Source organism: Salmonella sp. FC25216 (assembly GCF_057751355.1).
Genome location: NZ_JBDGON010000001.1, coordinates 576,717 through 692,059, shown reverse-complemented (window position 1 = coordinate 692,059; position 115,343 = coordinate 576,717). Strand labels below are relative to the sequence as shown.

At 49.5% G+C, this 115,343-nt stretch carries 76 protein-coding genes and 8 pseudogenes (2 of these 84 cut by a window edge); 38 read left to right on the top strand and 46 right to left on the bottom strand.

Annotated elements, in window-relative coordinates; all coding sequences use genetic code 11:
- Nucleotides 1-23, top strand: the 3' end of a protein-coding gene (pspG, locus tag AC3G3F_RS03165) for an envelope stress response protein PspG (RefSeq protein WP_023246287.1). It extends 220 nt beyond the left edge of the window; the window shows 23 of its 243 coding nt (coding positions 221-243); its start codon lies beyond the left edge, outside the window; it ends in the stop codon at nucleotides 21-23.
- A 174-nt stretch (nucleotides 24-197) separates the two neighbouring features.
- On the opposite strand, the gene AC3G3F_RS03160 is transcribed toward pspG, so the two are convergent.
- Nucleotides 198-1,181 (bottom strand): quinone oxidoreductase, encoded by a 984-nt coding sequence (locus AC3G3F_RS03160; RefSeq protein ID WP_053508373.1) that lies wholly within the window; start codon nucleotides 1,179-1,181, stop codon nucleotides 198-200.
- Nucleotides 1,182-1,245: 64 nt separating this feature from the next.
- On the opposite strand from AC3G3F_RS03160, the gene dnaB reads away from it, so the two are divergent.
- The 6 genes from dnaB to AC3G3F_RS03130 all read left to right on the top strand — a co-directional run bounded on the left by dnaB (nucleotide 1,246) and on the right by AC3G3F_RS03130 (nucleotide 6,937).
- Nucleotides 1,246-2,661: a replicative DNA helicase gene (gene dnaB / locus AC3G3F_RS03155; RefSeq protein WP_000918353.1), complete on the top strand. Its 1,416-nt coding sequence runs from the start codon at nucleotides 1,246-1,248 to the stop codon at nucleotides 2,659-2,661.
- A gap of 31 nt (nucleotides 2,662-2,692) precedes the next feature.
- The gene (gene alr / locus AC3G3F_RS03150; protein WP_085348031.1) at nucleotides 2,693-3,772 is read left to right on the top strand and encodes an alanine racemase; all 1,080 of its coding nucleotides are present in this window, start codon (nucleotides 2,693-2,695) and stop codon (nucleotides 3,770-3,772) included.
- Nucleotides 3,773-3,957: 185 nt separating this feature from the next.
- Complete coding sequence (gene tyrB / locus AC3G3F_RS03145; RefSeq protein WP_023246291.1) at nucleotides 3,958-5,151, top strand: aromatic amino acid transaminase; 1,194 nt, start codon at nucleotides 3,958-3,960, stop codon at nucleotides 5,149-5,151.
- Between the two features lie 186 nt (nucleotides 5,152-5,337).
- Complete coding sequence (gene aphA / locus AC3G3F_RS03140; protein WP_053508376.1) at nucleotides 5,338-6,051, top strand: acid phosphatase AphA; 714 nt, start codon at nucleotides 5,338-5,340, stop codon at nucleotides 6,049-6,051.
- Nucleotides 6,052-6,179: 128 nt separating this feature from the next.
- The gene (locus AC3G3F_RS03135) at nucleotides 6,180-6,578 is read left to right on the top strand and encodes a secondary thiamine-phosphate synthase enzyme YjbQ (RefSeq protein ID WP_079796706.1); all 399 of its coding nucleotides are present in this window, start codon (nucleotides 6,180-6,182) and stop codon (nucleotides 6,576-6,578) included.
- Nucleotides 6,579-6,580: 2 nt separating this feature from the next.
- Nucleotides 6,581-6,937 (top strand): MmcQ/YjbR family DNA-binding protein, encoded by a 357-nt coding sequence (locus tag AC3G3F_RS03130; protein WP_000155666.1) that lies wholly within the window; start codon nucleotides 6,581-6,583, stop codon nucleotides 6,935-6,937.
- Here AC3G3F_RS03130 and AC3G3F_RS03125 read toward each other — a convergent pair whose 3' ends face one another.
- The 3 genes from AC3G3F_RS03125 to uvrA form a co-directional block, all read right to left on the bottom strand.
- Nucleotides 6,938-7,276: a hypothetical protein gene (locus AC3G3F_RS03125; RefSeq protein ID WP_488394419.1), complete on the bottom strand. Its 339-nt coding sequence runs from the start codon at nucleotides 7,274-7,276 to the stop codon at nucleotides 6,938-6,940. It abuts the gene before it with no gap.
- Nucleotides 7,263-7,706, bottom strand: a complete 444-nt coding sequence (locus AC3G3F_RS03120; protein WP_023246295.1) for a hypothetical protein — start codon at nucleotides 7,704-7,706, stop codon at nucleotides 7,263-7,265. Before AC3G3F_RS03120 ends, AC3G3F_RS03125 begins: the two co-directional genes overlap by 14 nt.
- A 140-nt stretch (nucleotides 7,707-7,846) precedes the next feature.
- Entirely contained in the window at nucleotides 7,847-10,672 is a 2,826-nt protein-coding gene (gene uvrA / locus AC3G3F_RS03115) for an excinuclease ABC subunit UvrA (protein ID WP_000357725.1), read from the bottom strand.
- Nucleotides 10,673-10,919: 247 nt separating this feature from the next.
- Here uvrA and ssb1 point away from each other — a divergent pair, with 247 nt between their 5' ends.
- From ssb1 to AC3G3F_RS03080, 7 genes and pseudogenes are all read left to right on the top strand, one after another.
- Nucleotides 10,920-11,450, top strand: a complete 531-nt coding sequence (gene ssb1, locus AC3G3F_RS03110) for a single-stranded DNA-binding protein SSB1 (RefSeq protein WP_023246297.1) — start codon at nucleotides 10,920-10,922, stop codon at nucleotides 11,448-11,450.
- A 1,501-nt stretch (nucleotides 11,451-12,951) separates the two neighbouring features.
- On the top strand, nucleotides 12,952-13,599 hold the full coding sequence (locus tag AC3G3F_RS03105; RefSeq protein WP_023246298.1) for a hypothetical protein: 648 nt from the start codon (nucleotides 12,952-12,954) through the stop codon (nucleotides 13,597-13,599).
- Nucleotides 13,596-14,987, top strand: coding sequence for a MotA/TolQ/ExbB proton channel family protein (locus tag AC3G3F_RS03100; RefSeq protein ID WP_023246299.1), 1,392 nt, complete (start codon nucleotides 13,596-13,598; stop codon nucleotides 14,985-14,987). The genes AC3G3F_RS03105 and AC3G3F_RS03100 overlap by 4 nt, the downstream gene beginning before the upstream one ends.
- A complete protein-coding gene (locus tag AC3G3F_RS03095; RefSeq protein ID WP_488394416.1) occupies nucleotides 14,977-16,296 on the top strand; it encodes a TolC family protein in 1,320 nt (439 codons plus the stop codon). Before AC3G3F_RS03100 ends, AC3G3F_RS03095 begins: the two co-directional genes overlap by 11 nt.
- Complete coding sequence (locus tag AC3G3F_RS03090) at nucleotides 16,293-17,570, top strand: HlyD family type I secretion periplasmic adaptor subunit (protein ID WP_024149523.1); 1,278 nt, start codon at nucleotides 16,293-16,295, stop codon at nucleotides 17,568-17,570. The genes AC3G3F_RS03095 and AC3G3F_RS03090 overlap by 4 nt, the downstream gene beginning before the upstream one ends.
- Before the next feature lie 16 nt (nucleotides 17,571-17,586).
- Nucleotides 17,587-33,948, top strand: a pseudogene (locus tag AC3G3F_RS03085) (Ig-like domain-containing protein); the annotation flags it as partial.
- 671 nt (nucleotides 33,949-34,619) lie between these two features.
- The gene (locus AC3G3F_RS03080) at nucleotides 34,620-36,686 is read left to right on the top strand and encodes an ATP-binding cassette domain-containing protein (RefSeq protein WP_023249480.1); all 2,067 of its coding nucleotides are present in this window, start codon (nucleotides 34,620-34,622) and stop codon (nucleotides 36,684-36,686) included.
- A gap of 247 nt (nucleotides 36,687-36,933) precedes the next feature.
- Here the strand turns inward: AC3G3F_RS03080 and AC3G3F_RS03075 are convergent, their stop codons facing one another.
- From AC3G3F_RS03075 to AC3G3F_RS03065, 3 genes are all read right to left on the bottom strand, one after another.
- Nucleotides 36,934-37,824 (bottom strand): helix-turn-helix transcriptional regulator, encoded by an 891-nt coding sequence (locus AC3G3F_RS03075; protein WP_023249481.1) that lies wholly within the window; start codon nucleotides 37,822-37,824, stop codon nucleotides 36,934-36,936.
- 1,181 nt (nucleotides 37,825-39,005) lie between these two features.
- Nucleotides 39,006-39,674, bottom strand: a complete 669-nt coding sequence (locus tag AC3G3F_RS03070; protein ID WP_023249482.1) for a hypothetical protein — start codon at nucleotides 39,672-39,674, stop codon at nucleotides 39,006-39,008.
- A 615-nt stretch (nucleotides 39,675-40,289) separates the two neighbouring features.
- Nucleotides 40,290-40,571: a YjcB family protein gene (locus AC3G3F_RS03065; protein WP_023249483.1), complete on the bottom strand. Its 282-nt coding sequence runs from the start codon at nucleotides 40,569-40,571 to the stop codon at nucleotides 40,290-40,292.
- Between the two features lie 562 nt (nucleotides 40,572-41,133).
- Between AC3G3F_RS03065 and AC3G3F_RS03060 the strand changes: the two genes are divergently transcribed.
- A complete protein-coding gene (locus AC3G3F_RS03060) occupies nucleotides 41,134-42,735 on the top strand; it encodes an EAL domain-containing protein (RefSeq protein WP_023249484.1) in 1,602 nt (533 codons plus the stop codon).
- Here AC3G3F_RS03060 and soxS read toward each other — a convergent pair.
- A complete protein-coding gene (gene soxS / locus AC3G3F_RS03055; RefSeq protein ID WP_023249485.1) occupies nucleotides 42,723-43,046 on the bottom strand; it encodes a superoxide response transcriptional regulator SoxS in 324 nt (107 codons plus the stop codon). The two genes, AC3G3F_RS03060 and soxS, sit on opposite strands and share 13 nt — an antisense overlap.
- 86 nt (nucleotides 43,047-43,132) lie before the next feature.
- Between soxS and soxR the strand changes: the two genes are divergently transcribed.
- The 4 genes from soxR to AC3G3F_RS03035 all read left to right on the top strand — a co-directional run bounded on the left by soxR (nucleotide 43,133) and on the right by AC3G3F_RS03035 (nucleotide 48,043).
- Nucleotides 43,133-43,591, top strand: coding sequence for a redox-sensitive transcriptional activator SoxR (gene soxR / locus AC3G3F_RS03050; protein ID WP_000412686.1), 459 nt, complete (start codon nucleotides 43,133-43,135; stop codon nucleotides 43,589-43,591).
- A 292-nt stretch (nucleotides 43,592-43,883) separates the two neighbouring features.
- Nucleotides 43,884-44,552, top strand: coding sequence for a glutathione S-transferase family protein (locus AC3G3F_RS03045; RefSeq protein WP_023249486.1), 669 nt, complete (start codon nucleotides 43,884-43,886; stop codon nucleotides 44,550-44,552).
- A gap of 345 nt (nucleotides 44,553-44,897) precedes the next feature.
- A complete protein-coding gene (gene ghxP, locus AC3G3F_RS03040) occupies nucleotides 44,898-46,247 on the top strand; it encodes a guanine/hypoxanthine transporter GhxP (RefSeq protein WP_023249487.1) in 1,350 nt (449 codons plus the stop codon).
- Nucleotides 46,248-46,396: 149 nt separating this feature from the next.
- Complete coding sequence (locus AC3G3F_RS03035) at nucleotides 46,397-48,043, top strand: Na+/H+ antiporter (protein WP_023249488.1); 1,647 nt, start codon at nucleotides 46,397-46,399, stop codon at nucleotides 48,041-48,043.
- A gap of 46 nt (nucleotides 48,044-48,089) precedes the next feature.
- Here AC3G3F_RS03035 and AC3G3F_RS03030 read toward each other — a convergent pair whose 3' ends face one another.
- On the bottom strand, nucleotides 48,090-48,974 hold the full coding sequence (locus AC3G3F_RS03030) for a LysR family transcriptional regulator (RefSeq protein ID WP_488394412.1): 885 nt from the start codon (nucleotides 48,972-48,974) through the stop codon (nucleotides 48,090-48,092).
- Nucleotides 48,975-49,077: 103 nt separating this feature from the next.
- Between AC3G3F_RS03030 and AC3G3F_RS03025 the strand changes: the two genes are divergently transcribed.
- Nucleotides 49,078-49,488, top strand: a complete 411-nt coding sequence (locus AC3G3F_RS03025; RefSeq protein WP_000257348.1) for a CidA/LrgA family protein — start codon at nucleotides 49,078-49,080, stop codon at nucleotides 49,486-49,488.
- Nucleotides 49,481-50,170, top strand: a complete 690-nt coding sequence (locus AC3G3F_RS03020; RefSeq protein ID WP_488394411.1) for an LrgB family protein — start codon at nucleotides 49,481-49,483, stop codon at nucleotides 50,168-50,170. Before AC3G3F_RS03025 ends, AC3G3F_RS03020 begins: the two co-directional genes overlap by 8 nt.
- 38 nt (nucleotides 50,171-50,208) lie before the next feature.
- On the opposite strand, the gene actP is transcribed toward AC3G3F_RS03020, so the two are convergent.
- The 3 genes from actP to acs form a co-directional block, all read right to left on the bottom strand.
- Nucleotides 50,209-51,858, bottom strand: a complete 1,650-nt coding sequence (gene actP, locus AC3G3F_RS03015) for a cation/acetate symporter ActP (RefSeq protein ID WP_023249490.1) — start codon at nucleotides 51,856-51,858, stop codon at nucleotides 50,209-50,211.
- Nucleotides 51,855-52,169 (bottom strand): DUF485 domain-containing protein, encoded by a 315-nt coding sequence (locus AC3G3F_RS03010; RefSeq protein ID WP_023249491.1) that lies wholly within the window; start codon nucleotides 52,167-52,169, stop codon nucleotides 51,855-51,857. The genes actP and AC3G3F_RS03010 overlap by 4 nt, the downstream gene beginning before the upstream one ends.
- A gap of 237 nt (nucleotides 52,170-52,406) precedes the next feature.
- Nucleotides 52,407-54,365 carry an acetate--CoA ligase gene (gene acs / locus AC3G3F_RS03005; RefSeq protein WP_023249492.1) on the bottom strand — a complete coding sequence of 653 codons (1,959 nt, stop codon included), beginning with the start codon at nucleotides 54,363-54,365 and terminating at the stop codon, nucleotides 52,407-52,409.
- A 432-nt stretch (nucleotides 54,366-54,797) separates the two neighbouring features.
- On the opposite strand from acs, the gene nrfA reads away from it, so the two are divergent.
- From nrfA to gltP, 7 genes and pseudogenes are all read left to right on the top strand, one after another.
- Nucleotides 54,798-56,234, top strand: coding sequence for an ammonia-forming nitrite reductase cytochrome c552 subunit (nrfA, locus tag AC3G3F_RS03000; protein WP_023249493.1), 1,437 nt, complete (start codon nucleotides 54,798-54,800; stop codon nucleotides 56,232-56,234).
- 44 nt (nucleotides 56,235-56,278) lie between these two features.
- Nucleotides 56,279-56,848: a cytochrome c nitrite reductase pentaheme subunit gene (gene nrfB / locus AC3G3F_RS02995; protein ID WP_023249494.1), complete on the top strand. Its 570-nt coding sequence runs from the start codon at nucleotides 56,279-56,281 to the stop codon at nucleotides 56,846-56,848.
- Nucleotides 56,845-57,516 (top strand): cytochrome c nitrite reductase Fe-S protein, encoded by a 672-nt coding sequence (gene nrfC / locus AC3G3F_RS02990; RefSeq protein WP_023249495.1) that lies wholly within the window; start codon nucleotides 56,845-56,847, stop codon nucleotides 57,514-57,516. Before nrfB ends, nrfC begins: the two co-directional genes overlap by 4 nt.
- Entirely contained in the window at nucleotides 57,513-58,469 is a 957-nt protein-coding gene (nrfD, locus tag AC3G3F_RS02985) for a cytochrome c nitrite reductase subunit NrfD (RefSeq protein WP_023249496.1), read from the top strand. The genes nrfC and nrfD overlap by 4 nt, the downstream gene beginning before the upstream one ends.
- Nucleotides 58,462-60,652: pseudogene (gene nrfF, locus AC3G3F_RS02980) on the top strand (heme lyase NrfEFG subunit NrfF). Before nrfD ends, nrfF begins: the two are co-directional and overlap by 8 nt.
- The gene (gene nrfG, locus AC3G3F_RS02975; protein WP_488394410.1) at nucleotides 60,649-61,269 is read left to right on the top strand and encodes a heme lyase NrfEFG subunit NrfG; all 621 of its coding nucleotides are present in this window, start codon (nucleotides 60,649-60,651) and stop codon (nucleotides 61,267-61,269) included. The pseudogene nrfF and the gene nrfG overlap by 4 nt, the downstream one beginning before the upstream one ends.
- A 344-nt stretch (nucleotides 61,270-61,613) precedes the next feature.
- Entirely contained in the window at nucleotides 61,614-62,924 is a 1,311-nt protein-coding gene (gene gltP, locus AC3G3F_RS02970; protein WP_000793278.1) for a glutamate/aspartate:proton symporter GltP, read from the top strand.
- 46 nt (nucleotides 62,925-62,970) lie between these two features.
- Here gltP and yjcO read toward each other — a convergent pair whose 3' ends face one another.
- The 19 genes and pseudogenes from yjcO to AC3G3F_RS02875 form a co-directional block, all read right to left on the bottom strand.
- Nucleotides 62,971-63,660, bottom strand: a complete 690-nt coding sequence (gene yjcO / locus AC3G3F_RS02965; RefSeq protein WP_079796621.1) for a Sel1 family TPR-like repeat protein YjcO — start codon at nucleotides 63,658-63,660, stop codon at nucleotides 62,971-62,973.
- A 207-nt stretch (nucleotides 63,661-63,867) separates the two neighbouring features.
- Entirely contained in the window at nucleotides 63,868-66,015 is a 2,148-nt protein-coding gene (gene fdhF / locus AC3G3F_RS02960) for a formate dehydrogenase subunit alpha (RefSeq protein ID WP_077910253.1), read from the bottom strand.
- 181 nt (nucleotides 66,016-66,196) lie between these two features.
- Nucleotides 66,197-66,700: pseudogene (locus AC3G3F_RS02955) on the bottom strand (TolC family protein); the annotation flags it as partial.
- A pseudogene (locus AC3G3F_RS02950) lies at nucleotides 66,634-66,987 on the bottom strand (MBL fold metallo-hydrolase); the annotation flags it as partial. The pseudogenes AC3G3F_RS02950 and AC3G3F_RS02955, both read right to left, overlap by 67 nt.
- A gap of 228 nt (nucleotides 66,988-67,215) precedes the next feature.
- On the bottom strand, nucleotides 67,216-67,974 hold the full coding sequence (gene phnP / locus AC3G3F_RS02945) for a phosphonate metabolism protein PhnP (RefSeq protein WP_088734559.1): 759 nt from the start codon (nucleotides 67,972-67,974) through the stop codon (nucleotides 67,216-67,218).
- A 7-nt stretch (nucleotides 67,975-67,981) separates the two neighbouring features.
- Nucleotides 67,982-68,416, bottom strand: a complete 435-nt coding sequence (gene phnO, locus AC3G3F_RS02940) for an aminoalkylphosphonate N-acetyltransferase (protein ID WP_070804289.1) — start codon at nucleotides 68,414-68,416, stop codon at nucleotides 67,982-67,984.
- On the bottom strand, nucleotides 68,403-68,957 hold the full coding sequence (gene phnN, locus AC3G3F_RS02935; protein WP_053509212.1) for a ribose 1,5-bisphosphokinase: 555 nt from the start codon (nucleotides 68,955-68,957) through the stop codon (nucleotides 68,403-68,405). The genes phnO and phnN overlap by 14 nt, the downstream gene beginning before the upstream one ends.
- 2 nt (nucleotides 68,958-68,959) lie before the next feature.
- Entirely contained in the window at nucleotides 68,960-70,096 is a 1,137-nt protein-coding gene (gene phnM / locus AC3G3F_RS02930; protein ID WP_023249506.1) for an alpha-D-ribose 1-methylphosphonate 5-triphosphate diphosphatase, read from the bottom strand.
- A complete protein-coding gene (gene phnL / locus AC3G3F_RS02925) occupies nucleotides 70,093-70,773 on the bottom strand; it encodes a phosphonate C-P lyase system protein PhnL (RefSeq protein ID WP_023249507.1) in 681 nt (226 codons plus the stop codon). The genes phnM and phnL overlap by 4 nt, the downstream gene beginning before the upstream one ends.
- A gap of 9 nt (nucleotides 70,774-70,782) precedes the next feature.
- Nucleotides 70,783-71,541: a phosphonate C-P lyase system protein PhnK gene (gene phnK / locus AC3G3F_RS02920; protein ID WP_023249508.1), complete on the bottom strand. Its 759-nt coding sequence runs from the start codon at nucleotides 71,539-71,541 to the stop codon at nucleotides 70,783-70,785.
- Nucleotides 71,538-72,329 (bottom strand): alpha-D-ribose 1-methylphosphonate 5-phosphate C-P-lyase PhnJ, encoded by a 792-nt coding sequence (gene phnJ / locus AC3G3F_RS02915; RefSeq protein WP_053509252.1) that lies wholly within the window; start codon nucleotides 72,327-72,329, stop codon nucleotides 71,538-71,540. The genes phnK and phnJ overlap by 4 nt, the downstream gene beginning before the upstream one ends.
- Before the next feature lie 46 nt (nucleotides 72,330-72,375).
- Entirely contained in the window at nucleotides 72,376-73,443 is a 1,068-nt protein-coding gene (locus tag AC3G3F_RS02910) for a carbon-phosphorus lyase complex subunit (protein WP_488394406.1), read from the bottom strand.
- Nucleotides 73,443-74,039 carry a phosphonate C-P lyase system protein PhnH gene (gene phnH / locus AC3G3F_RS02905; protein WP_023249511.1) on the bottom strand — a complete coding sequence of 199 codons (597 nt, stop codon included), beginning with the start codon at nucleotides 74,037-74,039 and terminating at the stop codon, nucleotides 73,443-73,445. The genes AC3G3F_RS02910 and phnH overlap by 1 nt, the downstream gene beginning before the upstream one ends.
- Entirely contained in the window at nucleotides 74,036-74,488 is a 453-nt protein-coding gene (gene phnG / locus AC3G3F_RS02900; protein ID WP_053529147.1) for a phosphonate C-P lyase system protein PhnG, read from the bottom strand. Before phnG ends, phnH begins: the two co-directional genes overlap by 4 nt.
- Nucleotides 74,489-74,508: 20 nt before the next feature.
- Nucleotides 74,509-75,288, bottom strand: a complete 780-nt coding sequence (gene phnE, locus AC3G3F_RS02895) for a phosphonate ABC transporter, permease protein PhnE (RefSeq protein ID WP_023249513.1) — start codon at nucleotides 75,286-75,288, stop codon at nucleotides 74,509-74,511.
- Nucleotides 75,289-75,357: 69 nt separating this feature from the next.
- Nucleotides 75,358-76,359 carry a phosphonate ABC transporter substrate-binding protein gene (phnD, locus tag AC3G3F_RS02890; protein ID WP_080168591.1) on the bottom strand — a complete coding sequence of 334 codons (1,002 nt, stop codon included), beginning with the start codon at nucleotides 76,357-76,359 and terminating at the stop codon, nucleotides 75,358-75,360.
- A 23-nt stretch (nucleotides 76,360-76,382) separates the two neighbouring features.
- Nucleotides 76,383-77,171 (bottom strand): phosphonate ABC transporter ATP-binding protein, encoded by a 789-nt coding sequence (gene phnC / locus AC3G3F_RS02885; protein WP_023249515.1) that lies wholly within the window; start codon nucleotides 77,169-77,171, stop codon nucleotides 76,383-76,385.
- A 132-nt stretch (nucleotides 77,172-77,303) separates the two neighbouring features.
- Nucleotides 77,304-77,747: a VOC family metalloprotein YjdN gene (yjdN, locus tag AC3G3F_RS02880; RefSeq protein WP_121767990.1), complete on the bottom strand. Its 444-nt coding sequence runs from the start codon at nucleotides 77,745-77,747 to the stop codon at nucleotides 77,304-77,306.
- Nucleotides 77,748-77,866: 119 nt separating this feature from the next.
- Nucleotides 77,867-78,202 carry a zinc ribbon domain-containing protein YjdM gene (locus tag AC3G3F_RS02875; RefSeq protein WP_000056482.1) on the bottom strand — a complete coding sequence of 112 codons (336 nt, stop codon included), beginning with the start codon at nucleotides 78,200-78,202 and terminating at the stop codon, nucleotides 77,867-77,869.
- A gap of 466 nt (nucleotides 78,203-78,668) precedes the next feature.
- Between AC3G3F_RS02875 and proP the strand changes: the two genes are divergently transcribed.
- A complete protein-coding gene (proP, locus tag AC3G3F_RS02870; protein WP_053509223.1) occupies nucleotides 78,669-80,171 on the top strand; it encodes a glycine betaine/L-proline transporter ProP in 1,503 nt (500 codons plus the stop codon).
- A 69-nt stretch (nucleotides 80,172-80,240) separates the two neighbouring features.
- On the top strand, nucleotides 80,241-80,330 hold the full coding sequence (pmrR, locus tag AC3G3F_RS02865; protein WP_000844399.1) for an LpxT activity modulator PmrR: 90 nt from the start codon (nucleotides 80,241-80,243) through the stop codon (nucleotides 80,328-80,330).
- 8 nt (nucleotides 80,331-80,338) lie between these two features.
- On the opposite strand, the gene pmrB is transcribed toward pmrR, so the two are convergent.
- The 7 genes from pmrB to melR all read right to left on the bottom strand — a co-directional run bounded on the left by pmrB (nucleotide 80,339) and on the right by melR (nucleotide 89,827).
- Nucleotides 80,339-81,409 (bottom strand): two-component system sensor histidine kinase PmrB, encoded by a 1,071-nt coding sequence (pmrB, locus tag AC3G3F_RS02860; RefSeq protein WP_079817718.1) that lies wholly within the window; start codon nucleotides 81,407-81,409, stop codon nucleotides 80,339-80,341.
- 9 nt (nucleotides 81,410-81,418) lie between these two features.
- Nucleotides 81,419-82,087, bottom strand: a complete 669-nt coding sequence (gene pmrA / locus AC3G3F_RS02855) for a two-component system response regulator PmrA (protein WP_023249519.1) — start codon at nucleotides 82,085-82,087, stop codon at nucleotides 81,419-81,421.
- Nucleotides 82,084-83,727 (bottom strand): phosphoethanolamine transferase EptA, encoded by a 1,644-nt coding sequence (eptA, locus tag AC3G3F_RS02850; RefSeq protein WP_023249520.1) that lies wholly within the window; start codon nucleotides 83,725-83,727, stop codon nucleotides 82,084-82,086. The genes pmrA and eptA overlap by 4 nt, the downstream gene beginning before the upstream one ends.
- Nucleotides 83,728-83,858: 131 nt before the next feature.
- A complete protein-coding gene (gene adiC, locus AC3G3F_RS02845) occupies nucleotides 83,859-85,196 on the bottom strand; it encodes an arginine/agmatine antiporter (RefSeq protein ID WP_023249521.1) in 1,338 nt (445 codons plus the stop codon).
- Nucleotides 85,197-85,335: 139 nt separating this feature from the next.
- A complete protein-coding gene (locus AC3G3F_RS02840; RefSeq protein ID WP_488394403.1) occupies nucleotides 85,336-86,097 on the bottom strand; it encodes an AraC family transcriptional regulator in 762 nt (253 codons plus the stop codon).
- A gap of 297 nt (nucleotides 86,098-86,394) precedes the next feature.
- A complete protein-coding gene (adiA, locus tag AC3G3F_RS02835) occupies nucleotides 86,395-88,662 on the bottom strand; it encodes an arginine decarboxylase (RefSeq protein ID WP_088734702.1) in 2,268 nt (755 codons plus the stop codon).
- Nucleotides 88,663-88,894: 232 nt separating this feature from the next.
- The gene (gene melR, locus AC3G3F_RS02830; protein ID WP_488394401.1) at nucleotides 88,895-89,827 is read right to left on the bottom strand and encodes a transcriptional regulator MelR; all 933 of its coding nucleotides are present in this window, start codon (nucleotides 89,825-89,827) and stop codon (nucleotides 88,895-88,897) included.
- A gap of 268 nt (nucleotides 89,828-90,095) precedes the next feature.
- On the opposite strand from melR, the gene melA reads away from it, so the two are divergent.
- Nucleotides 90,096-91,451, top strand: a complete 1,356-nt coding sequence (melA, locus tag AC3G3F_RS02825) for an alpha-galactosidase (protein ID WP_077944567.1) — start codon at nucleotides 90,096-90,098, stop codon at nucleotides 91,449-91,451.
- A gap of 83 nt (nucleotides 91,452-91,534) precedes the next feature.
- Nucleotides 91,535-92,965: a melibiose:sodium transporter MelB gene (melB, locus tag AC3G3F_RS02820; protein WP_053509233.1), complete on the top strand. Its 1,431-nt coding sequence runs from the start codon at nucleotides 91,535-91,537 to the stop codon at nucleotides 92,963-92,965.
- A gap of 88 nt (nucleotides 92,966-93,053) precedes the next feature.
- Here the strand turns inward: melB and fumA are convergent, their stop codons facing one another.
- The 4 genes from fumA to AC3G3F_RS02800 all read right to left on the bottom strand — a co-directional run bounded on the left by fumA (nucleotide 93,054) and on the right by AC3G3F_RS02800 (nucleotide 99,201).
- Nucleotides 93,054-94,700 (bottom strand): class I fumarate hydratase FumA, encoded by a 1,647-nt coding sequence (gene fumA, locus AC3G3F_RS02815; protein WP_088734555.1) that lies wholly within the window; start codon nucleotides 94,698-94,700, stop codon nucleotides 93,054-93,056.
- A gap of 95 nt (nucleotides 94,701-94,795) precedes the next feature.
- Entirely contained in the window at nucleotides 94,796-96,136 is a 1,341-nt protein-coding gene (dcuB, locus tag AC3G3F_RS02810; protein ID WP_000899152.1) for an anaerobic C4-dicarboxylate transporter DcuB, read from the bottom strand.
- Nucleotides 96,137-96,853: 717 nt separating this feature from the next.
- Complete coding sequence (gene dcuR, locus AC3G3F_RS02805; RefSeq protein WP_000611307.1) at nucleotides 96,854-97,573, bottom strand: two-component system response regulator DcuR; 720 nt, start codon at nucleotides 97,571-97,573, stop codon at nucleotides 96,854-96,856.
- The gene (locus AC3G3F_RS02800) at nucleotides 97,570-99,201 is read right to left on the bottom strand and encodes a sensor histidine kinase (protein ID WP_023249527.1); all 1,632 of its coding nucleotides are present in this window, start codon (nucleotides 99,199-99,201) and stop codon (nucleotides 97,570-97,572) included. The genes dcuR and AC3G3F_RS02800 overlap by 4 nt, the downstream gene beginning before the upstream one ends.
- 224 nt (nucleotides 99,202-99,425) lie before the next feature.
- On the opposite strand from AC3G3F_RS02800, the pseudogene AC3G3F_RS02795 reads away from it, so the two are divergent.
- Nucleotides 99,426-99,695: pseudogene (locus tag AC3G3F_RS02795) on the top strand (TorD/DmsD family molecular chaperone); the annotation flags it as partial.
- An 83-nt stretch (nucleotides 99,696-99,778) separates the two neighbouring features.
- Here the strand turns inward: AC3G3F_RS02795 and AC3G3F_RS02790 are convergent.
- On the bottom strand, nucleotides 99,779-101,179 hold the full coding sequence (locus AC3G3F_RS02790) for a CBM96 family carbohydrate-binding protein (protein ID WP_488394399.1): 1,401 nt from the start codon (nucleotides 101,177-101,179) through the stop codon (nucleotides 99,779-99,781).
- A gap of 301 nt (nucleotides 101,180-101,480) precedes the next feature.
- Between AC3G3F_RS02790 and AC3G3F_RS02785 the strand changes: the two genes are divergently transcribed.
- Nucleotides 101,481-102,434: an SdiA-regulated domain-containing protein gene (locus AC3G3F_RS02785; protein ID WP_023249530.1), complete on the top strand. Its 954-nt coding sequence runs from the start codon at nucleotides 101,481-101,483 to the stop codon at nucleotides 102,432-102,434.
- Between the two features lie 257 nt (nucleotides 102,435-102,691).
- Here AC3G3F_RS02785 and AC3G3F_RS02780 read toward each other — a convergent pair.
- From AC3G3F_RS02780 to AC3G3F_RS02770, 3 pseudogenes are all read right to left on the bottom strand, one after another.
- A pseudogene (locus tag AC3G3F_RS02780) lies at nucleotides 102,692-102,829 on the bottom strand (hypothetical protein); the annotation flags it as partial.
- 12 nt (nucleotides 102,830-102,841) lie between these two features.
- A pseudogene (locus tag AC3G3F_RS02775) lies at nucleotides 102,842-103,081 on the bottom strand (hypothetical protein); the annotation flags it as partial.
- Nucleotides 103,082-103,132: 51 nt separating this feature from the next.
- Nucleotides 103,133-112,270 (bottom strand): annotated as a pseudogene (locus tag AC3G3F_RS02770) (Ig-like domain-containing protein); the annotation flags it as partial.
- Nucleotides 112,271-112,504: 234 nt separating this feature from the next.
- On the opposite strand from AC3G3F_RS02770, the gene AC3G3F_RS02765 reads away from it, so the two are divergent.
- The 4 genes in view from AC3G3F_RS02765 to AC3G3F_RS02750 are tightly spaced (at most 43 nt apart) and all read left to right on the top strand, a layout consistent with a single transcriptional unit that may run on beyond the window.
- On the top strand, nucleotides 112,505-112,951 hold the full coding sequence (locus AC3G3F_RS02765; protein WP_001271664.1) for a hypothetical protein: 447 nt from the start codon (nucleotides 112,505-112,507) through the stop codon (nucleotides 112,949-112,951).
- 4 nt (nucleotides 112,952-112,955) lie between these two features.
- Nucleotides 112,956-113,963, top strand: coding sequence for a hypothetical protein (locus AC3G3F_RS02760; protein WP_488394396.1), 1,008 nt, complete (start codon nucleotides 112,956-112,958; stop codon nucleotides 113,961-113,963).
- A complete protein-coding gene (locus AC3G3F_RS02755) occupies nucleotides 113,953-115,170 on the top strand; it encodes a TolC family protein (protein ID WP_023249533.1) in 1,218 nt (405 codons plus the stop codon). The genes AC3G3F_RS02760 and AC3G3F_RS02755 overlap by 11 nt, the downstream gene beginning before the upstream one ends.
- A gap of 43 nt (nucleotides 115,171-115,213) precedes the next feature.
- Nucleotides 115,214-115,343: the start of a beta-barrel domain-containing protein gene (locus AC3G3F_RS02750; protein ID WP_223232409.1), read on the top strand. Its footprint extends 1,064 nt past the window's final position; 130 of the gene's 1,194 nt are visible here — the first part of the coding sequence; its start codon is at nucleotides 115,214-115,216; its stop codon lies off the right edge, out of view.

Sequence of the window (115,343 nt, the reverse complement as noted above, 5' to 3'; positions counted from 1 at the left end):
GCAATAACCGTCGGTTTTACTAAGGTATTGAGCGGTTCGTCACAACCTGAAACTTTGCCCTCACAAGCAAATAGGAATCGATTATTAAATCTGTCATGATTACGCAGGTAACGAATTCATCGCGCTGTACCCTACATACGGCCGAGCAAAAAAAGAAAGGGCTTCCCAGGTGGAAGCCCAATTTCTTTGCAGAGCTATTACGGAATCAGCAGGCTTGAGCCCTGTGTGGCCCGACTTTCCAGCACTTCATGCGCGCGACGGGCATCTTTTAACGCATAACGTTGATTTTCAGCCACATCGACTTTAATCACGCCGCTGGCAATCAATGAGAACAATTCATTGCTGGCTTCGGTCAGTTCTTCACGCGTCGTAATATACCCCTGTAGTGAAGGACGTGTGGCATACAGGGAACCTTTCTGATTCAGAATACCTAAGTTCACGCCGGTGACGGGGCCGGACGCATTGCCGAAACTGACCATCAGTCCCCGACGTTGCAGGCAGTCCAGCGAGGCTTCCCAGGTATCTTTCCCCACGGAGTCATAGACCACGCGAACTTTTTTGCCGCCGGTGATCTCTTTTACCCGTTCTACAATGCTCTCCTCACGGTAATTAATCACCTGCCAGGCGCCAGCGTCCAGCGCCCGCTGCGCTTTTTGCGCGCTACCGACGGTACCGATAAGCTTCGCGCCCAGCGCTTTTGCCCATTGGCAGGCGATCAGACCGACGCCGCCCGCAGCGGCATGAAACAGGAAAGGTTCGTCGGGTTTCACTTCATAAGTTTTGCGCAACAGGTAAAAAACGGTCAATCCCTTGAGAAAAGAGGCTGCCGCCTGTTCGAAGGAAATTGCGTCAGGTAAAATCGCGGCTTTATCAGCGGGGACGTTATGGACGGAACTGTAAGCGCCGAGCGTTGACTGCGCGTAGACGACGCGATCGCCGACGCGAATGTGCTCCACGCCGTTGCCGACTTTACTGACCACGCCTGCGGCTTCGGTTCCCAGTCCCGCAGGCAACGACGGGGGCGGATAGAGTCCGCTACGGATATAGGTGTCGATGAAGTTGATACCAATAGCTTTGTTCTCAACCTGGATTTCGTGTTCCGCCGGTTCCGTTGGCGTAAACTCCACGGCTTGAAGCACTTCCGGACCACCATGCTTGTGAAATTCAATACGCGTTGCCATGCTTCCTCCAAAAGAAATGTGGTAATCTTTCGACCCAATCACTATCTCGGTAACTCCATTCACTATGGCAGGAAATAAACCCTTCAACAAACCACAGACTGATGCCCGCGACCGCGATCCGCAGGTTGCCGGGATAAAAGTGCCGCCGCACTCGATTGAAGCGGAACAGTCGGTGTTGGGCGGTTTAATGCTGGATAACGAGCGCTGGGACGATGTGGCCGAGCGCGTGGTGGCGGAAGATTTTTACACCCGCCCGCATCGTCATATCTTTACGGAGATGGGGCGCTTGCAGGAAAGCGGCAGTCCTATCGACCTGATTACGCTTGCGGAATCGCTGGAGCGGCAGGGCCAACTGGACAGCGTCGGCGGCTTCGCCTATCTGGCGGAGTTGTCTAAAAACACGCCAAGCGCGGCGAATATCAGCGCTTATGCGGATATTGTGCGCGAACGTGCCGTGGTCCGCGATATGATCGCGGTGGCGCATGAAATTGCGGATGCCGGTTACGATCCACAGGGGCGCAATAGCGACGAACTGCTGGATCTGGCGGAGTCGCGCGTCTTCCAGATCGCGGAAAACCGCGCCAACAAAGACGAAGGTCCGAAAAGCATCGACCAAATTCTCGACGCTACCGTGGCGCGTATTGAGCAGTTGTTCCAGCAACCGCACGATGGCGTTACAGGCGTGGATACCGGCTATCAGGATCTCAATAAAAAGACGGCAGGGTTACAGCGTTCGGATTTGATCATCGTCGCGGCGCGTCCCTCAATGGGTAAAACCACATTTGCGATGAACCTTTGCGAAAATGCGGCGATGTTGCAGGATAAACCGGTACTGATCTTTAGTCTGGAGATGCCCGGCGAACAGATCATGATGCGTATGCTGGCCTCGCTGTCCCGCGTCGATCAGACACGTATTCGTACCGGTCAACTCGATGATGAAGATTGGGCGCGAATCTCCGGCACGATGGGCATTCTGCTGGAGAAACGCAATATGTATATTGACGACTCCTCGGGTCTTACGCCGACAGAAGTCCGTTCGCGCGCGCGGCGTATTTTCCGCGAACATGGCGGGTTAAGTCTGATTATGATCGACTACCTGCAATTGATGCGCGTGCCGTCGCTTTCTGATAACCGTACTCTGGAAATCGCCGAAATTTCTCGCTCGTTGAAAGCGCTGGCGAAGGAACTTCAGGTGCCGGTCGTGGCGCTATCGCAGCTTAACCGCTCTCTGGAACAACGCGCGGATAAACGTCCGGTGAACTCCGACCTGCGTGAATCCGGCTCTATTGAACAGGATGCCGACTTAATTATGTTTATCTACCGTGATGAGGTTTATCACGAGAACAGCGATTTAAAAGGCATTGCTGAAATTATTATTGGTAAGCAACGTAACGGTCCTATCGGAACGGTTCGTCTGACGTTCAACGGTCAGTGGTCGCGCTTCGATAACTATGCGGGACCGCAATACGATGATGAGTAACTCTCCGTCATTCTTTTAACAAGGAATTCAAATGCAAGCGGCAACAGTCGTCATTAACCGCCGCGCTCTGCGACACAACCTGCAACGTCTGCGTGAACTGGCGCCTGCCAGTAAGCTGGTTGCGGTGGTGAAAGCGAACGCTTATGGACACGGTCTTCTGGAGACCGCGCGAACGCTCCCTGATGCTGACGCTTTTGGCGTGGCGCGTCTTGAAGAGGCTCTACGTCTGCGAGCGGGCGGGATCACGCAGCCTATCCTGCTGCTGGAGGGTTTTTTCGACGCCGCCGATCTGCCGACCATTTCCGCGCAACATCTGCATACCGCCGTCCATAATCAGGAGCAGCTTGCCGCTCTGGAGGCGGTGGAGCTGGCGGAGCCAGTGACGGTCTGGATGAAACTGGATACCGGTATGCATCGTCTCGGTGTGCGTCCTGAAGAGGCGGAGGCGTTCTACCAGCGTCTGACGCATTGTAAAAATGTACGCCAGCCGGTGAATATCGTCAGCCATTTTGCCCGTGCAGATGAGCCGGAATGCGGCGCTACCGAACATCAGCTCGACATTTTTAACGCCTTCTGTCAGGACAAACCCGGTCAGCGCTCTATTGCCGCGTCTGGCGGTATTCTGCTGTGGCCGCAGTCTCACTTTGACTGGGCGCGTCCGGGAATCATTTTGTATGGCGTATCGCCGCTGGAGCACAAACCCTGGGGGCCGGATTTTGGTTTTCAGCCGGTGATGTCCTTAACCTCCAGTTTGATCGCGGCGCGTGACCACAAAGCGGGCGAACCGGTGGGCTACGGCGGGACATGGGTGAGTGAGCGCGATACGCGCCTGGGCGTGGTGGCGATGGGCTATGGCGATGGCTACCCACGTGCGGCGCCTTCCGGTACGCCTGTGTTGGTCAACGGCCGTGAAGTCCCGATTGTCGGACGGGTGGCGATGGATATGATTTGCGTGGATTTGGGGCCAAACGCGCAGGATAAAGCAGGCGATCCGGTGGTTTTATGGGGGGAAGGCCTGCCGGTTGAACGTATCGCTGAAATGACAAAAGTAAGTGCTTACGAACTTATCACGCGCCTGACCTCAAGGGTGGCCATGAAGTATATTGATTAAATGCGCGGCGTGCCGGATGGCGCTCGCGTTTATCCGGCCTGTATCGCGCATTGGCTGTCGGTCGGCTAAGACGTTCACGCCACCATCCGGCAATATTCGCATCCACCGCAACATCCTCTCGATCTTCTCGCCCTTCCGGTTTATTGTGTTATTTCCTGCCCTCTGTAAACCTGGAGAACCATCGCGTGTTTCAAAAAGTTGACGCCTATGCCGGCGATCCGATTCTTTCACTGATGGAGCGTTTTAAAGACGACTCCCGTCACGACAAAGTGAATCTGAGCATTGGCCTATATTATAACGAAGGCGGGATTATCCCGCAGCTAAAGGCGGTGGCCGAAGCTGAAGCCCGGCTTAACGCGCAGCCGCATGGCGCCTCGCTGTACCTGCCGATGGAAGGACTCAATACTTATCGCCATACTATCGCGCCTTTGCTCTTTGGCGCCGATCACCCGGTTCTTCAGCAACAGCGTGTGGCCACTATCCAGACATTAGGCGGTTCCGGCGCGCTGAAAGTAGGCGCGGATTTCCTGAAACGTTATTTCCCTGACGCTGGCGTATGGGTGAGCGACCCCACCTGGGAAAACCACATTGCGATATTTGCCGGGGCCGGGTTCGAAGTAAGTACTTACCCTTGGTATGACGACGCGACTAACGGCATCCGTTTTAACGATTTGCTGGCCACGCTGAATACGTTACCAGCGCGCAGTATCGTGCTGCTGCACCCCTGTTGTCACAATCCGACCGGGGCGGATTTAACGCCTTCGCAATGGGATGCGGTGATTGAGATATTGAAAGCGCGCGATCTGATTCCGTTCCTTGATATTGCCTATCAGGGGTTTGGCCTGGGCATGGACGAGGATGCTTACGCTATCCGCGCTATTGCCAGCGCCGGGTTGCCTGCGTTAGTCAGTAACTCTTTTTCGAAGATTTTCTCGCTGTACGGCGAGCGCGTTGGTGGCCTGTCCGTGGTGTGTGAAGATGCCGAAATCGCAGCGCGGGTTCTGGGGCAGCTAAAAGCAACGGTGCGCCGAATTTACTCTAGTCCGCCGAATTTCGGCGCACAGGTGGTCGCTACGGTCCTGGGTGATGAGGCGTTAAAAGCGTGTTGGCTGGCGGAAGTCGAAGCGATGCGTACCCGCATTGTGTCAATGCGCCAGATGCTGGTGAATGTACTGAAGGCGGAGATGCCTGACCGCAATTTCGATTACTTGTTACAGCAGCGCGGTATGTTCAGCTATACCGGGTTAAGCGCGGAGCAGGTCGATCGGTTGCGCGATGAGTTTGGCGTTTACCTGATAGCCAGCGGTCGCATGTGCGTCGCCGGGCTTAATTCTTCAAATGTACAACGCGTGGCGAAGGCGTTTGCCGCTGTCATGTAATTTTCAGGCCGGACGGCGTTAACAGCGTTCTCCGGCCTGGCAATGGCTGTTGTGATCATTCTCTTTTTTCCTAACAAAACCGCAGATAATTCTTCCTTTCGACCGTTACTGGCGTTATGGTCAGATAGTTTTTTGAGCAAAGACTCAGCTTAATAATTATAATTTTTTGAATTTTAAGGGAAAAATATGAAAAAGATGACCCTGGCACTGAGTGCCGTCTGTTTATTATTTACGCTAAACAGTTCCGCGAATGCATTGGTTTCCTCTCCTTCGACGCTCAATCCGGGCACTAACGTTATAAAACTCGCGGAACAAGTCCCCGTTCATTGGGTCTCTGTTGCCCAGATTGAAAACAGTCTCACCGGGCGCCCGCCGATGGCGGTCGGCTTTGATATTGACGATACCGTGTTATTTTCCAGCCCCGGGTTCTGGCGTGGAAAGAAAACTTACTCCCCGGACAGCGAAGATTATCTGAAAAATCCGGCCTTCTGGGAAAAAATGAACAACGGCTGGGATGAGTTCAGTATTCCAAAAGAAGTGGCCCGGCAGCTCATTGATATGCATGTTCGACGTGGTGACAGTATTTACTTTGTCACTGGTCGTAGTCAGACGAAAACGGAAACCGTGTCGAAAACGCTGGCGGATAACTTCCATATTCCGGCGGCGAATATGAATCCGGTGATTTTCGCCGGCGATAAACCGGGACAAAATACGAAAGTCCAGTGGCTACAGGAGAAAAATATGCGTATCTTCTACGGCGATTCGGATAACGATATTACCGCGGCTCGTGATTGTGGTATCCGCGGTATTCGCATCCTGCGCGCTGCTAACTCCACCTACAAACCGCTGCCGCAGGCAGGAGCGTTTGGCGAGGAAGTCATTGTCAACTCGGAGTACTAAAAATCAGGAGAGCGACAGGCTCTCCTTTTTTGCATGATTTTTGCACAAACTTGCCCCGCTAGCTTTTACCTTTTCCGGACTTGCTGCACACTATTCAGGAGACGTTTGTTTTTAGTAAGGAGCAGCCTATGTGGTATCAGCGCACCATTACACTGAGCGAGAAGCCGCGAGGGTTTCATCTGATAACAGATGAAATTGTCGATAAATTGTCTGGCTTACCGCCTGTCGAAACGGGTTTGCTGCATCTGTTGTTGCTACACACCTCGGCCTCGCTGACGTTAAACGAAAACTGCGATCCCACCGTGCGCGCTGATATGGAGCGCCATTTCCTGAAAACCGTTCCCGATAATGCTGCGTATGAACATGATTACGAAGGGGCGGATGATATGCCTTCGCATATTAAGTCCTCAGTGTTGGGTGTGCGTCAGGGCCGTTTACAGTTAGGAACGTGGCAAGGTATCTGGTTGGGAGAGCACCGTATTCACGGCGGTTCACGTAAAATCATCGCGACACTACAAGGGGAATGATAATGACCATTTCGGAATTACTGCAATACTGCATGGCAAAACCTGGCGCAGAGCAGAGCGTCCACAGCGACTGGAAAGCCACGCAAATTAAAGTGGAAGATGTACTTTTCGCGATGGTGAAAGAAGTTGAAGGGCGCCCGGCAGCCTCTCTTAAAACCAGCCCGGAACTGGCAGAGTTGTTACGCCAGCAGCACAGCGATGTACGACCGAGTCGGCACCTTAATAAAGCGCACTGGAGCACGGTCTATCTGGACGGGTCGTTGCCGGATTCACAACTCTATTATCTGGTCGATGCCTCTTATCAGCAGGCGGTAAATGCGTTGTCGGAAGATAAACGCAAACAACTGCCGCAGTCCTGATTATAGTGCGCCGACTAACGACGTCAGGGCGATATCAATGAGGCGGATGACCGTTGAGCGGATACGGCTGCCGAGGGCGATTTGCGCATTATTAGCGCGTAGCCGGGCGAGATCTCGCTGTCCTTCCAGCAGAATGATAATATCGTCGTCGTCCAGCCAGCCGCGAGCGTGTTCCTGAAGCGCGCGGGCGATAAACGCGGCGGACTCGCGGATACCGTCGTCACTGTCTTCTCTTGCCTGCTTGTACGTCTGGATAAATTCGGCAATCGCCGAGGATGCTATAGGATGTTCGGCCCGGTCGGCGGTAAGCCGGTTACGCATTTTGTTAATAGACGTCATTTTCATCTCCCTCAGTGCAGCGAGCGCCCCAACGCAGACACTCACCCTGTATGGCTAATTTCCAGACCTGATTATTTTGCTGTTGGTATCTTTCTGCCTGAATGTCAGTAAGTGGTTGCTTACGTTGCATAACCCGCGCATAGAGACGCAAATAGTGATTTTTCAGCAGAGTCAGATTATCGAGTCGGCGTTTATCCCCACGTTGACGGGCGACCCGCTCAGCCTGAAAAAATGTCTGGCGGATATCGCGGTCATCCTTGAGTAGTATCTCTTTTTGCCACGGTATTCGCGCCGCGTCCTGCAGGAAGCGGGTTGAGTGCGCCTGTAATAGCGTCAATTGGTGAAAAGCCACGGCGCTAAAGCGGTCAGGCAGCGTACAGGCGGATAAAAAAAGGCACAGCAATAGTGTGATTGCGTAGCGTAACTTCATGGTGTTTCCATAACAGACCGTTTGCGCTATTACATGCCTGAGCGACGCGGCGTGCAAATCACAAATGCTCAATGAGGGAAAATGAGATGAAATGGGGCAAATGATGCCGCTTTCCGGTTATTCGGAAAGCGGCGTGGAGGTTATTTGAGCATAGGTTTAAGGAAGCGGGCGGTATGCGACGCCTCACACTCCGCCACGGTTTCCGGCGTACCGGAGACGAGAATTTCGCCGCCGCCGCTGCCGCCTTCCGGGCCGAGGTCGACAATCCAGTCAGCCGTTTTAATGACGTCCAGGTTGTGTTCGATCACCACGATGGTGTTGCCCTGATCGCGCAACTGATGCAGAACGTCAAGCAACTGCTGAATGTCGGCAAAGTGCAGGCCGGTGGTCGGCTCGTCGAGAATATACAGCGTCTGCCCGGTGCCGCGCTTCGACAGCTCGCGCGCCAGCTTCACGCGCTGGGCCTCGCCGCCGGAAAGCGTCGTCGCCGACTGGCCGAGACGGATATAGGTCAGGCCAACGTCCATTAGTGTTTGCAGCTTACGCGCCAGCGCCGGAACCGCATCAAAGAACTCACGCGCTTCTTCAATGGTCATATCCAGCACTTCATGGATGGTCTTGCCTTTGTACTTAATCTCCAGCGTTTCCCGGTTATAGCGCTTGCCTTTGCACTGGTCGCACGGCACGTAAATATCCGGCAGAAAGTGCATTTCGACTTTAATGACGCCATCGCCCTGGCACGCCTCGCAACGACCGCCGCGCACGTTGAAGCTGAATCGTCCTGGGGTATAGCCGCGTGAGCGAGACTCCGGCACACCAGCAAACAGCTCGCGAACCGGGGTAAATACGCCCGTGTAGGTCGCCGGGTTGGAACGCGGGGTGCGCCCGATCGGGCTCTGGTCGATATCGATCACTTTATCGAAATGCTCCAGCCCCTGAATATCCCGATACGGTGCCGGTTCCGCGATCGTCGCCCCGTTTAGCTGACGCTGGGCGATGGGGAACAGTGTGTCGTTAATCAGCGTCGATTTACCGGAACCCGAGACGCCAGTGATACAGGTAAACAGCCCTACCGGTAGCGTAAGGGTCACATCTTTCAGGTTGTTGCCGCGCGCGCCGGTGAGTTTGAGCACTTTTTCTGGATTTGCCGGCACGCGTTGTTTCGGCACTTCAATTTTGCGTTTACCGCTCATGTACTGGCCGGTCAGCGATTCCGGTACCGCCATAATGGCTTCCAGCGGGCCTTCCGCCACCACCTCGCCGCCGTGAACGCCTGCGCCGGGGCCAATATCAATCACATGGTCGGCGGCGCGGATAGCGTCTTCATCGTGTTCCACCACAATCACGGTATTGCCGAGATTGCGCAGATGAATCAGCGTACCCAGCAGCCGCTCATTATCGCGCTGGTGCAGACCGATGGACGGTTCATCCAGCACATACATCACGCCGACTAACCCGGCGCCTATCTGGCTCGCCAGACGAATACGCTGGGCTTCGCCGCCGGAAAGCGTCTCTGCCGAGCGGGAGAGCGTGAGATAGTTCAGACCAACGTTTACCAGAAACTTGAGGCGATCGCCGATCTCTTTTAGCACTTTTTCGGCGATTTTTGCCCGTTGCCCGGAAAGCTTGAGATTAGTGAAAAAATCCATCGCATGGCCGATGCTCATATCGGAAATAGCGGGCAGCGGCGTATTTTCCACAAATACATGGCGCGCTTCGCGATTCAGTCGCGTTCCTTCACAGCTGGCGCAGGGGCGATTACTGATGAATTTCGCCAGCTCTTCGCGCACCGCGCTGGATTCCGTCTCTTTATAACGGCGCTCCATATTATGCAGCACGCCTTCGAACGGATGGCGGCGCACGGAGGTATCGCCGCGATCGTTCATATATTTAAATTCGATATTCTCTTTGCCGGAACCGTACAGCACGACTTTGTGTACGTTGGCGCTGAGGCTTGCCCACGGCGCGTCCACGTCGAACTTATAGTGTTCCGCCAGCGACTTGAGCATCTGAAAGTAGTAAAAATTGCGACGATCCCAACCACGAATCGCGCCGCCTGCCAGCGACAGGTCGGGATTCTGGATCACGCGGTCTGGATCGAAATATTGCTGAACGCCGAGGCCGTCACAGGTCGGGCAGGCGCCTGCCGGGTTGTTGAACGAGAACAGACGCGGCTCCAGCTCGCGCATACTGTAGCCGCAAATCGGACAGGCAAAATTGGCGGAGAACAGAAGCTCCTCCGCTTTTTCATCGTCCATATCGGCAACAACCGCCGTGCCGCCGGATAATTCCAGCGCCGTTTCGAACGACTCCGCCAGGCGTTGGGAAAGATCGTTACGAACTTTGAAGCGATCGATCACCACCTCAATGGTGTGTTTCTTTTGCAGCTCCAGCTTCGGCGGATCGGAGAGATCGCACACTTCGCCGTCAATACGGGCGCGAATGTAACCCTGGCTTGCCAGATTTTCCAGCGTTTTGGTGTGTTCGCCTTTACGCTCTTTAATAATCGGCGCCAGCAGCATCAGACGTTTGCCTTCCGGCTGTGACAGCACGTTATCGACCATCTGGCTAACGGTTTGCGCCGCCAGCGGCACGTCATGATCCGGACAACGCGGCTCGCCCACGCGGGCAAACAGCAGGCGCAGGTAGTCGTGGATCTCGGTAATGGTACCCACCGTAGAGCGCGGGTTGTGAGATGTCGATTTCTGTTCAATTGAGATCGCGGGCGACAGCCCCTCAATATGGTCGACATCCGGTTTTTCCATAAGCGACAAAAACTGCCGCGCGTAAGCGGAGAGCGATTCAACGTAACGACGCTGCCCTTCGGCATACAGAGTGTCGAAAGCCAGTGAGGATTTGCCTGAACCCGAAAGCCCGGTCACGACAATCAGTTTGTCGCGCGGGATGACGAGGTTAATATTTTTGAGATTATGGGTGCGGGCGCCCCGAACTTCGATCTTATCCATTCACCTTTCCCGGTAGAGACTCGGATGCCTGGTTTGTTTGAAGGACAAACGGCAGAAACGGCTAATTATGACACAATTTAACCTGTTTGAATATACAGTATTGGAATGCATCTTCAGCTAAAGTATGTAACAATATGAGGTTCGCGCGAGTGAACTGGAACCTGCATCGCAGCTATTAAAATGCTACGTGGAAATGGTACACTCACGCGTTTACACTATTTATGAAACGTATTCAGGAGACTCAATCATGGCCAGCAGAGGCGTAAACAAGGTGATTCTCGTTGGTAATCTGGGCCAGGACCCGGAAGTACGCTATATGCCGAGTGGCGGCGCTGTCGCCAACTTAACGCTGGCTACTTCTGAATCCTGGCGCGATAAGCAGACCGGCGAAATGAAAGAGCAAACGGAATGGCACCGGGTGGTGATGTTCGGCAAACTGGCGGAAGTGGCCGGCGAATATCTGCGTAAAGGTTCTCAGGTGTATATCGAAGGTCAACTGCGTACCCGTAAATGGACCGATCAGAGTGGTCAGGAACGCTATACGACTGAAATTAACGTTCCGCAGATCGGCGGCGTGATGCAGATGCTGGGTGGTCGCCAGGGCGGCGGCGCACCGGCAGGCGGTCAGCAGCAGAGCGGTTGGGGCCAGCCGCAACAACCTCAGCAGCCGCAGGGCGGCAACCAGTTCAGCGGCGGCGCGCAGTCGCGTCCACAGCAATCCGCGCCAGCGCCGTCTAACGAACCGCCAATGGATTTTGACGACGACATTCCATTCTGATTATCTTTTTAAATCAAAGCATTATTTTCATGTTTTGAAAGAATCTCAGGTTGCCTCTCGCTCAGAATTAGGTTTGAATCTCTGGGCGGGAAGGCAACTGGTCAGAAAAAGGATAGTTGTAGATGGATTTTTCTGTGCGTCGACCACTATCCGAAGAGTGCTAGCCCTCCTCTCATGTATCGAACAGGTACCATCGTCAATTCCTGTTTGACGTTTCCAAACGATAAATTCAAAAGACGCATTTTGCTTCTCTTTCCCGGTGTAAAAAATTATCACTGAGTATTATTCATACTTATCTATCTATCTGAAATTATTAAGATAAAATCAGATTTATTATTCAATTAAAATATTACCGGCTGGCTTTACTCCATTTTTCGTGCTCCGTAAGAGATGGATACTACGGCTACCTTTGTACGCGATAATATATTAAGTACAAGGCGTACTGATGCTTTACTGAGTTCTTTCCTGGATAAGGTAGTTTTGTCAGTAAATGAGATGACAGGGAGGAGGTGAAAATATAGGGATGATATTCGGATGGAGAGATGGCAGAGCATACCGTTACACTTCTGTACCGGAAGTGAGTTACTCGCCCCTTCATAACACTCTCGATGACCCGCCATCATTGCATAATGATCTAATTTTTCCTGGAAGATTTGGCTCCCCCTCAGACTTAGTACTTATGCCCCTTCTATAGATTTGCGCTCTTATCATCTTAATACAATCAGAATAGTTTCGTGTAGCGACGTTATTATTATGTAATTTATGAATACTTTTTCGCAAAAAATAGACGTTTTTAATATGTGAGATTTTTTTTACCGTACAAGTTATAGATACATAAATATCCTTTTTGGGTAAATGACTTTCTATTATCGCATACCTATTTATGGTTATGCTCCACGTTAAGGAGCATAAATCGTGGTTTGTGGCTATTTTTATATAAATAAAAGACCGTTTTTGGCCTTTTCTTTTATTGTTAATAATTATTACTCTCACTGGTCTGATTTGCACTGGCAATTTTACGTATATTGAAGTCCCTATTTTCTTATGCTTTAATAATGAAACATTAATTTTACATAAGGAGATCCTATTTCTATACGATATGATTTATATTGATGGGGGTGCGATTTGCAAACCGTTCCCATATTAAATATTTAGCTAATAATATTATTTACAGAATTTAAATCTATATTCTGGAATAGCTATTTTTTGTCGAGTGGGTAGGGTAATTTTCGATGAAAACTATTTAACTAAAACAGCATAAGCAAAGAAAAAGTGAAGTTATTTAGTTAAAAAATAACGCACCTTAATTTTGATACATACACGGTATTATCATGTCCATATTTATAAAGACAAATAATGCCAGAAAATCATAACGTCTAAAAGTACATTGGTAGCTGAAAGCCAAGGGCGGTAGCGTTCCATCCCCCCAAAGTCTCAATCTCTTTTATTTCTCTATATCCTAAAATATCTTTTTACCCGCTGTGTAATATCAGGAGTTGACATGGAAGACGAAGGTAATCCGTGGCCTAGTTTTGTTGATACATTTTCAACAGTGCTATGTATATTCATATTTCTCATGTTGGTATTTGCACTTAACAACATGCTTATTATGTACGATAACTCAATTAAGGTATATAAAACAAGTAATGCAGAAAATATCAATCCTAATGCTAAAGAAATTAAGGATGAAAAAGAAGTTATAAACGAATCTACTAAAGTAGATGAAATAGATAAAACGAAAGCCATTGATGAAAGGAACTTTAGTGGCACTACTGAAAAAACGGGGAAAGAAAAGGGTATCTATGATATCGCTAATGGGCAACGGGTTGATATGACCGCGACAGAAAAGGAATTTATTATTACCTATTACGGTAGGTTAAGAAGCTTTTCAGAGGAGGATATAAAAAAATTAACCGCTTGGTTAAAAGAGCATGGAAATAATAAATTATTAATAGAAATGATTGTTCCTCAGTCGGATATTTCTTATTCGGACTCTTTGCGTTTGGGCTACGAACGAGGGATTATTTTAATGAAAGAAATTAAGATAATCTGCCCTGAGGTAGATATTGATATGAGTGTTAATTCAGGAACTTCAGGAGTAGGTGGCAAAGCCATTATTACAACTGTCGATAAAAAGGTGTCAGAGTGAAATCTATAAATAAGTATCGCTATTTCTTTACCTGTTTCCTTATCGCAATAATTCCTTTTATTGCTTTGTCTTTTGATGGGATTAGGGGTTACGTTTTTGATAATTTCATGGTATCTGCGATCTATAACAGTGTTATTATCGCTATCTATATTATGGGATCTGTATGCACATTATTTACCGTATTTAAAAATTGCGATGCAAGAGAAATTTTAACTACCAATAATGCCAATAAAAAAAGCTCTACACTTTCCAGTCTTAATCAGGTCATTTTTGCTGATGATTTCATGAAGTGTGATTCCAATTTATTAATAGAGTTAGATGATAGTGTGTCGACAGCTCGTAATCAACGATTATCATTTATTATGAGTTGTAGTAATGTCTCTACTCTAATTGGTTTATTAGGAACATTTGCAGGCTTGTCTATTACTATTGGATCAATAGGCAATCTATTGAGCACCCCATCAGGAGTTGGTGGAGAAAGTTCCAGTAATACTTTACATATGATTGTTACGATGGTGGCATCGCTTTCTGAACCATTGAAAGGAATGAATACTGCTTTTGTTTCATCTATCTATGGGGTTGTGTGTGCTATTCTTCTAACATCCCAAAGTGTTTTTGTTCGTAGTTCTTATGCTCTTATTTCTGCTGAAATTAAGAGATTAAAAGTAAAAAGAAGTCGGGCAAGTAGTAATCGACAACGAAGCTTACGGATAGAATCAGAGACACTTTTCGAATTTAAGGAACTATTTAGAGAGTTTTTCGACAACTATAAATCCATTGAACTTTCACGCACCCAAGCAGAAGAAAAAAAACTGACGGTTTTTTCTGATGGCCTATCCAGCTTACAGAATAAATTATCTGATAATACTGTGATATTAGAACAGCTTTCTAAACAGGTTGATAATTATATAAATATTAGTAATAAGCATTACATCCAAATTTCTGACAACATGGATAATGTGGCAGAACATTTATCGAAAGGTAATGCCTTAATTTCTGAAAATAACGTGATGTTAGCTCAATTAAACCATACACAAGACTCTATAGATAAAAAGAACGATACAGTAATTGCATCACTTGATAGATGTCATCAGGAATCTGTTTCCCAAAGAAAAACCATAGATAGTATTGCTATCGAAAACGTAAAGGTTACTCACCTTGTCACAGAGATGAAAGCTGCCATAGATGAGGATAGTAATAATATTCATTCAGCGTTATCCAACTTATCTGCTGCAGATGAAAAAATTATTGATAGAACAAAAATGATAGGTGCTGAAATAGTTAGTTATCGTGAAACATATATCCCATTAATGGAAAAAATAACGTTGATGCATCAGAAATTATTAAAGCAGAGCTTATTACATGATGAGGTAAAAAATGAAGATTAAACATTTTTTATTAACGGCAGCTTTTATTATGCAAGGTGCTCATGCTAGTGAATTTGCAATACTGCCATTAAGTAAGTTGGTGGATGCTGCATTAAAACATCAGCCATCTGTTGCTATTTCCTATTACGAAACTGAAAAGAAAAAAAGTGATTTAGAAGCTACGAGGGCTTCGCTTTATCCTACATTGGATCTATCGTCTGGTATTAATAATAACAGAAAAGAGTCTTCCGGTGATGAACGAAATATTGAAAATAAAATTTCACTATCGTATCGGATTACTGATTTTGGTGTAAGAGGAGCAAATATCAGAAAATCTGAATATGAAAAAAACAGTAGTGATATTGATTATGAAAAAACAAAAAACACAGTAGCTCAAGAGGTTATAACAACTTATTATAATATCAGTAAATATCGTGAAATGATTGATGGTATAAATAAAGAGAAAGAATTTTATAAAAACATGTTGGGTACCTTTTCGCTATTGGTATCATCTGGTGTTGCTATGCAATCTGACTTGAGAAAAGTACAGGTTTCGATCGATGCATTGAATACCAGAAGTATTATGTATCAATCAATGCTGGATGATGAAATGTATAAGATGAAAAATATGACTGGCATGCAGTTATCGCCAGATCAAATCCAAAGTGATGAACATTTCGATTTATTTAAAAAATATATTTTTGTGGATAGCCCTGAAAAGCTTATGAATATGGTTATGAAGTACAACGATGACTATAAAATGCTTGTCAGCGCGCGAAAGGCGGCCTCAGAAGATATTAATGCTGCTAACTCTTCCTATTTCCCAACTGTCGATTTAGTGTCTAGCTATGTACAGAATAATCCAAGTGGCAGCGCCAAAAAAAGCGATTACGAAAATGAATTTAAGACAGGGGTTAATGTTAGTTTAAATATTTTTAATGGCTTCAGAAACTCAGCACAAGAAAGTAAAATGGTAGCCAGTTATTCTCAGGCAAAATTACAAATTGACGATTTTTTGCTGAAAACGCGTTATAACATCGATTCCCAACTTTCAAAGTACAGTGCAGCAAAAGAAACATATTTAGTAGCTGAACGTTCTCATAAAAATGCTTTGCAACTTACTGGGTTATATGAGCAAGAATTTCAGCTAGGACAAAAAAGTTTGCTTGATTTAATTTCTAGCCGTAATGAAGCATTTCAGGCATATGTAAGCATGGTAGATAGTAAATATAGTTTATATATGCTGAACCTACAGCAACTATCTTTAGTTTTTCATTTAATTGATTACCTGAAAGGAAATTCAGCTAGTGAGTTGAATATAACAAAATGAACAGGAAGCAGAGTGATCGTCTTATGATGATAATCATAACGCTAACAATTATGATTGTCATTCTTACCTATTTTGTAAAGATAAATTCTGTAGTGCATGGTCAGGGTGTTATTACAACCAAAGATAATGCTCAACTAATATCTTTGTCTAAAGGTGGAACGATACAAGATATTTATGTAACAGAGGGAGACACTGTAAAAAAAGGAGAGCTACTTGCAAAGATAGTTAACCTTGATTTACAAAAGGAATATCAACGTTATAAAACTCAAAAGGGGTATCTGGATAAAGATGTAAACGAAATATCATTCATTCTTGATAAACGAAATGAAGATGGATTAATTTCACTTGATGGTGTGAGTTCTTTAAGTAACAAAGAGGTAAAAGCTAATATTGAACTGGTTCATAGCCAGATAAGAACTAAAGAATTAAAAAAAAATTCTCTTGATTCGGAGATTGATGGATTACAGGAGAAATTAAATTCCAAAGAAAAAGAATTAGCTTTGCTCGCAGAAGAAATAAATATTCTCTCTCCTTTGGTGAAAAAAGGTATTAGTCCGTATACTAATTTTCTAAATAAGAAACAGGTGTATATTAAAGTTAAATCTGAAATTAATGATATTGAGAGCAGTATAACTTTAAAAAAAGATGATATTGAGTTGGTTGGTAATGACATTAAGGCACTGAATAATGAATTAAGGCTTTCATTATCTAAGCTCATATCTAAAAATCAGCAAGAGCTTGAAGTCGTTAACTCAACCCTAAACGTAATAGAAAAACAATTAGATGAAGAGGATATTTACTCACCTGTTGATGGGGTTATTTATAAAATAAATAAAAGTGCCACTACACATGGTGGTGTTATCCAGGCAGCTGACTTACTCTTTGAAATTAAACCGAAGGTGAAGACTATGTTGGCTGACGTAAAAATACCACCTAAGTACAGAGATCAAATATATTTAGACGAAGCTGTCAAACTGGATGTTCAATCAATTATCCAGCCAAAAATGAAGTCATATAGTGCGACAATCGATAATATTAGCCCTGACTCCTATGAAGAAAACACCGGAGGAACTATTCAACGATATTATAAGGTAATTATTTCATTCGACGTAAATGAAGATGATTTGCGGTGGTTAAAACCAGGCATGACAGTTGATGCCAGTATAATTACCGGAAAACATAGCATTATGGAGTACCTGCTGTCTCCACTGATGAAAGGCGTGGATAAAGCTTTTTCAGAACCTGTTAATACTAAAAGATTAAATCTTTCTTAGAGATAAAGATACGTTTATGAAAAACATGAATATAAAAAAAGTTTTTGCTGATCAGAATTCTGTGATTGACCTTTCCTCTTTGGGAGATGCCAAAGGAGCTAAGGTTTCTTTGGCTGGGCCGGACATGAATATTACCACGTCGCATGGTTCAGTCATCATTGTCAACGGAGCTCTTTACTCAAGCATTAAAGGCAACAATCTTATCATTAAGTTTAAAGATAAGAGTATCCCTGGTTCCAAAGTTATCGGGAGTGTGGATTTAAAAGATATTCAGCTTGAGCGAATTGATAGTTCTTTAGTTGATGCAGGTCTGGTGGAGAAGAAAGGTAACGGTAAAAATAGAAATGCCAGGAAAGATGAAGAACTACAAAAGCAATTAGATGATGCTGAGGGCGCAAAAAAAGAGGCCGATAAAGCAAAGGAAGAAGCAGAAAAGGCTAAAGAAGCAGCAGAAAAAGCGATCAGTGAAGCTTTCGAAATCCAAAATTCTTCAAAACAAATAGAAGAAATGCTGCAGAATTTTTTGTCAGATAATGTAGCAAAAGACAATTTGGCTCAACAAGATAATGCCATACAGCAAAACACTTTAAGCAAAGCAGCTCAAAATATTAAGCAGGATGAATCCGAAAAAATAACACCTCAACCTCTTAATAAAAATACAGGCAGTGGAAGAAGTAATAGTAGTAAGAATTATGATAATCAATTTGAAGCTGAACCTGTTAAAGAGAAACTAAAAATATCCTTTAAGCTTGCAGCAGAAAGCAATAGTGGAAGCAAAGATGATAGTATAACTAATTTTACTAAACCACAGTTTATTGGTAGCACATCACCAAATGCAACAGTGGTTATTAAAATAAACGGAATTTCTGTCGGTCAGGTTGTTGCCGATAAGTTAGGTAATTTTACCTTTACTGCTCCTGAGAAATTGGCCGATGGAACATACAATCTGGAAGCGGAAGCCACAACTAGTAACGCAATGGGTAGCACTAAGCTTGCCATTACTATAGACTCCGTTATTGATAAACCAAGTTTTGAACTTTCGCCAGAAAGCAGTATTCCTGGTCATCAAGGCTTAACCGCTACGTTGACACCATCAATTATTGGTACCGCAGAAGAAAATGCAAAGGTTAATATTTACGTTAACGATAAACTTATTACTAGCGTAGATGTTGATAAAAATGGTAAGTGGAGTTATGGATTTAAAGGTAAAGAATTAATTGAAGGAGATAATAATATTAAGGTTGTTGCAGTAGATAAGGCTGGCAACCAAAGTGAAATTTCAAATGTAATTACAATAGATACCATTCCTCCGGAAAAGCCGACAATTGAGCTGGATATTAATAGTGATTCTGGTGTTAAAGATGACAATATAACTAACAGTACATTACCTACATTTATCGGTGTGGCTGAGCCTGGGGCAACGGTTTCCATCTATATTGGAATTAAGCACCTGGGGGATGTTGTTGCTGCTAAAGATGGTTCGTGGAGTTATACGCTTACTGAGCCCCTGAAAGATGGCGAATACCATTTAACAGCGACAGCTACAGATATCGCCGGACATACCTCTGAAACATCAGATCTTACATTTACCATTGATACTCGTATCAGTTATTTTAGTGCAGAGCTTGATCCTGCCGATGATAGTGGTATCGTTGGCGATAATGTCACTAATAATAGCCGCCCTACTTTTATCGGGAAAAGTGAACCAAATACCACGATAAATGTTAAAAACTCTGAAACTGGTGAATTAGTTGTTCTTAAAGCCAATGCTGAAGGTGAGTGGCAATTTGCTTTTACTTCGGATTCCGCTGAAGGGGTTAACAACCTGGTTTTCACTGTTGAGGATGTGGCGGGTAACCAGAAAGATTTTTATTTTAGTTATGTTATTGATACAGTAGCGCCGACAGCCCCGACAGTTTCCCTGGATGATTTTGTAACATTACCAAACGGCATTATTTTATCAGGGGATGATACACCTGCATTGGTCGGTACGGCAGAGCCTAAATCTACAATATCAATTCTGCGAGAAGGTAAATTTTATGCCAGCATTGACGTCGACTCAAATGGCTCATGGAGTTATCAATTTAATGAAAAACTCCCGCAAGGGGTATATGACATTGAGATTGTTTCTCAGGACATAGCTGGTAATAAATCCTCGGCAATTAAATACTCTTTTACTATCCAGACTGAAGTTGTAATCCCAAAAGCCGAACTTGACGCGGTTGATGACTCTGGCGAGAAAGGGGACTGGATTACCAATAAGCATAACGCTCTGACTTTACTCGGGACTGCTGGTAAATTTGCTACTGTAAATATTATTATTGATGGCAAAGCTATTGGAGTGACAACAGCAGATGAACACGGGAACTGGACTTTTGATATTTCCCGTAATTTGTCTGACGATGTTTATACAGTGACGGTTGAGGCAGTAGACCCATTAGGTAATACTGCATCGGCTGATTATCAACTTACCATTGATAGTTTTACACCAATCCCTACTGTTATGTTGCATGATAGTGCTGACTCTGGGGTTAAAGGAGACCTGATTACAAGAGTTAATACGCCTTTATTTACCGGAAGTGCAGAGCCTAATGCTAAAGTCTCAATCTATGTTGATGGTATCTTAAGCGGTGAGGCCATTGCTGGCGATGATGGTGTATGGAACTTCCAATTTTCAAATATATTGCCTGATGGCATGCATGAAGTGATGGTAAAAGCGGAAGATATTGCTGGCAATAAAGCATCATCATCAATTTATAACTTCCAAATCCTTACGCATACACAAAAGCCAACCATTGAGTTAGTCGATGACACAGGGTTGGATAATACAGATCATATCATTAATGAAAAACGACCTGCCCTGACAGGGACTGCTGCACCTTATTCAATCGTAAAATTATATATAGATAATGCTTTGGTGGCTGAAGTCAGGACGAATAAAGACGGTGTATGGGATTATACTCTGAAACCAGATCAAAGTCTGGCTGATGGTGATCATAAAATAACCGCCACAGTAGAGGATATTGCTGGAAATATTGCACATTCTGACGCCTTTTTATTTAGTGTGGATACTACCATATCTATACCGGTAGTTTCACTAAGCCCTGATTCTGAGTCCGGAATTTTAGATGATAATTTAACGAATATAACTAAACCAACTCTTATTCTTAGAAATATTGATTCAGATGTTAGAAATGTTCAGGTATGGGATGCTATCTCTAATACACAGATAGGTATTGCTACCCAACAATCTAATGGAACATGGACATATACTTTTACTTCAGATCTGATTGATGGCCTGCATCAGGTATATGTTAAAGCTGAAGATATCGCTGGCAATAAAGTTACTGGTCCTACATTTGATTTTACTATAGATACGACACTTTCCATTCCGGTTATTTCTTTGATTGCAAAAGATGATACTGGCGTGGCGGATGATAATATTACCAATATTAATAAGCCTGACTTTATTATTAGTGGTATTGATTCTGATGCACACCGGGTAGTTGTACAGGTGACACATAATGGCGTGAATGAACAGATTGTACTGACTCAAGATGGCGGTAACTGGGTATTTACACCTGCCAGCACGTGGGATGATGGCAGCTATACACTGCAAGTGACGGTGGAAGATGAGGCGGGAAATATTCGCCAGTCCACACCATTAACAGTGAAAGTGGATACGCAAATCGCGATTAATAGCATCGAACTGATCAATGACACTGGTATTGCTGACGACAATATAACTAACGATATGCGTCCACACTTCCGTGTTGAAGTGCCAAATGACGTAAATATGGTACGTCTGAGTATTGACGGGGGCAAGACATGGGGGAGTGCGACGAAAAATACGGCAGGCATTTGGGATTACAGTTGGCCGACGAATGTAACTGAAGGGTCACATATCCTGACGGTAGAAGCGACCGATATTGCTGGTAATAAGTTAACGCAGACACTCGACTTTACTATCGACACTTTGTTGACTGTGCCGACCATCGCTCTGGATAGCGCCGATGATAGTGGTGTTACCGGGGATAATATTACTAACAGCAAAACGCCGGGCTTTACCCTCAGCAATATTGACGGCGATGTGATTCGGGTGGCGCTACAAATCACGCATAATGGCAAGAACGAGGTAGTGGCGCTGACGCAGAGTGGTGGTAATTGGGTATTTACGCCAGACCACGACTGGGCAGATGGCAGCTATACGCTACAAGTGACGGTGGAAGATGAGGCGGGAAATATCCGTCAGTCCACACCGTTAACAGTGAAAGTGGATACGCAAATCGCGATCGACAATATCGAATTGATTAATGACACCGGTATGGTCGGCGACAATCTGACTAACGACATTCATCCGCAGTTCCGTGTGACGGTACCAGATGATGTGGATAGGGTACGCCTGAGTATCGACGGCGGTAAAACGTGGGTTAACGCCACACCAGGCTTAATAAAAGGGAGTTGGGATTATACATGGCTGGGGAAAGTTCCCGAAGGTAAACACACGCTGATCGTAGAAGCCACCGATATTGCAGGAAACACGGCGACACGGACGCTGGATTTTACTGTTGACACCACACTGTCAGTACCAACCATCACGCTGGATACCGCGAATGACAGCGGTGTGGCTGGCGATAATATCACCAACGAAAAAACGCCTGGTTTTACCCTCGGCAATATTGATGCCGATGCGAGCCGGGTGGTGGTACAGGTCACGCACAATGGCAAGAGTGAAGAGGTGGAGCTGACCCAGACCAGCGGCAACTGGGTATTCACACCAACCAGCGCGTGGGCTGATGGCAATTACACCCTGACGGTAAAAGTGACCGACGAGGCGGGGAATACTCGCCAGTCAGCACCGTTGTCGGTGAAAGTGGATACACAGGTCACGATTGACGGCATTGTGCTGGTCAATGACAGCGGTATCACCAGCGATAATATAACCAATGAGGTACATCCTCATTTCCGTGTGACGGTGCCGGAAGATGTCAACGTTGTACGCCTGAGCATCGATGGCGGCACGACATGGATTAACGCCACACCGTCTTCTACCGGTATCTGGGATTACACCTGGCCGGACGCGGTACCTGAGGGGAAACATACCCTTGTCGTGGAAGCTATCGACATAGCTGGGAACAAGGCGACACAGGCGCTCGGTTTTACCATTGACACCACCCTGTCGGTACCGACCATCACGCTGGATACCGCGAATGACAGTGGTGTGGCTGGCGACAATATCACCAACGAAAAAACACCTGGTTTTACTATCAACGGCATTGATGCGGATGCGATCCGGGTGGCAGTACAGGTTACGCATAATGGCACGAACCAGGAGGTGGAACTGACCCAGATCGGGGGGCAGTGGCACTTTACGCCGGCCAGTAACTGGGTGGATGGCAATTACACGCTGACGGTGAAAGTTGAGGACAGAGCCGGGAACGTCAGCCAGTCCGCGCCACTGGCAGTGACCATCGACACGCAGACGGAGATTAACAACATTGTACTGCTCAATGATACCGGTATGCCGGATGACAATCTGACCAACGCTCTGCGTCCGGAGTTCCGGGTGACGGTGCCGGAAGATGTGAATGCGGTACGCCTGAGTATTGACGGCGGCAAGACGTGGGTGGATGCGAAGAAAACGTCGGCAGGTGTCTGGGATTATAGCTGGACAACAGACATCACTGAGGGCGTACACACGCTGACGGTGGAAGCGACCGATATCGCAGGGAACACGGCGACGCGGACGCTGGACTTTACCGTTGACACCACCCTGTCGGTACCGACCATCACGCTGGATACCGCGAATGACAGTGGTGTGGCTGGCGACAATATCACCAACGAAAAAACGCCTGGTTTTACTATCAACGGCATTGATACGGATGCGAGCCGGGTGGTGGTGACGGTTACGCATGATGGCAAAAGTGAAGAGGTGGCGCTGACCAAAAACGGAGGAGGATGGACGTTCACGCCGGACAGTGCGTGGACGGATGGCCGCTACACGCTGACGGTGACGGTGGAAGACGACGCGGGGAATATCCGCCACTCAGCGCCACTGGCGGTAACCGTGGACACACGGACCGGCATTAATAGTATTGAACTGGTGAATGACTCCGGTGTTGCTGGCGACAATCTGACTAATGAAATGCGCCCGCACTTCCGGGTGGAGGTGCCGGAAGATGTGAACGCGGTACGCCTGAGCATTGACGGCGGCAAGACGTGGATGCATGCGTCGAAGAGCGCGGCAGGTGTCTGGGACTACAGTTGGTTGACTGATGTGCCGGAAGGGACATACACGCTGACGGTGGAAGCGACCGATATCGCAGGGAACACGGCGACGCGGACGCTGGACTTTACCGTTGACACCACCCTGTTGGTCCCGACCATCACGCTGGACAACGCGGATGATACCGGTGAACGGGGTGATAACCTGACCAACCGTCCCCAGCCGAATTTTATCCTGCAACATATTGATGCCGACGTCGCTAGCGTTGTGGTAAGCGTGACGCATGATGGTACGACAAGTGTATTTGATGCGAGTCAGGAAGCTGGGGGGTGGCGTTTTACGCCGGATCGCGACTGGACGGACGGCAGTTACACTCTGAGTGTGACGGTGACGGATAAAGCCGGGAACGTAAGTCAGTCCACCCCTCTGACGGTAACAGTGGATACACATATCTCAATTGGTAAGGTTGAGCTGATTAATGACAGCGGCGTCGTTGGCGATAATATGACCAATGACATCCACCCGCAGTTCCGTGTAACGGTGCCGGAAGATGTGAATTCGGTACGCCTGAGCATCGACGGTGGCGCGACATGGGTTAAGGCAACGCAGGGCGCGGCAGGGATCTGGGATTATACCTGGCCAGATGACGTGAAGGATGGGAAATACACCCTGCAGGTGGAGGCGACCGACAAGGCAGGCAACACCATCACGCGGATGCTGGAATTTACCATTGATACCACGCTGACAACGCCGACCATTGCACTGGACCATAAGGATGACAGTGGTATTACTGGCGATAATCTCACCAACGCGAAAAAGCCAGGCTTTATCCTCGGTAATATTGATGTCGATGCGAGCCGGGTGGTGGTGCAAGTAACGCATGATGGCAAGAGTGAAGAGGTAGCGCTGACCAAAAGCGGGGGGCAGTGGAGCTTTACGCCGACAGCACCGTGGGGTGACGGCGGCTACACGCTGACGGTGACGGTGGAAGATAAAGCCGGGAACGTCAGCCATTCCGCCCCGCTGACGGTGACGGTGGACACGCAGACAGCCATTAACAGTATTGCGCTGGTTAACGACACCGGCATTCCGGACGACAACCTGACCAATGCGGTGCGCCCGCACTTCCGGGTGACGGTGCCGGATGATGTGAACGCGGTACGCCTGAGTATCGACGGCGGCAAGACGTGGGTGGATGCGAAGAGAACTTCCGCCGGCGTCTGGGACTACAGCTGGCTGACGGATGTGACCGAAGGGGCGCACACGCTGACGGTGGAGGCCACCGATGTGGCGGGCAACACGGTAAAAGAGACGATGAGCTTCACCGTCGACACCACGCTGTCAGTACCGCTCATTGCGCTGGACAGCGCGGATGACAGCGGCGTCAGGGGGGATGAACTGACCCGGGTGAACAGGCCGACGTTCTTACTGGACAACATTGATAACGATGCGCGTCATGTCACGGTGGAAGTTCAGCATGGCAGCACCAGGGAGGTGCTGAAGGCGACGCAGGGTGCGAACGGACGCTGGAGTTTCACCCCGGCGGGCGACTGGGCGGACGGTCAGTACACGCTGACGGTAAAAGTGGAAGACGAGGCGGGGAACATTCGCCAGTCTGCGCCGCTGACGGTAACGGTGGACACGCAGACGGCCATTGATGGCATCGAGCTGGTGAACGACCACGGAATTTCCGGCGATAACCTGACCAACGCCCTGCGCCCGGAGTTCCGGGTGACGACACCGGGAGATGTGAATACGGTTCGTCTGAGTCTGGACGGCGATACGAACTGGGTGAACGCGACGAAGAATGCCGCCGGGGTCTGGGAATACAACTGGCCGGGCGACGTGGGCGAGGGTAAACACACGCTGACGGTGGAGGCGACGGATGCGGCGGGCAACACGGCGACGCGGACGCTGGAGTTTACCATTGACACCACCCTGTCGGTGCCGGTCATCACGCTGGACAGTGCGGATGACAGCGGCAACAGGGGAGATAACGTCACCAGCGTCAGGTCGCCGGGCTTTACCATCGAAAATATCGATCCTGATGCGAACCGGGTGACGGTACAGATCGCGCATGACGGCAGCAGCCGGGAGGTGGAGCTGACCCAGACCGGTGGCCGGTGGCACTTTACGCCGGACAGCGCGTGGACGGACGGGAGCTACACGCTGACGGTGAAAGTGGAGGACAATGCGGGAAATATCCGTTATTCCACGCCGCTGGACGTGAAGGTGGACACACATACGTCAATTAATCGTATTGAGCTGGTCAATGACAACGGCGTCCCGGATGACAACCTGACCAACGAGATGCGCCCGCAGTTCCGGGTGACGGTGCCGGAGGATGTGACCGTGGTACGCCTGAGCCTGGACGGCAGCGGCGACTGGGTGAACGCGACGGCGGGAGCAACGAAAGGGGAATGGAACTACAGCTGGCCGTCAGACGTGGGCGAGGGTAAGCACGTGCTGACGGTGGAGGTGACCGATGCGGCGGGCAACACGGCGACGAAGACCCTGGACTTCAGGATTGACACGAGGCTGTCGGAGCCGGTCATCACGCTGAACAGCGCGGATGACACGGGCGTGCCGGGAGACGGTCTGACCAGCCGCGCGCAGCCGTCGTTCACGCTGCAGGATATCGATGCCGATGTGGTGAGAGTGACAGTGAGCGTGGAGCACGGAGGAAGGACCGAGACGTTTGACGTGTTACAGGGCGCGGGCGGATGGATCTTCACGCCGGCGGCGGCATGGACGGACGGGAGCTACACGCTGAAGGTGACGGTGGAGGATGAAGCGGGCAATATCCGTCATTCAGCGCCTCTGGACGTGAAGGTGGACACACAGACGGCGATTGACCGTATTGAGCTGGTGAATGACAGCGGCGAGCCGGCAGATAACCTGACCAACGATGTGCGACCGGAGTTCCGGGTGACGGTGCCGGAGGATGTGAACAGGGTGCGGGTGAGCCTGGACGGGGGTAAGACGTGGATGGATGCGACGAAGGCATCGGCAGGCGTCTGGAGTTATGCCTGGTCGTCTGATGTGACCGAAGGCGCGCACGTGCTGACGGTGGAGGCGACCGATATTGCGGGCAATACGGCGACGCGGACGCTGGGCTTCACCATCGACACCACGCTGTCAACGCCAACCATTGAATTAGCGCCAGATCAGGATACCGGGCAAAGTAAGAATGATAATCTGACCAGTTTAACTCAGCCGGTTTTTGTTTTGGGTCATATCGATAATGATGTCCAAAGAGTTGAATTACAGATTGAGCATAACGGTACATTTAAAAACATTATTTTAACCGAATCGGCAGATGGATGGCGTTATCGACCTGACGCGGCATTAAACGATGGTAGTTATAAATTGACCGTGACGGTAACTGATACGGCGGGTAACAAAACGACATCCGCTCCTTTAACGGTAACGATAGATAGTACGTTGAGTACCCCGGTAATTGCGTTGGCTAATGGCGAAGACAGCGGCGTGGTTGGCGATCAGCTTACTAACCACGATCATCCGGTATTTGACTTGAGCCATATTGATTCTGATGCCTTGCACGTTATGGTCAGGGTTACTCATAACGGTAGCTCTCATGAGGAAGCGGCGGTATTTAACAATGGTAAATGGAGTTTCAGTCCTTCTGTGAGTTGGGCGGATGGCTTATATCAATTAGCTGTTGTTGTAGAAGATCGGGCGGGGAATGTAAAAGAATCTGCGCAATTAGATGTCCGTATTGATACTACGACCACTATCAACAATATCGTGTTGCTTAATGACACTGGCGTTCTCGGTGATCAATTAACGAATAACGCTAAACCATCATTCAGAGTTGAGGTTCCTGCGGATGTTGCCCAGATGCGCGCTACTCTTGATGGCGGCACAACCTGGATTCCGATACGGCGAAATGCGGATGGACAGTGGATTTTTGCAAGCACAAATAATCTGACTGATGGGCAACATACGCTTCGTATCGAGGCTACAGATACAGCAGGTAACGTTGCGAGCAAAGATTTAGTCTTTAATATCGATACTCACTTACAGATTCCGACAATTGCTTTGGGGGCCGGACAGGATACTGGAGCGAATACTTCCGACCATATTACGAATATTTCACGGCCCACTTTTGTTATTGGCAATGTTGATGCCGATGTTATTAAGGTAATGGTAACTATTGGTACCAATACTTATAACGCTACTAAAGTGGGGGGGACATGGGAGTTCAGACCGGATAATGCGATTCCTGATGGTTCTTATAATGTGAGCGTTACTATTGAGGATAAAGCAGGGAATATAGCGACATCTCAACCGTTATCTATAATGGTAGATACGAGAGCCGAAATTAATAGCGTAACGCTATTAACAGATAGCGGTGATAGCTCTTCAGATAATATAACCAACGTAAACAAGCCGCAGTTTGAAATTGTGGCTGCCAATGATACTGTACAGGTACGCGTTAAAATCGATAATACGGGTAATTGGATTGATTTAACGCAGAGTGTTGAAGGACACTGGGAATTTAATGTAGGAACTGCATTACCTGATGGTCAACATTCACTATTAGTGGAAGTTGTCGATGTTGCCGGTAACGTTGCACAACAAACGCTTAATTTTACGGTTGATACCACGCTGCGTGAGCCAAATATTGTGCTTGACCCTACGCAGGATACTGGCGATGACAGTAATGACAATATTACTAATATTAATAAGCCGACATTTATTATTGGCAATGTGGATAATGATGTGTCACATATCGTTATTCATCTTGATGGTCGGGATTATATCATCGAAAATAATGGTGCTAAATTAACATTTACACCAGATAAGCCGCTGACAGATGGTCATCATACGCTTACTGTTACAGTGACAGATATTGCGGGTAATACAAAAACATCAGCTGAACTGCAGGTTGAAATAGATACCCAGGTACAAATTGACAGGGTTTCATTAACAACCGATAGTGGTGTTAATGATAGCGATAGAATCACTAATGTTGCTCGTCCATCGTTTAATATTGTAACACCTGATGATGTGACCAAAGTATTGGTTTCTTTCGACGGTGTTAACTGGAGCCCGGCAAGTAAGAATGCAGCCGGACAGTGGGACTTTACGGCGGGTAGCGCTCTATTAGAAGGTCATTATGTACTCCATGTGCAGGCAACGGATCGGGCAGGAAATACGGCTAATTCCAGTCTTGCATTTACGGTGGATACACATGTTGATGGCCTTAACATTACCATGCTGGATGATACAGGGAATGACGCGGCAGACCGTATAACCAATATTACATCGCCGCGTTTTGAAATCTCAGCCAGAGAATCGCTACAGGTTGTAACGGTGACGTTAAATGGGAACGTCACCACTCTCAACAAAGGGATGGGTAATAAGTGGATATACACTCCCGAAATACCATTACTTGATGGACATTATAAACTAGAGGTCACTGCTGAAGATATTGCTGGCAATACTATTAACCAGGAGATATCGTTCACTATAGATACGACTGTACCTGTGCCTGATGTCGATTTGTTGGATGCCGATGACTCCGGTGAAAGCGCTGTAGATAATATTACCAATGTCACTAAACCACGTTTCATTATTAGTGATATTCCTACCGATATTGACACTGTTACGATAAAAATTAACGGTGTCTCTTATCCTATTACTCTGGATGGCAGTAACACCGGGACATTCCAGGTTCCTGTGGCGTTAAAAGATGGTGTCTACGAAGCGGTTGTCGTCTTCAGAGATCTTGCAGGTAATATATCCGAGACGAAACTACCATTTACCATTGATACGGCAACAAGTGTTAGTGTTCGAATGGATCCCACATCAGATACGGGAAGTTCTAATAGTGATAATCTCACTAACAGAAAAAGTCCTAAATTCGGCGGTACTGCGGAACCGGATGCAAAACTTGTTATTACCATTATCGATGATACATCAGGTCATGAGGTGTTGAAAAAACTGGTCACGGTTGGTGTTGATGGTAACTGGAGTATGACGCCAGATGCCCTGGCAGATGGTATCTACACAATTAAAGTTGTCTCAACAGACGTTGCAGGAAATACGGCGGAGGCGCAAGATAGATTTACTATCGATACGGTAACGCCCGATCCAACAATTCAGCTTACGGATTCATCAATTGATGATATGCATGAAGCTACCAGCCTGCGACCTGAGTTCAAGGGTATCGCAGAAGCATTTTCAACTATTATGATCCAGTGGGATGGCAAAGTTATCGGCTCAGCCAATGCGAATTCGAATGGCGAATGGAGTTGGACTCCCCCATCAATATTAACACCAGGTTCTTATGTCATTAGTATCGTTGCCAAAGATAAAGCGGGTAATGAATCGTCACAAGTTGACTTTCCAGTCGTAATACCTGTTATTGATGTAACCCCTCCTACGATTAAGCTAAGTGATGATAGTGATAGCGGGGCATTGGGGGACTTTATTACTAACGATAAAACGCCGACTCTTATTGGGAGCACATTACCCAATACTATTGTCAGCATTTATATCGACGGTAAGAAAGTTGGCGAGGCAACATCGGATACCGCAGGTCGATATGCCTTCCAGATGCAGGAACAGCCTGACGGGACGTACGTTGTGGAAGTTGGTATATTAAATCCACGCGTCAATGAAGAAATTCGCTCAGCAGCCGTTAGCCTCGTTATTGATACTCAGGTCGCTGACCTTGAATGGCATATATCTGGGATACATGAAGACAAATATATTAATACTGTAACGCCGGAAATTAGTGGCACAAGCGAACCAAACAGTAAAATTACGGTTTTTGTTAATGGGATTGAAAAGGCTGCTGCTTATACTACTGCAGGCGGGCATTGGGGCGTTATATTACCTACTTTAGGGAATGATGGTAATTACGTATTAACGTTCAAAGTTGAAGACATTGCAGGAAATGTTAAAGAGTTTGGCCCTCAAGAAATAACGTTAGATACGGTAATTGCTCCGTTGACAGTTACACTGCGAGAAGTTGATGATTCGGGTAAACTGGGAGACTGGATCACCAATAAATCACATGTAAATATAGATGGTACTGCGGAGGCAGGAAGTACCTTAACTATTAAAACTCAGGGAGGAGTCGTTGTTACTACTTTTGAAGTAGGAAGTGATGGGCATTGGAGTGCAGAGTTAGATCTGAGTAACGGTAATAATATCTTTGTTGTTGAGTCAGTAGATAAAGCGGGTAATAGTCAACAAAAAGAACTTTTAGTAGAATATGACACGCAGATCGAAATCAGTGCTATTTCTTTAAGCCGAGATAGTAATAGTGGTGATAAATATGATCTCATTACCAACGATAAATCGCCAGAGCTAGTCGCAATGACCGAACCTGGAGCAACAGTACAGGTTTATATTAATGATGTATTGCAAGCTACGGTAGAAGCTAATTCTGCAGGTAATGTTAGTTATACCATGCCAGCGAATAGCGCCGATGGTAACTATCATGTGCAATTTGTTGCTACCGATATAGCCGGCAACCGAACTGAATCTGCTGTTGCGACAGTGACGATCGATTCTGAAATTGCTGTGTTTACTATTGATGAAGGTTCATTACCGACTATATCAAATAGTCGGGCATTGTCAGTCGCTGGGCAAGGTGAGGCAGGCGCTCAGGTAAGCATCTTTGTCGATAATAAGCTGGTCAATGTGGTCATGGTTGAGGCTGATGGTTCCTGGCGTGCTCCGATATTGCTGCAAGATGATGGTACGTTTAAGATTCATTTCAGCATTACTGACATTGCTGGCAACACCCAGGCGAGTAAAAATTTCAGTGTCGATGTCGATTCATCAACCGAATTTCCAACAATAACCCTTGAAGATTCGAGTAACTCAGGTTTGGTTGACGATCTGATTACTAATCATAATACGCCATCCTTTGTTGGTACTGCGGAAGCGGGTGCTACAATCCATTTTTATGTTGATGAAAAAATTGTGGCAAATATCCTCGTTCAAGATGATGGAAGATGGTCATATCAATTTGATAATTCTCTGAAAGATGGTGAATACTCCATTCGTGTTGTTGCGGAAGATACCGCTGGTAACAGGGCGGAATCACCTCGCTTAATCGTTACGATAGATACCAGTACATACATTGAACCTCCTACGCTGACAGCAGGATCTGATAATGGTATGTATATTAACGACGGCGTAACAAGTCAAACCAGACCTCAGTTTAGTATCAACGGTGAGTTTAACCAGAGTGTCCAAATTTACATTGATGGCAAGCTAGTCGATACGGTCACTGTGACAGACAGAAACCAGGTTTATCAACCTGTGGCTCCATTGGGTGACGGTTCTCATAGTATTTATTATGTCATTACCGATAAGGCAGGTAACACTGCAACATCTAAAACACTAGATTTTTCAATAGATACATCGAATAAAACTCCAGTGGTGATAGAGGCCATTGATGGTCATACACTAGCGGAGATGACCGGCAGTGATGGTAAAATATATATAACAGATACTACTCATAATATAATTTTTCGCGGAAGTGCGGAGCCTGATAGTTTAATGGATTTAACTATCAATGGGCTAAACGTAGGCCAGGTTTGGGTTAGTCAGACAGGAGAGTGGCAGATGCCAGTCAACTCTGTTTATCTCTCTCAAGGTCTTCTGGAGATAAAAATAAAATCTACAGACCGTGGCGGTAATGTAAACGAGAAAAGTTATTCTATCTGGGTGGATACGATGATTGAGGACTTTACCAGTGAACTTGATGACAATAAATCATCGTCGCAAAATGACTGGTGGAGTAATAATACCCTTATCACTATGAGAGGTCTGGGGGAGGCTGGCGCGACAGTATCACTAGTGCTGGCAGGTGTCACATTGGCAACGACAGTCGTTGCGGCTAATGGTCAATGGGCATTATCGACCGATCAGCTTCCGGAAGGAAAATACGATATCACTTTGAGTATTGAGGACAACGCCGGAAACAGGAAGGAAGAGATCCGTGAAATATTCATCGATCGCGCTGCACCGGTAGCACCTGCTATAACATATTCGGACATTGTCGATGATCTCGTCATTATGAAAGGGACGGGCGAAGCAAAATCAAAATTAACGATAACTGATAGCGAGGGTAATATATATACATTAACCGTTCCTGATAACGGGAACTGGAGTATGGCTATTCCCTATCCATCAGAAGGGAAATTTACTATATCGAGTACAGATCGAATTGGTAACACCAGTGATGTTGTCTCAGTCGATTTAATAAAAGAGATACCCACTATTTCGTTAGCGGTAGATTCGAATAGTGGATCTAAAGATGACAATATTACGCATGATAAACAACCTACCTTTATTATCGGAAATTTAGAAAGTGATATCGTTAACGTTCAAATAGATATTAACGGGATGGCATATAATGCTGAAAAAAGAGCGGATGGCGTCTGGTTCTTTACGCCAGATACCGCTTTAGCTGATGGCACCTATACGATATCGGTAACTGCGAATGACGCGGCGGGTAATCAGAAAAACTCGTTACCGATTACTGTCACGATCGACACTACGCTGAAGGTGCCGGAGATCGCGCTGGCGGCAGGCGAGGACACCGGCGCGTCAGACAGCGATAATGTGACAAATCACACCCAGCCGAAGTTCACTCTGCAGCATATTGACGCGGATGTGACCGGAGTGACCGTCAGCGTGGCGCATAACGGAACCACCGACACCTATCCGGCCACGAAGGGGGATGATGGCTGGAGCTTCAGTCCGTCAGCAGCCTGGAGTGATGGTAGCTACACGCTGAGTGTGACGGTGGTGGACGGTGCGGGGAACACGCAGCAGTCATCATCGCTGACGGTGACGGTTGACAGTACGCTGAAGGTGCCGGAGATCGCGCTGGCGGCAGGCGAGGACACCGGCACGTCAGACAGCGATAACGTGACAAATCACACCCAGCCGAAGTTCACTCTGCAGCATATTGACGCGGATGTGACCGGAGTGACCGTCAGCGTGGCGCATAACGGAACCACCGACACCTATCCGGCCACGAAGGGGGATGATGGCTGGAGCTTCAGTCCGTCAGCAGCCTGGAGTGATGGTAGCTACACGCTGAGTGTGACGGTGGTGGACGGTGCGGGGAACACGCAGCAGTCATCATCGCTGACGGTGACGGTTGATTCTACTATAACAGCGACAGCGCCTGTTGAGGCTGGTGATGTTAGTGAGTTCGCCATGGCAACCGATGTAGCTCAACCGGAATCTGAAAGGGTCAGCATTGAAAGTGAAAAAAATCATAGCCCAGCTATGTTTTCAATGATGTCTGCGGTTGGAGAAGTGGCTGCGCAGGAGGATGCCTATAACATCGTATTATTAAATACCGAGTCTGGTGATGTAACTGAACGTTCTATTAGTCAGACACCATCTTTTGCAATATCAGTACCTGATAATATTGTGAATGTTAGTGTTATGTTCGAAGGAGAAGAGATTGATTTGCCGATTAATAATCAGAAGGCAATATTTGAGGTGCCAGTACCTTTGAATGATGGTGAGTATACTATAGATGTGAAATTCATCGATAAAGATGCTGATTATCTGATTAAGGAAAAAACATTCTCAGTTGATCATTCTTCGGCAGATATAGTTAATTCCATGAGTGAAAGAGGCAACAGCGAGGATGAAGTTAACGTCTCAGCCCCAGAAAGTGCTGTAACACACCATAATAATGGTGCTGTTGAGATATTCACTATTAGTGAAGTAAGTCTCCCTGTAGATAATCAAGAAGAACACGCATAACATAATGAGGCCCCTCACCGTCAGGTGAGGGGAATGATCTATTTATGGATACAAAGCTAGAACCATATTATTTAAGTGCAGAAAATGCATTGTCTATAGTTTCAAAAAAATTCAATATAAAAATAGACATTAAAGAGGAAGATATAAATATTAGATTTAAAAAATATGATAGAAATAATACCGATGACTCAATACAAATGAAGAATTTTTTCTTGTCATTAGGACTTTCTTTACAGGATATATTATTTAGTAGTGGCGAAGATCTATTAAATGAACCTATGCCCATTTTACTACTGACCCCTGAAATGAAATGGATGGTATGTATCAGCGGTGGGCAAAAAATTAAATTAGTAAATGCCCGAGGGGAACTGTGTTATGTAGAGATACCTGATGAGTATCTAAAAAAGCTATCGGCGTTTAGTATACTTCCCTTAAATAAAGTTGTTGATAGTATAAGAGTGAATAATATTATTAAAAACTCTTTATCAATGAACAAGGTTTTTTATACAAAATACTTTTTTTCATCTTTGTTTATGGCAATTTTTGCGCTGACAATTCCAGTTTTTAGTAATTTGTTTTATGACAAGCTTATTCCAAGTGCTTCTGTTTCGTCTTTATTTGGTGTCGCTATTATTGTAGCTGTATTTATCGTTTTTGAGTTTATTCTACGTACGTCAAAAGATATTTACCAATCTATAACAGCCAGACAAGATGACGTCGATATTGATATCTCGTTTCTCGAGGCGGTGCTTTATGGTAAAAAGAAAAACGGTAAATCAATGTCATCAGCATTTGTTCTGTGGAATGAGTTTCAGAAGGTTAAACCTATTTTATTGAATTCTGTTTTTCAACGTATAGCCGATATCCCAATTTTTTTGATATTTATCGCTGTTATTTATGTGAATTTAGGATGGGTAGTGGTTGTTCCCATTATTGTTTTTATAATCTCTATTATTTTGTCCATTGTTAACCATCATTATACCAATGAGTTGATGAATAAACAAAAAGAAGGCCAAAAGAACAGAAATGTTTTCATATCGGAAGTATTTTTATCAATTAAAATGATCCATACATTAAACAATCAGGGCTTACTATTTGATTGGGTTAATACATCAAACGAACAGTCATATCTTAATCTTAAGATAAGAAAGCTAAATCTTATCTATCAATCAATATTAGGAAGTATGTCATCTATTACTCAAATAACAATAATGATAATAGCTTTTTTTATGGTAATTAAAGGTGATATTACCACTGGTGCAATTGTATCTTCAGTTATCGTTTCTGGACGTATCTCGGGGATCACCTCCAACTTTTCATCTACATTAATCTCTATATTGTCAGCAGAAAAAACGGGTAAGGACTTGCTTTCTTTCTTTGATGAAGATCAGGAAGAAAAGACACCAGCGTTGCAGTCAATTTCAAAGTGTGAGGGTGAGATTTCTATTCGTGGTGTTAGCTACCAATATGATGCGCAATCTTCAGTTATTATTAACCGTTTATCTATAGACATTCCTTCCGGACAACGAGTTGCAATTATAGGTGATTGTGGCGCAGGGAAAAGTTCATTATTGGGGCTGTTATCTGGCTACCTTTCACCTACAGATGGTGCCATTTTGTACGATGGGTATAATCTAGGACATCTCTCCCAGAACTTTTTCTCACAACACTTAAGTGTCGTTACAACCCATGATGTTTTGTTTACTGGGACTGTTGAAAGTAATTTTGCATTAAAACCACAAAATGACAGAGGCCGGGTATTAAAAGCTCTTCATATAGCGAATTGTGGTTTTATTTTACAGCATCCTATGGGGTTAAAATTTCCTGTGAACTTTATGGCGAAAAACCTTTCGTCTGGCCAGCAACAGCAATTATTGTTAGCACGTAGTTTAAGTAGTGATGCTAGTGTGTTCTTGTGGGATGAGCCAACATCAAATTTGGATGAGAATACAGAAAAACAAATTTTTGATAACCTGGATGAGTTTATTCAAGGGAAAACACTCATTATGATTACTCATCGACGTTATCTTATAAAATACTTTGATAGAGTATTGGTGATGAAAGGGGGGAAAGTTATTCGGGATTGTACTCCTGAAAAACTAATGGGTTAAATAAATATTCCATTGTTGGCTATAGAACAATTGTTTTTATAAAACAGGCCATATCAATTCTATTGATATGGCCTGTTTTGAATAATTCGATTGTTATTATCCAGTTATAACAAGTCGAGATAATGATCCGAATTAGCCAGCGTTAGGTAAAAAAGCTAGCATGATGTAACGTTCCAAAAAGATATTTGATATATCAGGCTCAATACAATATCAGCGTATGATTAATTTTATAGATATAGCCACTCGTTCAAGGATAATTTTCAGTACTACCTTCTGTCGGATGACCATCATTCTTCCTGATCTCCGAAGGAAAAATCTTGAAGTGCTTTTTAAATACGCTGGTAAAGTAAGAAGATGATGTATAGCCAAGGGAAATAGCTATAGCATTTATTGGACGATTAGTACGTCTTAACTGACGTAATGCTTCAATCATTTTTATTTTTGTTATGTAAGAACTAACAGAACCGGTATCCTTATACATTTTTTTCTTAAAAGTAGATACACTCATGTTCATTTGCATTGCCAGGTCTTTACTTTTCCAATTTTTGCTATAATCGCTCATTATTAAGCTGGCTACTTTCTCCGAAGTTGTTAAGGAAGAGTAAGATAAAATCATATCTTCTAATGCCGCATTTTTTTGCTTGATTAAAGATAATATTAGCATGTACTTTGCTTCATCGACATGATCATATAATATTTCACCAGTTGCTGTGACGGGGAAACTTTCTATTAATGCATTAATTAATGTGTAATCCTTAGTTTGCTCATGTGAAAAGTTGATTATGATATAATCATTGGATGCCCAAGCTCTTGGTTCATTTTGATCTTTATAAATATAGTGTCGATTATACTCTATTATTGCTTGTTGAGGTATTTTTAACGACACAATATCATTGCGAACAAGTCCATTTTCCATTTTTCCCCAATTTAACAATACAGAGAAAGGAACAGACTTTTTTATAAAAATTGCCTGTCCTTTATTGATTTTTAATATGTCACCACTGAAAGACATATAAAAAGGTCTATCCTTAGTGTATAAGAAAAAACAAAAAGGCAACGATATTTCAAGGTTTGTCATCTTATTGTCAAAAATACCTGTTGAAACTTGTTTTACAAAATGCTCATTTTGTTTAGACATCTTATTCTCTTCTTACATTCATTTAGCGGAGTGTCAACAATAAATATTGTGGATGATATAGGAAATAATGAAGAATTATATAAATTATAAATCTCAGTGCTTTTATTGTGATGGTGTACGTTTTTAATAAGTGTGCTAATTATATTATTTTATCATTTACTGAATTTAATATTGACACAATCTGATTTTGCAGGTTAGATTATTTTAAAATATTACACATTAAAATAACAAATTGCATTTTACACCGCTTATTTTTAACGTGAAAAGAGAGAGAAAGACATAAAAATATAAAATATAGACATCTAAAAAATCTGCAAAAATATTATTTTGAGGTGCTATTCAATACCACTAGTGGCATCATCGACTATATTTTTAGGTGAGCGAATATAACTTTCCATCTATGACATATCTTTCATTGTAAGTCCATGAAATTTACAATTATATTATTTACATGCAGGTGTGTATCGAGTGGGAGTATAATTGTATAAGTGAGAATTAATTACCGTTCAGCCTAATATATTAAGTCGTCAGATATCCTTTGAAATATGAGAAATAGCTGGGGTGTGCAAACCAGATAACCTATGGAAAATTTAGTGGGTAACAAGCAGCATAAACACCACTATTTTTTCTTAATGAGGGATAAGTCTGATTTACACTAATTCTACAATTAAGTGTATATTTATAAACTGATATAAATATTATTATTTTCATCGTATTTTATTACCGCCCGAGCGGATATATTTATCTCAATAATACGAAGTCTGGTGTTACTCATAAAACGCTGTTCTGCATAGTCAGACAAAAATCTAATTTTTGAATTGATATTGTGTTCTTTAATGAATCTGGCCTGAGCGCATGGAGTATCTATGCTTACCACGTAATAGAGAACATTTATAGAGTTTTATATATTATCAAAATATTAATCTTCATAAGCGTATACAATTATATTGTTTATAATGCCTTACAAGGATAAGCCTATTAAACTATTATTACCAGATGGGCTGGTATGTATATTTTAGTCATAAAAATACAATTACTAACCCAATGTTTTTATCTGATCCATATAAAGGAAAAATCATATCATTCTGTATAGTTAATATATTGTAATGGGTGATAACAATAATAACACTTTATATTTGCCATTATGTGGTAAATTTATATCGCACTGACCGTGATATATTTTAAAAAATAAAATTTTGACGTTGAATTACGTTACCAATTCCTGCTGTAAATAATGAAAATTGCGCTGTTCCAGAAAAGCCAAGACGTTCAAGGGCTAGATAGCGTTGGCTATATTGAGTTTTACTATCAATATATTTTCCTTCAAGAAGTTTATATATTGCACGGGCTTGCCCTGCCGTTAACTTGCGGTCTGGAGTGCTTTTGCCTCGGTTTATTCTTGGGAGGATTCCTTTTTTCCATGTTTCTGCTGCTGCGAGTAAAGCATTATGTAGTTGGGCCAGCGTTCCTCCTCCCTCAATTATTGGGCAGATACTCTGACGTAACATGATTTCTTTCAAAGCAGTTGGAATAATAGCCAGCATCTGATATTTCCCTTTACGTTTTAACATATGAAGGTATTCCAGATATCTCCACCAACCTAGTAGCGGAACGGTGCTCAAAGTGACGATAAGTAAATCGTCAGCATCCAACTTAACCCCTTTTCCCTGACATACCTGAAAGCCATCGTGTTGTAATAATGCTATTATACCGGTTACTTCCGCTTCACTGGGGCCAACAACAACTATTTTATTGGATCTTGTGTATCCAGTAGAATTCGCGGTCAGACCCACCTTGAGAGTATGACTGCTGGTAGCAGAATGGATATTTTTATTCGCTTTGACTTTCATTTTAAGTTTTTTGCCTCTATTTCGCCAACACTATTAGCCCAGCGCCATCTTTAATTGAGTTAATATTAGGTACTTACTATTTTTTATCCTCTTTAATATTGCAGTACGCCCTGTCAATTAAAAAACAATAGTCAATTGATTTTTAAAATATGTACGTGTACGGCACAACGAGTAGTTTTCGATTCTATAATTATTATCCGGGATCTTCTCTGGATTCGTTAGGGAAAATATTTGGAGTCTCAAAACCGGGATGGTAAAAATAACGGTTTAGATCACTCCTGTAATATTGTCAAAAATGCCGAATGAACAGACTGTTTGAGGCTCACCATAAAAATACATGGTGTTATAATATAGGACAACTGCTGTGAACTAAAAGTAAAAAAAAGGGGGTTGGCACAATAACATATAATATAGGGCTATTATTGATATTTTATAGTGTTCCTTATCATTATTATTACGTTACAGTCAAAGCGAAACATAAGATTTTGATATAAATAAAGCGTGGGGATTTAGGATAGATCGCTTTCGATGATGCCTCCAGGGAGCGCATCATCGAAAGCAAAGGGAGGCGTTGAAAACCCTCCCGGGCCGACTTCACCGGGAAGCGATAGCACCTCAGGTCAGCACCATTGGCCATTCTGGTGGGGTATGGCTCATCGTTTCGAGCATAACGGCTTCAATGTTATGCCAAATTGCGGCGAGATCCATCATGGTGATACCGAGTAAACCTGTGGCAAACCAGCAGGCGGATACTACGCCCAGACCGCTACTGATCACCGCCAGACCAATATAATCTGATCTACGGAAACGAATATTGAGCGTGCTGGCTAAAAACATGAGCACTGCGCTCAACAGTTGCCAACGGAGAAGAACGACACCAGTGGTTATGGCAGTCATGAAACATTTCCTCTGAATAGACCTTTGTCCAGGACAGCGCGGCGTTGCTCCCGGGAAGCGTGGGACATTCTGGCTATCAACGGACGTCACATCAACATCGAATGAAACATTATTTCTGTTTCATTATTTTTGTGAACTGTATCACATAATGTTGATTGTCCACCAGATCGACAATGTATTTTTTGTGCGTTTTATAACCATCTTTTTTGTGTGGTTTCTGAACGTCCATAGAGAAACCGTCCGAAAGTAAAAGATGTATTATTACTACTCTTTTATTTTTTCCGTGAAATGTAGACCTGATAAAAATATCAAGTTATTTATCAAAAGAAATGGATAAAAATTTATAGCCGGCCGTTTACCTGAGCATCATTCTGATATTATCAAAAATATTGGGCTTCCTGCCTGTTATGCGATAAAGATTGCGCATATCCATTAATAGTAAATGTTGACCGGCAAAAGTCTGTTGCTAATATTGATAGATTCATGCACCGTAAACCTCCGTTTGGATCACATCTTGTTTTGCCAATAATAGTCATAAATAATGCAGGGAAATAGGCTGAAAATGAGTCAAAGCACGCGACGCAAGGTGTTGAAATTTCTCGAAACGATCATTGTGGTGTTACTTCCTGTATTGCTGGCGTTATGGTTTGCTCATAGCCGGGCAGTCTCTGAAACCAGAAATCAATTACATTCATTTGCACAGTGGGTATTAGATAAAACGGAGCTGGTTATCCTGCAAGCGGATTTAGCCCGCGATGCTGCTGAACAATATCAGGGACAAGCCTGTACACCAGCCCATCAACAGCGAATGCTGAATATTATCCGCGGTCGTTTGTACATTAATGAGTTGATTTATGCTGAAGGCCAGCGTTTTCTATGCTCTACGGTTATGACGCCAACAAACCCTTATTTTATTCCCCGCGCTGACTATGAGCGAAAGCCTGACATCGCTATTTATTACTATCGTGATACGCCTTTTTTTAACGGTTATAAAATGACGTATATGCAGCGGGGAAACTATGTTGTGGTTATCAATCCATTATCTTATAGCGAGGTGATGTCAGACGATCCGGCGTTGGCCTGGGGAATGTATGATACGGTGACCAATACCTTTTTCTCCCTGAGTGAACTGGCGCAGGCCGCTCAGCTATTACCTTTGGTGCGACGAAGTGAACCTGTGTTCCAACAGGGTGAACGTTTTTATACTCTGGTTAAATCAGCAAAACGACCGGTTGCCGCAATTGTTTCAACCTCAAAGGAGCGTTTTTACCAGAACCTCTTTCATCAGCTTACATTAACGCTACCGTTAGGGATCATCTGTAGCATTATTATCTTATTCATGTGGTCACGATCCCGACAGGCATATCACTCACCGCGCCGATTGCTGCAACGGGCCATGACCAGGCATCAGCTTTGCCTTCATTATCAGCCGATCATTGATATCCGAAACGGGTTGTGTGTAGGCGCCGAAGCGCTATTGCGTTGGCCGGGATATAACGGTCCGGTGATGAGCCCTGGCGAATTTATTCCACTGGCGGAAAAAGAGGGAATGATTGAGCAGATCACCGATTATGTCGTCGAAGAGGTATTTAATGATTTAGGTTGTTTTCTGGCTGCGCACCCGCATCTTTATGTCTCTATCAATCTCTCTGCCGCCGATTTTCTCTCTTCCCGGTTAATTGTGATGATTCATGAAAAAACGCGTCAGCATTCAGTGCTTGCGCAACAGATAAAGGTTGAAGTGACCGAGCGCGGATTTATTGATGTGCCTAAAATGACGCCGATTATTCAGGCGTTTCGCCAGGCGGGATACGAGGTGGCAATTGATGACTTTGGTACTGGCTATTCGAACTTGCATAACCTGTACTCATTAAATGTCGACCTTTTAAAAATTGATAAATCTTTTGTCGACACGCTAACCACTAATAGCGCCAGCCATTTGATTGTGGAACATATTATTGAAATGGCACAAAGTTTGCGGCTAAAAATCATTGCTGAAGGGGTTGAAACGGCTGAACAGGTTAGCTGGTTGCTAAAACGCGGCGTTCAGTATTGTCAGGGATGGCACTTTGCGAAAGCGTTACCGCCGCAGGAATTCATCGTCTGGCTACAACAACCGCCCGCGCCTCTGACGATACGCGGGCAGGCGTCCTACAGGCGGTGACGGTAATCGCTGGGAGTGCGATCGAACTCGCGGCGGAATACACGCGAGAAGGTTTGTTGCGATACATAGCCCAGGTCCATCGCGATATCAAAAATCGGGCGCTCAGTCGTCCGTAGTTCTACGGCTGCTAACAGGAGACGGCGCTGGCGAATATACTCGCCTAAGGTTTGATGCGTTACCGTACGGAACATCCGCTGCAAATACCACTTGGAGTAACCCGATTTTTTTGCCACCACCTCAATGTTTAGCGGTTGGTCGATATGTTCATCAATCCATTCGATAAGGGTCTGAATTATCTGCTGATGCGACATATTGCTGCCTCTTAAACAGTATTCGATTCGTCGTTTTGTCTGCGGGCGAGTATAATTCCTCAAGTTAACTTGAGGTAAAGCGATTTATGGAAAAAAAATCTCCCCGTTTAAAAGCCTTACTTACGCCGGGGGAAGTTGCGAAACGTAGTGGTGTTGCAGTGTCCGCCCTGCACTTCTATGAAAGCAAAGGGCTAATTACCAGTATCCGTAATAGCGGCAACCAGCGGCGATACAAGCGTGACGTGTTGCGTTATGTTGCGATTATCAAGATCGCCCAGCGTATAGGTATTCCGCTGGCAACTATCGGTGACGCGTTCGGTATCTTGCCGGAAGGACATACGTTGAGTGCAAAAGAGTGGAAGCAGCTCTCCTCGCAGTGGCGTGAAGAGTTAGACCGACGTATCCATACGCTGGTGGCGTTGCGCGATGAGCTGGACGGTTGTATCGGCTGCGGCTGTTTATCGCGTAGCGACTGTCCGCTGAGAAATCCAGGCGACAGGCTTGGCGAACACGGGACGGGCGCCCGCCTGCTTGAAGATGATTAACACGCATCCGGCCATCGGGCAGAATTCACCTAAAACTAAAGCGCCGCTAAGGGCGCTTTAGTTTGTTTCCGGTCTTTGTCTTTCACTCTATCCCGCTGATTACAGGAGGGTTTCCCCCGACGTCAACACCCCTCATATCGAGCACGTGGTGGAGGTTCCGGTTTGTGTTGATACTGTAAGTGTAAGCGACGGCTCCCTGTTCGCCAGCGAAATGTTGATTTTTTAGCCGAAATTTTTACGGCAACTGCCATCATTTTCTATAGTTAGTTGGCATACCTTACAGGAGACAGTCATGCTAACGGTGCACCATTTAAATCAGTCTCGTTCGCAGCGCATCCTCTGGGCGCTGGAAGAACTGGCGTTGCCTTACCAGATTGTGCGTTACCAACGTGAAAAGACAATGCTGGCGCCGCCAGCATTGAAAAAAGTGCATCCGCTGGGCAAGTCTCCGGTTATCGAAGATCACGGTATGGTTATTGCGGAATCGGGCGCCATCCTGGAATATTTGCAGGAAACTTACGACAGTATCGGGCGCTTTAAACCTGCGGATGCGCAGGGGAAACAACACTATCGATTCTGGCTACATTACGCTGAAGGTTCACTCATGCCCTTGCTATTGATGAGACTGCTCTTTACCTCGCTGGGTAAACCGCCGGTGCCATTGGGCCTGCGAACGTTGGGCGGCGTCATCGGTCAGGGCGCGCAAAAAGCGTACCTCAATCCGCAACTGGAAACCCATGCGCGCTTTATTGACGGGCATCTGGCAAATCACCCCTGGTTTGCCGGGGAGCAGTTGAGTATGGCGGATATCCAGATGAGCTTCCCGCTATTTGCGCTGCTTGCCCGGGGCGGGATCGCTCATCTCGACCATATCCGCGCATGGAAAGCGCGGGTAGAAAGGCGTCCTGCCTGGCAGCGAGCGATTCAGCAGGGCGGTCCGTTTACCATCCCTGGTGGATAATGACGTTTTTGTGAGCAGATTGCGCAACGTATTTGCTAACAGCGATGCGAAAAATTGTTGCTGGATTGCGCAGTGACGATAACGATTGCGCATAGTGTGGCGATTTATTGAGCATACTAAGCAGAAAAGCATAAAAAGCGGCAAAGTTCAGTTGAAAAAGCGTTTATGATCGCTGGATAATCGTTTGCCTTTTTTGCCACCCGTTTTGTATACGTGGAGCTAAACGTTTGCTTTTTTGCGGCACCCCGATTGTCGTAAATGTAGCACAAGGAGATAACGTTGCTCTGTTAGTGGATTACCTCCCACGTATACCGACGAATAATAAATTCTCAGGGGATGTTTTCTATGTCTACGCCTTCAGCGCGTACCGGCGGTTCACTCGACGCCTGGTTTAAAATTTCACAACGCGGGAGCACCGTTCGCCAGGAAGTCGTTGCTGGCTTAACCACGTTCCTCGCGATGGTTTACTCCGTCATCGTGGTGCCAGGGATGCTGGGTAAAGCCGGGTTCCCGCCTGCCGCCGTCTTTGTGGCGACCTGCCTGGTCGCAGGCGTCGGCTCTATTGTTATGGGACTATGGGCGAATCTGCCGCTGGCTATCGGTTGCGCTATCTCGTTGACGGCGTTTACCGCGTTTAGCCTGGTATTGGGGCAACATATTAGCGTCCCGGTCGCGCTTGGCGCTGTATTCCTGATGGGCGTACTGTTTACCATTATCTCCGCTACCGGCATTCGTAGCTGGATTTTGCGTAACTTGCCACAGGGCGTGGCTCACGGAACAGGTATCGGTATTGGCCTGTTTTTGTTGCTGATTGCCGCCAACGGCGTCGGCCTGGTCATTAAAAACCCGCTGGATGGCCTGCCGGTCGCGCTGGGTGATTTCGACACCTTCCCGGTGATCATGTCGCTGGTGGGGCTGGCTGTTATTCTCGGTCTGGAAAAGCTGAAAGTCCCCGGCGGCATTCTGTTGACCATTATTGGCATTTCTATTGTGGGTTTGCTCTTCGATCCTGGCGTCCATTTTTCCGGCATTTTCGCTATGCCTTCGTTGAGCGATGAAAACGGCAACTCGCTGATCGGCAGCCTGGATATTATGGGCGCGTTAAACCCTGTCGTCCTGCCAAGCGTACTGGCGCTGGTGATGACGGCGGTATTTGATGCGACCGGGACGATCCGTGCGGTCGCAGGGCAGGCTAATCTGCTGGACAAAGACGGACAAATTATCGATGGCGGTAAAGCGCTAACAACCGACTCCCTGAGTAGCGTTTTCTCCGGCCTGGTCGGGGCGGCGCCAGCCGCGGTGTATATCGAGTCTGCGGCCGGTACGGCGGCGGGCGGCAAAACGGGCCTGACGGCGATTACCGTGGGCGTGCTGTTTTTACTGATCCTGTTTCTTTCGCCGCTCTCTTATCTCGTTCCCGTCTATGCAACCGCCCCGGCGCTCATGTATGTCGGTCTGCTGATGCTGAGCAACGTGGCGAAAATCGATTTTGCTGATTTCGTCGATGCGATGGCTGGGCTGGTGACAGCCGTATTTATTGTACTGACCTGTAACATTGTCACCGGGATTATGATCGGCTTTGCCACGCTGGTCGTCGGGCGTGTGGTTTCCGGCGAATGGCGTAAACTGAATATCGGGACTGTCGTCATTGCGGTCGCGTTGGTCGCTTTTTATGCCGGCGGCTGGGCTATCTAGTTCTACCTTCGTTCTGAAAAACGGGTGGCGTTGGCCGCCCGTTTTCATTTTCAGGACACATCACGTTACCTTTTGCGTTAATCTGAAGAAGGTGAAACCGAGGCATGATGCCTCTCTCCATCATAAAAAACATCGCAAACAGGGAACGCATGGAAATTTTCTTCACAATACTCATCATGACCCTTGTGGTCTCGCTGTCGGGGGTATTTACGCGTGTATTACCCTTCCAGCTTCCTTTACCCCTTATGCAGATCGCCGTTGGCGCGCTGTTGGCGTGGCCGACGTTTGGTTTGCATGTGGAGTTCGACCCGGAGCTCTTCCTGGTGCTGTTTATTCCACCGCTGCTGTTTGCGGATGGCTGGAAAACGCCGACCCGTGAATTTCTTGAACATGGGCGGGAGATTTTCGGGCTGGCGCTGGCGCTGGTTCTGGTGACGGTCGTTGGGATCGGCTTCCTGATTTATTGGCTGGTGCCCGGCATTCCGCTGATCCCCGCTTTTGCGCTGGCCGCCGTGTTGTCGCCGACCGATGCGGTAGCGCTCTCCGGAATTGTGGGCGAGGGGCGTATCCCGAAAAAAATCATGGGCATTCTGCAGGGCGAGGCGTTAATGAACGACGCCTCCGGTCTGGTATCGCTGAAATTCGCCGTCGCGGTCGCGATGGGGACGATGGTGTTTACCGTCGGCGGCGCGACGCTGGAGTTTTTTAAGGTTGCTATCGGCGGTATTCTGGCGGGTTTTGTGGTCAGTTGGCTGTATGGCCGATCGCTGCGTTTTTTGAGCCGCTGGGGCGGCGATGAGCCCGCGACGCAAATCGTCCTGCTATTTCTGCTGCCCTTCGCGTCTTACCTGATTGCCGAACATATTGGCGTCTCAGGCATTCTGGCCGCCGTTGCCGCCGGGATGACCATCACCCGATCTGGCGTAATGCGCCGTGCGCCGCTGGCAATGCGTTTGCGTGCTAACAGTACCTGGGCGATGCTGGAATTTGTCTTTAACGGTATGGTCTTTCTGCTGTTGGGACTGCAATTGCCGGGTATTCTGGAGTCTTCGCTGGCGGCGGCGGAAGCTGACCCGAATGTCGAAACCTGGATGCTCTTTACCGATATCGTGCTGATTTATGCGGCATTAATGCTGGTTCGCTTCGGCTGGCTGTGGGCCATGAAAAAGTTCAGCCTGCGCTTTTTGAAGAAGAAACCGATGGAGTTCGCCAACTGGACGTCACGTGAAATTCTGATTGCTTCCTTCGCTGGCGTTCGTGGGGCGATCACATTGGCTGGTGTGCTCTCTATACCGTTACTTTTACCGAATGGCAGCGGATTTCCGGCGCGTTATGAACTGGTATTCCTGGCGGCTGGCGTCATTCTGTTCTCGCTATTTGTCGGCGTGATCATGCTGCCGCTGCTGCTGCAACATCTGGAAGTCGCCGATCATGCGCAACAGTTGAAAGAGGAGCGTATCGCCCGTGCGGCGACGGCGGAAGTGGCGATTATCGCCATTCAGAAAATGGAAGAGCGTCTGGCGGCGGATACCGAAGAAAACATCGATAATCAGTTGCTTACTGAAGTAAGCTCTCGTGTCATTGGTAACTTACGTCGCCGTGCCGATGGACGAAACGATGTCGAAAGCTCCATACAGGAAGAAAACCTGGAGCGGCGTTTCCGTCTTGCCGCGCTGCGTTCCGAACGTGCCGAGTTGTATCATCTGCGCGCCACGCGAGAGATCAGCAATGAAACATTGCAAAAGCTGCTGCATGACCTGGATTTGATGGAAGCGCTGCTGATAGAAAATCAATAGTCCTTGTGGCCCGGTGGCGCGATGCTTACCGGGCCTGGGAGCACGACTATGATTTTAACCAAAACCCTTCGCAACAGGTTAACCATGCCCGAGCGCTGTGCGACAGATACACGCCCTCGCGCCAAATCATGCCCAACTGCCAGCGGAGATCGCTTTCCAGCGGCAGCCAGCGCAGCGTGGCCTTATCCAGGCGCTGACAAATCGGTTCCGGCAAAATGGCGATGCCGACGCCCGCTTGCACCATGGCGGCGAGAAAATCCCATTGCCCGCTGCGGACTGCAATCCGTGGTTTTACGTCATGCTGGCTAAATAAGGTCATCAACTGGCGGCTCAGAGCAAAATCTTCGTTGTAGATAAGAAGTGGATGCTCCGCCAGAGCTTCAGGCGCGATGGAGTCGCAGGTTATCCACTGACCGGAACGGGGGACCAGCACGCACAGCGGATGACTGAACAGCGATAACGTCGTCAGTCCGCTTGCTTCTTCCACCGGAAGCGCGGTCATCGCGACATCCAGCTCGCCATTCATTACTGCCTGCTGCACCGTCAGGCCGCCAAACTCCGAAATTTTTAGTTCAACGCCAGGGTAGCGTTGTCGAAACAAACTGATTGGCCTGGCCATCAACATGCCGACCATCGGGGGAATACCCAGCCGCAGCAAGCCTTTATTGAGATGGTTAATATCGCTCAACTCAGCCTCTAACTGGCGAAACTCAGCGAGGATCGCCAGACCGCGTTCAAACACCACGCGCCCGGTATCGGTCAGCAATAACTTACGTCCGTCGCGGATCAGTAGCGTACAGTTAAGCTCATCTTCAAGATTTTTCAGCATCTTGCTAATGGTGGGCTGGGTGACAAATAACTTCTCCGCTGCGCGGGTGAAACTTTGTTGGCGCACCACCTCGACAAAATAACGCAGCGTTCTGATATCCATGATTATTCCTTCCGACTATGTCTGCAATGATTTTAATTCATTTCTGCCCGTGACGGAGGTTCTCTATACTGGCGCTCCGTATTATTTTTCAGGACATTCCCTCATGGCTGTGGCGATAAGCCGCGTTACGCCTGCCGTTGTGCAACGACTCCAGGTACCGGTTCAGGTACTGCTATATGCAGGTTTATTCATTTTTTCCCAATATCTTGTCTCCTGGCTGCGCCTGCCGTTACCCGCGAATCTGGTCGGCATGGTGCTTATGCTGGCGCTGATCGTTTGCCGGATTATTCCGCTTAGCTGGGTACGCGCAGGCGCGCGCTGGCTGCTGGCGGAGATGCTGCTATTTTTTGTCCCCGCCGTCGTGGCGGTAGTGAACTATGCCCATCTATTGCTGGTGGACGGCTGGCGCATCTTCTCGGTGATAGCGATCAGTACCTTAATGGTACTCGGCGCGACGGCGTGGGTGGTGGATAAAGTATATCGCTATGAGATGAGCAGGCTAAACCGTGAATAACTTTCAGTTAAGCGTACTGTGCCTGGTTATTACGCTGGGGATTTACTTCGCCAATAAGCGTCTGTATCGCCGTTTTCGCAAACTGCCGTTGATGCCATTAGTGTTGACGCCGACACTGCTGGTATTAATGCTGGTGTTCGGTCATATCTCCTGGCAAAACTACATTGGCGAATCGCACTGGCTATTGTGGCTACTCGGTCCGGCGACCATTGCCTTTGCGGTGCCGGTGTACGATAACCTCGCGATTATCAAACGTCACTGGATGTCGCTCACCGCTGGCGTAGTGACGGCGACGGTGGTGGCGGTCACCAGTTCCGTTTGGCTGGCGCGTCTGTTCACATTGTCGGATGAGATCCAGCGTAGTCTGGCGGTACGTTCCGTTACCACGCCGTTTGCGCTGGCGGCGGCAGAACCCCTGGGCGGGCAGCCGGATCTGGTGGCGTTGTTCGTGGTCGTCACTGGCGTGTTTGGCATGGCGGTCGGCGACGCGCTATTTTTGCGTCTCTCTATCCGGGAAGGCATGGCAAAAGGGGCCGGTTTCGGTGCGGCGTCACATGGGGCGGGCACGGCGCGCTCCTATGAACTTGGTCAGCAGGAGGGCGTTGTCGCCAGTCTGGTAATGATGCTGTCCGGCGTGGTGATGGTGCTGGCAGCCCCGCTGGTGGCGATGGTGATGTTCTGATTTTCCTCCGACCCACAGGGCCGGAGGAAACGGTAAGATTAATGCGCCCGCCCTTGTTCTACGCCGAATCCCGTTTGGGAGCGAATAAACTGAGCGCGGAACTGCTCACGTTCACGGTTGCCTTCTGCCGAGTTATCGGTGGCCGAGAAAAACCAGATCCCGAGGAACGCCATGCTGATAGAGAACAGCGCCGGATACTCATACGGGAAGATCGCTTTTTCGTGGCCGAGGATCTGCACCCAAATGGTAGGTCCAAGAATCATCAGCACCACCGCTGTCAGTAAACCTAGCCAGCCGCCCAGCATAGCGCCGCGCGTGGTCAGTTTTGACCAGTACATGGAAAGCAGAATGATGGGGAAGTTGCAGCTCGCGGCGATAGCAAACGCCAGGCCCACCATAAAGGCGATGTTCTGATTTTCAAACAGGACGCCGAGGATAATGGCGATCACGCCCAGCACCAGTACGGTGATTTTCGACACCTTTAGCTCTTCACGTTCGGTTGCGCCTTTGCGGAACACGTTGGCGTACAAATCATGTGATACCGCCGACGCGCCTGCCAGCGTGAGACCGGCGACAACCGCCAGGATAGTGGCGAAGGCCACGGCAGAGATAAAACCAAGGAACAGGTTGCCGCCTACCGCATTCGCCAGATGCACCGCCGCCATGTTGTTACCGCCGATGAGCGCTCCCGCAGCATCTTTATAGGCTGGATTCGCCCCCACCAGCATGATAGCGCCGAAGCCGATAATAAAGGTCAGAATGTAGAAATAGCCCATAAATCCAGTGGCGTAGAACACGCTCTTGCGCGCTTCGCGGGCATCGCTGACCGTAAAGAAACGCATCAGAATATGCGGCAATCCGGCGGTGCCGAACATCAGCCCCAGGCCCAACGACAGCGCCGAAATCGGGTCTTGCACCAACCCTCCGGGACTCATAATCGCCGCGCCTTTCGGGTGTACCGCCATGGCTTCGGTAAACAGATTATTGAAGCTAAAGCCGACGTGTTTCATCACCATAAAGGCCATAAAACTGGCGCCAAACAGCAGCAGGACGGCTTTGATAATTTGTACCCACGTTGTCGCCAGCATCCCGCCGAACAGCACGTACATCATCATCAGCACGCCGACCAGCACCACGGCGATGTGATAGTTGAGGCCGAACAGCAGTTCAATCAGTTTACCGGCGCCGACCATTTGGGCGATGAGATAAAGTGCTACCACCACCAGGGAGCCACAGGCTGAAAGAATACGGATTGGCCCCTGTTTCAGGCGGTAAGAGGCAACATCCGCAAAAGTATAACGTCCCAGATTACGCAGGCGCTCGGCAATCAAAAACAGGATGATTGGCCAGCCGACAAGGAAGCCCAGCGAATAGATCAGCCCGTCATAACCTGAGGTAAACACCAGTGCGGAAATGCCGAGAAATGACGCGGCGGACATATAGTCGCCGGCAATCGCCAGACCGTTCTGGAACCCGGTGATATTGCCGCCTGCGGTGTAATAGTCGCTACGGGAACGTACACGTTTAGAGGCCCAGTACGTAATACCGAGCGTAAACACGACGAAAATCAAAAACATGATAATCGCCTGCCAGTTGGTGGGCTGGCGTTCAACCGCGCCGCTGATAGCATCCGCCGCATGAGCGGCGAAGGGGAGTGCGGCGGCGAGCGCCGTCAGAACTCTTTTCATAATGCTTTCACCTCATGCAGTACGGCGTTATTAAGACGATCGAATTCGCCGTTCGCTCGCCAGATATAAATTCCGGTCAAAACAAAAGAAATCACAATCACCCCGACCCCAATGGGAATCCCCCGGGTGACGCTGGTTCCCGCATGTAGAGGCGTGCCCAGCCAGCCAGGCGCGAAGGCGATCAGTAAAATAAAGCTGATATAAACCGCCAGCATGATAACCGACAGAATCGTGGCAAACCGTTGCCGTTTTTCAACTAATTCCCTGAAACGCGCACAGTCTTCTATCCGCTGATAAATTGGATCATTCATCACAGAGTCTCCAGAGGTATCCCCTTCGTCTTTCACGCCGCAGGCGCGTTGGCCGCACTCGCGCACCCCAGTCACATAGTGAACTATGCTGTTGGGGATGTGCTCGCTTGCCGCCTTCCTGCAACGCGAAATCCTTTGGGGAGGTTTTTTATATTTCCCTCTCCCGGTTTGAGAGAGGGCAGGGGTAGGGTCGTAGGCCGGATAAAACGCTTTCGCGTTGCCATCCGGCATTTATGGTTATGACGGCATCGCGATGGCCTGCTTCTCTTCGAGCAGTTTCTCTACCACGCCAGGATCGGCGAGAGTCGAGGTATCGCCCAGATTGCTGGTATCGCCCGCTGCGATTTTGCGCAAAATACGGCGCATAATTTTGCCGGAACGGGTTTTTGGCAGTGAGTCGGTCCAGTGCAGCACGTCCGGCGTCGCCAGCGGGCCAATCTCTTTACGTACCCAGTTGCGCACCTCCGCGTACAGTTCTGGCGACGGCTCCTCGCCGTGGTTGAGCGTCACATAAGCGTAAATTGCCTGACCTTTGATAGTGTGTGGAATACCCACCACCGCCGCTTCGGCGATCTTCGGATGCGCCACCAGCGCCGACTCGATTTCCGCCGTACCCAGACGGTGGCCGGAGACGTTTAACACGTCATCCACGCGACCGGTGATCCAGTAATAGCCGTCTTCATCGCGACGCGCGCCGTCGCCGCTGAAATACATATTCTTAAAGGTAGAGAAATAGGTTTGCTCAAAACGTTCATGATCGCCGAACAGAGTGCGCGCCTGGCCCGGCCAGGAATCGGTGATGACCAGATTGCCTTCCGTCGCGCCTTCTTGCGGATGGCCTTCGTTATCCACCAGCGCAGGCTGTACGCCAAAGAAAGGACGGGTGGCGGAACCGGCTTTCAATTCGGTAGCGCCTGGTAGCGGCGTGATCATAAAACCGCCTGTTTCAGTCTGCCACCAGGTGTCGACGACCGGGCATTTTTCCTTGCCGATCTTCTTCCAGTACCATTCCCACGCTTCGGGGTTGATCGGCTCGCCGACGGAACCCAGAATGCGTAGTGAAGAACGGTCGGTGCCTTCAATGGCTTTATCGCCTTCCGCCATCAGCGCGCGGATTGCCGTCGGAGCGGTATAGAGAATGTTGACCTGGTGTTTGTCGACCACCTGGCACATGCGAGCGGGCGTCGGCCAATTCGGCACGCCTTCAAACATTAAGGTGGTCGCGCCGCAGGCCAGAGGACCATACAACAGATAGCTGTGCCCCGTCACCCAACCCACATCGGCGGTACACCAGTAAATATCGCCAGGGTGATAATCAAAGACATACTTAAAGGTGGTCGCGGCGTAGACCAGATAGCCGCCGGTGGTGTGCAGCACGCCTTTCGGCTTGCCGGTGGAGCCGGAGGTATAAAGGATAAACAGCGGATCTTCGGCATTCATCGCTTCAGGCTGGTGTTCAGGGCTGGCTTTTTCAATCAGATCGCGCCACCACAGGTCGCGGTCTTCTTGCCAGTCAATGTTGCCGCCGGTGCGCTTCAGGACGATCACATGCTCAACGCTAGTGACATTCGGGTTTTTCAGCGCGTCATCGACATTCTTTTTCAGCGGGATACTGCGTCCGGCGCGTACACCTTCGTCAGCGGTGATCACCAGTCGCGAGCTGGAGTCGATAATGCGTCCGGCGACGGCTTCTGGCGAGAACCCCCCGAAGATCACCGAATGCACCGCGCCGATGCGGGCGCAGGCCAACATTGCCACCGCCGCTTCCGGTACCATCGGCATATAAATCGCCACCACATCGCCTTTTTTAATGCCCAGATCCAGCAGCGTATTTGCGAAACGGCAGACATCGCGATGCAGTTCGCGATAAGAGATATGTTTACTCTGCGACGCGTCATCGCCTTCCCAGATAATGGCGGTGCGATCGCCATTTTCCTGCAAATGGCGGTCAAGACAGTTCGCCGCCAGATTCAGCGTGCCGTCCTCGTACCATTTAATCGACACATTGCCTGGCGCAAAGGAGGTGTTTTTCACTTTTTGGTACGGGGTGATCCAGTCGAGAATTTTTCCCTGTTCGCCCCAAAACGTATTGGGGTCGTTAATAGACTGTTTATATTTAGTCTCATACTGCTCTGGATTTATCAGGCAACGATCCGCAACATTGGCGGGAATGGCGTGTTTATGTGTTTGGCTCATGCTGTTGTTCTCCTTGTAAGATGTTAATAATATGTCGCATAAACGTTAAATGTAGGGTCTTAATAAGTTTTGTTTAGTATTTGGGCGACAGATCACGCAAAAAGGGAACTGTGCAAATAAGCAGCAATGTTTTTTTTGATTGTGTCCCGCAAAATTAGATAAATTTTCGGGATAACATGACGTTATATGAAATTTTTTTTAAAAAGTGATCCGTGTCCGGAAATCACAAAAGAGAGGGAGTTTTGTCCAGGCTACTAACTCTAAAGTGGTATTTTACATACACTTACAATTGATTAAAGACAACATTTTAAGTGTGGTTATTTGTTACACATAGAGGGGAGCAATGTAATAACAGTATTTGTGCGGTTGCTGTTATGGAAAACGATAAAAAATCGCCATTAAAGATAATGGCGCAATCTGGATGAGACCTCTATGGCAAGGAAAACACTACGCGCACGCCGTTTCTTCAGCCTTATATTTCCTTTTTTCTTCATTACCTCTGTTTACGCTGAGCAAACGCCTGTATCTGCAAAAACCGTTACTGTTGAAGCGAAAAATGAAACGTTCGCGCCTCAACACCCCGACCAATATCAGTCATGGAAAGCGACGTCAGAACAGTCTGCCCGTGAAGATGCGCTGGCGGAAGACCCTCGTCTGGTGATCTTGTGGGCGGGATATCCCTTCTCCCGTGATTACAACAAACCACGCGGCCACGCGTATGCGGTAACTGACGTGCGCGAAACGCTGCGTACCGGCGCGCCAAAAACGGCGGAAGACGGCCCGCTGCCGATGGCCTGCTGGAGCTGTAAAAGCCCTGATGTCGCGCGCCTTATCCAGCAAGAGGGCGAAGACGGCTACTTTCATGGCAAATGGGCGCGCGGTGGCCCGGAAATTGTCAACGATTTGGGCTGTGCCGACTGCCATAACACCGCTTCGGACGATTTCGCCCAGGGGAAACCCGCGTTAACGTTGTCACGTCCCTATGCCGAACGGGCGATGGAGGCTATCGGCAAACCGTTTGATAAAGCGGGACGGTTTGATCAGCAATCGATGGTCTGTGGACAGTGCCATGTTGAGTACTACTTTGAGGGTAAAAATAAAGCCGTTAAATTCCCGTGGGACGAAGGCATGAAGGTCGAAAATATGGAGAAATATTACGACGCCATCGCTTTCTCCGACTGGACAAACTCGTTGTCGAAAACGCCAATGCTCAAAGCGCAGCACCCGGAATATGAAACCTGGAGCGCGGGCATTCACGGTAAGAATAACGTGACCTGTATCGACTGCCACATGCCGAAAGTACAGAACGCCGAAGGCAAGCTCTACACCGACCATAAAATCGGCAACCCGTTCGACAATTTCGCCCAAACCTGCGCCAACTGCCATACCCAGGATAAAGCTACGCTGCAAAACGTGGTGGCCGAACGCAAGCAGGCGATTCACGATCTGAAAATCAAAGTAGAAGATCAGCTGGTTCATGCCCACTTCGAAGCGAAAGCCGCATGGGATGCGGGGGCGACAGACGCGGAAATGAAACCGATTCTGAACGATATTCGCCACGCGCAGTGGCGTTGGGATCTGGCGATTGCGTCACACGGTATTCATATGCATGCTCCGGAAGAAGGTCTACGGATGTTAGGCAGCGCGATGGATAAAGCCGCGGATGCCCGCACTAAACTGGCGCGACTGCTGGCAACCAAAGGCATTACCCATGAAATCCCGCTGCCGGATATTTCGACGAAAGAGAAGGCGCAGAAAGCGATTGGTTTGAATATGCAACAAATCAACGCCGAGAAGCAGGACTTCCTGAAAACGGTTGTACCGCAGTGGGAAGATCAGGCGCGTAAAAACGGTCTGTTAAGCCAATAACCCCTTTCCGCCTCGCAAGGGGCGGATAACGTAATGGAGTGAATATGAGCGTATTACGTTCGTTATTAACTGCCGGGGTGCTGGCGTCAGGCCTGTTCTGGAGCCTGAATGGGATAACTGCCGCCCCCGCCACCGCCCAGCAACCTGAACAACGCTGGACGGTCACCCAGCAGCGTAATCCGGATGCTGCCTGTCTGGACTGTCACAAACCGGAGACCGAAGGTATGCACGGTAAACATACGGGCGTTATCAACCCGAACAACAAATTGCCGGTAACCTGTACCAACTGCCACGGTCAGCCGTCGCTTCACCACCGTGAAGGGGTGAAAGATGTAATGCGTTTTAACGACCCGATGTATACGGTGGAGCAACAGAACAGCGTCTGTATGTCCTGCCATCTGCCTGAACAACTGCAAAAAGCGTTCTGGCCGCACGATGTTCATGTCACTAAAGTGGCCTGCGCCAGTTGCCACTCCCTGCATCCGCAGCAAGATACGATGCAGACGCTAAGTGAGAAAGGGCGGATCAAAATATGCGTGGATTGCCACAGCGATCAGCGTACTAATCCGCACTTTAATCCGGCGTCCGTTCCGTTGCTTAAGGAGCAGCCATGAGTTGCACCCGACGTCAATTTATTACCCGCGTCGGCGCGCTGGCGGCGGTCAGCGGGATGGCAGGACGCGTTGTAGCGAACACGTTGAATATTAACGGCGTGCGTTATGGCATGGTGCATGACGAATCGCTATGCATCGGCTGTACCGCCTGTATGGATGCCTGTCGGGAAGTGAATCAAGTACCGGAGGGCGTATCGCGACTGACCATTATCCGCAGCGAGCCGCTGGGAACGTTTCCGGAGGTGAAGTACCGTTTCTTTCGTCACTCATGCCAGCACTGCGACCATGCGCCCTGCGTTGACGTCTGCCCGACCGGCGCATCATTCCGCGATGCCGCCAGCGGTATTGTCGATGTGAACCCGGACCTTTGCGTCGGCTGCCAGTATTGTATCGCCGCGTGTCCCTACCGCGTGCGCTTTATCCATCCGGTCAGTAAGACGGCGGATAAGTGCGATTTTTGCCGGAAAACCCGGCTAAAAGAGGGCCGGTTGCCTGCCTGCGTCGAATCCTGTCCAACTAAAGCCCTGACCTTCGGCAATCTGGACGATCCTGATAGTGAGATCTCCCGTCTGCTGCGCGAGAAACCGACTTATCGCTACAAGCTGGCGCTGGGGACGAAACCGAAGGTTTATCGCGTTCCCTTTAACTATGGGGAGGTGAGCCAATGACAAACGCGTCTGCATTTCATTTTGACTCGCTGGTCTGGGACTGGCCCATTGCCATCTATTTGTTTCTGATTGGTATTTCCGCCGGGCTGGTCACGCTGGCTATTCTACTGCGCCGCTTCCATCCACAAGCCGGCGGGGCAGACAGTACCTTATTGCGCACTACACTGGTCGTCGGACCCGGGGCGATTATTCTTGGCCTGCTGATTCTGGTCTTCCACCTGACGCGCCCGTGGACCTTCTGGAAACTGATGTTTCACTACAGCTTTACCTCGGTGATGTCGATGGGCGTGATGCTGTTCCAGCTCTATATGGTGGTACTGATACTGTGGTTGGCGAAAATCTTTGAAAAAGAGGTTATTGCCCTCCAACAGCGCTGGCTACCGCGGCTGGGCCTGGTGCAAAGCGTGTTAACCCTGCTGACGCCGCTCCATCGCGCCCTTGAGACCGTGATGCTGGTACTGGCGGTACTGCTCGGCGCGTATACCGGCTTTCTGCTGTCGGCGCTGAAATCCTATCCGTTCCTCAATAACCCGATCCTGCCGGCGTTGTTTCTGTTCTCCGGCATATCCTCCGGCGCGGCGGTAGCGCTGATCGCGATGGCGTTACGCCATAACAGCAATCCGCACAGCACCGAGGCGCGCTTTGTACACCGCATGGAAACCCCGGTGGTGTGGCTGGAAATCTTCCTGTTGGCGGCCTTTTTTATTGGGCTGGCGCTGGGTGATGACGGCAAAATGCGGGCGCTGGCAGCCGCGTTGGGCGGCGGATTCTGGAGCTGGTGGTTCTGGCTTGGCGTCGTAGGACTGGGATTGATTATCCCGATGCTGCTGAAACCGTGGGCAAACCGTAGCGTAACGTTTCACGGCGTGTTGGCCGTTTGCGGTGCCAGTTTGACCGGCGTGCTGCTGCTGCGCTTTTTCATTCTTTATGCGGGACAGCTAACGGTTGCATAATCTGGACATCTTCCTTCCTGAAGCCGGATTTCTGGCGCTGTTGTTGAGTCTCGGGGTCAACGTGTTGACCCCGCTGGCGACGTGGTATGGGATTGGTCAGCATTGGTGTGGCGTCATGCGCCTGACGACCTGCGGCGCGTGGACGGCATTCACGCTGCTGCTACTGGCGTTTGCGATTCTGGTTAGCTGTTTTCTGACCAGCGACTTTTCGGTCGTTTATGTTGCGCAGCATAGCCATAGTCAGTTGTCATGGGGACTTAAACTGGCGGCGGTATGGGGCGGCCATGAAGGCTCGCTCCTGCTGTGGGCGCTGCTTCTTTCGGGGTGGACGGCGCTATTCGCCTGGCGCACCCGGCATGAATTTGACGCGCTTTTTCCACTGACCCTGAGCATCTTGTCCCTCATTATGGCCTCGTTGCTGCTGTTTATCATGCTGTGGTCCGATCCGTTTCTGCGTATTTTTCCTCCCGCCATTGAAGGGCGAGACCTTAATCCCATGCTGCAACATCTGGGGCTGATCTTACATCCGCCGCTGCTCTATCTGGGTTATGGCGGACTGATGACCGCGGCGAGCGTAGCACTGGCCTCGCTACTGTGTGGCGGCTTTAACGCGGCAACCGCCTGGGTTTGCTGGCGCTGGGCGTTACCCGGCTGGTGCGCTCTGACGCTGGGTATCATTCTCGGATCGTGGTGGGCGTATTGCGAACTGGGCTGGGGCGGCTGGTGGTTCTGGGACCCGGTGGAAAATGCCTCTTTGCTGCCGTGGCTTGCCGCCAGCGCGTTGCTGCACAGCCTGTATGTCAGCCGCCAGCGCGGGAGCTTCCGTCACTGGTCGTTGCTGCTGGCGATACTGACGTTGATCCTCTCGCTGCTGGGAACGCTGATTGTGCGTTCCGGCATTCTGATTTCCGTCCATGCTTTTGCGTTAGATAACGTGCACGCGGTGCCGCTGTTTACCCTTTTTGCCGCGTTAAGTCTGGCATCGCTTGGTCTGTACGGCTGGCGGGCGCGGGAGCAGTATCCGGCGACACGTTTGGGCGGCGGATCGCGCGAAACGTTCATTCTGGCGACGCTGCTGCTCTTTAGCGCCGTCTTGTTGATCGTACTGGTCGGGACGCTCTACCCCATGATTTATGGTTTGATGGGCTGGGGAAGGCTTTCGGTGGGCGCGCCCTATTTTAATCGCGTCACGCTGCCGTTTGGCCTGCTGATGCTGGTGGTTATCGTGCTTGCGACGGTAAGCCGCCGGACACGTTCTCTGCATCGTCAGCTTCCGGCGTTGCTGGCGCATACGGGCGTATTTATCTTCGCCGCCGGGATTATGGTTTCCAGCGTCAGTCGACATGAGATCAGCCTTAACCTCAGCCCCGGTCAGCAGGTGGTACTGGCGGGCTATACCTTTCGTTTCGAGCGTCTGGATCTGGCTGCTCACGGAAATTACACCACCGAGAAAGCGCTGATTACCCTTTCGAAAGATGACCAGGTGATTGGCCGCCTTGTGCCGGAACGGCGCTTTTATGTCGCGCGGCGCCAGCAAATGATGGAGCCGGGGATTCACTGGAACCTGCTACATGACTGGTATGCGGTGATGGGCGAGAAAACGGGAGAGGAGCGGTATGCTATGCGTTTTTATGTGCAGACTGGCGTCCGTTGGGTCTGGGGCGGCGGGCTGATGATGATCGTCGGGGCATTGCTGAGCGGCTGGCGAGGGAGGAGACGTGATGTGTAAGTTAATCACAGCGTTGCCGGATGGCGTCGCGGATGCCTTATCCGGCAAAACGCGTTTACTTTTCATCTGTGTCTTGTTTTTCTTCGCTTTCACTGCCCATGCTCAGGTGGTGGACACCTGGCGCTTCGAAAACACGCAACAGCAGGAAAAAGCCCTGCGCGTTGCCAGCCAGCTACGCTGCCCGCAGTGTCAGAATCAAAATTTACTGGAATCCAATGCGTCGGTCGCGGTCAGTATGCGCCATCAGGTCTATACCATGGTGGCGGAAGGTAAAGATGAAGCGGAAATTACCGCCTGGATGACCCGGCGTTACGGCGATTTTGTTCGCTACGATCCGCCGCTGACCGCGCAAACGCTTCTGCTATGGGCGCTGCCGTGTCTACTGTTGTTGCTGGTGGGTATTATTCTCTGGCGAGCCGGCATTTGTCAGCGTACAGAGAAGGAGGAAACATGAGTTTGCCAGCGAACGTCACGACGACATTACGCCCGCTACCCGTAAAGCGTCTGGCGGCTGCGGCGGTGTTGATGGTGGCTGCCTGTATCGGCGGCTATATGTTGACGCCGAAATGGCAGGCTGTGCGTAGCGAGCAACAGCGTCTGGCCGATCCGCTACGTGACTTTACAAACCCGCAAACGCCAGAGGCGCAGCTTTCCATGCTGCAAGAAAAAATCCACGCCAATCCGCAGGATAGCGAGCAATGGGCGCGGCTGGGCGAGTATTATCTCTATCGCAATGCGTATGACAATGCGCTGTTGGCATATCGTCAGGCGTTGCGTCTGCGAGGAGATAACGCGCAGCTTTTCGCCGCGCTGGCAACGGTGCTGTATTACCAGTCCGGGCAACATATGACGCCTGCGACTCGTGAAATGATTAACAAAGCGTTAGCGCTGGATGCGACAGAAGTGACCGCGCAGATGCTGCTGGCGGCGGATGCGTTTATGCAGGCGGATTATGCGCGAGCCGTGTCGCTGTGGCAAACCTTACTGGATGCAAACTCGCCGCGAGTGAACCGCGCGCAACTGGTAGAGGCCATTAATTTGGCAAAATTGTTACAAAATCGGCAGAAATAATTTTTTCTTTTTTGTGATTTGCGCCGTGCGCGCTGTTTAAAAAAACGGCGAATGAATCACGGATAAAAATTAATTACCTCAGTGTATTATTCGTTTTTGTCGAAATAAAAAACTTTCCATAACAAATAGTTATTCATCATTAACGCCATAAACTCGCGTTATTATGCATAAAAGCAGCCAAAAGCCCTGTTATGAAAGGGTTGCGCAAGACGCTATGCAAATGATACTGATTATGCGCGTTAAAAAACTCTACAAACCAACGCAACACAAATCATACCCTTTCAGTATGTATTGCTCTCATGCTTTTGACGGAGAGCAACGCTTCATCGAGGAAGTCTGTTGTTATGAAAAACTTGAAAGTCAGCCTGGCCTGGCAAATTTTGCTGGCTATGGTGCTGGGCATTCTGCTGGGCAGCTATCTGCATTATCACAGTGACAGCCGTGAATGGCTGATTGCCAATCTGTTGTCGCCTGCCGGCGATATCTTTATCCATCTGATTAAAATGATCGTCGTGCCGATCGTGATCTCGACTTTGATTGTCGGCATCGCCGGCGTTGGCGATGCGAAACAGCTAGGCCGTATCGGCGCAAAAACCATTCTCTATTTTGAACTGATCACCACGGTGGCGATTATCCTCGGCATTACGCTGGCGAATGTCTTTCAGCCAGGCTCAGGCATTGATATGTCGCAACTGGCGACCGTCGATATTTCGAAATACCAGAACACCACGGCGGAAGTACAAAGTCATGCGCATGGGCTGATGGGGACGATACTGTCGCTGGTGCCGACCAATATCATCGCATCGATGGCCAAAGGGGATATGCTGCCGATTATCTTTTTCTCGGTCCTGTTTGGGCTGGGGTTATCGTCCCTGCCGGCAACACACCGCGAACCGCTGGTGACGGTATTTCGTTCCATTTCTGAGACCATGTTTAAAGTCACTCATATGGTGATGCGCTATGCGCCAGTGGGCGTTTTTGCGCTGATCGCCGTCACGGTGGCGAATTTTGGTTTCGCGTCGCTGTGGCCGCTGGCGAAACTGGTGCTGCTGGTACACTTTGCCATTATTTTCTTTGCTCTGGTGGTGCTGGGCATCGTGGCGCGCCTGTGCGGGTTAAGTATCTGGATTCTGATTCGCATTCTGAAAGATGAATTGATTCTGGCGTACTCGACCGCCAGCTCTGAGAGCGTGCTGCCGCGCATTATCGAGAAGATGGAGGCTTACGGCGCGCCAGCCTCTATCACCAGCTTCGTGGTGCCGACCGGTTACTCGTTTAACCTCGACGGTTCCACTTTATATCAGAGTATCGCCGCCATTTTTATCGCGCAGCTATATGGTATCGACCTGTCGCTGTGGCAGGAAATTGTACTGGTGCTGACGCTGATGGTGACGTCGAAAGGGATTGCCGGCGTGCCGGGCGTATCCTTCGTGGTGTTACTGGCGACGCTGGGCAGCGTGGGCATTCCGCTGGAAGGGCTGGCGTTTATCGCCGGTGTTGACCGTATCCTCGACATGGCGCGTACTGCGTTAAATGTGGTGGGGAATGCGCTGGCGGTGCTGGTGATTGCCAAGTGGGAGCACAAGTTTGACCGCAAAAAAGCGCTGGCCTACGAGCGCGATGTGCTGGGGAAATTTGATAAGACCGCCCAGTAATGGGTGGTAGAACGCCGGACGGCAGTTCGCCATCCGGCAATAAACATCAACCATTCGTTAGCGTTTCGAATTCTTCGCAACCGGTATCAAACCCTTCCAGACAGCTTAGATTCAACCAGTGCAACGCCTTCTGCTTATTCTTTTCAATAAAGCCCGGTTCACCGTTTAAAAACATCATTCCTGCCCAGTATTCTGAATAGCCGGTACGGGAAATGGCGGAACTACGTTTGAAATACCAGGCAGCTTTTCCATCATCGGCGGCAATGCCCACGCCGTTGGCGTAAATCAGGCCAAGCAACATTTGCGCATCCACCGCGGAGTCGTTATCCAGATCTTCAGAGGCGTTTTGCAGCAGCGAGATGGCTTTTGGGTAATCCGGGCGTCCGGCCTGAGTGTTGACCAGGATCCGCGCCAGCGTAATTTCCCCCGTTTTACTGCCCGCATTTACCGCCTTTTCAGCCAGCTTTTTCGCGTCGGGATAATCCAGGCTTACCGGATTAGTGATTTTGATTTGCGCCAGTAATGCGCAGGCGTCAGCATCGCCATTGTCGGCGGCTTTTTGCGCCCAGTATTCGGCTTTGTTCAAATCGCCATAGCTCAACCAACTGTCGGCCAGAAAATATTGTGCGCGTCTGTCACCTGCCTCTGCTGCCTGCAAATACTGGCTACCTGGCTCAGGATCTGCGGCATGGGCAAAGAATGTCATAAACAACATCAATGCAAGAAGTGGTTTCATTTTGAATTTTATTTAGGGTACGGAAAAGACAGTATAAAGAGATCGTATGGATAAAAAAACAGCCTCTTGGAATGGACTGTCCAACTTTATGGGGTCAGTCCAGAACGAGGCTGTTTTCAATGTTAATGCCAGATGCCACCTATCCGACCTACAGTGAGATGTTCGCCTGTAAGCCTGATAAGGCGTAGCGCCATCAGGCAATTCTCATCACCCCATTGCGCTTTCGCGCAGGCGGGTTTTCAGCTTGTTGTACTCATCAATCACATACTGCTCGGCGGCTCGCTGATCGGCGATCGGCTCAACGCGTACGGCGCAGTATTTGTACTCCGGCGTTTTCGTAATCGGGCTTAGGTTTTCAGTCACCAGCTCGTTACAGGCGCCAATCCACCACTGGTAGGTCATGTAAATCGCCCCTTTGTTCGGGCGATCGCTGACCTGCGCGCGGGTGATGATTTTGCCTTTGCGCGAATGAACCCACACCAGCGCTTCATCTTCAATGCCCAGACGCGCGGCGTCGGCGGTATTGATTTGCGCATAGCCCGGTTCGTCCGCCAGCGCGGCCAGCGCTGCACAGTTACCGGTCATCGAACGGCAGGAGTAGTGGCCGACTTCGCGCACCGTCGACAGTACCATCGGGTACTCTTCGGTGAGTTTATCGATAGGTGCTACCCAGTCGCAGGTGAAGAACTGCGCCAGACCGTTGGGGGTATCGAACTTCTCTTTAAAGAGGTACGAGGTTCCCTGATCGGCATCCGAGGTGTCACGGCATGGCCACTGGATATAACCCAGTTCACCCATTTTCTCGTAAGTGGCCCCGTAGAAATCCGGGCACAGATGACGCAACTCATCCCAGATCTCCTGGGTGTTGTTGTAGTGCATCGGATAGCCCATCCGGGTGGCGATCTCACTGATAATCTGCCAGTCGGTTTTCAGATCCCACTTAGGCTCAACGGCTTTAAAGAAGCGCTGGAAACCACGGTCAGCCGCCGAGAAGACGCCTTCATGCTCGCCCCACGAGGTAGACGGTAAAATCACATCCGCCGCCGACGCGGTTTTGGTCATGAAGATGTCCTGCACGATGACCAGTTCCAGATCTTCAAACGCTTTACGTACCGCAGAGAGCTCCGCATCGGTTTGCAGCGGATCTTCACCCATAATGTACGCCGCGCGTACTTCGCCATGCGCCGCACGGTGCGGCAGCTCGCTGATGCGATAGCCGGTATGCGCAGGCAGACTTTCTACGCCCCAGGCTTTAGCGAATTTCTCACGATTTTCCGGGAACTTAACGTACTGGTAGCCCGGATACGTATCCGGCAACGCGCCCATATCGCACGCGCCCTGAACGTTGTTCTGGCCGCGAACCGGGTTAACGCCCGCGCTTGGTTTGCCGAGGTTGCCGGTCAGCATCGCGAGGCTGGTCAGTGAACGCACGGTTTCCACACCCTGATAGAACTGGGTGACGCCCATACCCCACAAGATCGCCGCGCTTTTCGCGCTGGCATACATCCGCGCCGCCTGACGAATTTCCTGTGCGCTCACGCCAGTAATCTCTTCGACGGACTCCGGCGTATAGCCTTCGACAATCTTACGGTACTCTTCAAAACCTTCGGTACGGCTGGCGACAAACGCTTTGTCGTACAGGTTTTCTTCAATAATGACATGACCCATGGCGTTGAGCAGCGCGATATTCGAGCCGTTTTTCAACGCGATATGCATGTCAGCGATGCGCGCGGTTTCAATTTTGCGCGGATCGCAGACGATAATTTTCGCCCCGTTGCGTTTAGCGTTAATCACGTGATTCGCCACGATAGGGTGGGAATCCGCCGGGTTATACCCGAAGACGAACACTAAATCGGTGTTATCAATTTCGTTAATCGCATTACTCATTGCGCCGTTACCGACCGATTGGTGCAGACCTGCAACCGATGGGCCGTGTCAGACGCGAGCGCAGCAGTCAACGTTATTGGTACCAATAACGGCGCGCGCGAATTTTTGCATTACATAGTTGGTTTCATTTCCGGTACCGCGAGAGGAGCCGGTCGTCTGGATTGCATCCGGACCGTACTTCGCTTTGATGGCGCTCAAACGTTCAGCGACGTAATTGAGTGCTTCATCCCAGGAAACAGATTCCAGTTTGCCGCCACGCTGGCGACGGATCATTGGGGTTTTCAGGCGCGGGGTCAGGATCTGGGTATCATTAATAAAATCCCAGCCGTAGTAGCCCTTCAGACACAGGGTACCCTGGTTGGTTTTCCCCTGCGCCGCCTCAGCCCGGACGATTTTGCCGTTATCGACCACCAGGTTGATTTTGCAACCTGATGCGCAATACGGGCAAACCGTGACGACTTTTTTCATCGGTTTCGCTCCAGTTAATCAAATCGCGCATACGCGCTGTCGCCCTCAGTATGCATGTTTTATGCCACTTTTTTAGTGTGGACTTCCCCTGATATTACGGGCGAATTTTGCTCAAGACCCTGACGAAAAACAGGCTATCGTCAGTTTTGACGTGTCGAAAGAAAATGCCGCATGACATTTATCAGTCCTGCTCGGTTTTTGCGGCCTGATAGCCGCCGCCCGGTGATTTGATAAGCTGGATACTCTGAATAATGCGTAGGGTATCCAACATCAGCAGCGAAACTTGTTCGCTCAACACGGGAAGTCTGGCTTCGGTGGCCTGTAATCGACTTCCCGGCCCCTGTTTTAACGCCGCCTCGGCGGAGGCCTGGGTATAACGCGTGGCGTCTACCCGCTGTGCCTGTATGGCGCGCTGATCATTAAGCGTTTGCAGACGGGTGCCGTTGATCGCCACATCACGCACGGCGTTGAGTACGGACTGGTTATACCGTTCCATCAATATATTGCTGGCGGCCCTGGTGCTTGCCAGGTTGGCATTAAGACGTCCGCCGTCAAAAAGCGGCAGGCGTAAGCCCGGAATAAAGTTGATCTGTTTACTGGTGTTTTTAAACAAATTATCCAGATGGATGGAATCGAGGCCAAAGAAGGCTTTGATATCAAAGCTGGGATAGAACAGGGCGCTGGCGCGTTGATATCAAATTTGTAGTCTTCGGCACGATAGAATGGTTTCCCGCTGGCGGTTTTTAGAATACCCTGATCCAGCAGGGGAGCGATAAACCCGCGCTGCACATCGGCAAAGTCCTGCCGATCGCTGAACGGCAGGTTCTTCGTGTATTATTGATTAACCTGTTGGGTATAGGCGGTAGCATCTTTCGCAGATTCAGCCGCGAAAGCGGTATGAATAAAAAGACCAGATGCGCAGATAACAGCAATAAACATCCTGCTTAAACGGAATAACTTCTCGTTATTCATATAAGTCTCCATTTAACATTTGTGTAGTGAATTTATTTATTCGAAGGGAATTCGGTCTGGTGGTCCCTGCTATCATAAAACCGAATTTATTATTTTTATATTCAATGTGTTTTGGCGGATTAACACCAGCACAGCGCGTATTTATTTTTTAAGATTAAAGCGTGAAAGCAAGAAATCTGTTTTTCAGATTGTGGCGAAATAAGGTATACCCGAGCCCGACAAGCGGGCTTACTCCAGAACGATTTCCATCCCGTCATAGCCAGCTTCAATACCATCAGGCAGCATGTTCGCCATCATCCACGTATCAAATTGATGGCTGATATGAGTAACAATGACCCGCGGGCAACGAATCACCTCCTTAATAGCAATAACTCTGTTTAAGTCGTTGTGGTTACGCGGCGGCGCGGGGAGTGGTTCATGGCTACAGTCGATCACGACTACCTGTAGGGCGTTGTTGAGGAGAAATTTTAGGGTGTTATCGGGTAAGCCAGCGGTATCAGATAACCATGCTACGCGACGGTGTGCCGATTCCAGCAGGTAGCCAAAGGTCAGTTTTGAGTGGTTGAGCGGTAGTGGCGTTACCTGCAATCCCTGTAAATCAAACGTTACAAAAGGCTCAACGGTGTAGCTGAAATCAAGGATGCCAGGGTGCTTAAACAGATCGTCGCACCCCTGCTCATCCGGCGGGCCATAAATCGGGATCGATGCCCCGACACCCCAGCGTAACGGAAACAATCCCTGCACATGATCCATATGATAATGGGTGAGCAAAAACTGCCGGAACGAGCCGGCGGGCCAGCGATCTGTCAGATCGTGGAGACCCGCATCGATCAAGGTGACGGCATCGTTGAATTTGACCACGCCGCTACAGGGGCGACGGCGAAACCGGAGCTGCATTTGCGCCCGACGGCAGGCAGGGCAGTCGCAGCCGTATGCCGGTACGCCCTGCGCGCCGCCGGTGCCTGTCAGCGTAATGATAAAACTCATCAATGCCTCACAGCATTTTGGTGAAGCGGAAGTGGCTCTGCGCATAACCTTCGCGTAGATAGAATCGATGAGCGTCGTGGCGCTTAATGCTGGTGGAAAGCTCCGTCATCTCCGCGCCCGCCCGACGCGTTTCCTCTTCCGCCCAGGCCAACAGTGTGCTCCCCACCTTCAACCCACGCGCCTGCGGCATCACCACCAGCTCCTGAATTTCGCCGATCCAGTTCGCATGATGAAGGTGAAACTGTATATGCAGGCCGATCATGCCAACCACCTCTCCATTGTAAAGCGCTAAATGATATCGAAAATGGGGGTCCTGCAAGTTAGCGGCGAATCCTTCTCTAAGGGCTTGATAATTAATTTCATCTTGCTTCAGCTCACAGATAAGCGCGTAAACGGAATCGATATCCTCTGCCGTTGCGCGACGTAATTCACAGACTGGCATAATGTTCCTCCTTACGTCCCATCAAAATGAGCAGTCTTTCGACAGACTGTAGCAAACTTCCGTCATTATTAACGGTAGGACAGTTAAACGGCGGATAATGCGCCGCTCGCTCCAGACGGGCGGCGATTTCGGCGTCATTTTCTCGCCCGCGCATCTGCAGTCGCTGGCGTAAAATATCGGGTGAAACCGTCAAGCAAACCGGTAATAGAGAAACGCCGTAGCGCGCCTGCGCCTGCGGCAGATGTGCGCGTGAACCGTTGACCACCACGTCAAAACCGGCATGCAGCCAGAGATCGATTTCAATACCGAGACCGTAATAAAAACCGTTAGCATACCAGCTCAGCGCCAGAAGGTTTTGTCCCGCACGAATGAAAAACTCTTTTTCACTCAACGCGATATGGTTTTCATTACCCGCATTGGCCGCCCGAGTAATGTAGCGGTGAGCGATAAGCAACTGTTCATGTTCCTGCTGACGAAGTTCCGCCAGCAAACTGTCTTTACCGGAGCCGGATGGCCCCATTAACCAGATCAGTTTTCCCATCGTTAAAACACCCTTTTCCCCTGACGCCAGACATGATCGATATGGACGTGATCGCCTTTGCGGTGCGCCAGCACCAGATCGGCGCGTTTCCCTTGCGCGACGACGCCGCGATCATCCAGCTTGAGCGCCCGCGCGGGATTGCGTGTTACCAGACAAATGGCCTGCGGCAGGGTAAACGTGTTACTGGCGTCATCCGCGACGCGAAACGCCGCATCCAGCAGGCTGGCGGGGTAATAGTCGGAAGAGAGAATATCCAGCAGCCCCAGTTCAGCCAGCTTATGGGCTGCCACGTTGCCGGAGTGCGAACCGCCGCGCACGATATTCGGCGCGCCCATCAGTACATTCATCCCATGCTGACGTGAGGCTTTTGCGGCTTCAAAGGTGGTGGGAAATTCGGCGATTACGCTGCCCATCAGATGCGATTCGTGCACATGTGCGTAAGTGGCGTCATCGTGGCTTGCCAGGGCGATATGACGTGCCTGACACATCGCGGCGATGGACTGACGATTCGGGGTGGACCATCGTTCGGCCAGCGCGATCTGTTCCGCTTCAAAACGATCCATTTCGTCGTCGGTCAGATGATATTTTCCCTGGTAATACTCGCGATATTTCTCAAGACTGACGTACTGGCGCTGACCTGGCGAGTGATCCATCAGCGACACCAGGGTGACGGCGTCGCGATCGGCTAGCTTTTCAAACAGCGGCAGGGTGGTGTGATGCGGTAGCTCGCAGCGCAGATGTAAACGATGTTCGGCGCGGTTGAGTCCGCGTTTTTGCGTCTCTTCCACGGCATTGATCATCTTCTCCAGGTTTTCCAGACGGTCGCCGCCGTCGCGCACATCACCAATGGCGACAGCGTCCAGCACGGTAGTAATGCCGCTGGCGACCATCAGCGCATCATGGCTGCTCATCGCCGAATGAGCAGGCCAGTCGACCTTAGGACGCGGGGTGAAGAATTTGTCGAGGTTATCGGTATGCAGCTCTATTAACCCCGGCAGCAGCCAGCCGCCTTCGCCATCCAGCGCTGCAGGAAGGCGGCTACGGCTTTCAGCGAAGGCACGGATAACTCCGTCCTGCATTTCCAGCGAACCCTGTACCACATCATCTTCCAGTACCAGTTTTACATTATTGATAATCATGAGGTGATTCCCATCGCATGCAAACGATCCGCCACGCGGTCGCGCACGGCCTGGTCATGAAAAATACCGACGATGGCCGCGCCGCGCGCTTTGGCTTCGGTAATCAGCGTGACCACAGCGGCACTGTTGTTGGCGTCCAGCGAGGCGGTAGGTTCATCCAGCAACAAAATCGGATAATCGACGATAAATCCGCGCGCGATGTTCACGCGCTGCTGTTCGCCGCCGGAAAAGGTGGAAGGGGCTAGATGCCATAGCGGTTCCGGCACATTCAGACGGGTGAGCAGCCGGGCGGCTTTGGCGGCGCAAACGTCACGCGGGACGCCCAGTTCCAGCAGCGGCTGCATGACGACATCCAGCGCGGAGATGCGCGGAATGACGCGTAAAAACTGGCTTACCCAGCCGATGGTCGAGCGACGGACTTCCAGCACCTTACGCGTCGGCGCCTGCACCAGATCTACCCACTCATTGCCGTGACGAATCCGGATATGCCCCTCATCGGGCAGATAATTGGCGTACAGCGAGCGCAGTAGCGTCGATTTACCGCTGCCGGAGTGACCGTGGAGCACCACGCATTCGCCGCTTTTCACTGCCAGAGTGGCGTTTTTCAGTACCGGCAGACGCACGCCGTTTTGCTGGTGGAGCACGAAGGTTTTACTGACGTTTTCAACGTGAATCATGTTGGCCTCTTAATTTTGCAATACCGACGACACCAGCAACTGGGTATACGGGTGATGCGGATCGTCGAGTACCCGGTCGGTTAACCCACTTTCCACCACTTGTCCCTGTTTCATCACCAGCAGACGATCCGCCAGCAGGCGGGCGACCCCTAAATCATGGGTGACAATTACCACCGCCAGATCCAGCTCCACCACCAGACCGCGCAGCAGATCGAGCAGACGCGCCTGTACGGAGACGTCCAGCCCGCCGGTGGGCTCGTCCATAAATACCAGTCTGGGGTGGGTGACCAGGTTACGGGCAATCTGCAAACGTTGCTGCATCCCGCCGGAAAAGGTGGTGGGTAGGTCGTCGATGCGCGAGGCGGGAATTTCAACCTCCTCCAGCCAGCGCCGGGCGGTAGCGCGGATTTCTCCGTAGTGACGCGCACCTGTCGCCATCAGACGCTCGCCGATATTGCCGCCCGCTGAAACCTGACGGCGCAGACCGTCCAGCGGATGCTGATGCACCACGCCCCATTCGGTACGCAACAGACGGCGGCGATCGGCTTCACTCATGCCATACAGCGAACGGTTCTGATACTGAACCTCACCGGACTGCGGTATCAGACGTGAAGAGATCGATTTCAGCAGAGTGGTTTTGCCGGAGCCGGACTCCCCGACGATACCCAACACTTCGCCAGGCCACAGATCAAAAGAGACATTGTTGAAGCCTTTGCCCGGCGCGTAGAGATGCGTCAGGTTATTGACCGAAAGCAGCGGTTGCGTCATGGGTTGAGAGCCTCGCTCTGTTGGCGGCAGTAATCGGTGTCGGAGCAGACAAACATCCGTTTGCCGCTATCATCCAGCACCACTTCGTCGAGATAGCTGTGCGTCGAGCCGCAGATAGCGCAGGGTTCGTCCCAGCTCTGTACGCGGAACGGATGGTCGTCGAAATCGAGACTTTCCACCCGTGTATACGGCGGTACGGCATAGATGCGTTTTTCCCGTCCCGCGCCGAACAGTTGCAGCGCGGGCATCCTGTCCATCTTAGGGTTATCGAATTTCGGGATGGGCGATGGGTCCATGACGTAGCGCCCGTTCACCTTCACCGGATAGGCGTAGGTAGTGGCGATATGGCCGAAGCGGGCGATATCTTCATACAACTTCACCTGCATCACGCCGTACTCTTCCAGCGCGTGCATGGTGCGGGTCTCCGTTTCGCGTGGTTCGATAAAGCGCAACGGTTCCGGGATTGGTACCTGATAGATAAGGATCTGATCTTCCACCAGCGGTGTTTCCGGGATTCGATGACGGGTCTGGATCAGCGTCGCGTCTTCGGTGCGCTCCGTCGTAGCTACGCCCGTGACGCGCTTGAAGAAGTTGCGGATAGACACCGCGTTGGTGGTGTCGTCCGCCCCCTGGTCGATCACTTTCAGCACGTCCGCTTCGCCAATCACACTGGCGGTTAGCTGAATACCCCCAGTACCCCAGCCGTAAGGCATCGGCATTTCGCGGCCGCCAAACGGCACCTGATAGCCGGGAATCGCCACCGCTTTTAAAATCGCGCGGCGGATCATGCGTTTAGTCTGCTCGTCCAGATAGGCAAAGTTGTAGCCAGAGAGATTAGTGGTCACGGACGGCCTCCTGTTGCAGGCGTTTGAGCAGTTCCAGCTCGGCCTGGAAATCGACGTAATGGGGGAGCTTGAGATGCGAAACAAAACCCGCCGCCTCGACGTTATCCGCATGCGCCAGTACGAACTCTTCGTCCTGCGCCGGGCCTGTGACCGCTTCATCGTAGTCGGGCGCCTGTAGGGCTCTGTCCATCAGCGCCATTGCCATTGCTTTACGTTCGCTCATGCCGAAGACCAGTCCGTAGCCGCGGGTAAAATGCGGCGTGTCGTTTTCCGGCGCGACAAAGCCGTTCACCATTTCGCATTCTGTCATCAGCAGTTCGCCGACGTTTACTGCAAATCCCAGCTCTTCTGCTACCGTTTCCAGCGCCACATAACCGCTGCGGATCTCCGCCGCGAACGGGTGGTTGCGCCCGTAGCCGCGCTGGGTGGAGTAGGCCAGCGCCAGTAGGTAACCTTCGTCGCCGCGCATGAACTGTTGCAGACGCGAGGCGCGGGAACAGGGGTAAACCGGCGGCGTGCGGGTGATATCATCCGGCTCTGCGCCGTTATCTTCTTCGCGCTTCGCCAGGTTCTGATTCGCCAGCAGTGAAAAGACATGCGGAGCGGCTTCTGACGCGTTATCGGCGGTGCGTAGCGGCGGCGTTTCACCCTTCGCCAGTAACGTAAAATCCAACAGACGATGGGTGTAATCATACGTTGGGCCTAATAACTGCCCGCCAGGAATATCTTTGTAGACCGCGGAGATGCGGCGTTCCAGGCGCATGTTTGCGGTATTCATCGGCTCGCTCACCGCCAGCTTCGCCAGAGTGGTGCGATAAGCGCGCAGCAGAAAAATAGCCTCAACGTTATCGCCGCTGGCCTGTTTCAGCGCCAGCGCCGCCAGCTCGCGGTCAGCAATGCCGCCTTCGGTCATCACGCGATCTACGGCGAGGCCCATCTGCTGCTCGATTTGCGCCACGCTGAGTTCGGCGATGGCGCTGTCGCCCCGGCGGCGGTTCTCCTGTAACGCGTGGGCGTTGGCTATCGCTTTTTCGCCCCCTTTGACAGCGACGTACATCAGCACACCTCCACATGGGTGGTTCGCGGGATGGCCAGCAGCCGTTCGCCGCAGGTAAGGAGTAAATCGACTCCCAGCGGGAAGGGATGCGGACGCTCGGTCAGTTCGTGAAGCAGGCAGTCCGGCAACTGCGGGGCAATCATCCGCTCTTCGGCGATCCCCGCGCCGGTCAGGCGCAACATCCGGCCACCGCTCAGAGCGGAAAGCTGGACAATCAGCGTGGCGCTGGTTTCCGGCGCGACGGCGGAACCGGCGGAAAGCGCGTTAAGCTGCTCGCCGCTGATGCGCGCGTCGGCGACGGCGAAGGTGGCCTGCTGCGGTTGTTCAACCAGCAGCGCGTTGGTGTGGAAGCGCAGGTTCTGGCGGGCGATATCGTTATTAACGGCAGGCGATAGCCAGACCGGGGTGTCGCCGTCAACCAGCGTCAGCAAGACGCTGGTCGTGGCAAGATTTAGCGGCTGCCAGCCATGGTTCAGTTGATGCAAGCCAACAATCACGCCCGGTTCGCTCATCGCTTTCAGCAGGCGACGAAAGCTCTGTTGCGCGTCCTGGACGGGCAGGTTAAAGGCGGTCTGTAGTGCCGTAGATGGTGTCATGCGTTATCCCCGCGTACCAGCGTGAAGAAGTCGACCCGGCTGGCGTTGACTTCGGCAGCACGAGCGCGAATTTGCGCCTCACGCTCCGCCTCCAGTGGGGCAATTAAGGTTTCCATCAGCGTCTGAAAATGAGACGGCTCCTGAAGCAGAGCGTCGATGACGGCACACTGTTCGGCGTGCGGTTTGTTGCGACCCAGCAGATAGCTGTAGCCCAGCGTGCCGCTTTTCAGGCGCACGACTGCCCGCGTCAGAGTGGTGTCGCCAGCAAAGAAGCGGCTGCCGGTGCCGCCCATTCGCGCCTGAATCTGCATCAGTCCGGTTTCCGGGGCGCGAATCAGTTCATAAGTTGGGGTCAGTTTTAACGCCTGCATACGGGCGTTCAGCGCATCGGCATTGCTGTAAGCCAGCGCGCGCATCCAGCGCTGGCGGGTGGGGGTATCGAAGTGCATGGCAAGCAGTGCCTCGTTAATCAGATAAAGTGTTTACGTAAACGCTGAGAGAGAAAGTCCAGCAGGCTGACGGTGACGATGATTAACACCATCAGGGCGCAGGTTTGCTGGAATTGAAAGCCGCGAATCGCTTCCCACAGGGTGACGCCGATGCCGCCTGCGCCGACCATTCCAACCACCGTCGCGGAGCGGACGTTAGATTCAAAACGGTATAACGAGTAGGAGATCAGTAGCGGCATTACCTGCGGCAGTACGCCAAAAAGAATTTCTTCGAGCTTATTAGCGCCGGTAGCGCGAATACCTTCAACCGGGCCGGGCTCAATGGCTTCGACTGCTTCGGAAAGCAGCTTGGAGAGCACGCCGGTGGTGTGGATAAACAGCGCCATCACCCCCGCGAACGGGCCGAGACCGACGGCGACGACAAACAGCATGGCGAAGACCATTTCATTAATGGCGCGACAGGCGTCCATCAAGCGGCGTACCGGCTGATAAATCCACCACGGTACGATGTTATCGGCGCTCATCAGGCCAAAAGGAATCGACAGAATGACGGCCAGGGCAGTGCCCCAGACGGCGATTTGCAGAGTCACGGCCATCTCGCCGAGATAGTCCTGCCACTGGCTGAAGTCCGGCGGGAAGAAGTCGGCGGCGAAGGTCGCCATATTGCCGGAATCCTCGATTAGCGTGAATGGGGCCATTTCGGCGCCCTTCCACGACACGACCAGCACGGCAAGCAGGATGGCCCAGCTTAGCAGCGAGAACCAGCTACGCTTTGGCGGGGCGACGGTGATGGTGTGCATATTTGGCTCCGTAAGAAGGATTGTTTACCGGTAGGCCGGGTAAGGCGCTGCGCTTACCCGGCCTACGCATTACTGAACCACTTTATTTACGCTGGTCATCGCGCCGAGGGCGGCGGTCAGGCGGTCGAGATCGTCAAGTTGCGCTTTCAGCGCCGAGGTTTTGCTGACTTTCTCTTCCTCGCTCAGCCCTTTGTTGTCCTTTATGCTCTGCATTTCTTTAAACAGCGTTAGCTGGCGAATCGGTACCAGTTGCAGGTCGCTGGAGGGGCGGAACGGCGCCCAGCCCAGACGCTCAAGCACGGTTTTTTCTTCCGGCGTTTTGCCGTAGTTCATAAAGAAGTCGTACACCTTATCTTTGGTGGCGTCGGGGAGATTTTTACGCCAGACGATAGGATCGCCAGGGATCAACGGCGACTTCCAGATCACCTTCAACGCTTTCAGCTTGTCCGGCGCGGAGGTTTTTAACTTATCGAGGTTTTCGGTGTTGTTGGTGGCGACATCCACCTGCTTGTTGGCGACCGCCAGCGCGTTGGTTTCGTGTCCGGCATTAACGGTACGTTTGAAGTCGCTGGTAGAAATCTTGTTTTTGGCGAAGACGTAATAGCCGGGAACAAGGAAGCCTGAGGTGGAGTTAGGATCGCCGTTACCGAAGGTAAGATCTTTACGTTTGGCGATCAGATCGTTGAGATTGTTGATCGGACTGTCTTTGTTGACGATCAACACGCTCCAGTAGCCAGGCGATCCGTCCGCCGCGACGGTCTGAGCGAAAACCTGGCCGTTGGCGCGATCCACCGCTTCCATCGCGGAAAGATTGCCATACCAGGCGATATCGACTTTGTTAAAGCGCATCCCCTGAATAATGCCCGCGTAGTCCGGGGCGAAGAAGGCATTCACTTTCACACCCAGCGTCTTTTCCATATCCTTCAGGAACGGGTCCCACTGTGGCTTCAGATTTTGCTGTGATTCAGTCGAGATAATGCCAAAATTCAGCGCCTTTTCCTGCTCTGCGGCGTGGGCAGAACTTAGCAATATGCTGGTGAAGGCCAGCGCGGCAACGGTTTTATAGCGCATTTCCATTCCTCACTAAGGGGACGTTAAGCAGCCTGCGCGTTCTGTTCGACGCGATTAATGCTGCGGTAAAGATGGTCAAATCGATCGTTATCAAAGTGCTGGCTGCCACCGTCGTAAAAGACGTTTCCCTGCCGCAGCGCGACAATCCGTTCGCAGTAGCGCAGGGCGTAGTCCACCTGATGTAGCGTGACGACCACAGTGATGCCATCGGTCTGGTTGATATCGCGCAGCGTGTCCATCACGATGCGCGCCGACTCCGGGTCCAGCGAAGCGATGGGTTCATCGGCGAGAATGACTTGCGCCTGTTGCATTAAGGCACGGGCGATGGCGACGCGCTGCTGTTGACCACCGGAGAGCGTAGAGACGCGCTGATACGCAAAGTGCGTCATACCGACGCGGGTCAGCGCCTGAAATGCTCGCTGTTTCTGTTGCCGGCTGAACCAGCGAAAACAGGTACGCCAGAGCGGCGTACTACCGAGCGCGCCAATCAGCACGTTTTCCAGTACCGTCAGGCGGTTGACCAGGTTGAATTGCTGAAAGATACAGCCGGTATGGGCGCGGCTCTTACGAATGTCGCGCGCCAGTCGGCCCTCGCGCTGAACGGTACGGCCCAGTAGCTCAATATGGCTACCCGGCGTTTTATCGCCAGTGATAAGCCCGCTCAAATGACGTAAAAGAGTGGATTTGCCGGAGCCGGACGGCCCAAGCAGCGCGACCATTTCACCGGCGGCGATATGCAGATCAACCGCATTAAGCGCCCGATTTTGCTGGAACGTTTTGGAGAGTTTCTCGACACGAATAATCGTTTGCATACTGCGGCCTCCCTGGAAAAGTGGCCCCATCGTGGCGGATTTATGTGACGTTTTAGTTAATGACTGGTTACTTCAAGATGAAGAATTAAGGGGGATTTGATGACACTGCGGGAGGCTGCGCCTCCCGGGGAGTTAGGTGGCAGGCTGCTGTTTAACAACGTTAATCATCCACGGTACACCGAACCGATCGCTGACCTTGCCGAAACCATGCGCCCAGAAGGTCTCCTGCCAGTCCATTTCGATTTGCCCTTGTGCGGCAAGGTTATCAAACCAGCGTTTCCCTTCTTCCACATCGTGGGTATCAAGCACCAGCGTAAAGCCGGAATAATGCGCCGTTCCCGACGCGATGGCATCGCTCATCATGATGTCGCTGCCCGCAATGCGCATGTTGGCATGGGCGATAGCGGTATCGGGAAAGAGCATTCCTGACGGGCAGCCCTCTTCGTTATCCGCCGCCGATGGGGGCATTTCACCGAAGCTGAGTTTATGGAGCAGTTTTGCGCCTAACGTTTGTTGGTAATACGCGATGGCGTCGGCACAGTTGCCGGCAAAAGAGAGATAGGGACTTAACGGCATGATGGTTACCTCAGGTAAGAGACGCTCGTTAAGTGTAGTTCGAAATTTGTACAATATTGTCGGTGGAAGGGAGGCTCATGCCCGGTAAGCGAGGCGTTACCGGGCAATGACACGGTAAATCAGTTCTTTTTCACGAACTCGGATTTCAGTTTCATCGGGCCAAAACCATCGATTTTGCAGTCGATGTTATGGTCGCCTTCAACCAGACGAATGTTCTTCACTTTGGTGCCGATTTTCAGCATGGAAGAGCTGCCTTTTACTTTCAGATCTTTCACGATGGTGACGCTATCGCCGTCCGCCAGCAGGTTGCCGTTAGCGTCTTTGACAATCAGTTCATCGCTCTCCTGAGCAGGCTCCGCATCGTTCCATTCGTGGGCGCATTCCGGGCAGATGAACATGCCGTTATCTTCGTAGGTATATTCGGAGTTACATTGCGGGCAGTGGGGTAATGACATGTTGGTTTCCTCAAAAAGTCAGCGGGGGCAAACGCGCCCAAAAATGGCAGATCGCCGAAAAAGGCCGCAATTATACACAAAATCCTTAGCGTTGTCGGGACTATTGCCGCTTTTATAAAAGCGGCTGCGCAACGCCAGTCCGCAATGGTTTACAGCCGAATAACCGCTTTTTTCCTGTCACCACAGCGCATGAGGGCGTCCTTGTTTACACCTTTTGACCAGATTGACATATATGTGTGAAGTTGATCACATATTTAAACACTGTTAGGGTAAAGAGGTCATTAACTGCCCATTCAGGCGTCAACAGGTTCGGTTGTACAGTCCGTAACCGGACAGTGTAAGTAAACCTGCTACGCTTGTATGAGGGATAGCGTTCGCGCTCTCCCTCCGCTCGACGGCGACGCTGGCGCGGTATGCCGGTGCCCGCCGTATATAGCGCTACAGGGCTTAGCCTATGAGGACAGCTATGCTGAAAAGGAAAAAAATAAAACCGATTACACTGGGCGATGTGACCATCATTGATGACGGTAAACTTCGCAAAGCGATTACCGCCGCCTCGCTGGGCAACGCGATGGAGTGGTTTGATTTTGGTGTTTATGGATTTGTTGCCTATGCGTTGGGTAAAGTCTTTTTCCCCGGCGCCGATCCCAGCGTCCAGATGATTGCCGCGCTGGCCACGTTTTCCGTTCCCTTCCTGATTCGACCGCTCGGCGGGTTATTCTTTGGTATGCTCGGCGATAAATACGGGCGCCAGAAGATCCTGGCGATCACGATTGTGATTATGTCGATCAGTACCTTCTGTATCGGGTTAATTCCTTCTTACGCGACGATCGGTATCTGGGCGCCAATATTATTGCTGCTGTGTAAAATGGCGCAGGGCTTCTCGGTTGGCGGGGAATATACCGGCGCATCGATCTTTGTCGCTGAATATTCGCCGGACCGTAAACGCGGGTTTATGGGAAGCTGGCTGGATTTTGGTTCCATCGCAGGGTTCGTGCTGGGCGCGGGCGTGGTGGTCTTAATCTCGACGATTGTCGGCGAGGAGAATTTCCTGGAGTGGGGCTGGCGTATTCCGTTCTTTATCGCCCTGCCGTTGGGGATTATCGGTCTCTACTTACGCCATGCGCTGGAAGAGACGCCAGCGTTCCAGCAGCACGTGGAGAAACTGGAGCAGGGCGACCGCGAAGGGCTGCAGGATGGGCCGAAAGTCTCTTTTAAAGAGATCGCCACCAAACACTGGCGTAGCCTGTTGTCGTGTATCGGTCTGGTGATTGCCACCAACGTGACCTACTACATGCTGCTCACCTACATGCCGAGCTATCTGTCGCATAACCTGCACTATTCTGAAGATCACGGCGTGTTGATTATCATCGCTATTATGATCGGGATGCTGTTTGTGCAACCGGTGATGGGGCTGTTGAGCGACCGTTTCGGTCGTCGTCCGTTTGTGATTATGGGCAGCATTGCGCTGTTTGCGCTGGCAATTCCGGCCTTTATTTTGATTAACAGTAACGTTATTGGCCTGATTTTTGCCGGTTTGTTGATGCTGGCGGTGATTTTGAACTGCTTTACCGGGGTGATGGCCTCGACGTTGCCGGCGATGTTTCCGACGCATATTCGCTACAGCGCGCTGGCGGCGGCCTTTAACATCTCTGTATTGATTGCCGGTCTGACGCCGACGCTGGCGGCCTGGCTGGTGGAAAGTTCGCAGGATCTGATGATGCCGGCGTATTATTTGATGGTCATCGCGGTGATAGGCTTGATTACCGGTATTTCCATGAAAGAGACGGCCAATCGCCCGCTAAAAGGCGCAACGCCAGCGGCGTCGGACATCCAGGAAGCGAAGGAAATTCTGGGCGAGCATTACGATAATATTGAGCAGAAAATCGACGACATCGATCAGGAAATTGCGGAGTTGCAGGTTAAACGTTCGCGTCTGGTACAGCAACATCCGCGCATCGATGAATAAATGTCGCGCTTAAGGTTCGCTTAATCTCTTGCTGGCACACTCTCCTCCATACCTTTGGAGGAGAGCGTCATGAAAAGCTATATTTATAAAAGTTTGACGACCCTGTGTAGTGTGCTGATTGTCAGCAGTTTTATCTATGTGTGGGTCACTACGTATTAAACGCCTGTTTATACCTTTTTCAACAGCACCCAGGCACGGGTGCCTGTTCTGTCCGTACGGTTTTGCAGGAAAAACTGTCCCTGATGCAGTTGGGTGATGCGGCTGACGATACTCAGCCCCAGTCCAATTCCGCCATAACGGCTGTCCATTCGCACGAACGCTTCGCTTAGCTTCCCGCATTTGCTTTCATCAATACCCGGCCCCTCGTCTTCGACCGCCATAATGGCGTCGGGGGCGGCGCTAATGTGGAGAGTGATACGGGTTCTTTCAGGGCTATAGCGATGCGCGTTTTCCACCAGATTTCGCAGCAGCATACGCAGTAACGTCGCGTCACCGCGTACCACCACGTCCGCCGCGCTTTCCGGTAGCAACAGAGTTTGCTGGCGCGTTTCCAGCATGGTGTTCAGCTCATCGTAGGAGGGGAGGATCACATCTTCCAGCAGTTTTACTTCCTGATAATTTCCGGAAGAGAATGACTGGCCCACGCGCGCCAGTTGCAGAAGCTGGGAGACGCTATCCATCATCTGGTCAAGACGGGCGATAAGCGGCGCAACATCAATATTGTGGGTTTTTGACAATAATTCCAGATGCAAACGCACCCCTGACAGCGGCGTGCGTAGCTCATGGGCCACATCGGCGGTAAAAAGGCGTTCATTGTCGAGCGTGGTGGTCAAACGCGTAACCAGTTGATTGATCGCCGAGACGACGGACTCAATCTCAAGCGTGGAGCTGTGAATGGCGATCGGTGCCAGATTATCCGCCGTCCGCGCTTCCAGCTCTTTTTGCAGTTCGGCGAGCGGACGGGTAATACGCCGTACCGCCTGGTAGCAAATCAGCAACGTCAGGCTAACCATAAATACGCCGGGGACGATCAGGCTGGCGACCGCCTCGCGAATTTCGTGCATGATATGGCGATCGTTGTTGCGATTATCCCGCAGCGCCTGCTCGAACAGTTGGATTTGCTCGGTGCTTTCATGCCATAGCCAGAAGGTACTGATTAACTGGAACACCAGCAGAATAAGACCGATTGTCAGCATTAAACGCTGGCGAAGGGTCATCGCTCTTTGCCGAAAACGCATCAGGCTCACTTAGCTTTCCTCAGTGGCAACCAGCATGTAGCCAAACCCGCGAACCGTGCGAATGCGCGACTTGCCGACTTTGTCGCGTAAATTATGTATATGCACTTCCAGAGTGTTGGTCGAGGGTTCGTTATCCCAGTTGTAGATATCGTTATAAAGAATTTCCCGGTGCACCGGACTACCTGCCTTGAGCATCAACCGTGAGAGCAGCGCGTACTCCTTAGGCGTCAGGGTCAGTTCCTGTCCGTCCCTCCACGCCTGATGTCGACCCATATTGAGCGTCAGATTGCCAACCGTCAGTTCACTTTCACCCTGATTATTATGGCGGCGCAGCAGGGCGCGGATACGGGCGTGCAACTCCTCCAGGGCGAAGGGTTTAACCAGATAATCATCTGCGCCGACATCCAGCCCGGTAATACGGTCGTTGAGCGTATCGCGGGCGGTCAGAATGAGTACCGGCAGGGTATATTTTTTCTGCCGCACTCGCGTCAGGAAATGCAGGCCATCTTCATCGGGCAGCCCTAAATCCAGCACCATCAGACTGTAATGACCTGACTCCAGACTATGCTCGGCGGCACGCGCTGTCGAAACGCCATCACACGCATAGCCTTCGGTTTGCGCGGCGAGTATTAACCCCTGTAATAATAGCGTGTCGTCTTCAACAATCAGAATCTTCATTCGCTTAATCTCCTGCACGGTTGCAGAATATCATCTGCGGCCTGGTAATACTTCGTTTGTACGCCGGTTAATCCCAGCATGGTTGAGAAAAGATTGTCCTGTGAATAATCCAGCGTGCTCGCCCGTTTTTGTAGACAAGATTGATCTACCTGATAACGTTGTTGATAATCTTTGGAAAGCCAAATAAGCATCGGGACATGTTTTTGCGTGTCCGGCGCAATGGAATACGGCAGACCGTGTAAATAGACGCCATTTTCGCCCAATGATTCGCCGTGATCGGAAAGATAGACCAGACTGGTAGTAAATTTATCCTGTTTGGATTTCAGCAAGTTAATGGCTTTATCCACAATATAGTCCACGTACAGCACGGTATTATCATAGGTGTTGACCAACTGCTGTTGGGAACAGTTCTGAATTTCGTTCGTGTCACAGGTTGGGGTAAATTTTTTAAACTGCGGTGGATAACGGTTGTAATAGGTTGGGCCGTGGCTGCCGATGGTATGCAGTACAATAACGCCATCGCCTTTCAAATGGTCGATATAGTCTTCCAGACCGTGAAATAACACCTCATCGTAGCACTCGCCGTCGATACATTGTCCGGGCAGGTTTAGCTCGGTGACATTTTGATGCGGAACGCGATCGCATGCGCCTTTACAGCCGCCGTCATTATCATTCCACAGTACGTTAATCCCCGCGCGCTGGATAATATCCAGTAGCCCTTCCTGGTGATGCGCCAGCTCTTCGTCATAATGTTTGCGCGGCATATCAGAAAACATGCAGGGAACGGAGATCGCGGTCGCCGTACCGCAAGAGGTGGTATGCGGGAAATAGATCACATCGTCTTTTGCCAGCCGCGGATTGGTGTCGCGCGGATAGCCGCCAAGAGAGAAATCATCGCCGCGTGAGGTTTCGCCAACGATGAGGATCGTCAGGTTTCTGCGATCGCCTTTCAGCATTAATGGATTGCGATGGGCATCCTCGCCAATGCGTACCAGCGGCAAATTCGCCAGCCGTTGATGCGAATACCATGACCAACTGGCGACAATACTGTTCGATGGGCTTAACGCTTTGATCAACTGTTTATTATTTCGAAATAGCGAGGCGTAATCTTTATAGAAAAAGGCGGCGACCAGAATAACTAATAAAATAGAGATCAGGACGCTGGCCAGGCGGTAAAGCCCGCTACGTAAGCGCGGCATCGCGGGGCGAATTTTAATCCAGCAGGCAACCATGGCTGCCAGAATGCCGCTTAATCCCAGCGTCAGCACCATTTGCGGCGTCATCAGCGCAAAGGTTTCCGCAGGCGTGGTATCCACCATATTGGCGATCATGGAGCGATCGATGATGATGCCGTAAGTCAAAATAAAATACTGCGCGGCAGCACCGACCAGAATAAAAATGCAGGCCAGCAGCCGGTTTAGCCAAATAAATGAGGCCAGCGTCAGCACACTATTGACCACGCTGAACGCGACGACCGGCATGGAAATAAACACCAGCACATTGCGCAGCGAGTTTAACGGTAGGTCTTGTAGTACCTGCTTATAGAACGCAATGTTCAGGCAGACGGCAATATAAAAGGAAAAAAGCAGAAGCCAGGCGATTTGCCCAAGAACAGGTCTTTTAAGAAAGCGTTTTAACATGTTGATGCGTCCATCGATTCAGTGACGCTAATCGTGACAAAGTAAAATTAAGTGAACCTTAAGAACTTAATGTTAGTGGCGACCGGATAACCTGCGCTATCCGGCCTGTTACGATAACATTAACGACGTGGTTAATCCTGTTTAACCGGCGCATCCAGAGGATACGGGTTTTTGTGAATGCGATTGTAGTTCAACGCATACAGTGCGGTGATCACCATCAACGTGACGAACGACCACATCACCTCTTTGGCACCGGAACCGATGACCGCCCAGATGCAATACACAAACGCGACGAAGGTAATCAGTAGATACAGCGGGCGTGCTTTACCAAAGTGACCGTGGCCCAACAGCAACAGCGCGGCACAGGTGTAAAGATAAGGCACCAGGGTGAAGATAACCGACACGGAGGAGACCAGACCAAACTCTTTCGCGGCGTTCGGCGACATGCTGCTGAATTGGAAGATAGTCATCAGCACGCCGACGATAAGCAATCCAGCCACTGGCGTACCGGCTTTATTCACCCGGGCGAAGATCGGTGGGAAGAGACCATCGTCCGCCGCCGCTTTTGCGGTTTGACCGGCAAGCAGCGTCCAGCCGCCGAGAGAGCCCAGGCAGCCCGCTGCCGCACAGAAGGAAACGATAGCCCCTGCGGTATCGCCCAGCGCCATACGCGCCGCGTCACCAAAAGGCGATGCCGATACACGCAGCGCCGCGTTGGGGATCATCCCCATAATCGCCGTTGTGGAAAGCACGTAGCAGACGGCGGCGATCAGTACCCCGCCGATGGTGGCGATAGGCACGTTGCGTTTCGGATTTTTCACCACCCCGGCCGCAACGGAGGCGCTTTCTACCCCGATGAATGACCATAGCGTGACGTTCAACGTGCTTTGAATCGCGCCGAAGGTATTCATGCCGCTCACGTTCCAGGCCGCCATATAGGTTTCGCCTTTAAACCAGAACCAGCCGAAGACCGCAATCCCTACGATAGGCACCAGCGCCAGTATGGTGGCGACGGCCTGTACGCGGGTAATCATTTTCGGCCCGACGATGTTCAGCAGAACAAAAATCCACAGCACCGCGACGCAGGTAAGCGTTAATACCAGCGGATCTTTCAGAATCGGGAAGAAATAGCTCAGATAGCCGACGCCGATAACAACCATCGCGATATTACCGATCCAGCATGCCAGCCAGTACAGCACGTTCGTTTGATAGCCTAAAAACGGCCCGAAGCAGCGGCGTGCGTAGGCATAGGAACCGCCGGGACTGGGATCTAAGGACGACATTTTGGCATAAACCATCGACAGCGCCAGGGCGCCGATGATAGTGACCAGCCATCCGTAGATTGCAATCCCGCCAGTGGCCGCCAGGTTGGCAGGGAGTAAGAATACCCCTGAACCCATAATATTCCCCGAGACCATTAAGGTGACGGGGATTAGGCCCACTTTGTGAGCATCAGCATCCGAAGACATAATTTGGACTCCTGAAAAGGTGACTTCGTTACGATAAATTACGTCGTATCATACCCCCTTAGAATGCTGCTGAATTATATCGGAGACAGGTTATCGCCAATGCTGATATTATCGTGTCTTATCGTTGAGTGTGTAAAAATTAGGCGGCTGATCGTTCCCGATGTTGGCTAACATAATGCAGGGGGGTCATACCATAAAACTCTTTAAACACGGAAATAAAGTACGACGTGCTGTTATACCCACAAAGCTGTGAGACTTGCGAGATATTCTTTCCATCCATTAATAATTGGTTTACGGCATAACGCATTCGGCAGGTGGTGATTATTTGGCTATAACTGGTATTCTCATTTTTGAGTTTTTTCTTTAACAAACTTGGGCTCAGACATAGGCAACTGGCGACGGCGCTCAGATTCCAGTCTTTATGAATATCGCTCTGAATGATGTGATAAACGCTGTCGCTGATGCGGCTACGCAGCATATGCATTAACAAAGAGATGAATTTTTTGTGGTCAAGAAAGCGGGATAAAACGGTGAAAAGGAGAGAACGAGTACGTTCAATAGCAATTTCATCCTGTGTTTCCATCGCGCTGTAGCGGACGGTGACCCTGAAAATATCTGGCGTCAGACAGGTGGCGGTCAATAAGGGATCGGCGTTGCGTTGCCAGATGGGTAGGTGTGAGAGATCTTTATTCAGGAATTGTAAATAGTCTTTAATATTATTGCGACTCACTTGTATTACTAGCACGCTATTTAATGATGAAATATCGATAACGTTATTTTCACAAGCCAGAATGGCCATATGATTCGCTTTTAAACTGATTGGCTCCTTACCATTTACTCGTAACCATGTGTCTTTTTCGGTTAATACCACTATGCAAGGCTCGTTGCTGCAAATCCTCATACCCGAACTCCTGGAATATGAACATAAAAGACCGGATCTCGCCAAACGGGAGAGATAACGGGGGTTGAGTCAATTGTGTGATGAATTGAAACTGCATTAAAATAACTTTCCTGAATAATATTACAATATTTGTACGATGAATTAGGGTGTACAAAAATTTGTACGCGAGTGGCAACCTGTAATTTTTGTATAAAAAAAGCGCGGGATGGGGCCCGCGCAAAAAAGGTATGACAGTATTATTGTTTTGCAGCAATACTCAGGGAATACATGCCATCCTCAAAAAAAGACTCTCTGTGATTAGGCTTTCACGCACATAACGTGATATACGCCATCAATAATTTCCGTGCCTTCGGTTTCATGCTCAAAGCCAGGGAAGTGATGATCCCAGGATTGCAGCGAGCGTAAGTAACCCACCTGCGGACTGTTTTCATCGCCAAAGTTTTCGCCGGAGAGGAGCATCGGGATTCCTGGCGGGTAAGGAATAACGGAGTTCGCCGCAATGCGACCCGGCAGATTTTCAATCGCCACCATTTCAATATTGTCGTTCACGATCGCGTTGTAGGCGTCGCGCGGGGTGATTTCCGCGGCCGGCAGGGTGGAATAAGCGGCGTTGAGACGGGCGCCTGGGTTATTTTCACGTAGCCAGGCAAACATTTTATCGCCCAGATCATGAATACCCATGTTCGCGTAAGTGTCAGGATAATCCTGCACCAGTTCCGGCATCACCTGCGCCAGCGGCGTATTCGCGTCGTAATGGTGTTTGAAGGAACACAGTGTGTTGATCAACGTCCCCCATTTCCCGCGAGTGACCCCCATGGAGAACAGGAACATAATCTGGAAGTCGGTGGTGCGGGTCGGCACGATACCGTGGCGGCCAAGCCATGCCGTGACCAGCGCAGCAGGTACACCGGATGCTTCCAGTTCGCCATCGTCGCCCATACCCGGCGCCAGGATACTGACTTTGATCGGGTCCAGCATACTCCAGTTATCCGGCAGGTCTTTAAAGCCGTGCCAGGTTTCCCCGGGGCGCATGACCCAACAGTTCTGGTCGGTAGCCAATAGTTTTGCCGGCGCGTCAGCGAAGTCATACGTTTTACCGGTTTGTGGATCGGTGACGACATCTTTATTCCACGGTTTAAAGAACCAGTCGCCTTCGTCAGTAAACTCTTTATAAAGACGCGCCATCGCCTGACGGAAATCGACCGCTTCGTCAATCACCTCCTGAGTGAGCGACAGGCCGCTGTTGCCGTCCATCATCGATACCGCCACATCGTTGGATGCGCAGATGGCATATAACGGAGAGGTGGTGGCATGCATCATATACGCCTGGTTGAAGCGGGAGAAATTCACCGCGCCGCGGCCTTCACGAACGTGGATGTAGGAGGCTTGTGAAAGCGCGTTCAGCAGTTTGTGAGTAGAGTGGGTGGCAAAAACGGTCGGACCGTTATGGTCGCCTGGCTCGCCGCGCATCGCGTAGTGATCGCAATAAATCGGGTTGAAGCGCGCATAGCCGTACCATGCTTCGTCGAAGTGAATGCGATCGCTGGTTTTTGCCAGCAGATCCTGCGCCTCTTTGGCGTTATAGCATACGCCGTCATAGGTACAGTTGGTCACCACGCTGTAAGAAGGTTTCTGTCCGGCTTTGGTTTTGGTCAGCGGGCTGGCGCTGATTTTTTTCTGCAAGGTTTCAGGCTGCATTTCCTGCGGGTAGATTGGCCCGATAATGCCGTAACGGTTACGGCTTGGCACCATATATACCGGTTTGGCCCCGGTGAGGATCAGCCCCTGTTCGATGGATTTATGGCAGTTACGATCCAGTACGACGACATCATTATCCGTCATACAGGCCTGCATAATAGTGCGGTTAGAGCCGGAGGTCCCGACAACCACGGACCAGGAGCGGTCGGCGCCGAATACGCGGGCGGCGTTTTTCTCGCTTTCGCCAAACGCGCCGGTATGGTCGAGTAGTGAACCAAGCGTGGTACGCTCAATCCCCATGTCGCTGCGGAACAGGTTTTCGCCATAATAATCGTGATAAAAGCGACCGGCAGGCGTTTTAGTGAAGCCGACGCCGCCCTGGTGTCCAGGCGCCGCCCATGAGTATTCATGAATGTCGCTGTATTTCATCAACGCGTTAAACAGCGGCGGTAACAGTTGCTGGCGATACCGGGTCATGGCGGCAACGGCGCGTCCGGCGATAAAGTCAGCGGTGTCTTCCAGAATCCAGGCGAACTCATCGACAAGCTCCAGCAGGTCGCGGTCCAGCGATGCCGTCGCTTTTTCCCTGTCGCCTAACAGGAAAACGGGTACGTTTTGCTGACGCTCGTGAAGCTTACCGATCAATTGCCTGACACTCAGGTGCTCATCCGGTTGTTCCATTTGATAGCTGAACATCAGACAGTCAATGGCTTCGTTCGCGGACAAGATGGCATAACCGTCATCGAAGGATGTCGATTTAATGACGGTAACATTTTGTTGGCTCAAGGCATCCGCCAGACGCTCAACCGCGTTGCCAACCCAGGTGTCCTGATGCAGAAACTCACTTTCAACAATTAATACTTTCATCATCTTTTACCCGGTTGTGGAGGCCGTGCAATTTACGCCTTGCCGACCCGCCGTATGAATGTGACGTGGGCAAGTATTACCCCGTCAAATAGGGGGTGTAAAGTGGTTAAACAATAGCCGGTTATTGATATTATTTTTTAATAAACAATTAGTTAATTATTTATAGCGTGCCATTTCACCCACGGTTTATCGACAGGTGAATTATTTTTTTGGCTGATAGTGGTATCCGGTTTCAGCCGGGCATCGTCTGGCGCCGTTGCTGGCTTAGCTTGCGGTATTGTTGCGGCGACATGCCGACAAATTTGCTGAAAGTACTGTAAAAACGGCTGCTGGATCGGAATCCGGCAGTCAGAGCGACATCGAGGATCGTTTTGTCAGTATCGCTCAATAAGGCGCGTACGTGATTGATGCGCATCGCCGTGATGTACTGCTTCATCGTCAGTTGCATGACCCGCTGGAATATTCCCATCGCGTAATTAGCATTGAGTTTGACATGCTCCGCGACGTCGTTAATGGTTAGCGCCTGATCGTAGTTATCGGCAATAAATCCCAGCATCTGGCTTACGTAAAACTGCGCATGGCGTGAGACGCTATTCTTGTGGGTGCGTGATGTTTTATTGAGCAAAATGGGTTGCCAGCCGGAAAGGCTAAAGCGTTTAAGCATCAGGCCGATCTCATCGATCGCCAACTGACGAATTTGCTCATTCGGGCTGCTTGTTTCCTGTTGCCAGCGCAATACTTCAAAGGTACTAAGTTGCTGGGTTGCCAGCGATTTTACCACCATCCCGTGCGTGACGTGGTTGATAAGATCGCGAGCCAGCGGCCAGGAGAGAAACAGGTGCATCGGCAAACTGAAAATCGCCATCTGTCGGCAATTGCCGGGGCGGGTAAGCTGGTGTGGCGTACAGGCCCAAAACAGGGTGATATGTCCCTGCTTTATCTGCACGACTTCATTGTTGATTAAATACTCCACATCGTCGTCAAACGGAACATTCACTTCCACTTGCCCATGCCAGTGACTGCTGGCCATCCTGTGCGGCGGCCTCAGTTCAACGTCCAGCCGTTGATATTCAGAATAGAGCGACAACGGGCTACGGGTTTGCTTTTCATCACCGTTGCACATGTGCGGGTCGGGCGGGAGAAAGGTTATTGGCTGCGTACTCATCGTCACTCCATTTCCTGAATTATCAGAATTATGCGCGTTTAGCAGGGAGGAAACCGGGAATCCGGACACAGAATCCGTCGGTATTGTAGAGCGTAGTCTGACTATCAGGCCGAATACTCTGCTTTTTACGCTATTTTGTCCCAAAAACTCAGATCTTCCGCGCGTCAGCATACGATCTGAGTTTTCGGGAATGCTCATTGGGGAAGACGGAGGTTTTCACCGGGAACGCGTGCCACCATGAAGGTGTTCACTACTGTTCTGGAGAGTCATGATGGCGGCACCCAAAATTACCTTTATCGGCGCAGGTTCTACGATTTTCGTCAAAAATATCCTCGGCGATGTGTTTCATCGCGAGGCGCTAAAGTCAGCGCATATCGCCCTGATGGATATTGACGAAACCCGGCTTGAAGAGTCGCACATTGTTGTACGAAAACTGATGGACTCAGCGGGCGCTTCTGGCCGAATTACCTGCCATACCAAACAGAAAGCGGCGCTACAGGATGCGGATTTCGTGGTGGTCGCCTTTCAGATTGGCGGCTATGAACCCTGCACCGTGACCGATTTTGAGGTCTGTAAACGTCATGGCCTGGAACAGACGATCGCCGATACGCTGGGGCCGGGCGGCATTATGCGCGCATTGCGGACCATCCCGCATCTGTGGCGGATTTGCGAAGACATGACGGAAGTCTGTCCGAAGGCCACCATGCTCAATTACGTCAACCCGATGGCGATGAATACCTGGGCGATGTATGCCCGCTATCCGCATATCAAACAGGTCGGCCTGTGCCATTCTGTACAGGGAACGGCGGAAGAACTGGCGCGCGATCTGAATATCGATCCCGCCTCGCTGCGCTACCGTTGCGCCGGCATTAATCACATGGCGTTTTACCTGGAACTGGAACGCAAAACGGCTGACGGGACTTATGTCAATCTCTATCCTGAATTGCAGGCGGCCTATGACGCCGGACAGGCACCGAAGCCCAATATTCACGGCAATGAACGCTGCCAGAACATTGTGCGCTACGAGATGTTCAAAAAGCTGGGTTACTTCGTCACCGAGTCATCAGAGCATTTTGCCGAGTACACACCGTGGTTTATTAAACCGGGACGCGAGGATCTGATTGCGCGCTACAAGGTGCCGCTGGATGAATATCCGAAACGCTGCGTAGAACAACTGGCGAACTGGCATAAAGAGCTGGAGGAGTATAAAACCGCCGAGCGTATCGATATCAAACCGTCCCGCGAGTACGCCAGCACCATTATGAACGCACTGTGGACCGGCGAGCCGAGCGTGATTTACGGCAATGTGCGTAATGAGGGGCTGATTGATAACCTGCCGCAGGGAAGCTGCGTGGAAGTGGCTTGTCTGGTGGATGCCAACGGCATCCAGCCGACGAAGGTGGGGACGATCCCTTCTCATCTGGCGGCGATGATGCAGACCAACATCAACGTGCAAACGCTGTTGACCGAAGCCATCCTCACGGAAAACCGCGATCGTGTGTATCACGCGGCGATGATGGACCCTCATACCGCGGCGGTGCTGGGTATAGAAGAAATCTATGCGTTGGTTGACGATCTGATCGCCGCGCATGGCGACTGGCTTCCGGCCTGGTTACGTCGTTAATCTCCAGCCGCGCTGGACGGCAGATCCGGCGTTTAACCTCTACTAACAGAAGGCGGGCGCTGGTAACAGCGACCCGGTACCCTATGAGCATCTCTCTGACAACAAAGCTGAGTTACGGGTTCGGTGCGTTTGGTAAGGATTTCGCCATCGGCATCGTGTATATGTACCTGATGTATTACTACACCGATGTGGTGGGACTCTCGGTCGGCCTCGTCGGCACCCTCTTTCTGGTCGCGCGAATCTGGGATGCGATAAACGATCCCATCATGGGATGGATTGTCAACGCCACGCGTTCGCGGTGGGGGAAATTTAAGCCGTGGATATTGATCGGCACCTTAACCAATTCGCTGGTGCTTTTTCTGCTGTTCAGCGCCCATCTTTTTGAGGGAACCGCGCAGGTTGTATTTGTCTGCGTGACCTACATCCTGTGGGGCATGACGTATACCATTATGGATATCCCATTTTGGTCGCTGGTGCCGACCATTACGCTTGATAAGCGAGAACGCGAACAACTGGTGCCGTTCCCGCGTTTCTTCGCCAGTCTGGCTGGCTTCGTCACTGCCGGTATAACACTGCCGTTTGTGAATTACGTTGGTGGAGCGGATCGCGGATTCGGCTTTCAGATGTTCACGCTGGTACTGATTGCGTTCTTTATAGCCTCGACTATCGTGACATTACGCAACGTACATGAGGTGTACTCCTCCGACAACGGCGTAACGGCTGGTCGCCCACATCTGACGTTAAAAACAATCGTTGGATTGATATACAAAAACGATCAGCTCTCTTGCCTGTTGGGAATGGCGCTGGCATATAACATTGCCTCCAATATTATCAACGGCTTTGCGATCTACTACTTCACCTATGTGATTGGCGATGCCGATCTTTTTCCCTATTACCTTTCTTACGCCGGCGCGGCGAATCTGCTGACGTTGATTCTCTTCCCCCGGCTGGTGAAAATGTTATCGCGGCGGATATTGTGGGCGGGTGCCTCCGTGATGCCCGTTCTGAGTTGCGCTGGGCTCTTTGCGATGGCGTTGGCGGACGTCCATAATGCCGCTTTAATCGTGGCGGCGGGTATTTTCCTTAATATCGGGACCGCGCTCTTTTGGGTGCTTCAGGTGATCATGGTGGCGGATACGGTCGATTATGGGGAATTTAAGCTCAATATTCGCTGCGAGAGTATCGCCTATTCCGTACAGACGATGGTCGTGAAGGGCGGCTCGGCGTTTGCGGCGTTCTTTATCGCTCTGGTGCTGGGGCTGATTGGCTACACGCCGAATGTGGCGCAGTCTGCGCAAACCCTGCAGGGGATGCAGTTTATTATGATTGTCCTGCCGGTACTGTTTTTCATGATGACGTTAGTTCTCTACTTCCGCTACTACCGTTTGAACGGCGATATGCTGCGCAAGATTCAGATCCACCTGCTGGATAAATACCGGAAAACACCGCCATTCGTCGAACAGCCGGATAGCCCGGTGATTTCTGTGGTAGCGACCAGCGATGTAAAAGCGTGAGCATGGTCTCTCGTCCAGGCCGGATAAGCGTAGCGCCATCCGGCAATTAACCGATAACGCGGCCCGGGAGAATGCCGGGCCTGCCAGGTTATTTCGCGCAGTTAGCGCACTGTTTGCTGACAATCTGCTGGAAGAAATCGTTGCCTTTGTCATCCACCAGGATAAAGGCCGGGAAATCTTCTACTTCAATTTTCCAGATAGCTTCCATGCCGAGTTCCGGATACTCGACGCACTCCAGATGCTTAATGCTCTGCTGCGCCAGTACCGCCGCCGGGCCGCCGATACTGCCCAAATAAAAACCGCCGTGTTTTTTACAGGCATCTGTGACCTGCTGGCTACGGTTGCCTTTCGCCAGCATGATCATACTGCCGCCGTGGGATTGCAGCAGATCGACATAAGAGTCCATTCGGCCTGCGGTGGTGGGGCCTAATGAGCCAGATGGATAACCTGCCGGGGTTTTTGCCGGACCTGCGTAATAGATGGGATGGTCTTTAATGTACTGCGGCAGACCTTCGCCGGATTCGATACGCTCTTTTAGCTTCGCGTGGGCGATATCGCGACCCACGATAATGGTGCCCGTCAGCGACAGGCGAGTCGAGACCGGATACTGTGATAGCTGGGCGAGGATCTCTTTCATCGGGCGGTTGAGATCGACTTTCACCGCGTCGCCTTCGCCCGCCTGACGCAGCGCTGGCGGAATATACTGGCCCGGATTGTGTTCCAGTTTTTCGATCCAGATGCCTTCGCGGTTAATTTTCGCTTTAATGTTACGGTCTGCCGAGCAGGAGACGCCCATCCCCACCGGACAGGAGGCGCCGTGACGCGGCAGGCGAATCACGCGAATATCGTGGGCGAAATATTTCCCGCCGAACTGGGCGCCGAGGCCAAGTTTTTGCGCTTCTTCCAGCAGTTCCTGTTCCAGGTGGAGATCGCGGAATGCCTGGCCGTGCTCGTTACCTTCCGTCGGCAGCGCGTCGTAATAGTGAGTACTGGCGAGTTTTACGGTTTTCAGCGTGCTTTCCGCCGAGGTGCCGCCAATGACAAATGCGATATGGTATGGCGGGCAGGCCGCGGTGCCCAGCGTGCGCATTTTCTCAACGAGGAAGTTTTTCAGCTTACCAGGGGTGAGCAGCGCTTTAGTCTCCTGATAGAGATACGTTTTGTTTGCTGAACCGCCGCCTTTCGCCACGCAGAGGAACTTGTACTCGTCGCCGTCGACGGCATAGAGATCGATTTGCGCTGGCAGGTTGCTGCCGGTATTAACCTCTTTGTACATATCCAGCGGCGCGTTCTGCGAGTAGCGCAGGTTATCTTCGATATAGGTATTGAATACGCCTTTGGAGAGTGCGGCTTCATCGCCGCCGCCCGTCCAGACACGTTGGCCTTTTTTACCCATGATAATCGCCGTGCCGGTATCCTGGCAGGTTGGCAGAACGCCTTTGGCGGCGATCTCGGAGTTTCTCAGGAATTGCAGCGCCACGTATTTGTCGTTTTCGCTGGCTTCGGGGTCGTGGAGAATGGCGGCGACTTGCTGCTGGTGTTCAGGGCGGAGCATGAAAGATGCGTCGTGGAAGGCTTGCTGAGCCAACAACGTTAACGCCTGCGGCTCAACGTTGAGGATAGATTCTCCGTTGAATTCACTGACGCTGACATAATCGGAGGTGAGCAGATAATACTCTGTTTTGTCCTCTCCCATCGGGAAAGGCGCCTGATAGATAAACTCTTTTTTCGACATGTGCTTCCAGCCTAATAGTAAGAAAATGTATTAAGAGCCTAATGGGCCAGACTCTAAGTCGCGCGCCGCGCATAACCGGGCGGCGCGCGCTGCCATTACAGGAATCCGTACATTGCGGCAAAGATCCAGCCAAAGACGCAGGAGACGCTTACGCCAATCAAACCCGGCAGAATGAAGCTGTGGTTAATGACGAAGCGGCCAATATGGGTCGTGCCGGAACGGTCAAACTGAATCGCCGCCAGATCGCTTGGGTAGGTCGGCAGGATGTAGTAGCCATAACATGCCGGCGCAGAGGCCACGATATACGCCGGATCGACGCCGATAGCCAGCGCGACGGGAACAATCGCCGCCAGCGCTGCCGCCTGGGAGTTAACAAACTTGGAGACCAACAGCAGAACGATGGCGTAGGCCCACGGATACTCTTTGACCATTTCACCCAGCACGCCCTGAATTTCCGACATGTGCGCGCCGAACATGGTTTCCGCCATCCAGGCGATCCCGTATACCGCGACAATCGCAATCATACCGGAACGAAAGACTTCATTTTTTGAGATAGACGCAGGATTGGTTTTGGTCAGGATGATAATGAGCGCCCCGGTCAGCAGCATGAACATCTGAATGACCAGCACCATCGACAACGGTTTGCCGCCGAAGGTAGGGCGTAAGTCGGAGTCTGCCCCCAGGATAGCGACCACGGCGATAGCCGCCAGGAAGATCCACATCGCCAGCCAGTTGCTTTTCGGCAGTTTTTTATCCAGCAGCGTCGCGGTATCGCCGTACACGTACTGACGGTTTTCCGGTACGGAAATAAATTTCTGAAACGCTTCGTCTTTATCCAGATCTTTACCGCGGAACCAGCTAAAAATGCCTATCGCCAGGATGCCGAGCAGGGTAGAGGGGATGGTGATAGACAACAGATCGAGGAATTCCAGATGCCTGCCATCAAAAGTTACGTTGCCCAGCATTGCCACCAGAGAAACAACAGCGACGGAAACCGGACTGGCGATGATGCCCATTTGCGCGCCGATAGAACTGGCCGCCATTGGACGTTCCGGACGGATATTATTCTTGATCGCTACGTCGTAGATAATCGGCAAAATGGTGTAGACCACGTGGCCTGTACCACACAGAATCGTCAGGGTACAGGTGACGAATGGCGCCACAATAGAGACATATTTGGGGTTGCGGCGCAGCAGCTTTTCGGCAATCTGCAACATCACATCCAGACCGCCTGACGCTTGTAATGTTGCCGACGCGGCGACTACCGCGATAATTACCAGCATTACGTCAACGGGCGGTTTACCTGGCTGGAGATGGAAAACAAACACCAGAATGACCAGACCGATACCGCCCAGCAACCCGAGCGCGATCCCTCCCTTTCGGGCGCCATAAAACAGACATATTAATATTATGAGAAGCTGTATACTAAATAACATTTTTATTTACCCTCGCGATAAACCCAGTCAATTTTGATAAATGGATCACAGTCATCTTCTGATTTGTATGAATGAACATCAGGAAGTGGCGAATATTCAATGCGCCAGTGGCGACGATTAACGGTTAAGCGTTTTACAGAGTTGCTTTAAGTAATTATTTTCTTACGATGGTGATGTTCAGAGGGAATCACCCTCTGGCGATGGGCAGGTGAAACGAATGAGAGCAGGAGGTTAAAATATATCTGTTTGAAAAACAGGTATATTTTATTTAGTTTTCGCGTCTCGTCAGCGTATAAATCATACAGAATGTGACTTGTGTGATCATTATCACGCCATTTTTCTAAATTATTCGTATGGCGTCTGGAGACGAGTTTCTGCTCACAAATATACGTATTGTCCATAGGCGTAGCACGAGCTCCATTGCTACAAACGTAATTTTATTTAAGTGTCAGGAAAATTCCGGACCAATCCCTTTTTTAATAAAAATACACACTCTCGGCAGGGGATAATACTTAATTAACTTTTGTTAGCGTTTTGAAATTAAAAACAGCGCATGGCGCTGTAATTATAGAAAATAACGTTAACTGGCCTACGTTGGGTATATTTGATCTGACACAATTTTCCTGATTTGTTATTAATGTGATAGCGTTTTTATTTATATTGTTATAATAATTGTTACCAATATATAACGCTTCGCGTCAGATTTATGCTGTATCCTTACTGACAATATTGTTTAAGTAAAGAGTAATGTTCCGGCTGAACGCGGTAGCGGTAAACCGGTCTGCCGGTCACGCCGTAATGAATGCTGGTAAACAAGATATGGCAATTCACCAGCCAGATAAGATATTTACGGCAGGAGACGCGAGAGATATTCACTTCGTTGGCCAGCTCGTCGGTAGAAAACTCCTGCTCCTGATGCGCATCAATCCACTGGCATAAGGTGCGTAGCGTTTGCTGCGTCAGCCCTTTTGGCAGCCGGCGAGGCTCCTGCTCGCTGGATGAATTGCCGTGAATGAGCAGATCAAGCTCAGACTGTTCGTAATACTGGCGTTTTTCCATTGCCGTTTTCTTACGTAGCCAGCCAGTTAGCGCTTCTTCAAAGCGCGTGGCCTGAAAAGGCTTGATCAGATAATCCACTACGCCGTAGTGAAGCGAATCTTTAATGGTGGCGGCGTCAGCGGCAGAAGAAATGACAATAACGTCGCTTTTGCAGCCTGCGCTGTGCAGGACAGGCAGCAGATCCAGTCCATTTTCCTGCTGCATGTAGATATCCAGCAGGATCAGGTCAATGTGATTTTCACTGTTGAAGATAAACTCTTTCGCTTTTTCCAGCGTCGAAGCGGTTCCACAGCAATGAAAACCGGAGATTTGCGCGACGTAGCGGCGATTTAGCTCCGCGACCATCGCATCGTCATCGACAATTAATACATTGATCATAGGCTGGTCCTTTCCCCATCCCAGGGTAACTGTACAAAAAATTGTGTGAAGATCCCAGGTTCAGATTCCACGGAAATTACGCCGCCAAGCGCTTCAACCTGCTGTTTAACCAGCGCTAAACCGACGCCGCGTTCGGCGCCTTTTGACGAGACGCCTTTTTCAAAAATCGCGTCGATGCGCTCAGGTTCGATACCGGGGCCATCATCGCTCACTTCGCAATGCAGCCAGCCATGACGGTAGTGTAACGAGATGCTAATTTCGCCGCCGGACTCCTGGCCCAACGCTTCCAGCGCGTTTTCAATCAAATTACCCAGCGCCGTAATCAGCACCGTGACCTGATCTTCATTGTTATTATCCGGTAATTGGCTGTCACTGCTTATCACCAGGCTGTGCCCGAAATCAGAGGTGCGATTAATCTTACTGAACAAAAATCCAGCGATAATCGGCGATTTTATTTTACCCAGCAGCAAACCGATCTCTTCCTGATAGTTATTGGCCGTCTTGATAATATACGCTTCAAGCTGCTTATAACTCTTCAGGTGCAATAATCCCAGAATCACATGTAATTTGTTCATGAATTCGTGGGATCGTTCACGGAGCGCATCCGCGTAGTTCACCATCCCGTCCAACCGTTGCATCAGTTGGCGAACTTCTGTTTTATCCCTGAAGGTGGATATCGCGCCGATAATTTCGCCGTTGCTGCGCACCGGAACGGTATTCACAAGCAGCAGACGGCCTTTGACGATGATCTCTTCATCGCGGCGCGGCGTACCGTCACGCAACACTTCGCTAATGTCTACCACCTGCGACCAGGCATGGCTCAGGGTGGATAATCTGGCGTCATCCTGCGTTTTTCGATAATCGAGCAGCGCCTGCGCCGCATGGTTAATCAACGTGACTTCGCCGCTATCATCGACGGCGATAACGCCTTCTTTGATCGACTGTAGCATAGCCTGACGCTGTTCAAAAAGAGTGGAAATTTCATACGGTTCGAGGCCAAACAAGATTCGTTTTAGCACCTTGACCAGCGCATACGTGCCTAATAACCCCACCAGAGCGCCGAACAGAATGGACCAGATAATACTGCCGCGGCTATTGTTGATCTGTTGCGTAACGTGACGGAGTTCCAGGCCAATCGCTACAACGCCGATCTGCCGGTGGCGTTCATCATAAACCGGCGTAAAAACGCGCAGCGCTTTGGCGAGAAAGCCGCGATTAATGGCGACGTTTTCCTTTCCCTGCAGCGCGAGCAGAATATCATCGCCTTTGAACGGTTGACCGATTCGCTGCGCTTCTGGGTGCGAATAACGGATGCCCTGCATATTCGTCACCACAATAAACAAAAAGCCGTTATGCTGGCTCACCGCTTCGGCGAGCGTCTGAATGCCGCTTTCCGCAGGCGGTTTTTTCAGCCCCTCGCGAATTGTCGGAGAGTCCGCCAGCGAGCGGGCCACCGCCAGCGCTTTATCTGCCAGAGCGTCGCGCGTCATGCTGCTGATTTGCGAGAAATAGATCAGATGGACCACAACGAGCACCGAGAACAAAACGGCGCTGACCATCAGAATGACGGTCGTGCCGAGTTTCATGGGGCGTTTGCGTAACGCCCGGCATGGCAGGGAGTGTTTCATAGCGGACCTGAACTGATGAATTGTAAGGTTATTATCCCTGATGAAGCGTCTAATTCAAAGGTAGTAGGCGACGTTGCACGGTTGCACCAATGTTGAAAAGCCTGTCTTGCCTTGCAGGGCACTCTACCTGCTCGTCTCGACTGGCAAACGTCATGTCGTTAATTAATATCGCTGTATACCGTGATAGGTAATTTATTTTCATCAAAATTGCATAAAATAATTCTTACCCCTGGCGCGAACTCGGACATAGTGAGCCGCTGTGCGCGTCATGGTCGCTACCGGATGATGATGCTCTTACATGGCAATTTTCCGTGTTGTTTGAAGGCCAGGGAGAGATGACCGTCTCGCCCTGGGGATTCCGCTATCTGGACCTGCTGCAATGTAATACCATTAGTGCGTTCTATGCCCGACTTGCCGTCGTGACGACATGCTATCTGCAGGACGTTCAACAGAAACAGGGGCTACAGCCTGAGACTAACCGATTGTTTTTCTGAGATATCTATCAGGTTTTGATGACGCACTGTAATGCTTATATCGCCATCGTGCCCGCTGTCGCGCCAGCGGGCACAGTCTGACATTACAGTTCCGGCGTCTTTTTAAAACCGGTCAGCATCAGCACCAGGCTCTGTTTTGAGTTCGCTGGCGTGAAATCGTAGTGATTTCCCTGACGGTCGCCGCCGATATACCAGGATACTTCCGTTTTCCCTTCTGCCAGCGCTTTGCGCACCGCTTTATCGACATCAACCATGCGGTATTCATGCGAGTAGTTTAGATATAACACGGCATCGGAACGGTAGTTGATCGCCGGTTTATTGTTCCATGACACGGTACTGGCGTGCCAGTCGTTGTTGGTTGGGTAAAAGAAGATCTGATCGGCGCCGTTCGTTTCCGTTTTGCCGCCAAAAAGGCGAATACGGTATTTGAATAGCGAAGCGTCCATATTGGCAGGTAGGGGCGGGATCTTAAATTTCACCAGCGTGAGCGTTTCCGGATGCTGCGTGCGTCCGCCATTTGTCCAGTCATCCTGTACATACAAGGTATCGACGTTGGCATGAGGCTTGTCGTCTTCGCTGCTTACCCAGGTATTTTCTTCCGCTTTACTGTAGGCGTAAGGAACCGTAGTGCCGCAATCCAGCCCCTGATTCATACACAGATCCGTCATAAACTGCGCGCCATCTTCCGTCCAGCCATTCATAAAATCGGCATGGGCGGTATAAAGACTTCCCCAGCGCTCTTCCCGGGTTTCGCCATGCATTACCGGGTCCATCGACAATTCCACCTTGGACGTATCCAGCGAGGAGATCTGCGGGAGTACCCAGGCGATGTTCATATTAACTGTCGGGATTTTGACCGGATAGTCTGCGGAACATTTCCCGTGGTCAGCATAGGTCGCATTATTGTGACTATGGGTCGGCTTCAGGTTGACGCCATCCCAACAGTTGGGGAAAGCGATCCCGATATTAAACTGGACGGCATCGCCCGCTTTACGCAGACCGCATATTTCGCCTGTTGTTTTGGTGTAACCTTTACCATTGGAGCATAAGAAGGTAATGGCTGAACTGGGGCCGGTTCCGTGATGATCGCCTGCCAGTAGTTCCAGCCCAGCCGGGAACGGATGGAGCGGATATTGCGCTACATTTGTGGATTGATAATAGGTCTTTTGGTAGGCCGGTTTTACGATTTCGCCATTGGGTAATTTCATGGACGGCGCCCAGTAAGCGGAGCTGTCGGCTTTATTATCGCAGGTGGTATCTGGTTGCGCGCGCAACGTCTGGTAGGTAGAGACCGCGTCGGTGTGGGTGTTGCCAAAAAAATCATGCCACATCGCCTGATTCGCTTTACCAAACATCATAATCGCGTCATCGCCTAGTGTGTGGTGATAGCCGCACACGACGTGCGCCTGAGGGCCGGCATGAGCCGGGAGTGCGCCAGCGGCAACAAGCGTTGTCAGGCCGGCGGTAATAAGGTTGAGTTTCATTTTTTGCTGTCCGGTTGAATAGAAGTAAGAGCAGCAATAGCAGATCCGATCGCGGTGTTGCATATCATTAATTATCACTTTTTGTCATTCGCCCTGCATAGCGGCGTTAATTTACAGACTTAATATTTAAATAATTAGCCGGAACTACCTTCCTCTTGATTATGTCAATTTACAAAAAAGATACATTAGTGATTAAAACAGGTCTTTTTGTGATAACGCTGACCATTCCATTTTGTCTATGCTGGTGGCAATCGCCATAACCGGATATCGATTCTATCGGGCACGGCTTTATTTTTAAGAAATGCGTTACGGCATCAGTCGTGACGTGATCTGCTATGGATTTTTTATGAGATTACTAAAACGCTGTATTGTGGTTGTACTCTTTGGCGTGATTTTATTTATGGTCAGGGACGATATTCGCTATGTTTATCAGCTAATTCTGAAATATGGCGATAAACCTTCGGCGCTGACACTCAGTGGCTATAAAGCGGTTATTCAGGAAAAACCAGTCGCAGGAATTAAGAGTAACCTTTCAGGTCTGACCTACTCCGCCGAAGACAGGATGCTTTTCGCCGTTATTAATAATCCCCCTGAACTGGTCTGGCTAACGACAGAAGGGCAATTAGTGGGGCGGATGCCGCTCCAGGGAATCTACGACCCTGAGTCTATTGCGTGGAGTGGGGGCAACCAGTTCCAGATAGGCAGTGAGAAAGAGGGCGCGGTATATAAAACGCAGGTTGATATTCAGCGCGGTACTATGCAGATAATCTCCATGGTTAAGCTTGAAGGCTATAACAAAACAAAAAATAAAGGGCTGGAAGGTACGGCATGGGATGCGAAAAATGAGAGATTGTATGCCGCTAAAGAAAGAAAACCCATTGTGATCAAAGAAGTAGAGATGAGCAAAAATGGTATCACCAGTGTGTTGCCTTCTACCGTCACCGCGAGCATTAGCGATGTCTCCGGGCTGGAATATTATGCCCCAACGGATTCGCTGCTGGTATTGTCGGACGAGTCAAAAATGATTCTGGAGATCAGTTCCGAGTGGCGGGTGCGCGATCGACTATTCCTGACGGCGGAGTGGTCAGGGCTTAGAGACGATATCCCTCAGCCAGAAGGGATTGCCATGGATGATGAAAATAATTTGTATATTGTGAGCGAACCAAATCTGTTTTATAAGTTTTCCCGTGATATACAGAATGACCAAAATGTATTTTTACTGTCACATCATGCTAAAACAGTACAAGGCTATTAATGCCATGATTTGCAGATTACTTGATTCGTTGATTCATTGTTTGGGGAAGTTATGTTTTACTTACCTCAGTAACGGATTACTTTGTGGTGTAGCGTAACGGTAATTGTCCTCCTCATATTTGCGGCAGCGTAGTCTGCCGCTTTTTTTTATTCTTTTAATAAACTAACTGTCTTCTGTAATAATTAACAGACAATAAATATTATTATTCTGTTTTTATCAGGAGGCCTCCGAAGAGGCCTCGTCATGGTGTTGTTTAGTTATAAGGCATAATATTCTTCCTCAACGCTTACCGAATGCAAAGTCGCCTCACTAAGCGAAATCATTTCATCTGCGCCTGAACTCTTGTTAACTGGATTTTCCGTTGGTGATGTACCCGTAAATGTTCCACTGGCAACAGCACTATTACCGGCGGGATCGGTAGCCGTTATGGTGTACTGATTCTCCCCCGACAGAATAACGGATTGCGGAACAGAAACATGCCAGTCACCAGAATCATTATCGACGCTAGCGGGATATTCCGTACCGTTAACCGTGACCTTCACCTGAATATCCTGATTGGCTTCCACCGTTCCCTGGAGGGTGACGGTACTATCAACACCGTCAGCCGTCGATCCCAGTGTGGGTTCGGCGGGCGGTTGCGTATCGATGGTCAGCCGCTCGTTCAGCGTATTTTCGTTCCCGGCAGCATCTTTAGCGGTAAGGGTATATTCATAAGCGCCGTCATTGAGGGACTGGTCAAGGGTAATTGTCCACTTCCCGGCGCTGTCAGCGGTTGTGGTGAACACCTTACTGTCGATGTTCAGTGTGATCGTCGCATTGGCTTCTGAAGTACCGGTAAAGGTTGGCGTATTGATGCTGGTGATATTATCACCTGCCGTCCCGGTATCACTGTTATCTTCCAGAGAAAGCACTGGCGGCGTAGTGTCGATTGTTAGCCAACCGGCAGACAACGAAGAGGTGTTTCCTGCTATGTCTTTAGCCTGTACGGTATATTGATAAATACCATCATCTAACGCATTAGCAGCCGGTAAGGTAAAGTGCCATCTACCGTCATTCCCCGCCTGGAAGGTATGTGTTTTCTTATTGAGCGTCAGAATAACGGTCGCTCCGGGTTCCGTTGTGCCAGTGAATGTCGGCGTTTTATCACGGGTGACATTATCTCCTTTGTTGCCGGTATCTGAATCTTCGGTAAGCGTGCCAGCGGTAGGCGCGGGTGAGGTAGAATCAACGGTGAGCGAACCGTTGGTCGGCGTAGACGTATTTCCGGCGGCGTCTTTGGCCTGTACCGTATAAATGTACGTATCGTCAGGCAGCGCATTTTCCGTCGGCAACGTGAAGCGCCATACACCGCTGCTATCGGCCTGGAACTCATACGTTTTGCTATTGATAGTGAAAATAATGGTTGCGCCTGGATCTGTCGTACCGGTAAAGGTCGGGGTGCTCACACTGGTGATATTATCGCCAGTGATACCCGTATCCGTATCGGCAGTCAGTTCCCCGACAGCCGCATCGGGCGGCGTCGTATCGATAGTTATTGATCCCGTAAAGGCATCAGATGTCGTACCTGCCGTGTTCTGGCCTTGTAGCGTGAAGTTATAAGAGCCGTCATTCAGTTCATCTCCGGCAGGTAAGGTAAAACGCCACGTGCCATCATTATTGACCGGTACGTCGTAACGTTTACCGTTGAGGGTCAAAATAACGGTGATATTAGGTTCTGCCGTACCACTGAAGGTGGGGAGATCCGTACTGGTAATATTATCACTGGGCGTACCCGTATCAGACTCGGTAGCAAGCCCACCATTTGGAATGGCAGGAAGGGCGAGATCGATTGTGATATTACCGTTAGTGGTTGCGGAAACATTTCCGGCGGCGTCTGTGGCTAACACTGTATAGGCATAGTTACCGGTTGCCAGCGCATCGGCCGAAGGTAAAGTAAAGGCCCATGTACCGTCGGTCGCCGTAGGGCATTCATATATTTTGCCGTTAATAGAAAGCGTGATAGTCGTTCCTGGTTCCGCTTTTCCAGTGAATTTGGGGGTTGTAATGCGCGTGATATTATCGCCCGCCACTCCCGTGTCATAACCGGGCGCAAGCCCGGCAGTGGGAGCTGTTGGCGGCATAGTATCAATAATGACCGAACCTGATTGTTCTGCGGATGTATTTCCGATAGCGTTTTTGCTCTGTAAGGTATAGGCGTAAGTCCCATCGGTGAGGATATCGTCTGCCGGCAACGTGAATTTCCAGGCGCCATCATTCCCTACCTGGATCTCATACGCTTTACCATTGATACGTAGAATAACGATGCTGTTGGGGTCAGCCTTACCACTAAATGTCGGTGTCGTTACGTTGGTGATATTATCTGTGCCGGTAGTGGCGTCGAGACCTCCGCCAGGGATAGTTGGCGCAGTGGTATTAATCGCCACCGATCCGGCGGTGGGCGCTGATATGTTCCCGGCGGTATCCTGAGCTAAAACAGTGTACTGATACGTTCCGTCTGGCAGCGAATGACCCACAGGTAATGTTATTGTCCAGGCACCGTCGCTCCCGGCTTTGGCCGTATAGTCTTTCCCGTTGATCGTCAAGATCACGGTAGCGTTCGCTTCCGCTGTTCCTGTAAAGGTCGGATTCTTTATATGCGTAATACCATCGCCTGTGACGCCACTGTCCGCACTTTCCGCCAGAGCGGCTACAGGAGCGTCCGGAGGGGAAGTATCAACAGTAAAATCGCCGTCATAGCGTGTTTCGTTTCCGGCATTATCCGTTGCCAAAACCTGATAAGAGTAGCCGCCATCCGTTAGTGTACCAGGGAGACGGAATGCCCAGTTTCCAGACGCATCGACTGCCACAGGATAAGTAGTGCCTGCAAAAATAACGACAATAGACGCGCCGGGCGCGGTTTTGCCCGACAGCGTGGGCTGGGTGTTGTTGGTTATCTGATCGCCCGTAACCCCGCTATCGCTTCCGGCGTGTAATCCAGCATTTGCTGAGGGCGGCGTATTTTGAACGGTAACATTACCGTTCACTTGTACGCCGCTTACGTTACCGCTGGCATCCGTCACTGTAATCGTGTATGGGTAGCTACCATCTGCTAATTTACCGGCCTCCGGCAGGGTTATGTTCCATTTACCATTATCGCCTGCAATAGCGGTATACGTTTTACCGTTAATCATTAACGTGACGGTCGCGCCGCTTTCTGTGGCTCCGCTAAAAGTTGGCGTAGTCTGATTCGTGAGATGACTGCCGAGCGCCCCGGTTTCGCTGGCGATATCCAGCCCGCCGGTTAAATAATCGGGAGCAGTGGTGTCAATCGTGATGGTCGCCGTAGAGGATGTCGTATTGCCTGCGCTATCAGTGGCAGTGACCGTGTAATGATAATCCCCATCCGTTAAGGCATGAGTCAACGGTATCGTCCATGTTCCGTCTACGTTAGCTGTGGTGGTATACCGATTACCATCAATCGTGAGCGTAATCGTGGCATTGGCCTCAGCGGTTCCCATGAGTGTGGGCGTGGTATTGTTAGTGACATTGTCCGCTTTGGCGCCGGAGTCCGTATCGTCACTCAGTCCATTTATCTGGAGGTGAGATACACTGTCGATTGTGATCTTCCCCATTATCGGAGGGGATTGATTACCTGCCACATCTTCGAGCGAGATAGAGTAATCATGATCGCCATCGCGTAATGGACTGGTAATGGCGAGTTTCCAGTTACCATGCTGATCGGCAACGGTTTTATAGGTTTTACCGCCAATCGTGACGATAACCGTGACGCCAGTGGGCGCCGTACCAGAAAAGTTAGGTTTTGTATTACTGGTGATGGTATCTCCGGTATCGCCAGTATTGCTATCAATATCCAGGCCGCCAGTCACTAAGCCCGCCATATTTCCACTCTGAATATTCAACTCGCCGTTGAGAGGCGTGCTGACGTTTTGCGCAAGGTCAGTAATGGAAACAGTATAGTTATGCGTACCACTATTTAATGGCGTGTTGACAGTGACTTCCCAGTTCCCCTGGTTGTCCGCTACCACCGTATGCGTTTGCCCGCCAATCGTGAGCGTTATCGTGGCACCAGGTTTTGTTTTGCCTGTAAAAACCGGCGTTTCATTGTTAGTGATAAAATCGCCTAATACCCCACTGTCCGTAGCAGCACTGAGTCCTACCGTTGTGGTTGGTGGCGTGTTATCAATGACGAACTGCCCGCTAATGGTCGATGATTTTCCTGCGGTGTTAGTCGCTGTCACGGTGTAGCTGTAACTATTGTTTGATAAGCCGGGGAGCGCCAGAGTCCAGTTGCCATCAGCGGTAACGATGGGGGTATAAGTCATGCCGTTGATTGTCACTATCACCGTTGCGCCTGGTGTGGTCGTGCCTTTTAACGTTTGATCGTTATGATTACTCCAGCCATTGGCGATATTCGGATCGGCAGTAGTATCCAGTCCGCCTGTTAGCGCTACGCTGGAGTTATCGACGGTAAGCGTTCCGGTAATCGTAGGGGAAAGATTACCCGCCTTATCGACAGTCGATATGCTGTAGTCATAATTACCGTCCCGCAACGTTTCCGGCACGGTAAAGCTCCATTTACCGGCGTTATTGGCGGTTACGGTGTAGTTTTGCCCATTAAGCGTAATCGTGACTTTCAGACCGGCTTCCGTGCTTCCGCTAAACGTAGGCGTGGAGTTGTGAGTAATGTTATCGCCCTCGATGCCGGTATCGCTGGCGTTGTCCAGCCCGCCGGTCAACGTCGGAGGAACGGAGTCGCGGGTGATTCTAACGGTGTAAGTGGTTTCCAAACCATAACTATTGGTTACGGTAAGACTCCAGGTGAAGTATCCGCCCTGGGGCGTATCTGCCGGGAATTCTGACGCAGGCAACTGGATTTTCCAGTTGCCATCCGCGTCAACGACGGTGGTTAAAGGGCCTGACCCGCCTGAGTTTTTTCTGATGGTAATCGTATCGCCTGGATTACCGCGTCCGACGATAACCGGCGAGGTGTCCGTATAGAAAATACTGTTAGTTGAGCCAGCAGTGCCAATGAGATAATCTTCATGACCGCCAAATTGTGCATTAGGCGCGGCGACGACATTGCTAATTGTGCCATGAAATACGCCGCTATTCCCCGCAGCATCGGTAGACGTTATGGTGTAATCATAACGTGTATTGGGAAGAAGATTTGCATCCTGTAACCAGATTTGCCAGTTACCATTACCGTCTGACGTGGTTGAGTAACGTTTTCCGTTGATCTCTACAATAACTTCCCGATTAGGTTCTGCTTTTCCATTAAACGTCGGCGTAGCCCACCGGGAGGCTGAAGGATCATTCGGTGTCGCATCGCCAGGACGAAGTCCCCCGGTAATTTCCGGCGGCGTATGGTCTATGGTGAAGGAACCGTTAAATGAGGTGACCGAGTGTCCGACAATCTCTGTCAGTTTGTAGTGATATTCCCCTTCAACGAATGGCCCTCCCGGTAATGTAAACGTCCAGGTGCCATCGGCATTAACCGGAATAGTATATTCCTGCGCATTAAACTCAATACGTAATGTGGAACCGATACTCGCTTTGCCGCTTAATGATGGTGAGGCATTTTGTGTCTGGTTATCGCCGACTACGCCAGTATCATCTTCGGGGGAAAGAAATCCGATCAGAGTACTGATTGTCACCGAGGCGGAGTGGGTGGTTTCTGTACCAAATTTATCCTTGAAAGTCAGCGTATAATCATGTGTTCCTGAACTCAGCGGCGCGCTGCCAGGCACCGTAAACGACCACTTTGTTCCCCCGGCGGTAATCGTTAACGGATAGGTTTTACCGCCGATGGTAATGGTGCCGCGCAAGTTGTCGCTAGGCTGGCCTCCGGCGATGGTGCCTTCCAGCGTTGGTTTGGTTACTGATGTCAGGTTATCGCCTTTGGTATCGCTATCCGTCTCGTCAGAGAGCCCGCTAGTGATGGTCAGTTTACGCTTACAAATATAGATGGCGTCAGACGTAGTGGTGGTATTACCGGCCGCATCGGTCGCTGTGACAGAAAAACGAATGGTGTGATAATTGCCATTATCCTGAACCAGGCCCGCAGGAAGGGTGAATTTCCATGTTCCATTGCTGGCGATATCTGTGACGTTATAGGTTTTATCATTAATGCGAATGGTCACTTTTGAGCCTGCTTCGGCTCTACCTGTGAGAGTGGGGGTAAGGTCATTAGTCCAGTATCTGTCTTTGTCGCCCGTATCGCTGCTGCTGTGTAATTCAGAGCTCGTTAACGATGGCGCTGTATTATCAGTAGTAACACTCCCTTTAGTGGTGGTTTTATTTCCGGCTTTATCCGTGACGATAATTGTATAACCGGCCTTATAATTAGGCGGCAAACCCCAGGTTGGACCTTGCAGTGTCCAGTCCCCTTTATGGTCTGCCGTGGTGTGTCGTATCTGACCATCTATATGCAGGGTGATCGTAGCGCCTGGTTCGGTTTTGCCGGTAAAAACGGGCCGGGTCGTTTTAGTGATCATATCCCCTTTGATGCCGGTATCTGAATCGCTCGTTAATCCCACTGTCGATAGGGGGTTAAGGGTATCAATAAAAATATTATTCGTGGTGATGGCGGATAACCCGGTACCGGTATCCGTTGCAGTCACCGTATATTCGCTAAACCCTTCGTTCAGTGCGTGGGTTACATCAATGGACCAGGAGCCGTCAGCCGCCGCCGTTGTGGTATAACTTTGCCCGGCGATGGTCAGGACGATCACCGTATCCGGCGTGGCCTGTCCGACAATTTTCGGCGTATTGTCATTTGTAATATTATCGCCCTTGATGCCGCTGTCGCTATCAGCATCCAGCTGCGCTGTAACTTTAGGCGGTACTACGCCTGATGGGACATAATTAAAATTACCTGTAATTGTTGCCGTGTTTCCGGCGAGATCTTCTGAGGTTACGGTATATTCATTCAGGCCGGGCTCCGCATCTTTGGGCAAGGTCAGTTTCCACCTTCCGGTGTCATCTACGGAAGCCGTATAGGTCATGCCTTTAATGGCGACGGTGACAAGGCTGCTAGGTTCTGCCATGCCGCTGAGCATCGGGCGGACAAGCTGGGTAGTATTATTTCCCGCCGTACCTTCCATTACGCTGGAAAGATCAAGCCCGCCGCTGAGTTGGGAAACGGTATCAACAGAAAACAGATGTTCGCTGCTTGAGGTGTTGCCCGCTTTATCAGTAGTGGTGACCGTATAAGTGTATGTTGCATCAGGAAGGTCGTCCGGTATTGCATAGTGCCAGGTACCATCAGCCCCAGCTTTCAATGTATGGCTCACGCCGTTAAACATAATTTCTATGTCAGCTTCGGGCTCCGTCGTACCGGTAAGAATGGGGCGGATAACATTCGTGATATTGTCCTGAGTATTCCGTCCGCTATCCGATGCTTCGTCTAAACTTGCTTCAGATGAAGGAGGGGTTGTGTCCACGGTAATGCTGCCTGATGCCGTCGCGCTGGTGCCCACCGCATTTTCAACTTTTACCGTATATTCATATGTCTCATCCGCAAGCACATCCGGGAGCGTTAAAGACCAGTTACCGTCTGTATCGGCAGCGACACGGTATTCCACATTATTGATGGTCAACACCACGGAGGTATTTGGCGTTGCTGTACCGTGGAAGGTTGGCTGATTAATGTGTGTGATACCGTCACTGTTACTCACGCCGCTATCATCGCTTTCACGCAGGCTTACGGTGATTTCCGGGATACTGGTATCAATAACCAGCGTCATATTCCCCGTGGTTTCGCTCATATTTCCCGCATTATCTTTTGCGGCCACGGTAACGTCATAGCGGCCATCTGCCAGCGGCGTATCCAAAGTGAGCTGCCAGTCGCCATTTTCATCAGCCTGAAGAGAATAAATATGGTCATCAATAGTGACGAACACTTCCGTATGAGGCTCTGATTTTCCGCTCAGAGTTGGGGTAGTAATATTGGTGATGTTGTCGCCGGAATCGCCGGAATCGCTATCGGCGTCAAGGTACACCGTGGGGGCAGACGGAGGGGTGGTATCAAGCGTAAATTTACCTTCTAATGGCGAGGAAGCACTATTACCTGCGGCATCCGTTACCGAAAGCGTATAAATATGCTCGCCATCATCTAATACCAGGTCTTCTGGCACTTTCCAGGTCCATAGCCCATTTTCATCAGCCTGGACAGAGAACGATTTACCGGCCAGCGTAACGGTAATGATCGCTAAAGGCTTGGTATTTCCGGTTAATAGGGGATGTGGGTTATTGGTAACGCCGTCAGTGTTGCTGCTACCTGTATCTGATTCTGTCGATAATGTTGCCGTTATTGTCGGAGGCTGGGTATCAATTGTCACTTTACCGGTTTGCGTAGCGCTATTCCCGGCAATATCGGTCGTTTCAACGGTAAATTCATAGCTACCGTCGTTGAGCGCCGGAGTGATTTCAAGTTTCCACTGCCCTTGTCGATCGGCAATGACTTCATAAACGTTGCCATCGAGGGTCAAAATAACATGGGCACCGGGTTCCGTTTTTCCTGTCAATACTGGCTGGGGAATATTCGTCAGAAAATCGCCCTGCTGTCCGGAATCCGTGGCGGCGGATAGCGCAAATGTAGCATCAGGCGCGGTCGTATCGATAGTTACGGTGTTATTCACCGTTGCGGTATTTCCTGCCTCATCGGTAGCAGTAACCTGATAATGATATACCCCATCTGGCAAATTCGTACCTGGAGATAAATACCACTGACCGTCTGCATTGGTAACGGTGGTTAACGTCATGCCGCCAATAATAACATTAATGATGGAACCCGGTTCGGAAGTGCCCTGAAGCACAGGTTTGGGATTATTGGTTATCGAATCACCGACAATGCCGGAGTCTGACGCAGGGGCAAGTGAGGCAGTGAGCCCGGAAACTTCACTATCGATTACGACGGTGGTAGTAGATTTCACCGTTTTGCCGCCGCTATCGGTGATAGTAAAGTTTATCTCATACTGCCCATCTGGTAGAGGAGAAGAGAGTTGTAAGGTCCATTTACCATCTTTATCAACGGTTAACGGGTAGTGCGTCTTGTCTATTATAAGGCTTGCCGTCGCGCCTGGCGTAGCATTGCCGGTAAAGGTTGGTGTAGTAATATTGGTAATACCGTCTCCTGTTTTGCCGGAATCGGCCTTCGCATCCAGTTGACCGGTAATAAAAAGAGGAACCTCTGGCGTAGGTAATGGCTCCAGGGCCTTTTCTGCCTGCTCGCTTGATGAAGAACTTGATGACGCCGGTGGGACTGGCGGTGTAGCGGGTGGTGTGGGAGTGTTATTCACGACCTCTTCTTCGGCAGGTTTTAAATTTTTAGAAAGTTCTTGCTTTGCTTTTTTGTCAATAATTTCTTTCTTTTGTGATAATTGTTCGTTTTTTTCGAGCTGTATATTTTCTTTTAAATCTGTAGTCTGCTGTTTGAGGAGTTCCTCATACTCTTTAATTTTTTGCTGTAAAGATTCTTCCAGAGCTTTATTTATATCAGCAAAAGTATCTTTTACCTGTTGTTCTGACTCATCCTTTGTAGTTTCTGGTGTGGATTCATCGCTTACTAACTTGTCAGCCAGGTAGACTGTATCTAACCCAAGCTGATAAGTTTTTATAGAAGAGATAATATGATCCTGATTAATTGTTTTTCCCGTGGTATCACGTAACTCAACATTTCCCAAAACCAGGTTGGTTAAGCCATCTTTTAAAGTTGTGGTATTACCATTAGAGGTCGTAACTATCAAGTCAAAACCACTTACTTTGTATGATTTTATATCAGAAATAGTTTCTGGCTTAAGGTTGGTATTATCTGTTGAGGAGGTGTTTTCTTTCATTGTCATACTGCCTATTTCCTAATGATAGTTGAACGGGTAGCTGAAAAAATAATAATTTTAATAGTGTGCTAACTTGTTTTTAGCGAAGTTTAATTTTACATTCCTGCCAGTTCGAAATAAATCAAGCAATATGCCAATGGTCTAAAGTTATAATATGTCAGGCCTATGCTTATATGTCTGAATAGTACTTATTAATTATAATTAAATCATGTCCAACAATATCAAGAAAAAGCTATGAGTGCAGAAGAAAATAATAGTGATGAAGAACTGGCGCCAATGGTTGATGGGCTAAGCGGAGCGCTTTGTATTCTGATACTTGTTTCTACAGTATTCATACTCTCAAGCACTGATTCAATTGTGACATCTGATGGTGGAGCATTAAAGTTCAGAGACTCATTTACTAATCTTAGTAAAAATACCATTTACTATAGTGGCGCTGTTTCACTTTCATCGTCTGATCTTTATCAAACCCGCAAGCACTTAGTTGACTCCGGGAAAAAGAAAATCACGCTCTATGGCGCAGTATCTAAATCTGTAGAAAACCATAAAGCAAAAAACACGTTTAATTTATTGAAGATTTATACAGACTTAAAATTACCTTCTGATATAGAAGTGGAGTTCAAAGAAGGGGATTCGTCTGCATGTGAAAAAAGTCTATCTTGTATTTACTGGAGTAATTAAATAAATGTATTTTCTGGGTCTGGTTTTTTATATATTAACAGCGGTATGCTACTTATTATTTCCTGCCATTAAAAATATGGTCAATCAGGCCGCTTTTCTGGCACCGCAAATTACGTATGCATGTGGAGTATTATTTATATTACCGCTGCTCCTTTTTTTAACGCATTGGGTATTCCGATTAAAGGCAAGGAAATACTACGCTTTACTGGCAACGCAAACTAAACTCGCGGCTTCAGTGGCCGTCTCCTTAGGCCTGATTGGTACCTTTATGGGATTAACCGACATGGTTTCGGCCATTTCCGGTTCTCTGGGGGGAGAAGGCGATCTTGCAGCAAAAATGGGGGCAATGATTTCATCCATTTCATCGGCACTGACAGCAATGTCATTTGCGTTCCTGACATCTATATTAGGTGTTACGGTATCAGTATTACTTTTGGTAAGCCTAAATTTTTGGGAATTTTATTACGAGACGGAGAATAATGCTGGAAAAAACCCAGAGAAAGTACCTTCAGAAAACGAGCTCCACGCTTTACTCAACAGAATAACGCTACTGGAAGAAATTAATACTAATATCGCAAATAAACTAGTTTATATTCCAGAGAATACAGACCTTTCAGAGTTATTAGTGGTAAACAGCAATACTATGGCTGAGAATTTATTGCAAATAAATACCACTGTGAAAAATATTGAAAAAGTAACAAAAGCATTTGCTGAGGTAAGTGATAATGCGCTTGTTAGTATTAATGCATCGCTAATGGATGTTAATCAAAGCAATATGGTAGCGAGTGAAAAAATTATTGCTGGTAATGAGCATTTAATGGATTTAAATGTTGGTGTTAACGCATTGCTGGCATTAATGAAGAAAAACTCTGAGTTTAACGAGGAAATGGAAAATAAGAAGACTGAACAGCTTAAAGTCATTATTGACAAGCAGGAAAGTTATTTCCATGAACAGTATAAGTTTAAGAAAAAAATGAAGCAGATTGTAGAGGTGCTGACTAATGAAAACTAATTTTATCATCATGGGGTGCCTGTTTTTTAGCCCATTAGCTTTGGCTGGTCAGGACACTTTACACTATGCAGATTTTATTAATGAGATGTATAAAGAATCAGATATGATCAAGGCTAAGGCCCTGGAGCTTGAATCAGAATTGTTACGTGCGAAACAAACTGACCTCTATTTTATGCCTAAAGTTTCCGCAGAAAGCAAGTATAAATCAGATGCCTCTCGCGGTGACATAACTGATTCAAAAATAACTGCTAGCTCTTTGATTTTTAGTACAACTATTGTTGACCGTTTTAAAGAGAAGAATAGTCGAATTCATAGTGCTGAACTGTCGCTTCTGAAGGAAAAAGAAAGCTTGTATAAGTCACTGGTAGAGAATTTAATTGGTATAAAATATTATAATAATCTTGAGGTAAAGGCGACTAAATTAGAACAGACAGCCATTGATTTATACCGTCAAATTGAGGGGCGATATCTATCTGGTATCGCTAAAGCAAGCGATGTTGAGCAGGCTCGCCTTTTGATCCAGAAAATAAAGACTGAGTCAGAGAGTATTAATAAAGAGATTGAACTACTTAAGTCTAATATAGAATTAGCTACCGGCATTGCTTTTCCTGAGCGGGGTGTTAACTTACCCGATAGTATAATTAATAAAATTAACGGCTATAATATTAATGAGAAAGAAATTTATAATAATATTGATTATAAATTATTGAACGAACAGGCTAATGCTGCAAAATTTAACGCCTGGCAGCAAGATTCATTAGTTCAGGTTAGTCTGGTCGCAGAGGAAAGATATAATAATAGTCAAAGGATTGATAAAGATTCATGGGGGGGCATTCAGGTTTCGGTAAACCTATTTGATTATGATAAAAAGATTGCTAGTCAAACCGGTATAAAATCATATCAGGTATTAAAGACAAGGATGGATTTTAAATATAAAGAATTGTTGGCAAAAATGAAATCATTACAACTGACGATAAATTCTAATCAAAAGGAACTTAAAGGATTAGAAGAGCAAAGCAGAACTACAGAAGTGATTTTAGCTAATCAGAAAAGAGAATATAATATCTCACAATCATCTTATTATGAAATGTTAAACACGCAATACGACTATTTTGCATTAGAGCGGAAAATGGTTGAAATGAAAATTAGTGATGCTATCAACAAGATATCTTTGCTACAGGTATCTGGCGAACTGTTAAGTTTGTGATATGAACAATAACCTACTATCGCGAAAGATGTTAGCGGTCTTTATGACCGTTGCTGCTTTGATTGTTTATATTTGTGTGGCGAAAATTGATATTGTCTCTCCTGGTACTGGCGTGATAACCGGTGCTTCAGATAAACTAGTAATAGTCAGTCCTGATTCAGGATTTATTAATA

What these genes read in the sequence shown, in the direction of transcription:
- AC3G3F_RS03035 (WP_023249488.1), top strand. Translation starts at nt 46,397, where the DNA reads ATGGAAATTTTCTTCACAATACTCATCATGACCCTTGTGGTCTCGCTG.
- gltP (WP_000793278.1), top strand. Translation starts at nt 61,614, where the DNA reads ATGAAAAACTTGAAAGTCAGCCTGGCCTGGCAAATTTTGCTGGCTATG.
- adiA (WP_088734702.1), bottom strand. Translation starts at nt 88,662, where the DNA reads ATGAAAGTATTAATTGTTGAAAGTGAGTTTCTGCATCAGGACACCTGG.
- pmrR (WP_000844399.1), top strand. Translation starts at nt 80,241, where the DNA reads ATGAAAAGCTATATTTATAAAAGTTTGACGACCCTGTGTAGTGTGCTG.
- AC3G3F_RS03010 (WP_023249491.1), bottom strand. Translation starts at nt 52,169, where the DNA reads ATGAATGATCCAATTTATCAGCGGATAGAAGACTGTGCGCGTTTCAGG.
- phnM (WP_023249506.1), bottom strand. Translation starts at nt 70,096, where the DNA reads ATGATTATCAATAATGTAAAACTGGTACTGGAAGATGATGTGGTACAG.
- nrfA (WP_023249493.1), top strand. Translation starts at nt 54,798, where the DNA reads ATGGCAAGGAAAACACTACGCGCACGCCGTTTCTTCAGCCTTATATTT.
- AC3G3F_RS02875 (WP_000056482.1), bottom strand. Translation starts at nt 78,202, where the DNA reads ATGTCATTACCCCACTGCCCGCAATGTAACTCCGAATATACCTACGAA.
- phnK (WP_023249508.1), bottom strand. Translation starts at nt 71,541, where the DNA reads ATGACGCAACCGCTGCTTTCGGTCAATAACCTGACGCATCTCTACGCG.
- dcuB (WP_000899152.1), bottom strand. Translation starts at nt 96,136, where the DNA reads ATGTTATTTAGTATACAGCTTCTCATAATATTAATATGTCTGTTTTAT.
- soxR (WP_000412686.1), top strand. Translation starts at nt 43,133, where the DNA reads ATGGAAAAAAAATCTCCCCGTTTAAAAGCCTTACTTACGCCGGGGGAA.
- fumA (WP_088734555.1), bottom strand. Translation starts at nt 94,700, where the DNA reads ATGTCGAAAAAAGAGTTTATCTATCAGGCGCCTTTCCCGATGGGAGAG.
- phnH (WP_023249511.1), bottom strand. Translation starts at nt 74,039, where the DNA reads ATGACACCATCTACGGCACTACAGACCGCCTTTAACCTGCCCGTCCAG.
- acs (WP_023249492.1), bottom strand. Translation starts at nt 54,365, where the DNA reads ATGAGCCAAACACATAAACACGCCATTCCCGCCAATGTTGCGGATCGT.
- melA (WP_077944567.1), top strand. Translation starts at nt 90,096, where the DNA reads ATGATGGCGGCACCCAAAATTACCTTTATCGGCGCAGGTTCTACGATT.
- pmrB (WP_079817718.1), bottom strand. Translation starts at nt 81,409, where the DNA reads ATGCGTTTTCGGCAAAGAGCGATGACCCTTCGCCAGCGTTTAATGCTG.
- phnC (WP_023249515.1), bottom strand. Translation starts at nt 77,171, where the DNA reads ATGCAAACGATTATTCGTGTCGAGAAACTCTCCAAAACGTTCCAGCAA.
- dcuR (WP_000611307.1), bottom strand. Translation starts at nt 97,573, where the DNA reads ATGATCAATGTATTAATTGTCGATGACGATGCGATGGTCGCGGAGCTA.
- AC3G3F_RS03130 (WP_000155666.1), top strand. Translation starts at nt 6,581, where the DNA reads ATGACCATTTCGGAATTACTGCAATACTGCATGGCAAAACCTGGCGCA.
- soxS (WP_023249485.1), bottom strand. Translation starts at nt 43,046, where the DNA reads ATGTCGCATCAGCAGATAATTCAGACCCTTATCGAATGGATTGATGAA.
- phnO (WP_070804289.1), bottom strand. Translation starts at nt 68,416, where the DNA reads ATGCCAGTCTGTGAATTACGTCGCGCAACGGCAGAGGATATCGATTCC.
- aphA (WP_053508376.1), top strand. Translation starts at nt 5,338, where the DNA reads ATGAAAAAGATGACCCTGGCACTGAGTGCCGTCTGTTTATTATTTACG.
- phnD (WP_080168591.1), bottom strand. Translation starts at nt 76,359, where the DNA reads ATGCGCTATAAAACCGTTGCCGCGCTGGCCTTCACCAGCATATTGCTA.
- AC3G3F_RS03105 (WP_023246298.1), top strand. Translation starts at nt 12,952, where the DNA reads ATGGAAGACGAAGGTAATCCGTGGCCTAGTTTTGTTGATACATTTTCA.
- proP (WP_053509223.1), top strand. Translation starts at nt 78,669, where the DNA reads ATGCTGAAAAGGAAAAAAATAAAACCGATTACACTGGGCGATGTGACC.
- AC3G3F_RS03070 (WP_023249482.1), bottom strand. Translation starts at nt 39,674, where the DNA reads ATGAAAGTCAAAGCGAATAAAAATATCCATTCTGCTACCAGCAGTCAT.
- AC3G3F_RS02800 (WP_023249527.1), bottom strand. Translation starts at nt 99,201, where the DNA reads ATGAAACACTCCCTGCCATGCCGGGCGTTACGCAAACGCCCCATGAAA.
- phnE (WP_023249513.1), bottom strand. Translation starts at nt 75,288, where the DNA reads ATGCACACCATCACCGTCGCCCCGCCAAAGCGTAGCTGGTTCTCGCTG.
- ssb1 (WP_023246297.1), top strand. Translation starts at nt 10,920, where the DNA reads ATGGCCAGCAGAGGCGTAAACAAGGTGATTCTCGTTGGTAATCTGGGC.
- AC3G3F_RS03075 (WP_023249481.1), bottom strand. Translation starts at nt 37,824, where the DNA reads ATGTCTAAACAAAATGAGCATTTTGTAAAACAAGTTTCAACAGGTATT.
- nrfC (WP_023249495.1), top strand. Translation starts at nt 56,845, where the DNA reads ATGAGTTGCACCCGACGTCAATTTATTACCCGCGTCGGCGCGCTGGCG.
- dnaB (WP_000918353.1), top strand. Translation starts at nt 1,246, where the DNA reads ATGGCAGGAAATAAACCCTTCAACAAACCACAGACTGATGCCCGCGAC.
- AC3G3F_RS03080 (WP_023249480.1), top strand. Translation starts at nt 34,620, where the DNA reads ATGGATACAAAGCTAGAACCATATTATTTAAGTGCAGAAAATGCATTG.
- AC3G3F_RS03095 (WP_488394416.1), top strand. Translation starts at nt 14,977, where the DNA reads ATGAAGATTAAACATTTTTTATTAACGGCAGCTTTTATTATGCAAGGT.
- AC3G3F_RS03025 (WP_000257348.1), top strand. Translation starts at nt 49,078, where the DNA reads ATGGCTGTGGCGATAAGCCGCGTTACGCCTGCCGTTGTGCAACGACTC.
- nrfG (WP_488394410.1), top strand. Translation starts at nt 60,649, where the DNA reads ATGAGTTTGCCAGCGAACGTCACGACGACATTACGCCCGCTACCCGTA.
- AC3G3F_RS03135 (WP_079796706.1), top strand. Translation starts at nt 6,180, where the DNA reads ATGTGGTATCAGCGCACCATTACACTGAGCGAGAAGCCGCGAGGGTTT.
- melR (WP_488394401.1), bottom strand. Translation starts at nt 89,827, where the DNA reads ATGAGTACGCAGCCAATAACCTTTCTCCCGCCCGACCCGCACATGTGC.
- AC3G3F_RS03045 (WP_023249486.1), top strand. Translation starts at nt 43,884, where the DNA reads ATGCTAACGGTGCACCATTTAAATCAGTCTCGTTCGCAGCGCATCCTC.
- eptA (WP_023249520.1), bottom strand. Translation starts at nt 83,727, where the DNA reads ATGTTAAAACGCTTTCTTAAAAGACCTGTTCTTGGGCAAATCGCCTGG.
- pmrA (WP_023249519.1), bottom strand. Translation starts at nt 82,087, where the DNA reads ATGAAGATTCTGATTGTTGAAGACGACACGCTATTATTACAGGGGTTA.
- AC3G3F_RS03125 (WP_488394419.1), bottom strand. Translation starts at nt 7,276, where the DNA reads ATGACGTCTATTAACAAAATGCGTAACCGGCTTACCGCCGACCGGGCC.
- phnG (WP_053529147.1), bottom strand. Translation starts at nt 74,488, where the DNA reads ATGCACTTCGATACCCCCACCCGCCAGCGCTGGATGCGCGCGCTGGCT.
- AC3G3F_RS02910 (WP_488394406.1), bottom strand. Translation starts at nt 73,443, where the DNA reads ATGTACGTCGCTGTCAAAGGGGGCGAAAAAGCGATAGCCAACGCCCAC.
- actP (WP_023249490.1), bottom strand. Translation starts at nt 51,858, where the DNA reads ATGAAAAGAGTTCTGACGGCGCTCGCCGCCGCACTCCCCTTCGCCGCT.
- phnL (WP_023249507.1), bottom strand. Translation starts at nt 70,773, where the DNA reads ATGATTCACGTTGAAAACGTCAGTAAAACCTTCGTGCTCCACCAGCAA.
- AC3G3F_RS02760 (WP_488394396.1), top strand. Translation starts at nt 112,956, where the DNA reads ATGTATTTTCTGGGTCTGGTTTTTTATATATTAACAGCGGTATGCTAC.
- AC3G3F_RS02840 (WP_488394403.1), bottom strand. Translation starts at nt 86,097, where the DNA reads ATGAGGATTTGCAGCAACGAGCCTTGCATAGTGGTATTAACCGAAAAA.
- melB (WP_053509233.1), top strand. Translation starts at nt 91,535, where the DNA reads ATGAGCATCTCTCTGACAACAAAGCTGAGTTACGGGTTCGGTGCGTTT.
- phnP (WP_088734559.1), bottom strand. Translation starts at nt 67,974, where the DNA reads ATGAGTTTTATCATTACGCTGACAGGCACCGGCGGCGCGCAGGGCGTA.
- nrfB (WP_023249494.1), top strand. Translation starts at nt 56,279, where the DNA reads ATGAGCGTATTACGTTCGTTATTAACTGCCGGGGTGCTGGCGTCAGGC.
- AC3G3F_RS03160 (WP_053508373.1), bottom strand. Translation starts at nt 1,181, where the DNA reads ATGGCAACGCGTATTGAATTTCACAAGCATGGTGGTCCGGAAGTGCTT.
- adiC (WP_023249521.1), bottom strand. Translation starts at nt 85,196, where the DNA reads ATGTCTTCGGATGCTGATGCTCACAAAGTGGGCCTAATCCCCGTCACC.
- AC3G3F_RS02785 (WP_023249530.1), top strand. Translation starts at nt 101,481, where the DNA reads ATGCGTTACGGCATCAGTCGTGACGTGATCTGCTATGGATTTTTTATG.
- AC3G3F_RS02790 (WP_488394399.1), bottom strand. Translation starts at nt 101,179, where the DNA reads ATGAAACTCAACCTTATTACCGCCGGCCTGACAACGCTTGTTGCCGCT.
- alr (WP_085348031.1), top strand. Translation starts at nt 2,693, where the DNA reads ATGCAAGCGGCAACAGTCGTCATTAACCGCCGCGCTCTGCGACACAAC.
- AC3G3F_RS03090 (WP_024149523.1), top strand. Translation starts at nt 16,293, where the DNA reads ATGAACAGGAAGCAGAGTGATCGTCTTATGATGATAATCATAACGCTA.
- AC3G3F_RS03120 (WP_023246295.1), bottom strand. Translation starts at nt 7,706, where the DNA reads ATGAAGTTACGCTACGCAATCACACTATTGCTGTGCCTTTTTTTATCC.
- phnJ (WP_053509252.1), bottom strand. Translation starts at nt 72,329, where the DNA reads ATGATCCGCCGCGCGATTTTAAAAGCGGTGGCGATTCCCGGCTATCAG.
- yjdN (WP_121767990.1), bottom strand. Translation starts at nt 77,747, where the DNA reads ATGCCGTTAAGTCCCTATCTCTCTTTTGCCGGCAACTGTGCCGACGCC.
- ghxP (WP_023249487.1), top strand. Translation starts at nt 44,898, where the DNA reads ATGTCTACGCCTTCAGCGCGTACCGGCGGTTCACTCGACGCCTGGTTT.
- yjcO (WP_079796621.1), bottom strand. Translation starts at nt 63,660, where the DNA reads ATGAAACCACTTCTTGCATTGATGTTGTTTATGACATTCTTTGCCCAT.
- AC3G3F_RS03065 (WP_023249483.1), bottom strand. Translation starts at nt 40,571, where the DNA reads ATGACTGCCATAACCACTGGTGTCGTTCTTCTCCGTTGGCAACTGTTG.
- AC3G3F_RS03030 (WP_488394412.1), bottom strand. Translation starts at nt 48,974, where the DNA reads ATGGATATCAGAACGCTGCGTTATTTTGTCGAGGTGGTGCGCCAACAA.
- uvrA (WP_000357725.1), bottom strand. Translation starts at nt 10,672, where the DNA reads ATGGATAAGATCGAAGTTCGGGGCGCCCGCACCCATAATCTCAAAAAT.
- AC3G3F_RS02765 (WP_001271664.1), top strand. Translation starts at nt 112,505, where the DNA reads ATGAGTGCAGAAGAAAATAATAGTGATGAAGAACTGGCGCCAATGGTT.
- phnN (WP_053509212.1), bottom strand. Translation starts at nt 68,957, where the DNA reads ATGGGAAAACTGATCTGGTTAATGGGGCCATCCGGCTCCGGTAAAGAC.
- AC3G3F_RS02755 (WP_023249533.1), top strand. Translation starts at nt 113,953, where the DNA reads ATGAAAACTAATTTTATCATCATGGGGTGCCTGTTTTTTAGCCCATTA.
- AC3G3F_RS03060 (WP_023249484.1), top strand. Translation starts at nt 41,134, where the DNA reads ATGAGTCAAAGCACGCGACGCAAGGTGTTGAAATTTCTCGAAACGATC.
- nrfD (WP_023249496.1), top strand. Translation starts at nt 57,513, where the DNA reads ATGACAAACGCGTCTGCATTTCATTTTGACTCGCTGGTCTGGGACTGG.